The 115,343-nt window shown below is 62.8% G+C and carries 101 protein-coding genes and 1 other RNA gene (1 of these 102 running past the window's edge); 35 read left to right on the top strand and 67 right to left on the bottom strand.

The window, feature by feature from the left end; genetic code table 11:
- On the bottom strand, window positions 1–866 hold an 866-nt coding region (locus ACK41V_RS04325; RefSeq protein WP_409778323.1), incomplete at its 3' end, for an MCP four helix bundle domain-containing protein.
- A 55-nt stretch (window positions 867–921) separates the two neighbouring features.
- Window positions 922–1,440, bottom strand: coding sequence for a chemotaxis protein CheW (locus ACK41V_RS04330; protein ID WP_409778326.1), 519 nt, complete (start codon window positions 1,438–1,440; stop codon window positions 922–924).
- Window positions 1,441–1,899: 459 nt separating this feature from the next.
- Here ACK41V_RS04330 and ACK41V_RS04335 point away from each other — a divergent pair, with 459 nt between their 5' ends.
- Window positions 1,900–2,709, top strand: a complete 810-nt coding sequence (locus tag ACK41V_RS04335; RefSeq protein WP_409778329.1) for an esterase/lipase family protein — start codon at window positions 1,900–1,902, stop codon at window positions 2,707–2,709.
- Between the two features lie 178 nt (window positions 2,710–2,887).
- On the opposite strand, the gene ACK41V_RS04340 is transcribed toward ACK41V_RS04335, so the two are convergent.
- Window positions 2,888–4,717: a methyl-accepting chemotaxis protein gene (locus ACK41V_RS04340; RefSeq protein ID WP_409778332.1), complete on the bottom strand. Its 1,830-nt coding sequence runs from the start codon at window positions 4,715–4,717 to the stop codon at window positions 2,888–2,890.
- A gap of 280 nt (window positions 4,718–4,997) precedes the next feature.
- Entirely contained in the window at window positions 4,998–5,534 is a 537-nt protein-coding gene (ppa, locus tag ACK41V_RS04345) for an inorganic diphosphatase (RefSeq protein WP_409778335.1), read from the bottom strand.
- A gap of 259 nt (window positions 5,535–5,793) precedes the next feature.
- On the opposite strand from ppa, the gene ACK41V_RS04350 reads away from it, so the two are divergent.
- The 3 genes from ACK41V_RS04350 (at window position 5,794) to ACK41V_RS04360 (ending at window position 10,712) form a co-directional block, all read left to right on the top strand.
- Complete coding sequence (locus ACK41V_RS04350; protein ID WP_409778337.1) at window positions 5,794–7,875, top strand: sodium-translocating pyrophosphatase; 2,082 nt, start codon at window positions 5,794–5,796, stop codon at window positions 7,873–7,875.
- A gap of 152 nt (window positions 7,876–8,027) precedes the next feature.
- Window positions 8,028–10,406: a DUF1631 family protein gene (locus ACK41V_RS04355; RefSeq protein ID WP_409778340.1), complete on the top strand. Its 2,379-nt coding sequence runs from the start codon at window positions 8,028–8,030 to the stop codon at window positions 10,404–10,406.
- A gap of 171 nt (window positions 10,407–10,577) precedes the next feature.
- A complete protein-coding gene (locus tag ACK41V_RS04360; protein ID WP_409778343.1) occupies window positions 10,578–10,712 on the top strand; it encodes a hypothetical protein in 135 nt (44 codons plus the stop codon).
- 4 nt (window positions 10,713–10,716) lie between these two features.
- Here the strand turns inward: ACK41V_RS04360 and ACK41V_RS04365 are convergent, their stop codons facing one another.
- Window positions 10,717–11,334 carry a TetR/AcrR family transcriptional regulator gene (locus tag ACK41V_RS04365; protein ID WP_409778346.1) on the bottom strand — a complete coding sequence of 206 codons (618 nt, stop codon included), beginning with the start codon at window positions 11,332–11,334 and terminating at the stop codon, window positions 10,717–10,719.
- Between the two features lie 135 nt (window positions 11,335–11,469).
- On the opposite strand from ACK41V_RS04365, the gene ACK41V_RS04370 reads away from it, so the two are divergent.
- Window positions 11,470–12,291 (top strand): metal-dependent hydrolase, encoded by an 822-nt coding sequence (locus ACK41V_RS04370; protein ID WP_409778349.1) that lies wholly within the window; start codon window positions 11,470–11,472, stop codon window positions 12,289–12,291.
- Window positions 12,292–12,309: 18 nt separating this feature from the next.
- Here ACK41V_RS04370 and ACK41V_RS04375 read toward each other — a convergent pair whose 3' ends face one another.
- Together ACK41V_RS04375 and ACK41V_RS04380 are read right to left on the bottom strand one after the other, a co-directional pair.
- Window positions 12,310–13,164: a bile acid:sodium symporter family protein gene (locus ACK41V_RS04375; protein WP_409778352.1), complete on the bottom strand. Its 855-nt coding sequence runs from the start codon at window positions 13,162–13,164 to the stop codon at window positions 12,310–12,312.
- A 161-nt stretch (window positions 13,165–13,325) separates the two neighbouring features.
- Complete coding sequence (locus tag ACK41V_RS04380) at window positions 13,326–13,853, bottom strand: DUF962 domain-containing protein (RefSeq protein ID WP_409778355.1); 528 nt, start codon at window positions 13,851–13,853, stop codon at window positions 13,326–13,328.
- A gap of 218 nt (window positions 13,854–14,071) precedes the next feature.
- On the opposite strand from ACK41V_RS04380, the gene ACK41V_RS04385 reads away from it, so the two are divergent.
- On the top strand, window positions 14,072–14,776 hold the full coding sequence (locus ACK41V_RS04385) for a Crp/Fnr family transcriptional regulator (protein WP_409778358.1): 705 nt from the start codon (window positions 14,072–14,074) through the stop codon (window positions 14,774–14,776).
- A gap of 41 nt (window positions 14,777–14,817) precedes the next feature.
- On the opposite strand, the gene ACK41V_RS04390 is transcribed toward ACK41V_RS04385, so the two are convergent.
- A complete protein-coding gene (locus tag ACK41V_RS04390) occupies window positions 14,818–15,573 on the bottom strand; it encodes an IPTL-CTERM sorting domain-containing protein (RefSeq protein ID WP_409778361.1) in 756 nt (251 codons plus the stop codon).
- Between the two features lie 278 nt (window positions 15,574–15,851).
- Between ACK41V_RS04390 and ACK41V_RS04395 the strand changes: the two genes are divergently transcribed.
- The 9 genes from ACK41V_RS04395 to ACK41V_RS04435 all read left to right on the top strand — a co-directional run bounded on the left by ACK41V_RS04395 (window position 15,852) and on the right by ACK41V_RS04435 (window position 23,772).
- The gene (locus ACK41V_RS04395; RefSeq protein ID WP_409778364.1) at window positions 15,852–17,285 is read left to right on the top strand and encodes an aldehyde dehydrogenase family protein; all 1,434 of its coding nucleotides are present in this window, start codon (window positions 15,852–15,854) and stop codon (window positions 17,283–17,285) included.
- Between the two features lie 91 nt (window positions 17,286–17,376).
- Window positions 17,377–18,009 (top strand): DUF2889 domain-containing protein, encoded by a 633-nt coding sequence (locus tag ACK41V_RS04400; protein ID WP_409778367.1) that lies wholly within the window; start codon window positions 17,377–17,379, stop codon window positions 18,007–18,009.
- Between the two features lie 59 nt (window positions 18,010–18,068).
- The gene (locus ACK41V_RS04405) at window positions 18,069–18,830 is read left to right on the top strand and encodes an SDR family oxidoreductase (RefSeq protein ID WP_409778368.1); all 762 of its coding nucleotides are present in this window, start codon (window positions 18,069–18,071) and stop codon (window positions 18,828–18,830) included.
- Window positions 18,831–18,931: 101 nt separating this feature from the next.
- Window positions 18,932–19,351, top strand: coding sequence for a BLUF domain-containing protein (locus tag ACK41V_RS04410; protein ID WP_409778371.1), 420 nt, complete (start codon window positions 18,932–18,934; stop codon window positions 19,349–19,351).
- A 50-nt stretch (window positions 19,352–19,401) separates the two neighbouring features.
- Window positions 19,402–20,541, top strand: coding sequence for a GTP 3',8-cyclase MoaA (gene moaA / locus ACK41V_RS04415; protein ID WP_409778374.1), 1,140 nt, complete (start codon window positions 19,402–19,404; stop codon window positions 20,539–20,541).
- A 90-nt stretch (window positions 20,542–20,631) separates the two neighbouring features.
- On the top strand, window positions 20,632–21,270 hold the full coding sequence (mobA, locus tag ACK41V_RS04420) for a molybdenum cofactor guanylyltransferase MobA (RefSeq protein ID WP_409778377.1): 639 nt from the start codon (window positions 20,632–20,634) through the stop codon (window positions 21,268–21,270).
- A gap of 161 nt (window positions 21,271–21,431) precedes the next feature.
- On the top strand, window positions 21,432–21,974 hold the full coding sequence (locus tag ACK41V_RS04425) for an N-acetyltransferase family protein (protein ID WP_409778380.1): 543 nt from the start codon (window positions 21,432–21,434) through the stop codon (window positions 21,972–21,974).
- Between the two features lie 19 nt (window positions 21,975–21,993).
- On the top strand, window positions 21,994–23,352 hold the full coding sequence (gene glp / locus ACK41V_RS04430; protein ID WP_409778383.1) for a gephyrin-like molybdotransferase Glp: 1,359 nt from the start codon (window positions 21,994–21,996) through the stop codon (window positions 23,350–23,352).
- Between the two features lie 93 nt (window positions 23,353–23,445).
- The gene (locus tag ACK41V_RS04435; RefSeq protein ID WP_409778385.1) at window positions 23,446–23,772 is read left to right on the top strand and encodes a thioredoxin family protein; all 327 of its coding nucleotides are present in this window, start codon (window positions 23,446–23,448) and stop codon (window positions 23,770–23,772) included.
- A 24-nt stretch (window positions 23,773–23,796) separates the two neighbouring features.
- On the opposite strand, the gene ubiG is transcribed toward ACK41V_RS04435, so the two are convergent.
- Together ubiG and ACK41V_RS04445 are read right to left on the bottom strand one after the other, a co-directional pair.
- Window positions 23,797–24,510 (bottom strand): bifunctional 2-polyprenyl-6-hydroxyphenol methylase/3-demethylubiquinol 3-O-methyltransferase UbiG, encoded by a 714-nt coding sequence (ubiG, locus tag ACK41V_RS04440; RefSeq protein WP_409778388.1) that lies wholly within the window; start codon window positions 24,508–24,510, stop codon window positions 23,797–23,799.
- Window positions 24,511–24,544: 34 nt separating this feature from the next.
- A complete protein-coding gene (locus ACK41V_RS04445) occupies window positions 24,545–24,979 on the bottom strand; it encodes a thiol-disulfide oxidoreductase DCC family protein (RefSeq protein WP_409778391.1) in 435 nt (144 codons plus the stop codon).
- A 94-nt stretch (window positions 24,980–25,073) separates the two neighbouring features.
- On the opposite strand from ACK41V_RS04445, the gene ACK41V_RS04450 reads away from it, so the two are divergent.
- On the top strand, window positions 25,074–25,397 hold the full coding sequence (locus tag ACK41V_RS04450) for a metalloregulator ArsR/SmtB family transcription factor (RefSeq protein ID WP_409778394.1): 324 nt from the start codon (window positions 25,074–25,076) through the stop codon (window positions 25,395–25,397).
- Between the two features lie 58 nt (window positions 25,398–25,455).
- Here ACK41V_RS04450 and ACK41V_RS04455 read toward each other — a convergent pair whose 3' ends face one another.
- The 4 genes from ACK41V_RS04455 to ACK41V_RS04470 form a co-directional block, all read right to left on the bottom strand.
- Complete coding sequence (locus ACK41V_RS04455; protein ID WP_409778397.1) at window positions 25,456–28,617, bottom strand: efflux RND transporter permease subunit; 3,162 nt, start codon at window positions 28,615–28,617, stop codon at window positions 25,456–25,458.
- A 50-nt stretch (window positions 28,618–28,667) separates the two neighbouring features.
- A complete protein-coding gene (locus tag ACK41V_RS04460; RefSeq protein ID WP_409778399.1) occupies window positions 28,668–30,146 on the bottom strand; it encodes an efflux RND transporter periplasmic adaptor subunit in 1,479 nt (492 codons plus the stop codon).
- A gap of 221 nt (window positions 30,147–30,367) precedes the next feature.
- Window positions 30,368–30,817: a ribonuclease HI gene (rnhA, locus tag ACK41V_RS04465; protein ID WP_409778602.1), complete on the bottom strand. Its 450-nt coding sequence runs from the start codon at window positions 30,815–30,817 to the stop codon at window positions 30,368–30,370.
- 86 nt (window positions 30,818–30,903) lie between these two features.
- Window positions 30,904–31,740: a class I SAM-dependent methyltransferase gene (locus ACK41V_RS04470; protein WP_409778401.1), complete on the bottom strand. Its 837-nt coding sequence runs from the start codon at window positions 31,738–31,740 to the stop codon at window positions 30,904–30,906.
- On the opposite strand from ACK41V_RS04470, the gene gloB reads away from it, so the two are divergent.
- Together gloB and ACK41V_RS04480 are read left to right on the top strand one after the other, a co-directional pair.
- On the top strand, window positions 31,739–32,515 hold the full coding sequence (gloB, locus tag ACK41V_RS04475; protein ID WP_409778404.1) for a hydroxyacylglutathione hydrolase: 777 nt from the start codon (window positions 31,739–31,741) through the stop codon (window positions 32,513–32,515). The genes ACK41V_RS04470 and gloB overlap by 2 nt on opposite strands.
- A complete protein-coding gene (locus ACK41V_RS04480) occupies window positions 32,512–34,032 on the top strand; it encodes a transglycosylase SLT domain-containing protein (protein ID WP_409778407.1) in 1,521 nt (506 codons plus the stop codon). Before gloB ends, ACK41V_RS04480 begins: the two co-directional genes overlap by 4 nt.
- A gap of 14 nt (window positions 34,033–34,046) precedes the next feature.
- Here ACK41V_RS04480 and ACK41V_RS04485 read toward each other — a convergent pair whose 3' ends face one another.
- From ACK41V_RS04485 to dnaX, 6 genes are all read right to left on the bottom strand, one after another.
- A complete protein-coding gene (locus ACK41V_RS04485; RefSeq protein WP_409778410.1) occupies window positions 34,047–34,199 on the bottom strand; it encodes a DUF3096 domain-containing protein in 153 nt (50 codons plus the stop codon).
- Between the two features lie 154 nt (window positions 34,200–34,353).
- A complete protein-coding gene (locus ACK41V_RS04490; protein ID WP_409778413.1) occupies window positions 34,354–35,406 on the bottom strand; it encodes an ABC transporter substrate-binding protein in 1,053 nt (350 codons plus the stop codon).
- A gap of 181 nt (window positions 35,407–35,587) precedes the next feature.
- Complete coding sequence (locus tag ACK41V_RS04495; RefSeq protein WP_409778416.1) at window positions 35,588–36,013, bottom strand: MAPEG family protein; 426 nt, start codon at window positions 36,011–36,013, stop codon at window positions 35,588–35,590.
- Window positions 36,014–36,127: 114 nt separating this feature from the next.
- On the bottom strand, window positions 36,128–36,718 hold the full coding sequence (recR, locus tag ACK41V_RS04500; protein WP_015013602.1) for a recombination mediator RecR: 591 nt from the start codon (window positions 36,716–36,718) through the stop codon (window positions 36,128–36,130).
- 242 nt (window positions 36,719–36,960) lie between these two features.
- A complete protein-coding gene (locus tag ACK41V_RS04505; protein ID WP_409778419.1) occupies window positions 36,961–37,293 on the bottom strand; it encodes a YbaB/EbfC family nucleoid-associated protein in 333 nt (110 codons plus the stop codon).
- Between the two features lie 229 nt (window positions 37,294–37,522).
- Window positions 37,523–39,553 (bottom strand): DNA polymerase III subunit gamma/tau, encoded by a 2,031-nt coding sequence (gene dnaX / locus ACK41V_RS04510; RefSeq protein WP_409778422.1) that lies wholly within the window; start codon window positions 39,551–39,553, stop codon window positions 37,523–37,525.
- Between the two features lie 97 nt (window positions 39,554–39,650).
- On the opposite strand from dnaX, the gene ffs reads away from it, so the two are divergent.
- Window positions 39,651–39,747, top strand: an RNA gene (gene ffs, locus ACK41V_RS04515) — signal recognition particle sRNA small type.
- 352 nt (window positions 39,748–40,099) lie between these two features.
- Entirely contained in the window at window positions 40,100–40,738 is a 639-nt protein-coding gene (locus ACK41V_RS04520; RefSeq protein WP_409778425.1) for a hypothetical protein, read from the top strand.
- 29 nt (window positions 40,739–40,767) lie between these two features.
- Here ACK41V_RS04520 and ACK41V_RS04525 read toward each other — a convergent pair whose 3' ends face one another.
- From ACK41V_RS04525 to ACK41V_RS04535, 3 genes are read right to left on the bottom strand one after another with little or no spacing between them, the layout of a single operon-like run.
- Window positions 40,768–42,126 (bottom strand): TIGR03862 family flavoprotein, encoded by a 1,359-nt coding sequence (locus ACK41V_RS04525; RefSeq protein WP_409778428.1) that lies wholly within the window; start codon window positions 42,124–42,126, stop codon window positions 40,768–40,770.
- A 35-nt stretch (window positions 42,127–42,161) separates the two neighbouring features.
- On the bottom strand, window positions 42,162–45,686 hold the full coding sequence (locus tag ACK41V_RS04530; protein ID WP_409778431.1) for a UvrD-helicase domain-containing protein: 3,525 nt from the start codon (window positions 45,684–45,686) through the stop codon (window positions 42,162–42,164).
- Window positions 45,683–48,229, bottom strand: coding sequence for a PD-(D/E)XK nuclease family protein (locus ACK41V_RS04535; protein ID WP_409778434.1), 2,547 nt, complete (start codon window positions 48,227–48,229; stop codon window positions 45,683–45,685). Before ACK41V_RS04535 ends, ACK41V_RS04530 begins: the two co-directional genes overlap by 4 nt.
- Window positions 48,230–48,338: 109 nt before the next feature.
- Between ACK41V_RS04535 and trxA the strand changes: the two genes are divergently transcribed.
- The 5 genes from trxA (at window position 48,339) to ACK41V_RS04560 (ending at window position 53,897) form a co-directional block, all read left to right on the top strand.
- On the top strand, window positions 48,339–48,671 hold the full coding sequence (gene trxA, locus ACK41V_RS04540; protein ID WP_008906761.1) for a thioredoxin TrxA: 333 nt from the start codon (window positions 48,339–48,341) through the stop codon (window positions 48,669–48,671).
- Window positions 48,672–48,950: 279 nt separating this feature from the next.
- Window positions 48,951–50,213, top strand: a complete 1,263-nt coding sequence (rho, locus tag ACK41V_RS04545) for a transcription termination factor Rho (RefSeq protein ID WP_055398205.1) — start codon at window positions 48,951–48,953, stop codon at window positions 50,211–50,213.
- A 257-nt stretch (window positions 50,214–50,470) separates the two neighbouring features.
- On the top strand, window positions 50,471–50,725 hold the full coding sequence (locus ACK41V_RS04550; protein WP_100410819.1) for a type B 50S ribosomal protein L31: 255 nt from the start codon (window positions 50,471–50,473) through the stop codon (window positions 50,723–50,725).
- A gap of 104 nt (window positions 50,726–50,829) precedes the next feature.
- A complete protein-coding gene (locus ACK41V_RS04555; RefSeq protein WP_409778440.1) occupies window positions 50,830–52,530 on the top strand; it encodes a hypothetical protein in 1,701 nt (566 codons plus the stop codon).
- A complete protein-coding gene (locus ACK41V_RS04560; RefSeq protein ID WP_409778443.1) occupies window positions 52,530–53,897 on the top strand; it encodes an MATE family efflux transporter in 1,368 nt (455 codons plus the stop codon). The genes ACK41V_RS04555 and ACK41V_RS04560 overlap by 1 nt, the downstream gene beginning before the upstream one ends.
- Here ACK41V_RS04560 and phoR read toward each other — a convergent pair.
- The 7 genes from phoR to pstS all read right to left on the bottom strand — a co-directional run bounded on the left by phoR (window position 53,851) and on the right by pstS (window position 60,584).
- Window positions 53,851–55,194 carry a phosphate regulon sensor histidine kinase PhoR gene (gene phoR, locus ACK41V_RS04565; protein ID WP_409778446.1) on the bottom strand — a complete coding sequence of 448 codons (1,344 nt, stop codon included), beginning with the start codon at window positions 55,192–55,194 and terminating at the stop codon, window positions 53,851–53,853. The genes ACK41V_RS04560 and phoR overlap by 47 nt on opposite strands.
- Before the next feature lie 72 nt (window positions 55,195–55,266).
- The gene (gene phoB / locus ACK41V_RS04570; protein WP_409778448.1) at window positions 55,267–55,974 is read right to left on the bottom strand and encodes a phosphate regulon transcriptional regulator PhoB; all 708 of its coding nucleotides are present in this window, start codon (window positions 55,972–55,974) and stop codon (window positions 55,267–55,269) included.
- Window positions 55,975–55,996: 22 nt separating this feature from the next.
- Window positions 55,997–56,698, bottom strand: a complete 702-nt coding sequence (gene phoU, locus ACK41V_RS04575; RefSeq protein ID WP_409778451.1) for a phosphate signaling complex protein PhoU — start codon at window positions 56,696–56,698, stop codon at window positions 55,997–55,999.
- A gap of 11 nt (window positions 56,699–56,709) precedes the next feature.
- On the bottom strand, window positions 56,710–57,498 hold the full coding sequence (pstB, locus tag ACK41V_RS04580; protein ID WP_409778454.1) for a phosphate ABC transporter ATP-binding protein PstB: 789 nt from the start codon (window positions 57,496–57,498) through the stop codon (window positions 56,710–56,712).
- 56 nt (window positions 57,499–57,554) lie between these two features.
- The gene (pstA, locus tag ACK41V_RS04585; RefSeq protein ID WP_100410826.1) at window positions 57,555–58,409 is read right to left on the bottom strand and encodes a phosphate ABC transporter permease PstA; all 855 of its coding nucleotides are present in this window, start codon (window positions 58,407–58,409) and stop codon (window positions 57,555–57,557) included.
- A 51-nt stretch (window positions 58,410–58,460) separates the two neighbouring features.
- Complete coding sequence (gene pstC, locus ACK41V_RS04590; protein ID WP_409778458.1) at window positions 58,461–59,450, bottom strand: phosphate ABC transporter permease subunit PstC; 990 nt, start codon at window positions 59,448–59,450, stop codon at window positions 58,461–58,463.
- Between the two features lie 111 nt (window positions 59,451–59,561).
- Window positions 59,562–60,584 (bottom strand): phosphate ABC transporter substrate-binding protein PstS, encoded by a 1,023-nt coding sequence (gene pstS / locus ACK41V_RS04595; RefSeq protein WP_409778460.1) that lies wholly within the window; start codon window positions 60,582–60,584, stop codon window positions 59,562–59,564.
- A 255-nt stretch (window positions 60,585–60,839) separates the two neighbouring features.
- Between pstS and ACK41V_RS04600 the strand changes: the two genes are divergently transcribed.
- Together ACK41V_RS04600 and ACK41V_RS04605 are read left to right on the top strand one after the other, a co-directional pair.
- Window positions 60,840–62,318 (top strand): exopolyphosphatase, encoded by a 1,479-nt coding sequence (locus ACK41V_RS04600; RefSeq protein ID WP_409778463.1) that lies wholly within the window; start codon window positions 60,840–60,842, stop codon window positions 62,316–62,318.
- 52 nt (window positions 62,319–62,370) lie between these two features.
- A complete protein-coding gene (locus ACK41V_RS04605) occupies window positions 62,371–62,883 on the top strand; it encodes a hypothetical protein (protein ID WP_409778465.1) in 513 nt (170 codons plus the stop codon).
- Window positions 62,884–62,949: 66 nt separating this feature from the next.
- Here the strand turns inward: ACK41V_RS04605 and ACK41V_RS04610 are convergent, their stop codons facing one another.
- From ACK41V_RS04610 to ACK41V_RS04630, 5 genes are read right to left on the bottom strand one after another with little or no spacing between them, the layout of a single operon-like run.
- Window positions 62,950–63,414: a SixA phosphatase family protein gene (locus ACK41V_RS04610; protein ID WP_409778468.1), complete on the bottom strand. Its 465-nt coding sequence runs from the start codon at window positions 63,412–63,414 to the stop codon at window positions 62,950–62,952.
- A complete protein-coding gene (ppk1, locus tag ACK41V_RS04615; protein WP_409778471.1) occupies window positions 63,411–65,606 on the bottom strand; it encodes a polyphosphate kinase 1 in 2,196 nt (731 codons plus the stop codon). The genes ACK41V_RS04610 and ppk1 overlap by 4 nt, the downstream gene beginning before the upstream one ends.
- Window positions 65,607–65,654: 48 nt before the next feature.
- Window positions 65,655–66,743 (bottom strand): glycosyltransferase family 4 protein, encoded by a 1,089-nt coding sequence (locus ACK41V_RS04620; protein WP_409778474.1) that lies wholly within the window; start codon window positions 66,741–66,743, stop codon window positions 65,655–65,657.
- Complete coding sequence (locus ACK41V_RS04625) at window positions 66,740–67,609, bottom strand: UDP-2,3-diacylglucosamine diphosphatase (RefSeq protein WP_409778476.1); 870 nt, start codon at window positions 67,607–67,609, stop codon at window positions 66,740–66,742. Before ACK41V_RS04625 ends, ACK41V_RS04620 begins: the two co-directional genes overlap by 4 nt.
- Window positions 67,609–68,445 carry a GNAT family N-acetyltransferase gene (locus ACK41V_RS04630; RefSeq protein WP_409778479.1) on the bottom strand — a complete coding sequence of 279 codons (837 nt, stop codon included), beginning with the start codon at window positions 68,443–68,445 and terminating at the stop codon, window positions 67,609–67,611. The genes ACK41V_RS04625 and ACK41V_RS04630 overlap by 1 nt, the downstream gene beginning before the upstream one ends.
- 201 nt (window positions 68,446–68,646) lie before the next feature.
- Here ACK41V_RS04630 and ACK41V_RS04635 point away from each other — a divergent pair, with 201 nt between their 5' ends.
- Window positions 68,647–71,628 (top strand): EAL domain-containing protein, encoded by a 2,982-nt coding sequence (locus ACK41V_RS04635; protein WP_409778482.1) that lies wholly within the window; start codon window positions 68,647–68,649, stop codon window positions 71,626–71,628.
- 82 nt (window positions 71,629–71,710) lie between these two features.
- Window positions 71,711–73,963, top strand: coding sequence for an EAL domain-containing protein (locus tag ACK41V_RS04640; RefSeq protein WP_409778485.1), 2,253 nt, complete (start codon window positions 71,711–71,713; stop codon window positions 73,961–73,963).
- 107 nt (window positions 73,964–74,070) lie between these two features.
- Here the strand turns inward: ACK41V_RS04640 and ACK41V_RS04645 are convergent, their stop codons facing one another.
- The 9 genes from ACK41V_RS04645 to ACK41V_RS04685 form a co-directional block, all read right to left on the bottom strand.
- Entirely contained in the window at window positions 74,071–74,814 is a 744-nt protein-coding gene (locus tag ACK41V_RS04645) for an amino acid ABC transporter ATP-binding protein (protein WP_409778488.1), read from the bottom strand.
- A gap of 23 nt (window positions 74,815–74,837) precedes the next feature.
- A complete protein-coding gene (locus ACK41V_RS04650) occupies window positions 74,838–75,941 on the bottom strand; it encodes an amino acid ABC transporter permease (RefSeq protein ID WP_409778491.1) in 1,104 nt (367 codons plus the stop codon).
- Window positions 75,942–75,945: 4 nt separating this feature from the next.
- On the bottom strand, window positions 75,946–77,124 hold the full coding sequence (locus tag ACK41V_RS04655; protein WP_409778495.1) for an amino acid ABC transporter permease: 1,179 nt from the start codon (window positions 77,122–77,124) through the stop codon (window positions 75,946–75,948).
- A 212-nt stretch (window positions 77,125–77,336) separates the two neighbouring features.
- Complete coding sequence (locus ACK41V_RS04660) at window positions 77,337–78,368, bottom strand: amino acid ABC transporter substrate-binding protein (protein ID WP_409778498.1); 1,032 nt, start codon at window positions 78,366–78,368, stop codon at window positions 77,337–77,339.
- A 203-nt stretch (window positions 78,369–78,571) separates the two neighbouring features.
- Window positions 78,572–79,102 carry a GNAT family N-acetyltransferase gene (locus tag ACK41V_RS04665; RefSeq protein ID WP_409778501.1) on the bottom strand — a complete coding sequence of 177 codons (531 nt, stop codon included), beginning with the start codon at window positions 79,100–79,102 and terminating at the stop codon, window positions 78,572–78,574.
- Between the two features lie 101 nt (window positions 79,103–79,203).
- Window positions 79,204–80,538 (bottom strand): phosphoglucosamine mutase, encoded by a 1,335-nt coding sequence (glmM, locus tag ACK41V_RS04670; protein ID WP_409778504.1) that lies wholly within the window; start codon window positions 80,536–80,538, stop codon window positions 79,204–79,206.
- A 140-nt stretch (window positions 80,539–80,678) separates the two neighbouring features.
- On the bottom strand, window positions 80,679–81,521 hold the full coding sequence (gene folP / locus ACK41V_RS04675) for a dihydropteroate synthase (protein WP_409778507.1): 843 nt from the start codon (window positions 81,519–81,521) through the stop codon (window positions 80,679–80,681).
- 168 nt (window positions 81,522–81,689) lie between these two features.
- Window positions 81,690–83,612 (bottom strand): ATP-dependent zinc metalloprotease FtsH, encoded by a 1,923-nt coding sequence (gene ftsH, locus ACK41V_RS04680; protein ID WP_409778510.1) that lies wholly within the window; start codon window positions 83,610–83,612, stop codon window positions 81,690–81,692.
- Between the two features lie 171 nt (window positions 83,613–83,783).
- The gene (locus tag ACK41V_RS04685) at window positions 83,784–84,449 is read right to left on the bottom strand and encodes an RlmE family RNA methyltransferase (RefSeq protein WP_409778512.1); all 666 of its coding nucleotides are present in this window, start codon (window positions 84,447–84,449) and stop codon (window positions 83,784–83,786) included.
- 33 nt (window positions 84,450–84,482) lie between these two features.
- Here ACK41V_RS04685 and ACK41V_RS04690 point away from each other — a divergent pair, with 33 nt between their 5' ends.
- Both ACK41V_RS04690 and ACK41V_RS04695 read left to right on the top strand, forming a co-directional pair.
- A complete protein-coding gene (locus tag ACK41V_RS04690) occupies window positions 84,483–84,959 on the top strand; it encodes a YhbY family RNA-binding protein (protein WP_409778515.1) in 477 nt (158 codons plus the stop codon).
- Entirely contained in the window at window positions 84,959–85,717 is a 759-nt protein-coding gene (locus ACK41V_RS04695; protein WP_409778518.1) for a glycosyltransferase, read from the top strand. The genes ACK41V_RS04690 and ACK41V_RS04695 overlap by 1 nt, the downstream gene beginning before the upstream one ends.
- 64 nt (window positions 85,718–85,781) lie before the next feature.
- Here ACK41V_RS04695 and ACK41V_RS04700 read toward each other — a convergent pair whose 3' ends face one another.
- From ACK41V_RS04700 to rpsB, 21 genes are all read right to left on the bottom strand, one after another.
- Window positions 85,782–86,237, bottom strand: a complete 456-nt coding sequence (locus tag ACK41V_RS04700) for a DUF4149 domain-containing protein (RefSeq protein WP_409778521.1) — start codon at window positions 86,235–86,237, stop codon at window positions 85,782–85,784.
- A 14-nt stretch (window positions 86,238–86,251) separates the two neighbouring features.
- Complete coding sequence (greA, locus tag ACK41V_RS04705; protein ID WP_409778524.1) at window positions 86,252–86,728, bottom strand: transcription elongation factor GreA; 477 nt, start codon at window positions 86,726–86,728, stop codon at window positions 86,252–86,254.
- Window positions 86,729–86,902: 174 nt separating this feature from the next.
- Window positions 86,903–90,169, bottom strand: coding sequence for a carbamoyl-phosphate synthase large subunit (carB, locus tag ACK41V_RS04710; RefSeq protein WP_409778527.1), 3,267 nt, complete (start codon window positions 90,167–90,169; stop codon window positions 86,903–86,905).
- Window positions 90,170–90,179: 10 nt separating this feature from the next.
- Window positions 90,180–90,605, bottom strand: a complete 426-nt coding sequence (locus ACK41V_RS04715) for a hypothetical protein (protein WP_409778530.1) — start codon at window positions 90,603–90,605, stop codon at window positions 90,180–90,182.
- A gap of 20 nt (window positions 90,606–90,625) precedes the next feature.
- The gene (gene carA, locus ACK41V_RS04720) at window positions 90,626–91,798 is read right to left on the bottom strand and encodes a glutamine-hydrolyzing carbamoyl-phosphate synthase small subunit (RefSeq protein ID WP_409778533.1); all 1,173 of its coding nucleotides are present in this window, start codon (window positions 91,796–91,798) and stop codon (window positions 90,626–90,628) included.
- A gap of 322 nt (window positions 91,799–92,120) precedes the next feature.
- Complete coding sequence (locus ACK41V_RS04725) at window positions 92,121–92,894, bottom strand: TrmH family RNA methyltransferase (RefSeq protein WP_409778536.1); 774 nt, start codon at window positions 92,892–92,894, stop codon at window positions 92,121–92,123.
- An 11-nt stretch (window positions 92,895–92,905) separates the two neighbouring features.
- Window positions 92,906–93,538, bottom strand: coding sequence for a ribonuclease HII (rnhB, locus tag ACK41V_RS04730; protein WP_409778539.1), 633 nt, complete (start codon window positions 93,536–93,538; stop codon window positions 92,906–92,908).
- The gene (gene lpxB, locus ACK41V_RS04735) at window positions 93,504–94,667 is read right to left on the bottom strand and encodes a lipid-A-disaccharide synthase (protein WP_409778542.1); all 1,164 of its coding nucleotides are present in this window, start codon (window positions 94,665–94,667) and stop codon (window positions 93,504–93,506) included. Before lpxB ends, rnhB begins: the two co-directional genes overlap by 35 nt.
- Window positions 94,668–94,678: 11 nt before the next feature.
- Entirely contained in the window at window positions 94,679–95,467 is a 789-nt protein-coding gene (lpxA, locus tag ACK41V_RS04740; protein ID WP_409778544.1) for an acyl-ACP--UDP-N-acetylglucosamine O-acyltransferase, read from the bottom strand.
- Between the two features lie 12 nt (window positions 95,468–95,479).
- Window positions 95,480–95,935 carry a 3-hydroxyacyl-ACP dehydratase FabZ gene (gene fabZ / locus ACK41V_RS04745; RefSeq protein WP_409778547.1) on the bottom strand — a complete coding sequence of 152 codons (456 nt, stop codon included), beginning with the start codon at window positions 95,933–95,935 and terminating at the stop codon, window positions 95,480–95,482.
- A 16-nt stretch (window positions 95,936–95,951) separates the two neighbouring features.
- Window positions 95,952–96,932, bottom strand: a complete 981-nt coding sequence (lpxD, locus tag ACK41V_RS04750) for a UDP-3-O-(3-hydroxymyristoyl)glucosamine N-acyltransferase (protein WP_409778550.1) — start codon at window positions 96,930–96,932, stop codon at window positions 95,952–95,954.
- 24 nt (window positions 96,933–96,956) lie between these two features.
- On the bottom strand, window positions 96,957–97,478 hold the full coding sequence (locus ACK41V_RS04755; protein ID WP_409778553.1) for an OmpH family outer membrane protein: 522 nt from the start codon (window positions 97,476–97,478) through the stop codon (window positions 96,957–96,959).
- Window positions 97,478–99,775, bottom strand: a complete 2,298-nt coding sequence (gene bamA, locus ACK41V_RS04760) for an outer membrane protein assembly factor BamA (protein ID WP_409778556.1) — start codon at window positions 99,773–99,775, stop codon at window positions 97,478–97,480. The genes ACK41V_RS04755 and bamA overlap by 1 nt, the downstream gene beginning before the upstream one ends.
- A 45-nt stretch (window positions 99,776–99,820) precedes the next feature.
- Window positions 99,821–101,185, bottom strand: coding sequence for an RIP metalloprotease RseP (gene rseP / locus ACK41V_RS04765; protein ID WP_409778559.1), 1,365 nt, complete (start codon window positions 101,183–101,185; stop codon window positions 99,821–99,823).
- 42 nt (window positions 101,186–101,227) lie between these two features.
- A complete protein-coding gene (gene ispC, locus ACK41V_RS04770) occupies window positions 101,228–102,406 on the bottom strand; it encodes a 1-deoxy-D-xylulose-5-phosphate reductoisomerase (protein WP_409778561.1) in 1,179 nt (392 codons plus the stop codon).
- Window positions 102,406–103,260 carry a phosphatidate cytidylyltransferase gene (locus ACK41V_RS04775; RefSeq protein ID WP_409778563.1) on the bottom strand — a complete coding sequence of 285 codons (855 nt, stop codon included), beginning with the start codon at window positions 103,258–103,260 and terminating at the stop codon, window positions 102,406–102,408. The genes ispC and ACK41V_RS04775 overlap by 1 nt, the downstream gene beginning before the upstream one ends.
- A 27-nt stretch (window positions 103,261–103,287) precedes the next feature.
- Complete coding sequence (uppS, locus tag ACK41V_RS04780) at window positions 103,288–104,019, bottom strand: polyprenyl diphosphate synthase (RefSeq protein ID WP_409778565.1); 732 nt, start codon at window positions 104,017–104,019, stop codon at window positions 103,288–103,290.
- A gap of 23 nt (window positions 104,020–104,042) precedes the next feature.
- Entirely contained in the window at window positions 104,043–104,603 is a 561-nt protein-coding gene (gene frr / locus ACK41V_RS04785) for a ribosome recycling factor (RefSeq protein WP_409778568.1), read from the bottom strand.
- Window positions 104,604–104,653: 50 nt separating this feature from the next.
- Entirely contained in the window at window positions 104,654–105,376 is a 723-nt protein-coding gene (gene pyrH / locus ACK41V_RS04790; protein WP_007852283.1) for a UMP kinase, read from the bottom strand.
- Between the two features lie 56 nt (window positions 105,377–105,432).
- Window positions 105,433–106,362: a translation elongation factor Ts gene (gene tsf, locus ACK41V_RS04795; RefSeq protein WP_409778571.1), complete on the bottom strand. Its 930-nt coding sequence runs from the start codon at window positions 106,360–106,362 to the stop codon at window positions 105,433–105,435.
- Between the two features lie 106 nt (window positions 106,363–106,468).
- The gene (rpsB, locus tag ACK41V_RS04800; RefSeq protein ID WP_409778574.1) at window positions 106,469–107,221 is read right to left on the bottom strand and encodes a 30S ribosomal protein S2; all 753 of its coding nucleotides are present in this window, start codon (window positions 107,219–107,221) and stop codon (window positions 106,469–106,471) included.
- Between the two features lie 210 nt (window positions 107,222–107,431).
- On the opposite strand from rpsB, the gene ACK41V_RS04805 reads away from it, so the two are divergent.
- From ACK41V_RS04805 to ACK41V_RS04815, 3 genes are all read left to right on the top strand, one after another.
- Entirely contained in the window at window positions 107,432–108,775 is a 1,344-nt protein-coding gene (locus ACK41V_RS04805; RefSeq protein ID WP_409778577.1) for an amidase, read from the top strand.
- 49 nt (window positions 108,776–108,824) lie between these two features.
- Window positions 108,825–110,057, top strand: a complete 1,233-nt coding sequence (locus ACK41V_RS04810) for an FAD-dependent oxidoreductase (RefSeq protein WP_409778580.1) — start codon at window positions 108,825–108,827, stop codon at window positions 110,055–110,057.
- A gap of 86 nt (window positions 110,058–110,143) precedes the next feature.
- Complete coding sequence (locus ACK41V_RS04815; protein WP_409778582.1) at window positions 110,144–111,679, top strand: NAD(P)H-hydrate dehydratase; 1,536 nt, start codon at window positions 110,144–110,146, stop codon at window positions 111,677–111,679.
- 51 nt (window positions 111,680–111,730) lie between these two features.
- On the opposite strand, the gene ACK41V_RS04820 is transcribed toward ACK41V_RS04815, so the two are convergent.
- Entirely contained in the window at window positions 111,731–112,468 is a 738-nt protein-coding gene (locus tag ACK41V_RS04820; RefSeq protein WP_409778585.1) for a helix-turn-helix domain-containing protein, read from the bottom strand.
- A gap of 118 nt (window positions 112,469–112,586) precedes the next feature.
- On the opposite strand from ACK41V_RS04820, the gene ACK41V_RS04825 reads away from it, so the two are divergent.
- A complete protein-coding gene (locus tag ACK41V_RS04825) occupies window positions 112,587–113,573 on the top strand; it encodes an alpha/beta fold hydrolase (RefSeq protein WP_409778588.1) in 987 nt (328 codons plus the stop codon).
- A gap of 87 nt (window positions 113,574–113,660) precedes the next feature.
- Here ACK41V_RS04825 and rnr read toward each other — a convergent pair whose 3' ends face one another.
- On the bottom strand, window positions 113,661–115,343 hold the 3' portion of the coding sequence (gene rnr, locus ACK41V_RS04830) for a ribonuclease R (protein ID WP_409778591.1). It continues 648 nt past the right edge of the window; 1,683 of the gene's 2,331 nt are visible here — the last part of the coding sequence; the start codon falls outside the window, past its right edge; it ends in the stop codon at window positions 113,661–113,663.

The raw sequence follows: 115,343 nt of genomic DNA on the forward strand, positions 1-115,343 counted from the left end.
GTGCGCGCTGACAGGTCGTTGTTGCCTGAGGCTATCTGCGAGCTGGCGGAGGCTACGCCTTCGGCGTTCTGGCGCACCGAACTCACGGTGTTGACCAGGCTTTGCTGCATGCGTTGCAGCGCGGCGAGCAGGTGGCCAGTTTCGTCTTTGGATTGGGCAATGATCTGACCGCTGAGGTCGCCGCTGGCCACGCGGTCTGCGGCTTCCACGGCCTGCGCCAAGGGGCGGGTGATGGAGCGGATGATGGTGATGGCCAGGAAGATCGCCACAACAATGGCCAGGGCACCGGCAATCAAGACGTCACGGGTCAGGGCGCTGGCGGCCGCTTCGGCACGTTGGCCTGCTTCTGCAGTGACTTTGGCCTGAAAGTCGACTTGTTCAGCAATCACTTTCTGATATTCAAGTTGAATGGGGCGCACCTGCTCTACCAACAATTTCAGCGCCTCGTCCTTCTGGCCCTGTTGGATCAAGCCCAGGTATTGATCTCCAATCTTCAGAAAAGACGCCCGGTTCTGCTGTAGACGCCCCAGAATTTCCTTGCCTTTGTCAGACTGTATGAGCGTGGTCAGCGTACCCATTTGCTCTGCAATGGCAGCGCGTGCCGCGGTCACTCGCTCAAGTGACGGCTTGGTGATGCTTTCTTCACTGAAGAGCGCCAAATTTCGGAACTGGATGGCTTGCACGTTCACCCCGTCCGCCAGGACTCCCATCGACTTGGTGATGGGAATGCGAACGTCAATGACATCGTTGAGTTCTGCACGCTGGCTGGCCGATTGGATCAGGCTGACGGCCCCCAGCGCAATCAGCAACAAAACCATGACCGCAAAAGCAGCCGTCAATCGGGTCGAAATCTTCAGTTGGTTCATCGCGGTTCCCTCTATTTATTTAGTAGATATCTGGCATGGATAACCCGCTGCAACGTTACCCGTGACTTGCCTTTGCCACCAGACCTATTTCGTCGCTGCTCAGCAACGCTTCAATGTCCATCACGATCAGCATCCGGTCGCCCAGGCTGGCGATGCCGGTAACAAAGGCTGGGTCTACATTGCCCTGGCGCTCAAACTGCGGGGCGGGCTTGATGAGCTCGGGTGCCAGCGACACGACGTCGGCCACGGCATCCACCACCGCACCGATCACGGTGCCGCCGATGTCCAGAATGATGACCACCGTGAAGTCGGTGTAGTTGGCTTCGGGGCACCCCAGTTTCAGGCGCAGGTCAAGGATGGGCACGATGCGGCCGCGCAGGTCGATCACGCCCTTGATGAAGTCTGGCGACTGCGCCAGGCGCGTGGGACGCTCGTACGAGCGGATTTCCTGCACCCGCAGAATGTCGATGCCGTATTCCTCCGAGCCCAGGCGGAAGGTCAGGTATTCGCCAGCGGGTGAGGTGGCTTGTGTTGTGGACGAGCGGGACGATGTGTGGGCAGGTGCAGCGATCATGGCGAGGGCTTTCTGAGAGGTGCGGGAGGGCACGCGGTCTCTCAAAACAAAGCCCGCGCGGGCGTGGGGTGAGCATAGCAGCGTCAGTTGCAATTGCTAACAAACCAAGGGTTAACCCGCAATTCAACGACCCCATGGGCGGACGTGCCCCAACTGCTAGTGCAGTGTTTCATGCTTGATGGCACAAATAAAAAGGATGGATTTTTGGCTCTGGCAAGGCGCAAACCGGAGCGAACCGGGTGTATCGCGAGGATTTGCAACGCCGCCAGGGGCGAAAAGACGCCTTTTTATGTGCCAGATAGCGTGAAACACTGCACTGGATGCATCTGCGTTGCATTTGAATTGGAGAGCTAGCTCCAGTCAAACCCCCAATGCGCAGACCAAAAAATGCTACCGTTGCCCGCCGCTGCCTCCCACCCCGCGCGCCCTCCCCGTTTTTGATCTGATGGACGAGACCTGATGCCCTTTTTCTTCAACCGCAAAGAAACCGACCCCGCCCACATGCCCGCGCCGGGCTTGCCCTTGCTGGCCTTGGAGCTGCGTGCCCCGTGGGAGTTTGGCGCGGTGCTGCCCGCCTGGCCGGTGCTGCAGCGCGCCCCGAAGGGCGATGGGCACACGGTCATCGTGTTTCCGGGACTGACGGCGGGGGACGCCACCACCGTGCCGCTGCGCCGCTACCTGGATTCGCGCAACTACCACCCGCTGGGGTGGGGCCAGGGCCTGAACCTGGGCCCGCGCGATGGCGTGCTGGAGACCGCCAAGCGCCAACTGCAAGCCGCGGCGGATGCCAGCGGCAAGAAGGTCAGCCTGGTGGGCTGGAGCCTGGGCGGCATCTACGCCCGCGAACTGGCCAAGGAGCTGCCCGACCTGGTGCGCTGCGTGGTGACGCTGGGCACGCCGTTTGCCGGGCCGCACACCTCGACCAACGCATGGCGCATCTACCAATTCGCCAGCGGCCGCAGCATTGAGCGCGAAACCGAGAACTACGACCTGCCCGCTGCGCCCCCCGTGCCCACTACCAGCATCTACTCGCGCAGCGATGGCGTGGTGGCCTGGCGCGGCAGCATTCAGGCGCCTGCCGACCACAACCCGCACACCGAAAACATCGAGGTGGTGGCCAGCCACTTCGGCATGGGCCTGAACCCCAGCGCCTGGTGGGCGGTGGCCGACCGGCTGGGGCAACCCCACGGGCCGGATGCCGTGTGGCAGCCGTTTCGGCGGCCGATGGTGCGGGGGTTGCATCTGGTGTATCCAGACCCCCACCGGTAGGTGGTTGGCACACCGTCGAGGTGCCATCCATCACAAGTAAATCAGAAGCAAAAACAACAAAGCACTCTGAAGAGGAATCTTCAGAGTGCTTTGTTTTTGATAGCTACCAGCGCTTATTGGATAAGCGCTAGAGGCTGTTTTGACTCATATTCTTGCTAATACAGAGAGCTGGCCCCGCTCAGAAGCTTTCCCAGTCCTCGTCGTTGCCACCCTTGGCCGGGGCCGGGCTTTGGGCCGCAGACTTGGCGGCTGTCGGAGGTTTGGCGCTGGCTTTGGCTTTGGGGGCCGACAGGCTGGCCGCGGGTTTGGCGGGCTTGGTGCTGCCGATCTTGCTGGTGCTTTTGTTCGCCACTGCACTGCGTTGGGCTGTGTATGCCGGGGCCGGGATGGGCGCTCTGGGTGCTGGGGCGGGTGCGCTTCTTGTTGTGGCGCTGGCATCGAGCTTAAACACGGCCACGGCGTTGACGAGTTCGCCCGCCTGAGCGTTCAGGGCGCTGGCGGCTGCGGCCATTTCTTCTACCAATGCTGCGTTTTGCTGGGTGGCCTGGTCCATCTGGGTGACGGCTTCTCCCACTTGGCCCACGCCTGCGCTTTGTTCGCTGCTGGCGGCGCTGATCTCTCCCATGATGTCGGTCACGCGCCGGATGGAGGCGACGACTTCGGTCATGGTGGCTCCGGCTTTGTCGACCAGCAGGGTGCCTTGTTCGACGCGTTCGACGCTGGCGGTGATGAGGAGCTTGATTTCTTTGGCTGCCTCTGCGCTGCGGCCTGCCAGGCTGCGCACTTCACTGGCCACGACGGCAAAGCCGCGGCCTTGTTCGCCTGCGCGGGCGGCTTCTACGGCGGCGTTCAGGGCCAGAATGTTGGTCTGGAAGGCGATGCCGTCGATGACGCTGATGATGTCTGCAATCTTGTTGCTGCTGGCGTTGATGCCTTTCATGGTCTCGACGACTTCGGCCACCACGTCACCGCCTTGTACTGCCACCGTGGAGGCGCTGACTGCGAGCTGGTTGGCCTGGCGGGCGTTGTCTGCGTTCTGGCGCACGGTGGAGCCCAGCTCTTCCATGGAGGCGGCGGTTTCTTCCAGTGCGCTGGCTTGTTGCTCGGTGCGCGCTGACAGGTCGTTGTTGCCTGAGGCTATCTGCGAGCTGGCGGAGGCTACGCCTTCGGCGTTCTGGCGCACGCCAGAAACCACATGAGCGAGGTTGTCGCGCATTTCGCCCAGTGCCGTCAGCAACTGCCCCATTTCGTCTTTGCCACCGGGGGGTACTTCGGCGGTGAGGTCACCCGCAGCAATGGCGCGGGCGGCGCGCACGGCATGCCCGGCGGGGCGCGTCACAGCGCGGGTGATGCCCACGCCCAGCAAGGCAGCCAGCACCACACACACCGCCAGCGTGATCGCCAGCGATGCACGGGCGACGTTAAAGACCTGGCGAGCCTCTTCGGTGGCTTTGAGCGCGTTGCCAGCGTTGAGCTTTTGCATCTTGCCCAACGTCTCGGCCACCGCCACAAAGGCGGTTTCGGACTCGCCTGCGTAGACCATGGCCAGCGCGTCGCCGGTCAACTCCAGCGTCTCGGCGGTGCTGAAGTCCACACCGTTGGCAATCTCCACCAGCTTGGCCTGCAGCACGGCGTATTCAGCCTTGCGCTGCTTGTAGGTCTTGAAGATCTCCTGCTCTTCGGGGCTGTTGATCAACGGTTCGTAGGTGGTTTCAAGCTGTGCAATGTCTTTGCCGCGCAGGCCTACCTGTTCAGAAAACGCCTTGACTTCGATGATGCTGCGCGAGGTGACCATGCCAGCTTCGGAGCGGCGCATGCGGTTGTACAAAACGCGCAGATCGCCCGTCTTTTCGACGCTGGGCAGCAGGTTGGTGGCAATGACTTGTGCATTGTTGTTGATGCGGGACATCTGCACCATGGCAATCACGCCCAGCACGGTGGTCAACAAGACCACCACAAAAAACCCGGCACCCAGTTTGACGCCGATGCGCAGATCGGAAACTTTCATGAATCACCCTTCACATTGCGTTGCCCGCAGGCATTAAAGCGGCTCCTGCCCAGGAGCCCGTGGGAGCGTTAGCACCCATCTGTAACCAAATGCAGTCTACCAGTGCACCCGCGGCCGCAAAGCGGGCTTTCCCCTGTCGGCGGCATGCCATGCAGCAACAAAAAAGCATGCGGATATTGCTACCCGCATGCTCTGGGACAGACACTGTTTCAGTATCCTTTTGATAGCTACTCGCGCTCTATGGATAAGCGCTAGAGGCCAATTTCACCTAAAAATTGCTTCAAGCCTGCGCCTTTTTGTAGGCCTCGACACCGTCGCTGACTTCCTTCTTGGCGGCGTCGATGCCTTCCCAGCCCAGCACCTTGACCCACTTGCCCTTTTCGAGGTCCTTGTAGTGCTCAAAGAAGTGGGCAATGGCATTGCGGCGCATGGCGTTCACGTCGTCAATCGTCTTCCAGTGGTCGTACATGGGCAGGATCTTGGACGTGGGCACGGCAATGACCTTGCCATCCACACCGGCCTCGTCTTCCATCATCAGGATGCCCAGGGGGCGGCACGTTACGACCACACCGGGGTGCAGCGGGTAAGGCGTGATCACCAGCACATCCACCGGGTCGCCGTCGCCCGACAGCGTCTGCGGCACGTAGCCGTAGTTGGTGGGGTAGTGCATGGCCGTGGTCATGAAGCGGTCCACAAAGATGGCGCCCGATTCCTTGTCCACCTCGTACTTGATGGGGTCGGAGTTCATCGGAATTTCGATGACGACGTTGAAGGTGTCGGGGAGGTTCTTGCCGGGGGGGACGTTGTTGAGGGACATGTCTTTGGATAGTGGTTTGAAAACGGCAACCCGCGAAACGGGCCGTGCAGCGATTGCGCACACCTGCGTCGGGATTAACCCTGATTTTAGGCGCACGCCCCTTTCTGCCCGCTTGCAAACCACCATTTGCCTGTAAATTGGGTCCGTTGGCCAATCGACTCCCGCAGCGAACCTGCACAGGGAGCACGAGGAAGCAACGCAGCGGGGATGCCACCGATGCGTTGGTCCCCACTCGTGCAACGAACCCTAGGAGAATTGAATGGCTGCAAGCTCAGCACTGACATCCCCTCTCATCCTCGCCCTGGTCTGTGGGCTCATTGCCGTGGCCTACGGCATATGGGCCAGAGGCTGGATCCTTTCCAAAGACCCGGGCAACGCCCGCATGCAGGAGATCGCGGCGGCCATTCAGGCCGGTGCCGCCGCGTATTTAGCCCGCCAGTACAAGACCATTGCCATCGTCGGCGTGGTGCTGGCGGTGCTGATTGGCATTTTTCTGGACGTGACCACCGCCGTGGGTTTTGTCGTGGGCGCCGTGCTGTCGGGCGCCTGCGGCTTCATCGGCATGAACGTGTCGGTGCGCGCCAATGTGCGCACGGCACAGGCCGCCACACACGGCATTGGCCCCGCGCTCGATGTCGCGTTTCGCGGCGGGGCCATCACCGGCATGCTGGTGGTGGGGCTGGGCCTGCTGGGTGTCACGGGCTTTTACTGGTTTCTGGCGGGCAACGGCAACCTCACACCCACCACCAACCTGGCCACGCTGCTCAACCCGCTGATCGGCTTTGCGTTTGGCTCGTCGCTGATCTCGATCTTTGCGCGCCTGGGCGGCGGCATCTTCACCAAAGGCGCCGACGTGGGCGCCGACTTGGTGGGCAAGGTGGAGGCAGGCATCCCTGAAGACGACCCACGCAACCCGGCCGTGATTGCCGACAACGTGGGCGACAACGTGGGCGACTGCGCCGGCATGGCGGCAGACTTGTTTGAGACCTATGCCGTGACACTGATCGCCACCATGGTGCTGGGCGCCCTGCTGGTGGTCAGCGCCCCGGTCAACGCCGTGGTGTACCCGCTGGCGCTGGGGGCCGTGTCGATCATTGCTTCGATCATTGGGTGCTTCTTCGTCAAGGCGTCGCCCGGCATGAAGAATGTGATGCCCGCGCTGTACAAGGGGCTGGCCATTGCGGGCGTGCTGTCGCTCATCGCGTTCTACTTCGTCACGCTGTGGCTCATGCCCGACAACTCCATCACCGCCACGGGCAGCCAGATCCGGCTGTTTGGCGCGTGCGCCACAGGCTTGGTGCTGACGGCGGTGCTGGTGTGGATCACTGAGTTCTATACCGGCACGCAGTATTCGCCCGTGCAGCACATTGCCCAGGCATCTACCACCGGCCACGGCACCAACATCATTGCGGGGCTGGGCGTGTCGATGCGGTCCACGGCCTGGCCGGTGATTTTTGTGTGCACGGCCATCATCGTGTCGTACGGCCTGGCCGGTCTGTATGGCATTGCAGTGGCCGCCACCGCCATGCTCAGCATGGCGGGCATCGTGGTGGCGCTGGACGCCTATGGCCCCATCACCGACAACGCGGGCGGCATTGCCGAGATGGCCGACATGCCACCTGAAGTGCGCGCTGTGACCGACCCCCTGGACGCCGTGGGCAACACCACCAAGGCCGTCACGAAGGGCTACGCGATTGGATCGGCCGGGCTGGCTTCGCTGGTGCTGTTTGCCGACTACACCCACAAGCTGGAAAGCTACGGCAGAGCGATCAGTTTTGACCTGTCCGACCCGCTGGTCATCGTGGGCCTGTTCATTGGCGGGCTGATTCCGTACCTGTTCGGCGCCATGGCCATGGAGGCCGTGGGCCGCGCCGCGGGCGCCGTGGTGGTGGAGGTGCGCCGCCAGTTCCGCGACATCCCCGGCATCATGGAAGGCACTGCCAAGCCCGAATACGGCAAGGCCGTGGACATGCTGACCACCGCAGCCATCAAAGAGATGGTCATCCCCAGCCTGCTGCCCGTGATTGCCCCCATCGTGGTCGGCCTGCTGCTGGGGCCCAAGGCGCTGGGCGGGTTGCTGATGGGCACCATCATCACCGGCCTGTTTGTGGCCATCAGCATGTGCACCGGCGGCGGTGCCTGGGACAACGCCAAGAAGTACATCGAAGACGGCCACCACGGCGGCAAGGGCAGCGAGGCGCACAAGGCCGCCGTGACGGGTGACACCGTGGGCGACCCCTACAAGGACACTGCGGGCCCCGCCATCAACCCGCTGATCAAGATCATCAACATCGTGGCACTGCTCATCGTGCCGCTGGTGGTCAAGTTTCACGGGGGGTAACACACCCGCTCTGTGCGAACGCCAGGCCTGACCCGCCTGGCATCCATGAAAACTAGGGGCCTCTGGCCCCTTTTTGCCGCGTAACATCGCGTAAACCACGGCAACCAGCGGCAGACACAGACACCGGTCTCCCTTCATCCGAGAAGATCGCCTTGAAACACACCACACCGTCGGCGCCTGCCCCAGCCGCAATCAGCGCCACCGCACCCTACCAGCGCATCGTTGCCGACGTGCAGGCACAGGCCCGGCCGTTGATGGATCGCGTCGCCGAGGCCACGCGCATGTCGCTGCAGGCGCGCCTGGACCAGGCCCGCACCCCCGGCGAACACCATGCCATGCTGGAAGCCAAGCAACAGCTGCAGCGGCTGGCCTCGGTGATGTCCGAGCGCTACCCTGATGCACTGCGCAAGGCGCTGGACCAGGAAGCGGCGCAGGCCGACAGCCACAAACCCACACGCTCCCTGTTCACCGTGCATTTCGACGACCTCGAACTGATGGACGAGTCGCAGATCAACGACAGCGTGGAGCGCGCCCGCGCACGGCAGGTGCTGGTCACTGCCGTAGAGGGCCCTCTGGCAGACCTGGATGCCCTGGTGTGCGCAGCACTGGGCCTGCCGCGCGTGCAGCCCGAGCACAACCCGCTGCGGCCCGAAGTCTTCCTGCAGGCGCTGCAGACCGTGGTGTCGCAGATGCAGGTGTCCGCGCAGGTGCGACACGACTGGATAGGGCACATGGCCCAGGCGCTGGGCGCGGAGCTGCGCGCGCTCTACAAGGCGCAGGTCGATCAGCTCAGACTCAGTGGCGTACAGCCGGTGGGCTATGCCATGCGCCAAGCCAGCGGCGAGTACGTGTACGTCGCGCCCGCTGCCGCGGGTGCAGCCCAGGGGTTCGCAACCGACAACGACTTGTCTACCGCAGCAAGCTCTGGCGACCCACTGCTGACGCTCGACCGACTTCGCCGACTGCTGCTGGGCGAGTTCAAAGACAACACTGCGCACGCACAAGCGTCCGCTGACACGCCCGCATCCATGTCAGCGATCATGAATGAGCCAGAGGGGGAAGAAGACTTTGCAGAACGCTTTGCCCGGGAGTTCGAAAGCCCCGGCCAGCTCCCCCATCTTGATGCGCCCGCCACCGACTTCGCATCCACCGTGCCCGCCGCGTTTGAGGCGCTGCAGGAGATGAACCAGGTCGGCCACATGATGGAGAGACTGGGCAACCAGCGCACCGGGGACAGCACCCACGCCGGGGGCGGCCACGCGGCCACCCCGCCCCGCAAGCATGTCGGCGACTTGGGCGAGGCTCTGAGCATGGAAGTGGTGGCGCTGATGGTGGACAACATCGCGCGCGACACCCGGCTGTTGTGGCCTGTGCAGCAGTTCATCCGCGCCCTAGAGCCCGCGCTGATGCAGCTGGCCGTGGCCGACCCGCGCTTCTTCAGCCACAAGGAACATGCCGCGCGCCGCCTGCTGCAGGACATCACCGACCGCAGCCTGGCCTTCAACAACACCGAGGCGCCCGGCTTTCAGAGCTTTATGCGGTCCCTCATGAACCTGGCAGGCCCGCTGGCCACAGCCACCATCGAAGGGCCGCATGATTTTGAGCAGGTACTGCAGCAATTGCACGCCAAATGGACAGAGAAGGAACAGGCGCGCGAGCAGGAGCGTGTGCGCGCCATCGAGGCGCTGCAGCACGCCGAGCAACGTCACCTGCTGGCCGCCAAACTATCGCGCGACATGTGGCTGCACCCCGGCGTCAGCACATTGCCCGACGCCATCTCCCGCTTCCTGCTCGGCCCGTGGTCCCAGGTCATGGCGCAGGCACGCCTGGCGGACACGACCGGCAGCACCGACCCGGGCCGCTGCCTGGAAAGGGTGGACGCCCTCATCTGGAGCGCCCAGCCCGCGCTGACCCGCACAAACACCGACCAGCTCGCCCGCCTGCTTCCCACGCTGCTGACTGCATTGCGCGAGGGGCTCGCGACCATCGACTACCCCGACGCCCCGACCGAGGCCTTCTTCGATCTGCTGATGGAACTGCACCAGCAAGCCTTCAAACCCGGCCCACGGCCTGCAGCGCCACCACCAACCGAGCCCACACAGGAGGCGCGGGCCACAGAGAAACCAGCGCTGCTGGACGACGACGACCCCTGGGTGGCGCCCGCCGAGGCCAAGGAGTCTGGCTACATGGATATCTCGCTGCCGACTGAATCCGAAAGCCAGGAAGCACCGGCGCAACCGCCCGTGCCCACCCAGGCCATGGCACTGCCCGTTCTCACCATCGGCACCTGGGTAAACCTGGTCGTGGCAGGCCAGTGGGAGCGCACCCAGTTGTCCTGGATCGGATCGCACGGCAACCTGTTTCTCTTCACCAGCCCGGCCGGTCGAACCCAGTCGATGACGCTGCGGTTGCTGGACCGGCTGTTCCAGCAAGGCGCGTTGGAGGTGCTCACCGAACAAACCGTGGTGGATGTGGCCCTGGATGCCGTGGCGCAACTGGCCATGCGCAACAGCATGGAGAGCAGGCTTTGATGTGCCCGCTTCATACCAGCGCTGTGGTCAAACCTCCTGCAGGGTGGTACCCTGCAACCATCACTCCAGGGCTTTGCAGAATTCAGTGGAATTTGTCAGGGCCTTAGCCCGCTTCGGCGGGCTTTTTTACGCCCGGGTTCTTTTCTCACGCAGACCCCGTTGAAAGCGGTGGTGACACATCGGCAAGCTGAAGGCGTTGCGATCGTGCAAGGGCCGGTGGGCTCGACAGGAGGACGCAACACGTTGCGGTCGGTATATCTCTATGACCCGGACGAAAACCTGATCGAGATCGCCAACGAAGTGTGAACGGTCAAAGATCCGTCGAAGTCGCCGCGCGCAGCAGCAATGCGGCGGGCACCACCAGCTCCTGCAACTGCCCGGCGCGCTCCTGTTCGATGGACTGAAGCACCATCTCGTTGATGCCCCCTACCACCGCCATGGCCATCATGGGCTGCAGCGGGGCCTTGCGCAGGGGCGCCCCCGGTCGGTTGTTCACCACCTCCAGCATCAGGTCCACCAACTGCTGATTGACCCGCCGCCGAGCGGCCAGGCCGGGCATGCCCAGGCCCAGGATTTCAATGAACAAGGTGCGCAGCAGGACCGGATTGCAGGCCAGCGCACCAAAGTACGCCGACAGCGCCTGCTCCACCTGGGCCTGCCAATCGCTTTGGGGGTTGATGGCGCCACGCAGCACATCCAATGCGTTGCCGCTGGCGGATTCGTACAGCGCCGTGAGGCATTCGGCCTTGTCGGCAAAGTTCTCGTAGAAAGTACGGCGCGACACACCGGCCTCGCGCACGATGTCGGCGATGGTCGTGTCGGCATAGCCTTTGGCCGCCACGGCGCGGGCCATGCCTTCCTGCAGTCGGGCGCGGTGTTCGGTGCCGATTGAAGCACTTGCGGGGGCGGTGTCTTGCACTGTGTCCATGGCTGGCGGATTTCCGTGTGGATTGCAGGTACTTGACAGTACCACACAGACAGCCCATGATCCAAACCACTGGTACCAAGAAGTACCAACTGTTCAAGACCCGTCTTTTCACCGCGCTCCCGGAGACCCTTTTTCATGACCGAACTTGTCGTCCGACGCCTGCTCATTGACCTGGAAACGCCTTTCGAGCGCCACTGGTGCGGCGGCGATGCCTTTCGCACCGCGTTTTTCAACGCGCTGTCGATGAGCTTCCCGGTGGGCGAGCAGTTCTTTATCGACGCCGTGCGGGACGGCCACAAAGCCATGCCGCCTGAACAACACGCGCAGTTTGCAGACGAGGTGCGCGGCTTTATCGGGCAAGAGGCCACGCACCGCCGCATCCATGCGCTGTTCAACGGCCACCTTGAAAAGCAAGGTCTGGTCAACGAATGGGCGCCGCGCGCGCAAGAGCGCATGAAGCTGTTTGCCAACGCCGACCCACGCCACCCGCTGGCCGTGACTACGGCCAACGAGCATTTCACTGCCCTGCTGGCCGAGTGGCTGCTGGCCCACCCCGAGACACTGGCTGGCGCCGAGCCCCGCCTGGCCACGATGTGGCAATGGCACTGTGCCGAAGAGGCCGAGCACAAGAACACGGCGTTTGACATTTACCAGGCGCTGGGCGGCAACCACGAATGGCGCATCACCTGGTTCCGGCGCATCACCCTCGTCTTTTTGGGCGACACCCTGCGCCAGACGGCGCTGAACCTGCGCCACAACGGCATGCTCTGGAAGTGGAGCACCTGGGCCAGCGCAGCGCGCACGCTGTTTGGCAAACGTGGGCTGGTGCGCGAGACCTGGCGCCCCTGGCGCGAATACCTGCGCCGCGACTTTCACCCCAGCCAGCACGGCACGGACCTGTCGGAGCGGTGGCTCGCAGAGCACAGCAATGTGTACACGCCCGTTGGCGCACGCTGAGCCCCGCGCTAAAGACGCTCAGCGGCGGCGCAGCACCAGCATGCCAAACAGCGGCGCCATCACATACATGCTGACCGAATAGATAGCGGCAGGCAGTGCCAGCTGAAAGTTGTTAAGCACGGACAGCGCTATGAAGATGGCCAGCGTGGAGTTGTGGATACCGATCTCAAAGCCGATGGCGGTGGCCAGGGGTTTGTCCATGCCCAGGGCGCGTGGCACAAAGTAGCCCACACCCAGGCTGAGGACGTTGAACAGCAGTACCGCAGGGCCGATGTCGGCAAACGATGCCGACAGCGCCGCCCATTCCTTGGCAATGGCAATCAGTGCAAAAGACGCCAGCACCACGGCGCTGAAGATCTTCATGGGCTTTTCCATGCGGGCGCTAAACCGGGGCGCACGCCGGTGCACCCACATGCCCACCAGCACCGGCAACAGCACGATGACGATTACCTCCAGCACCTTGCCAAACTGCAGAGGTACCACCTGACCGGTGTTCGCAAAGGTGCTGATGGCCCAGTTGGTAATCAGCGGCAGGCTCACGATGGACAGCAGCGTGTTGATGGCTGTGAGCGAGATGTTCATCGCCACGTTGCCACCAAACAAGTGACTGAACAAGTTGGCCGACACCCCGCCCGGCGACGCCGCCAGCAGCATCAGCCCCACGGCATACAGCGGCGGCACGCCCAGCAGCACGATGAGCCCGTAGCAGGCCGCAGGCAGCACCAGCACCTGCAGCGCCAGGGCCAGCACCGCGGCACGCGGGTGCTGCAGCAGGCGCTTGAAGTCGGCCGCCGTGAGCGACAGGCCGAGGCCAAACATGACCAGGCCCAACGCAACAAACAGCAGCGTGGGCAGGATAGAAACAAAACTCATGGTGTTTGCGCGCAGGCATGGGCCATGCCGCGCTCCTGTGACAAAGCCCACCGCATCAGAGGGAGCGGTGGGCTAAAAGTGAGAGATAACTGCAGCCACCAGCCACGCAGACTGAGTGCGGGTGAATGGCCGGGGAACCCCCGGCGCTGCAGGCGATGGAATCAGACCGTGGCCGCTGGCCCCGTCCGCAAGCGCACCGGCCCGCTGCGCTGCTCCATCGCTCTTTGCACGTCCTTGCGCAGTCCCATCAAAAACCCCAGCTCAGCCACTACAAACAGCGGCCCCACGATGAGCCCCATCAAGTCATCCACAAACGCGGGCTTGCGGCCCTCGTAGTAGTGGCCCACAAACTGGATCACCCAACCCACCACAAACAGCCCCACACCCGAAACCAGCCACAGCACGGTGGTCTGCAACGCCAGCCACTGACCGCCCACCAACATGGCCGACAGCAACGCGGCCATCGTCACGCCATAGCGAAAGTCGAGCCGGAAGTAAAAGAAACAACTCGCCAGAGCCGCCAGCAGCGCGGGGCTCATGGGCAAGTCGCCCATCTGCCACGCGGGGCGCGAGAGCAGCACCACCACGGCGAACATGATCATGGGCACACCCACAAAATGGGTGTAGATGTTGCGCGGGTCGCGGTGGTAGGCGGCGTACTGGGCCAGGTGGTCGATCAGGGTTTTCATGGGTGTCTCCGGGTATTGTTTTCAGCAGCATCCATGGTGGCGCTGGCCTTTGGCAGCGTCTGTCGTGGAGACGACAAAAACACCCCACGAAAACCCTTGTGCCTCTACCTTGAGCCTTCACAGAGTGCGCCACCTTTGCCGCGCTGCCTTGGCCGTTCCGGCAACCCACCCATCCCTGCCTCGCGCTTTTTGCCAGCCTTCACTGATTTTTTCACCCGATGACCGACCCGTCCGCGTACCTGCCCGTTCTCCAGTCCGGCCGCTGGTTTGCCCACCTGCCGCCAGACTTTGCCCAGCCGCTGCTGGCCATGGCGCAGTTGCGGCACCTGCAGGCGGGCGAGGTCCTGTTCCTGCGCGGCGACGCGCCCTGCGGGCTGTATGCCGTGGTGCGTGGCGCGGTCAGCATCTCGGGCACGGGCGGGCGGGCCGACGAGGCGCGGGCGGCACTGCTGATCCGGCTGGAGCCGCCGCACTGGTTTGGCGAGATCTCGGTGTTCGACAACTCGGCGCGCACCCACGACGCCCACGCCACCGAACCCACCACGCTGCTGCAGGTGCCCCACGAGCGACTGCAGGCGTGGCTGCAAGCCCACCCGCAGCACTGGCATGCGCTGGCTCTGCTGCTCACCGACAAGCTGCGATCGGCCTTTGTGGCCATGGAAGAACTGGCCCTGCTGCCCGCGCCGCAGCGCCTGGCGCGCCGACTGGTGATGATGGCCGAGGGCTACGGCCAGTGGACGGCCGAGGGCCAGTCGCGGCGCGTGATCGGCATCTCGCAAGAGCAGCTGTCGCTGATGCTGGCCATCTCGCGCCAGACCACGAACCAGATCCTCAAAGAGCTGGAGTCACGCCAGTTGGTGCGCGTGCACCGGGGCGAGGTAGAGATCCTGGACCTGGCGGCGCTGCGTGCCGCCTGTGACTGACAAATAGCGCCCCGGCCCCGCGCCCCAGGCTAGACGCTGCGCTAACCGGCTGAAGCAGCCCGAGCAACTCTGCGCCGCTGACTATAGGCGCCGACCCCCGCGACCAGCAGACCCAGAGCAGAAAGTGACCAGACTTCCAGCGTAGGAATAGCGGCAGTCGCAACGGGTGCCACGACAGGTGCCGCTACGACCTGCAGCTGGAGAATGGGGCTCGAGCCGGCGTTGTTGGACCAAGTCGCCCCACTGTCTGTGGTCACCAGGTAACGCCCTGCGGCGGCAAAACCACTCGAAAAAGTAGGCGGTACCGTGGAGGTGAACCCCCAATAATATGGGCCGGGAGCCGCTGGTCCAAATACGAGTGCGTATTTCGCGTTGGCATTCAAGGTGGTGGTTGCAATCGCCCCCAACGCAGCTGCCGAATAGGTGTTGTCCAGCGTCGGGTCCCACGCAACCACAGCGCTCGCCAGCTCGGCGCCCACAGGCAAATTCGTCACCGCATTCAGCGAAAACAGCTTGAGAGTGACATTACCTGGCGCACCCAGGTTGTAACCACGGGCGCGCCATTCGAAAATACGCTGTGCCGTCGCACCTACTTGAAATGGGAACCCCGCCCACTGTGTGGCATCGATCGTCAATGCCGCAACCTCCAGCGGGGCTGCCAGATTGTCAGCGACCGTCGTCTGGGCATGGGCTTGCTGAGGGTGCCAGGCCGCCACTGCGATGAACAACCCCCAAAAGGCTTTGCTCATTGGAATAGCGAAGGAAAAACTTCGCGAAGCGCGGAAAATGACGTTCATAAGATGCTGGGTAGTGCAAATAGTAGGGTTGCATCGTATCCAGTTTTGTAACAAACGAAACCTTGTGCGTTGCAATTTCCGCACCTGCTTAACAAGAAAGGGGCGACGGACTGCCAGAGGCTCGTGCAAATGTGCGGACAGATAAACACTCCAATTTTGCCTGCTCCTGCATTGATTGCTATTGAATAGATAGCGCTTTGCGCTTTATAGGAAAGCATTACAGGCGTTTTTCACACAAATACTAAGCACACATTCCATTTCCGGGCAAAATGGCGGCCATGCAACTCAACTACATCGCCAACGCCTCGGTGCCCTCGTCTTCGGGCCGCACGATCCCTGTGATCGACCCGTCGGACGGCCAGACCTTCGACGAGATCCAGCGCAGCAATGCCGACGACATCGATGCGGCGGTGCATGCAGCCCGCCAGTGCTACCACGCCGTGTGGCAAAAGCTGGCCCCGGTCGAGCGCGGCCGGTTGCTGCAAAAGCTCTCGGCCAAGATCCTGGAGCATGCCGACGAGCTGACCGCGCTGGAGCAGCGCGACTGCGGCAAGCCCATCAAACAGGCGCGGGCCGATGCGATTGCGCTGGCGCGCTACTTCGAGTTCTACGCCGGGGCCTGCGACAAATTCCACGGCGAGACGATTCCCTACCCTGACGGCTACAGCGTGCTGACCTGGCGCGAGCCCCACGGTGTCACAGGCCACGTGATCCCCTGGAACTACCCCATGCAGATCTTTGGCCGCAGCGTGGGCGGTGCCCTGGCTGCGGGCAACGTGTGCGTGGTCAAGCCCGCTGAAGACGCCTGCCTGTCGCTGATTCGCGTGGCGCAGCTGGCGGCCGAGGTGGGCTTCCCATCAGGCGCTTTGAACATCGTCACCGGCTACGGCCATGAGGTGGGCGACGCGCTGGCGCGCCACCCGGGCATCGACCACATCAGCTTTACTGGCAGCCCCAAGATCGGCACGCTGATCCAGCAGGTGGCCGCCGAGCGCCACTGCCCTGTGACGCTGGAGCTGGGCGGCAAAAGCCCGCAGATTATCTTTGCCGACGCCGACCTGGACGCCGCCATCCCCGTGGTCATCAACGCCATCGTGCAGAACGCCGGGCAGACCTGCTCGGCGGGCTCGCGCGTGCTGATCGACTCGCTGATTTATGAACCGCTGCTCGAACGCCTGGGCAAGGCCTTCGACAAACTGCGCGTCGGCCCCGCCGCCATGGACCTGGACGTAGGCCCGCTGATTCGCCAGACGCAGCAGCAGCGCGTGTGGGACTTTTTGTCGGACGCGCAGGTCGCGGGCATCCCCATGGTGGGCCAGGGCGTGGTGGTGGATGAGGCCCCCGAAACCGGCTACTACCAGGCCCCCACCTTGCTGCGCGACGTGCCGGTGCACCACCGCCTGGCGCAAGAAGAAGTGTTTGGCCCCGTGCTGTGCGCGATGGCGTTTCAGGACGAAGACCACGCGGTAGATCTGGCCAACGCCACGCAGTTCGGCCTGGTGGCCGGCATCTGGACGCGCGATGGCGCCCGCCAGTTTCGCATGGCCAAGCGCGTGCACAGCGGCCAGGTGTTCATCAATAACTATGGTGCTGCGGGCGGTGTGGAGCTGCCGTTTGGCGGCGTAAAGTCCAGCGGATACGGGCGCGAGAAGGGTTTTGAAGCGCTGTACGGCTTCACCACCCTCAAAACGGTTGCCATCAAGTACGGCTGATCGCGCCACAGTGGTGTCACGCCCGCGCGCGACGGCGCGGCCGTGCACCGCTAACCTCTAATCCTTCTGTACGACGCCTTTATCTTTCTCCATGCCCCTGAGCCCCCCCACCCCCCGCACCTTGAAGCATGTCCGCCGGGTGAACTACCAGGGATTTGAACGCGACGATGGCCTGTGGGACATCGAAGGCGAGCTGCACGACAGCAAGGCCTACGACGCCACATCCTTCCGCGACGCCAACAAACAGCGCCTCGCGGGCGAACCCATCCACCACATGTGGCTGCGCGTCACGGTCAACCGCCAGTTGGTTGTGCAGGCCATCGATGTGGCCATGGACTCGCACCCGCTCAAGGGCTGCACCGAGGCCCAGGCTGCGCTGCAGCAGATGGTGGGCTGCAGCATGGCGCGCGGCTGGCGCCAGGCCATCCAGAAGCACCTGGGCGGTGTGGCCAGCTGCACGCACCTGCGCGAGCTGCTGTTCAACCTGGCCACGGCGGCCTTCCAGTCGGTGCCCGCCGTTTTTTCGTCCGGCAACCCCGACGAGCCACCCCGCCACCTGGGCCAGTGCACCGGGTGGGACTTCAACGGCAACGGGGTGAAGGAATTCTTTCCGCAGTTTTATGGCCGGGTGCCGCAGGCGCCTGCGGTCGGCGCCGGTGCCTCGGGCAGCGCCCCGCAGCCGCCCAGCCCAGAAATTTCAGTCAAATTGGCCTCTAGCGCTTGATACATAAGCGCTAGCAGCTATCAAATTTGATTTCCCCCAATCAATCTATCGGAGACTCCATGCGCGCACAGAACAAATCCATCATCGTCACCGGCGCCGGCAACGGCATTGGCGAAGGCATCGCCAAACGCCTGGCCGCAGAGGGCGGTAAGGTCATCGTCAACGACATCAATGAAGCCGGTGGCCAGCGCGTGGTGGCCGAGATCACGGCAGCCGGTGGCACCGCGGCCTTCTTCAAGGCCGACGTGACGAAGTCCGCCGAAGTGAAGGCGATGGTCGATGAGGCCGTGCGCCTGTACGGCCGCTTGGACGTGGTGGTGAACAACGCAGGCTGGACCCACCGCAACCGCCCCATGCTCGAAGTGAGCGAGGACGACTTCGACAAGGTCTATGCCATCAACATGAAGAGCATCTACCTGTCGGCCATCCACGCCGTGCCCGCGCTGCGCCAGGCGGGTGGCGGCAGCATCATCAACATCGCGTCCACCGCCGGGCTGCGCCCCCGCCCGGGCCTCACCTGGTACAACGGCTCCAAGGGCGCCGTCATCATCACCAGCAAGTCGATGGCCGCCGAGCTGGGCCCCGACAACATCCGCGTGAACTGCATCAACCCCGTGTTCAACCCCGACACGGGCCTGGCCGCCGAGTTTGCAGGCGGCCCGGTGGACGAGGCGCGCCGCGCCAAGTTTCTGGCCACCATTCCGCTGGGGCGATTTTCGACCGCGCTGGACGTGGCCAATGCGGCGCTCTACCTGGCCAGCGACGAGGCATCGTTTGTGAGTGGTGTGTGCATTGAGGTGGACGGCGGGCGCTGCGTGTAAACCGTCTCGGGCACCGGCCCACCCCGCAACGCGGGGTCATTGGCGTGCCGCCCCACACCTGTTTGTCAAACCTGACACACTGCGCCGCTCAGGAGGCAAACATGTTGATACAACTGACTTACGCCAGCCGCACGTCCCGCGTGCTGGGCCCTGCAGACGTCAAAGACATTCTGGGCGCATCGCAGCGCAACAATGCCCGCGCAGGCATTACCGGGGCTTTGTGTCTGAACCATGGCATCTTTTTGCAGCAGCTGGAGGGCGACCGCGCGGCAGTGAACGCGCTGTACCACCGGCTGCTCAAGGATTCACGCCACAAAGACACGGCGGTGCTGGACTTTGGAGAAATCCCGCACCGGCGTTTTTCGAGCTGGTCCATGGGGTTGCTGGGGTCGGTGGACGCCAACCGGCAACTGTTCCTCAAATACTCCAGCAGCACCGAATTCGACCCGTTCAGCATGAGCACTTTGACCTTGCGCAGCTTCTTTGAAGAAATACTGCAAAACGTGCGCTGGCTGGAGTGAGAAAATGCGGCGCATGCGCCCACCCTCTGCACTGCTGAACGAGTCCGCCCATGGCTGAACGCGTCATTCCGCTGGTCGATGAACGCCTGGCCTCCCTGGCAGCGCAGGTGCCCCAACACGCTGTGGCCCCCACCGGCCTGCTGACCGACACCCGAGGCCGCCCCCTGCGCGACCTGCGCATCAGCGTGACGGACCGCTGCAACTTCCGCTGCAACTACTGCATGCCCAAGGAAGTGTTCGACAAGGACTACCCTTACCTGCCCCACAGCGCGCTGCTGAGCTTTGAAGAGATCACGCGGCTGGCGCGGCTGTTTCTGGCGCACGGCGTGCGCAAGATCCGCCTGACGGGCGGCGAGCCGCTGCTGCGCAAAAACCTGGAAGAACTGGTGGCGCAACTGGCGCAGTTGCGCACGGTGGATGGCGTGGCGCCAGACCTCACGCTGACCACCAACGGATCGCTGCTGGCACGCAAGGCCCAGGCGCTGAAGGACGCGGGCCTGAACCGCGTCACCGTGAGCCTGGACGGCCTGGACGACGCGATTTTTCGCCGCATGAACGATGTGGATTTTCCGGTGAGCGACGTGCTGGCAGGCATTGAGGCGGCGCACGCGGCGGGCCTGTCGCACATCAAGGTCAACATGGTGGTCAAGCGCGGCACCAACGACCACGAAATTTTGCCCATGGCACGCCACTTTCGCGGCACGGGCACCACGCTGCGTTTTATCGAATACATGGACGTGGGCGCCACCAACGGCTGGCGCATGGACGAAGTGCTGCCCTCTGCCGAACTCATTGCACGCCTGCGCGCCGACCTGCCCCTGGTGCAGCTCGACCCTAGCAGCCCTGGCGAAACCGCCGAGCGCTGGGGTTATGCCAACGCACAAGGCCAGTACGACCCCGCCCTGGGTGAAGTGGGCGTGATCAGCAGCGTGACCCAGGCGTTTTGCCACGACTGCAACCGCGCGCGGCTGTCCACCGAAGGCAAGCTCTACCTGTGCCTGTTTGCGAGTCAGGGCTACGACCTGCGCACCCTGCTGCGGGGCGGCGCCAGCGACGAAGCCATTGCCTCGGCCATCGCCCCCATCTGGCAGCAGCGCACGGATCGCTATTCAGAGCTGCGCAGCAGCCTGCCTGCAGATACCACACCGGGCGGCGCGCGGCGGGTGGAGATGAGCTATATCGGAGGGTAGCCGACGCACCTTGCCTCAGCCCCTGGGGCGGTGGCATGCGGTACGCGCCTTCTTCGGCAATGCTGCCCAGAACTTCTGAGAACAATCCCTATGACCCAAACCCAAGACATCACCGGCCTCGTGCTCGCAGGCGGACGCGGCTCCCGCATGGGCGGCGTGGACAAAGGCCTGCAGAACTTTCGGGGCCTGCCGCTGGCGCTGCACACGCTGATGCGGCTGCAGATGCAGACGGGCGCGAGCATGGTCAACGCCAACCGCAACCTGGCAGCGTACGAAGCCTTTGGCGTGCCGGTGTGGCCGGACGTGCTGAGCGACTATGCGGGCCCACTCGCAGGTTTCCTCACGGGGCTGGAGCGCTGCGAAACCCCCTGGCTGCTGACCGTGCCTTGCGACACGCCCCTGTTCCCGCTGGACCTGGCCGAGCGCCTGATGGCTGCGGCCGAGCAGAACAATGCCGACATGGCCATGGCCGCCGCGCCCGAGGACGACGGCGCTGGCCACATCACCGTGCGACCCCAACCCGTGTTCTGCCTGCTGCGTGTGGACCTGCTGGAAAGCCTGGTCGCCTTCACCCAGGCCGGTGGCCGCAAGATCGATGCGTGGACCGGCCAGCACCACTGCTCCATCGTGCCGTTTGACCAGCCGGGCGACGACCCCAAGGCATTCTTCAACGCCAACACCCTGGCCGAGCTGCACGCGCTGGAGAGCGCGAGCACGCCACAGGCTTGATCAGACCCAGCTATCCGTATGGACATTGTCGATTCGGCCTCTTCTAACCTGAAATATCCGTTCGGGCTGGAGCCCTTCGACAGGCTCAGGACAGGCCTGTCGAAGCCTTGCGCGGCGCTTCGACAAGCTCAGCGTGAACGGTTCCAATGGATTCATGCCGAGTGAACCCTACGACTGCATTCACCAGCCCGGTACAGATCCGCCCTCTGGTCGCCGCAGACGCCGCCGCCTACAAAACCTTGCGCGACGAAGCGCTGCGCACCGCGCCCGATGCCTTCACATCCGACTACGAATCCTCCGTAGGCCGCGATGCCAGCGAGTACGTGGCTCGCTTTGGCGCACCGGAGTCCGGCCAGTTCTTTCTGGGCGCCTTTGATGCCGCGGGCCAACTGCTCGGCTGCCTGGGCTGCGAGCGCAAGCAGCGCATCAAACAACGCCACTGTGCCGTGGTGGTGGGCATGATGGTGGCGCCCCGTGCGCAGCGCCAGGGCATCGGTCAGCACCTGGTGGCCGACTGCATCGAAGCCGCCCGCCGCGTACCTGGGCTGACGCAGCTGGTGCTGACGGTGACCGCGTCCAACACCCACGTCGTGCGGCTGTACGAGCAGGCCGGGTTCCGCGCCTGGGGCCTGCTGCCCAATGCCATCGTGGTGGACGGTGTGGGCTTCGACAAGCTGCACATGGTGCGCGTGCTGCATGACTGATTGAAAGCCACTGAAACCCATGAAAACCATTGCCCAGATTGCCGCCGAACTGCAAGGCTACGACCCGCAGGCCCTGAGCGCCGCCGACGTCAACGTATTTCTTGAGCGCCTGGTCGAGCCCGTCACCGGCACCGAACCGCTAGGCATCTTCGACGCCTTGGGCCGCGTGCTGGCCAGTGACGTGAACTCTCCCGTCAGCGTGCCGCCCCACGACAACTCGGCCATGGATGGCTATGCGTTTGCGGGCGCACAGCTGGTAGCCGGGCAGCCCCTCACGCTGCGCGTGGTCGGCACCGCGCTGGCGGGCAAGGCCTGGGTTGGCACCGTGGCGGCGGGCGAGTGCGTAAAGATCATGACCGGCGCCATCATGCCCACGGGGCTGGACACCGTAGTGCCGCAAGAGTTCACCACGGCCGCCGCAGCCGACGGCCACATCACCATCGCGGCCGATGTGCTCAAGACCGGCGACAACCGCCGCTTCAAGGGCGAGGACATCATGGAAGGCCACGTGGCACTGGCCCGTGGCGAGCTGCTGACGCCCGCCGCTCTGGGCCTGGTCGCCAGCCTGGGGTTGCCCACCGTGACGGTGTTCCGCCGCCTGCGCGTGGCGTATTTCTCCACCGGCGACGAGATCCTGAGCCTGGGCGAGCCCCCGCGCGAAGGCGCCGTGTACGACAGCAACCGCTACACCGTGTTCGGCCTGCTCACCCGCCTGGGCGTGGAGGTGATCGACCTGGGCGTGGTGCGTGACGAGCCCGCCTTGCTGGAGGCCGCGTTTCGCAACGCCGCCGAGCAGGCCGACGCCATCATCACCAGCGGCGGCGTGAGCGTGGGCGAGGCAGACCACACCCGCACCATGATGAAAAAACTGGGCGACGTGGCCTTCTGGCGCATCGCCATGCGACCGGGCCGCCCGATGGCGGTTGGGAGCATTGCCGCCCCAAAAAATCAAGCCAAATTGGCCTCTAGCGCTTATCCTTCAAGCGCTACCAGCTATCAAAATGATACTAACCCATCCCACAACGGCGCGGTGTTGTTCGGCCTGCCTGGCAACCCCGTGGCGGTGATGGTGACGTTTCTCGCCTTTGTTCGCCCCGCCCTGCTGCGCATGATGGGCAGCACCCACACAGCGCCCCCGCTGCTGCGCGCGACCAGCACCGAAGCGATCCGCAAGAAACCGGGCCGCACCGAATACCAGCGCGGCACCGTCACCACCGCTGCCGACGGCACGCTGCAGGTGCGCACCACCGGCAACCAGGGCTCGGGCGTGCTCAGCTCCATGGTGCAGGCCAATGGGCTGATCGTGCTGCACCACGGGCAAGGCAATGTCGCGGTGGGCGACGCATTGGATGTGATGGTGTTTGACGGCGTGATCTGACACGGCCATACGCCGCAGGCCGGTGTATGGCCTCTGCCGCCCCAGTAATCTGAATCCAGCTTTTACCCCATTCACACCCAAGCGATTCACACCATGCCCTACTCCGCCCAACACTTGGCTCAGCCCCCTTCCCGCGACGATGTGGACCGCCTCACCGGCGCCACTGTTGTCGAATTTGGCACGCCCTGGTGCGGCCACTGTCAGCGTGCCCAGCCGCTGATTGAAAACGCCCTCAAGGACCGCGCCGACATTACCCACATCAAGGTGGAAGATGGCCCGGGTCAGCGCCTGGGGCGCACGTTTGGTGTGAAGCTCTGGCCGACGCTGGTGTTCCTGAAGAATGGCAAAGAAGTGGAGCGGCTGGTGCGGCCTCAGGTCGCCACCGAGGTGGCGCAGGCGCTGCAAACCATCTCAGACTGAAACCCTGTCCCGACCATCTCGCTATCAATGCGACGCGCTGCCCTTCCTCGTCGCTAGCAGGTAACCCACTCGCAGCGAACGGTGCAGGCGAAATGACCGAGTGAAGGGGTTGTAACCCAGGCCACGCTCGTCTTTAAGAGCCAGGCCCACCGCTCTAGCGTCAGCCACCAGCTCCTGGGGGCGGATGAACTTGGCGTAGTCGTGCGTGCCTCGGGGAAGCAGACGCAGCACGTATTCGGCCCCCACCACAGCCACCAGCCATGCCAGGGGCGTGCGGTTGATGGTGGAGAAAAACACCCAGCCCCCGGGCTTGACCAGACGCGCACAGGCTTCGATGACGGCACGCGGGTCGGGCACATGCTCCAGCATCTCCATGCAGGTCACCACGTCGAAGCTCCCGGCCTGCTCTTGTGCCAGCTCCTCGGCAGAAATGGTGCGGTAGACCACGTTGGCACAACTTTGGCGTGCATGCAGCGTGGCAACTTTCAGAGGCTTGTCGGCCAAGTCGATGCCAAGCACATGGGCACCACGCCGCGCCATGGACTCGGCCAGGATACCGCCGCCGCAGCCCACGTCCAGCACGCGCTTGCCTGGCAGCGAGACGGCATCGTCGATCCACTGCAGGCGCAGCGGGTTGATCTCGTGCAGCGGGCGGAACTCGGACTGAGGATCCCACCAGCGGTCAGCCAGTTGCTGGAATTTGGCGAGTTCAGCGGCATCAAAATTGGTATGAATCATGTTTTTGCTCGTTAAAAATTGTGCGCTGCCTGGCTTACCAGTGCTTCCTGGAACGGTTCCAGCGGTAGAGCTGACGGGCAAAGGCGTTGTACAAAAAGTGGGAGATGTGCCGCACGCCCCACCAGCGCAGGGGTACCGCAAAGACACGCCAACGGGGAACACGCTGCAGCGCGTGCGCCAGCGCGTCGGCGCCTACCCGCATGCGGCCCTCGCCATCGGCCACATGCAGGCGCTCGCGCACGTCCTCCAGTTTCAAGCCGAGTGCGTCGAGCACCTGGGGGTTGCGATGCACGTCCACCCACTCAACACCCTCATCGCCCACCAGCCGCTCCTGCATGGCGCAAATGCCAGCATTGCACACGGGACATGCGCTGTTGTAGTAGACGGTGGTTTGATTGGCGACCTGGCTGGCGGTCTGAGCGCTAGTGCCCACTGTGGCTGGAGTGGCTGGGGTTGTGGCAACGGTCATGTGCAAGCTCCTATGCCTGCATCATATCTATATTTAGTTAAATTCCTAAATACTTAATTAAATAAATAACGACTACCGTCGCTAAAATCGGCGGATGGAAAAAATCTTCGAAGCCCTCGCGTCCACCCCAAGGCGAAAGATCCTCGCCTACCTGTCCGAGACAGAGTTGTCTGCGGGTGAAATCGCCGCCCGCTTCGAGATGAGCAAACCTTCGCTGTCGCAACATCTCAAGGTGCTGGAGAACGCGGGCCTGGTGGCGTCAGAAAAGCGCGGGCAGTTCGTGTACTACAGCCTGCAACGAGACCATCTGGCCAATACCCTGTCAGGCTTTCTGCAAAACGTGTGCCCCGTGGCCACCGGTCTCAAGAAAGAAAGCCGCGCCCTCGCAAAGAGCAAGGCCACAGGCACAAAGACCTGACGCCAGTCGCGTCAGCCACCTTCCAGAGCGCAGCACTTCGTACGGAAGCGCAGTAAGGCTACTTCGCGACGTAGTCATGCCCATGCGGAGGCAGCGGATGCACAGGCTCTTCCACCGCCACCGCCGTGTTGGCACCCGGCACCACCTTGCGCGCAAACAGCGTGTACATGGTGGGCACCACAAAGATGGTGAGCAGCGTGCCCAGCGACATGCCACCCACGATCACCCAGCCGATCTGCATGCGGGTTTCAGCTCCTGCGCCGGACGCCAGTGCCAGCGGGATCGCACCCAGCACCATGGCGCCGGTGGTCATCAAAATGGGGCGCAGGCGCTGAGCCGAGGCCTTGACCAGCGCATCCACCATCTCCATGCCCTGCTCGCGCAGCTGGTTGGTGAATTCGACAATCAAGATGCCGTGTTTGGTGATCAGCCCTACTAGGGTGATGAGACCGATCTGTGAATACACGTTGATGGAGCCCCCGCTCCATTTCAGCGCCAGCAGTGCACCAATCATCGACAGCGGCACCGACACCATGATCACGAGCGGGTCGATAAAACTTTCGAACTGCGCGGCCAACACCAAAAAGATGAACACCAGCGCCAAGACAAACACGATGCCCAACGCGCCTTGCGAACTCTTGAACTCGCGCGAGGTGTCGTTGAGGTCGGTGGTGTAGCCGGGTTTGAGTACCTTGGCGGCCGTGGTGTCCATAAAGGTCAGCGCCTGGCCCAGCGAGTAGTCCGCCGACAGGTTGGCCGTTATGGTGGCCGAGCGGCGCTGGCCAAAGTGGTTCAGTTCGCGGGGGCTGACGCTTTCGCGCACATTGACCAGGCTGGACAACGGAATCATTGCGTCGTTGCGGCCCCGCACATAGATGGTGTCGATGTTCTCTGGCGTGGTGCGGCCGCGCGCTGCGGTCTGCACGATCACGTCGTACTGTTCGGCATCACGTTTGTAGCGCGTCACCGTGCGGCCGCCGAGCATGGTTTCAATGGCCTTGGCGACCACATCCACACCTACACCCAGGTCGGCAGCGCGTTCGCGGTTGACCTCGATGCGCAGCTCGGGCTTGTTCAGCCGCAGGTCAACGTCGGGGCCTACGATGCCGGGGTTTTTGGCGATTTCGGCCATGAACGCAGAGACAACCCGGCTCAGGTTTTCGTAGCTGTCGGAGGTCTGGATCACATAGGTCAGCGGCCGCGACCGAAAGCCTTGGCCCAGCGATGGCGGCGTGATGAGAAACGCATTGACGCCTGGCAAGCCAGAGACCTTGGGTTGCAGATCCCGCGCCAGCTCCAGCGTGGTTCGGTCGCGCTTTTCCCAATCCACGGTGCGGTAGATCACGCTACCCTGGGCCACGGTAGGGTTGCCGATGTTGGCAAAGACCCGGTCAAACTCGGGGTAGTCGCGGCCGATTTTCTCCAGCTCCAGAGCGTAGCGGTTGGTGTAGTCCAGCGTCGCGCCGTCGGGCGCGGTGACGCTCGCAAGGATGGTGCCCCGGTCTTCTAGCGGCGACAGCTCTTGTCGCATGCTGGGGTACACAAACACCAGTGCCGCACCGCTGATGGCCATGACGGCCACCACGATCCAGCGGGCCTGAAAGACAGCACCGCGCACTCCGCCGCGCTCGCTGCCTTTGCTGCGCCAGCGCGCCGTCACCAGCCAGCGCAGCAAGCGGCCGTAGGCATCCGACAGAGCGGTCAGCCAGCGCTCCATCGAGCGGTCAAACCAGTTGGGTTTGGGGTTGTGCTTGAGCAGCAACGAACACATCATGGGCGACAGCGTCAGTGCCACAAAACCCGACACAACCACGGCTCCTGCAAGAGCCAGCGCAAACTCCATGAACAGCCGCCCGGTACGCCCCGGCGTAAAGGCCAGCGGCGCGTACACAGCCACCAGGGTCAGCGTCATGGCCACGATGGCAAAGCCAATCTCGCGTGCGCCTTTGATGGCGGCGGAGAACGGGTCCAGCCCCTCTTCGATGTGGCGGTAGATGTTTTCCAGCATCACGATGGCATCATCCACCACCAGCCCAATGGCCAGCACCAGCGCCAACAACGTCAGCGTGTTGATCGAAAAACCTGCCAGAGACATCAGCGCAAAACTGCCCACCAAACTCACCGGGATGGTGATGATGGGAATGATGGACGCGCGGAAGGTGCGCAGGAACACGAAGATCACCAGCGCCACCAGCACCACGGCCTCGGCGATGGTGGTGTAGACGCTTTTGATGGAGCGGTCGATGAACAAGGAGTTGTCGTTGGCAATGTCGATGCCGATATCGGGCGGCAGGTCGGCCTGCAGCGTGGGCAGCATGGCGCGCACGCCCTGCGACAGCTCCAGCGGGTTGGCGGTGGCCTGGCGGATCACGCCGACCGAGATAGCGTCGCGGCCGTTCAGACGCACGCGGCTGCGGTCACTGGCGGCGGCCTCTTCGACGCGCGCCACATCCTGGATGCGCACCGGGAAGCCGTTCACGGTGCGAATCACCACGTTGGCAAACTGCGCGGGCGTCGTCAGGTCGGTCTGCGAGGTCACGCTGAACTCGCGCTGCTGCGACTCGATGCGACCCGCGGGCAGCTCCAGGTTGTTGCGGCGAATGGCGTCTTCCACGTCTTGCGTGGTCAGGCGGTAGCCGGCCATGCGCTCGGGGTCGAGCCAGACGCGCATGGCGTATTTGCGTTCACCGTAAATGGGCACGTCGGCCACGCCGGTCACGGTCTGCAGGCGCGGCTTGACGATGCGGTTGACCAGGTCATTGATCTCCAGCGGACTGCGCGTCTCACTACTGAAGGCCAGCCACATCACGGGCGATGCGTCGGCCTCGACCTTGGCGATGACGGGTTCATCGACCGCGTCGGGCAAGCGGTTGCGCACGCGGGCGGTACGGTCGCGCACCTCGGCAGCGGCGTTGTCGGCGTCCTTCTCCAGGCGAAAGCGCACGCTGATCTGGCTTTGCTCGGCACGGCTGATGGACGTGATCACATCCACCGCGTCAATCCCTGCAATCGAGTCTTCGAGCGGCTTGGTGACCTGCGACTCAATCACCTCGGCCGATGCGCCCGCGTACCGCACGCTCACCGTGACCACCGGCTCATCGATCTTGGGGTATTCGCGCACCGACAGACGCGTAAAGCTGACCGCCCCGATCAGCAGCACCAGCAGCGACAGCACGGTGGCAAAGACCGGTCGGCGTATGGAAATTTCAGCGAGTTGCATGGCAGTGCAGATGCTTCAGAAGTGAGGACTGAACGCGGTGAGGGCCGGTGCTAGGCGGGTGGTTGTGCAGGTGGTCGTACGGGCACACGAGCCGCTGGGGCCACCGGAGTAGACCGGCTGGACGTGCCCGCCAATTGGCACGGGTTGGGGCCAGGCAAAGGGGCAACCAGAGGGGTAGCAACTTTCGCTGGCGGGCTGGCTGAAGACGCTAAAGGTGCGGAAGGCATTTGGGCACTTGCCGCGGCTGTCCCGCCCGGCAAACCATTGGCGGCCGATGCCACAGCAGCGCGCGGCGCAGCGCCATCAGCGACTGGACCCTGCGTTGTCGGCCCGGAGGCCACACGCGCCGCAGGCCCCGAACTGTTGTTACCTGCAGCACCCAGTTCAACCACCCGCACGGCGGTTCCATCGCGCTGAATGCGTTGCTGGCCCGCCGCAACCACAAAGTCACCGGTGCTCAACCCGTCCACCACTTCGACAAACCCCGGCATGCGGGCGCCCAGAGTCACCGGGGTACGCTGGGTGATGCGAGTGCCCGGCTCCTTGCCCTCCACAATTTTCAGCACATAGGGGCTCGCCCCATCGGGCACCACTGCTTCTTCGGGAATCACGCGGGCGTCGCTGCGTTCGGAGAAAACGGCGGTGACCCGGGCAAACATGCCCGGGCGAAGTTGCATACGGCGATTGTCAATACAGCCGCGCACGGCAACGGCGCGGCCGTCCGCATCAATCTGCGGGTTGATGGCCTGCACCACCGCGGGATAACTCACGCCAGGCAGCGCGTCAAACGCGACCTGGGCGGTCTGACCGGTGCGAATTTTGCTCTGCAGGCGCTCGGGCAGACGGAAGTCAACGTACACGGCGTCCAGGTCTTCGACGTTGACGATGTCTGCGCCGTCTTTCAGGTAGTCACCCACGTTCACACCGCGAATACCGGCAATGCCGTCAAAAGGGGCCACAATTTTCAGACGCGACGCCGTGGCCTGCGCCAGCGCCAGCTTGGCTTGCGCGACCTGCATGTTGGCGGCGCTTTCATCGACCGAACGCTGGCTGATAAAACCCTGGGCTACCAGCTCCTGGTTGCGGTTGTGATTGGCCTGCGCAATGGACAACTCGGCCTGGCTTTGCTGCACCTGGGCGCGCGGCAACTGGTCGTCAAACTGCACCAGCACCTGACCGCGCCGCACCCGCTCGCCATCGCGGAAATTGAGTTGCGTGATGCGCCCGCTGACCTCGGGGCGCAGCACCACGCTTTGGCGAGACCGCAGGCTGCCCACGGCCTCGGCATCGTCGCGCAGCGCCATCTGCCTGACGGCGACCACCTCCACCGCCACGGGGCGGCCAGTCCCTCCAGCGCCGCCTTGAGGCCCGCCCCGCGCCACGCCACCCGCAGGCGAGCCACTGCCCGCCGCCGCGCCAGTCGCTTCCGGTCGAGGCGCCTGGGCAGGTTTTTGAAGCCACCAGGCGGCGCCGGATGCGGCAGCAATGCCGATGACCGCGAAAACGATGTAACTGTTTTTGGACGCCATGGATCAGTGAAACCGGGTGGAATGAAAAGGCAGCCAGCCAATGTATCAGTGTGTGTCTTGCGCTGCAGCCAACTGTTGCAATTCCCCAAGGTCAAATGCGCTGGTTCTAGGTGGGTTTTACGCAGGCTTTACATGTTGGGTGCATAAAAAAAGGCTCCTCTCGGAGCCCTCGTTATGAGTTTGGCGCAGCGCCCTGCATTGCCGGGTGCTGCAGGTCGGGGTCAGGCCCTGCCCAAAGCCTTGTCCACGCCCTTGTTGGCCAGTCCATCAGCGCGCTCGTTGCCAGGGTCCCCCGAGTGCCCCTTCACCCAGCGCCACTCGATGCGGTGGCCACCCGTGCTGACCAGCGCATCCAGGCGCTGCCACAGTTCCACGTTCTTGACCGGTTGCTTGGACGCCGTCTTCCAACCCCTGGCTTTCCAGCCATGGATCCATTCGGTGATGCCCTTGCGCACATACTCGCTGTCAAGGTAGAGGGTGACTGCGCAAGGCCTTTTAAGGGCGGTAAGCGCCTCAATCACCGCCAACAGCTCCATGCGGTTGTTGGTGGTGCCCAGCTCCCCGCCAAACAGTTCCTTTTCGGTAGGGCCCGAGCGCAGCAGCACGCCCCAGCCGCCAGGGCCTGGGTTGCCTTTGCAGGCGCCATCGGTATATATCTCGACCTGATTCAATCTGTGTTCCTGTCCATACGGTTCATGGGTGGCGTAGCTGGTGCGGACGGTGGGCCCGTTGGCCGCTTGCCGCGCCAACCGCTCCTTCACCCGCTTTTGTGTTTGGCAGCGGTGGCGCCGACCGCGTGGGCGCGGTTGGCAACGGGCACTGCAGCCGCAGCGCGCTGGCGCTGGGTGCGCCATGCGGGCTCCAGCAACCGCATGCCATGTACCCGTTTCACCGCCACCAGAAAATACGCGGCACCAAAAATAGGCCACCACTTTTCACCCAAAGGGTCCATCCAGCCAAAGCGATCCAGCCACTGGGTGCTGCGCACCGCTGGACGATAACAGCCAAATTGCGCCGATTCGACCTCGAAGCTCAAAAGCCGCAGCCAGTCGCGCAGGCGGCGGTAGCCAATGAATTCGCCCACATCTGGCAAATACAACGCTCCTTTGCCCATGCGCTGGTACAACCGGGCGCGCCGCTGGCGCAAGCCCCACAAACTGGCGGGATTCAGGCCGCTGATGACCACGCGCCCTTCAGGCACCAGCACACGCTCGACCTCGCGCAGCGCGGCATGGGGGTCGATGCTCAGCTCCAGGGTGTGGGGTAAAACCAGAAGATCCAGGCTCGCCTCGGGGAAGGGCAAGGCCACGGGTTCCGTCAGCAAATCCACGGTGCGGCGCTGAAGAGGCCCGTCGCCGTCACCAGCCTGTACAAACGCCATCGAGCCATCCACCGCCTCTTGGCCCAAAGCCAGCCACTGGTGGGGCATGCGGTTGGCGCGAAGGCCATCCAGCAGCGGCATACCCAGTTGCAGACTGTGGTAGCCAAAGATGTCGGCCACCGCTTCATCGAAGCGCGCTTGCTCCCACGCGAGGAGGTAGCGGCCCGGTGGAGAGTCGAACCAGTGGTGCAAACCTATAATTTGATCGCTCATGAACTTGCTGCCACTGCCCGCCTTTACCGACAACTACATCTGGATGCTGCACAACGGCCACCAGGCACTCGTTGTAGACCCGGGAGATTCTGCGCCTGTGTTGCAGGCCCTGAAGGACCTGAACCTCACGCTACAAGCCATTCTAGTCACGCACCACCACGCTGATCATGTCGGTGGGGTAGACGCCTTGCGCGATGCCACCGGGGCCATGGTCTATGGCCCGGCGCGCGAACGCATTCCCGAGCCGCTGGTGCGCTTGACCCAGGGTGACGTGGTGCAGGTTTTGGGTCTGCGTTTTGAGACCATCGACGTGCCGGGGCACACTGCAGGCCACATCGCCTACTACTGCCCCGAGATGGATGGCGCGCCGCTGCTGTTCTGTGGCGACACCCTGTTTTCGGGTGGCTGTGGGCGGCTTTTTGAAGGCACGCCGACACAAATGCTCGACTCGCTCGATCAGCTGGCTGCCTTGCCTGCAAATACGCGCGTGTGCTGCACCCACGAATACACGCTGTCCAATCTGAAATTTGCGCGCGCTGTGGAACCCGGCAATGCCGCATTGCTCCATTACAGCAGCCAGTGCGAAGCACTGCGTGCGCAGAACCTGCCCACCCTGCCTTCTCAGATGGCGCTTGAACAACATATCAACCCCTTCCTGCGCGTACGCCATACCGCGGTGGCCCAAGCCGCCCAGGGCTATGACGCGCAGGTGCATCAAGACGACGCAGTGGCGGTATTGGCCGCGCTGCGCCAATGGAAAAACGAGTTTCGATGAAAATTTTGACCATCGCCTGCCTGGCCAGTGCTCTCTGGCTCACAGGCTGCGCCACCACCGGGCCATCGGAGACCAACACTGCCGGCACCACCGCTCCGGCAAGCTCAAGTACCCCATCACCCCAAGCCCCCCACACACCGGTTTACCCCAACGGCCCGCTGCAGCCTATTGCGCTGGCGCAGGCGTCGGGTGGCGAGGTGGCGTCGTTGTCCACACCTGCCGATCTGTGGGACCGCATCCGCCGCGGCTTTGCAATGCCTGACCTGCAGCACGAGCTGGTGCAGGACCGCGAGCAGTGGTATGCCACGCGCCCCGACTACATGCAACGCATGACAGAGCGCTCCAGCAAATACCTGTTCCATATCGTTGAAGAACTGGAGCGCCGTGGCATGCCCACCGAGCTGGCCCTGCTGCCGTACATCGAAAGCGCTTTTAACCCCCAGGCCGTCTCGAGCGCCAAGGCCGCAGGCATGTGGCAGTTCATGCCCGCCACCGGAACGTATTTCGACCTGAAGCAGAACGCATTCCGCGATGACCGCCGCGACGTGCTGGCATCCACCCGCGCCGCGCTGGACTATCTGCAAAAGCTGTACGGAATGTTTGGCGACTGGCACCTGGCCCTGGCCGCCTACAACTGGGGCGAAGGCAGCGTAGGCCGTGCCATTGCACGCAACCAGAAGTTGGGGCTGGGTACCAGCTACAACGAGTTGAACATGCCCGCCGAGACCCGCATGTATGTGCCCAAGCTGCAGGCCGTCAAGAACATTGTGGCCAACCCCGATGCGTTCAAGACCGAGCTGCCGCTGATCGAGAACCACCCATATTTTCAGACGGTGGACATCACCCACGACATCGATGTGGAACTGGTGGCAACGCTGGCCGACATCCGCGAAGCGGATTTTCGCGCGCTCAACCCGTCCTTTAACCGGCCGGTGATTTTTGCAGCTGGCACTACGCGGATTCTGCTGCCCTGGGACAACGCCAAGGTGTTTCACCGCAACCTCGAGGCGCGCAAAGAGGGTCAATACGCCAGCTGGACGGTCTGGTCCGTGCCCTCCACCATGAGCGTGTCTGAAGCCGCCCAACGCGCGGGCATCAGCGAGAACGATCTTCGCAAGGTCAATAACATCCCGCCTCGCATGCTGATCAAGGCAGGCTCTGCATTGATGGTGCCGCGGTCCACTACCACGCGACAAGACGTATCGTCGCACTTGGCGGACAACGGGCAACTTGCCTTCACGCCGGAAGTGGTGACCCGCCGCACTACTGTGCGCGCAGGCAAGGGCGAAACGGTGGCCAGCATCGCCAGGCGCTACAAACTGACCGCTGGCAATGTGGCCGACTGGAACGATGTGCGTACCAATGCGGCCTTCAAGGTGGGCCAGCAGGTGGTGGTGTATCTGCCGGTACGGCAACCACAGGCAGGCCGCTCAGCGTCGCGATCCAATGCAGCTAGCAAGCGCCCTGTGACGCAGGTGCGCAAGGGCGGGACGCCCTCCAAGGTCAAGCGGCGCTAAGGGAGGCAGCAAACTCACAGTTTCAGCGAACTCATCCCCATCAGTCCCAGAACGCCCATGATGATGAGATAAATCGCCACGATGAAGTTGAGCAGGCGCGGCATGATCAAAATGAGGATGCCCGCGATCAATGAGACAAGCGGGCCGATGCTGAGAGTGAGCGACATGGAGCAATCCTTGTAGAAGAAGAAAGGGTGGTTGGTGGGTCGGAATGCCGAGGCTAAGGCATACCGAGCGCTGGCCAATGTAAGCCATTGTCCCGACTGAAGGCGACGGATGGCAAAAGCGCAGCAGCAGCCCCGCCTCCCCCTTCACATCACTTCAGACGTTGTACTTCTGGCGAGCCCTGCGCACAAAATCGTCGGTGTAGGTGCGCGCCAGCTCCACCTTGGCATCAGCCAGTTCCGGGTGGGCACGGGCGAGCACGCGCAACGCAGTGGCGGCACCGTCGTCGGGCATCAGCCCGTTGGTGGAATAGGTTTCACGCACGCGGCCAAAGGCGGCGAGATACAGCCCCCGGTCGCCCATCAAGAAACCGGCTGGCACGGCCTTTACTAGATCCGCCGGGGCCGCCGTCTGCAGCCACTTGAGTGCATGCACGACCCCATTGGCCAGTGCCTGCGCCTGCGCAGGCTGTTTTTGTACAAAGGCCTGGGGCGCATACAGACAGCTTGCTGGCATGTTGCCGCCAAACATGTCTTGCGCTGCCTTGAGCGATCGAAGGTCCCCCACGATGCGCATGTCTGCCTTTTGCTCCAGCTGCGTCATGATGGGGTCTGCATGGCAAAGCGCATGCACCTGGCCGGAGCGCAGTGCGTTCATCGCCGCGGTGCCCGAGCCAACGCCCACAAACGTCACATCACGGGGACCGATGCCCGCGCGGGCCAGCAGCAGTCCCGCCGCCAGATGGGTTGAAGATCCGACCGACGACACCCCCACACGTCGCCCCGCCAGATCCCCCAGATCTTTGTACGCGGGCAGCGCCCGCATCGACACGCCCAACGCCAGTTGAGGCGCCCGGCCTTGCAGCACCAGCGACCGGTACGACTGCCCCTTTAACTGCTGCCGGAGGGTGTGCTCGAAAGCGCCTGAACACACATCGGCCACGCCCTCTTGCACGGCCTGCAACGCCAAGGCACCGGCAGAAAAATCGCGCACCGTGACCTCCAAACCCTCCGCCCGGAAGTAGCCCAGTTGGTCCGCCAGCGCCAAAGGCAGGTGATACAGCACCCCCTGCCCCCCCACTGCAATGGTGACGCGGCCCAGCGCTGCTGGACTGCTGGTTTGTGCCATCAGCCCGGGCGCGCACACCGAAGCCGCCGACAGGGCGGACAGGGTGGTAAACGCGCGGCGGGTGAGCAAAGGAGATGACACGGGATCAGAGGGAGAGAAAAGGCAAATGCTGCATTGCAACAATCGTGCCTCAATGCACAGAGAACCGCATCAGGGACAGCCCCTGCGGGTTTCTACGTACCTTAACTTTGAACGAGAGAGTGCAGCCTGCAGAGTACAAAAAACTGCTGCTTCGCAGAGCCGCCAAAGTGCCGCTAGCGTCTCAGCGGTAGCCAATGAACAGGATGGCGATGTTGACCAGAAACGCGGCCGCCCACAGTGCGCTGCGCGCCGTAGGCATGTCGGACACATACATCATGATGTAGAAGATGCGCAACATGACATACAAAAATGCCAGGATGTCCAAAAGTGTCTGCCCTGCTCCCAGCAGGTGCGCAATGATCACCGCGCCGATAAAAAACGGCAGAGCTTCAAAACTGTTGGCCTGCGCCGCATTGGCACGCGCCTGCCAGTCGGTTTGCTGCGCCATCCACGCCCGGGGGTTGTGGTTGTCAAAACCGCCGTTCTTTCGAGACTTGCCGAAGCTGCCGCTTTTGGCCAGCCAGGCGCAAACAATGGGCAGCAGCGCGACGATCAAAACGCACCAGAAGGCCACCGTAAACCGTGCAACATGCATGGCGGTATTCATATTTCAAGCCTTTTAGGGCTCTAGCGCTTGATACACAAGCGCTAGCAGCTATTAATTTGGGAGTATTTTACCCGCAGCTATGGAATCGGTTGTGCGCGGTGGGACACCAAAGTGTCACCTGCGATCCACCAGCGCATGGGCGATCGTGCCCAGGTCCACATACTCCAGCTCACTGCCCACAGGCACGCCGCGTGCCAGCCGTGTGACATGCAGGCCTCGGCTCTTGAGCGCCTCGCTGATCACATGGGCCGTGGCCTCGCCTTCGGCATTGAAGTTGGTGGCCAGAATGACCTCCTGCACCGTGCCATCGGTGGCGCGATCCATCAGTTTGTGCAGCCCGATTTCCTTGGGCCCCACCCCATCCAGCGGACTGAGCCGCCCCATCAACACAAAATACAAGCCCTTGAAGGCCCCCGTACGCTCCAGCGCCGACTGATCGGCCGGGGTCTCCACCACACACAGACGCGTGGCATCCCGCTCCGGGTCCAGACAGGTGCTGCACACCTCGGCCTCGGTAAAGGTGTGGCAACGCGCGCAATGGTGCACCGTCCCTACCGCCTCCCCCAGCGCCCGCGACAACGCCAAGGCACCCTCACGATCATGCTGCAACAAATGAAACGCCATGCGCTGCGCAGACTTCACCCCCACCCCCGGCAAGCGGCGCAGCGCCTGGATCAGGACATCAAGGGAGTTGGTAGAGGACATGGGTTGGTATGCAATCCGGAAACGGACGAGAGAGAAGTTCAGGGGCAGGCTTCGACAGGCTCAGCCCGAACGGCAGCTAGGACGAAGGCTTGGCTCTCATTCCTCTTAATGCTCCGCCTCAAGGGCGTAGCGAGCGGGATGAGCTGCTAGGCGGCCGGAGCGCAGCAACCGGAACGTACTTGCAGTACGTGAGGATTGCGAGCACCGCCCAACGACGCAGATCGCCCGCTCGGTAGCCACCCTCAGAAAGGGAATTTCATGCCGCCGGGGAGGCCTGGCATGCCTTGTGTCAGCTTCCCCATCTTCTCCGCCGAAGTCTCTTCCGCCTTGCGCACCGCGGCATTAAATGCCGCCGCTACCAGGTCTTCCAGCATGTCCTTGTCTTCCGCCAGCAAGCTGGGGTCGATGGTGATGCGCTTGACGTCGTGTTTGCACGTCATCACGACCTTGACCAGACCCGCGCCCGACTCGCCTTCCACCTCGACAAAGGCCAGCTCGTCCTGCGCCTTTTTGAGGTTGTCCTGCATCGCCTGGGCTTGTTTCATGAGGCCGGCGAGTTGTCCTTTATTGAACATGGTGTGGTTTCCTTTGCTTTCTTTCTGGTTGATCGATTCCCACGAAGGGACAGGATTCGGTATCCGAGCTGCACGGTATTGTGCTGTGCAATGTCAGCGGCCGTCGAAACTGGCACACGCCAATCCAGTGCACTCGTGGAGCTGGCTTTGCCAGGCCACCGAGTGCGTCCCCCTCCCGCGAAGCGAGAGAGGGGGAAGGCGCCGAAGGCGACTCAGGGGGTGCTTCATCTCACGCTGGCTTGATGCTGCCCGGCACGATTCTCGCGCCGTAGTCGCGCATCAGCGATTGCACAAACGGGTCGTTGTTCACGATTTCTTCGGCACGGCGTTGGCGTTCGGCCGCCGCATGCGCATTGCGGCGGGCGGGGCTGTCGATCACCACCCCCACTTCCACCGTGATCTGGGCCGCATGGCCAGCGGCCTCCAATGCAGCACGCAGGCGCTCACGGGCCACAGGCTGATTGAGCGACTCGCGCTCCACGCGCAGCAGCCAGTGGCTACCGTCCCGTGCCACCAGTTGCGATTGCAAGGCCAGCTCGCGCACCAGCGCGGTGATGGCTTCTGCCGCCACCATCTGCTGCACCGTGGTGTGCCAGACATCGCCCTCTTCGGTGGGCGTGTAGCGCGCCGAGACAGGGGTAGGCGCCGACAGCGGCAGAGGTTGCAGCCGCTCACCGGGCTCGGGCGACTCGCGCACAGGAATTGCTACGTATTCAGGAGCTACTTGCGCACGACCACTATGCGCTGGAGCCTGATTTCGATCAAATCCTTCCGTGGTACGCACCGGCAGCGCAGTGGCGGTGGGCGCTGCAGCCCCCACGGTATCCGGCTCGTCCGAACCCGGCCAGGGAGGCGGCTCGGAGGTATCGGAAAGATCAGAAGGCGCTTCTTGCGGAGGAACAGAAGCGGACAGGGAGGGGGGAGTGTGCGCCGCTGGTGCAGGGGCGATAAGAGCAGCAGCAGCCGGGACTGGGGCAAGCGCCGCAGTTGCGGGCTGCGCCACTGGGGCCAACACCGGACGAGCCATGGGTGTCGAAACAGGGGCCGTAGCAGCGGGCGCCGGGGCCGTCTGCGCGGCCGCAGAACCCGCGGCGGCCAGGCCCGAAGACGCGGTTTCAGGCCGCGTCAGAGTTTTTTTTTCAGCCGGTTCGCCCTGGGGCTTGAAGGCCAGCAGGCGCAGCAGCACCATGGTCAGCGCCGCGTACTCATCGGGGGCCAGGCCCAGTTCGCCACGGCCATGCAGGCACAGGCTGTAGAGCAACTGGGTTTCATCGGCAGGCATCAGGGCAGCCAGCCGGGCTGTTTCTGCGGCCTCGGGGTCGTCGGCATCCACGGCACCCGCCATCTGCGGCACCGCCTGGAACACGGCCATGCGCTGCAACACGGCGCTCATCTCTTCGAGTGTGGAGGCGGCCGACAGGCCATTGAGGCGCAGCACATCCGAGGTTTCGACCACGGTCTTGCCGTCGCCCTGTGCCAGGGCCTCAATGAGGCGGAACACGTAGGAGCGGTCGACCGCGCCCAGCATCTGGCGCACGGCGGCTTCCTGCAACTGGCCGCTGCCAAAGGCGATGGCCTGGTCAGTCAGCGAGAGCGCATCGCGCATGGAGCCCCGCGCGGCGCGCGAGAGCAGCCGCAGAGCCTGGGGCTCGGAGGACACGTTCTCCGACGCCAACACCTGCGTGAGGTGCGACAGCACGGTTTCGGGTGCCATGGGGCGCAGATTGAACTGCAGGCAACGGCTCAGCACCGTGACCGGTACCTTCTGCGGGTCGGTCGTGGCCAGCACGAACTTGAGGTATTCGGGCGGCTCTTCCAGCGTCTTGAGCATGGCGTTGAACGCCGTGTTCGTGAGCATGTGCACTTCGTCGATCATGAAGACCTTGAAGCGGCCCTGTACCGGCTTGTAGACCGCTTGTTCCAGCAGGCTCTGCACCTCGTCCACGCCCCGATTCGATGCAGCGTCCAGCTCGGTGTAATCGGGGAAGCGGCCACTGTCGATGTCGGTGCAGGCGGAGCACACACCACACGGCGTGGCGGTGATGCCGCCCTGCCCGTCCGACCCCTGGCAGTTCAGCGACTTGGCCAGAATGCGCGACACCGTCGTCTTGCCCACACCGCGCGTCCCCGTGAACAGGTAAGCGTGGTGCAGCCGCTGCGTGTTGAGCGCATTGGTGAGGGCCTGCACCACATGCTCCTGCCCCACCATCTCGGTGAAATTGCGGGGGCGGTACTTGCGGGCGAGCACGAGGTAGGACATCTGTCAGATTCTACGGGCTAGGCCGGGTGTCCTTTCGGCGGTTCGGGCAACGGGCGGGTCAGAAAAGTGCGTCGGCATCCGGCGTACAATCGGCGGTGACGGGCCTCCTCGCATGGTGAAGCGGCCAACCGGGTCAGGTGGGGAACCAAGCAGCCCTAACTGTGTAGTCAGTGCCGGGGGTAAGGCTCGTCAACTTCTTCTTTTTCTCTCTTTCATTGGCGCCTTCGCGCCAATGAATGTCTCGATTCAATTTCCCCTGTTTTTGTTTGTCGCGCCCAGGTGCTGCCACGGCGATGGCGGCCACCCGGTGTCGGCGGCGTCCCACGGGCTGATGCGGCTGCTGGTGGTAGCTAAGAGAACCAGGTCGTAGCACAATTTGTGGCATCCGTTTCATCCTTTGCCACATTGGGTGCCGCCATGCCAAACGTCCAGACAGCGCCAGCGCCAGTGTTGTCACGCCGCCGTCCCGTCGGCCTTCGCAGCGACAAGCTGGGACCGCTCGCATTTCAGCCGAATCATTCAGGATTTTTTTGGCAAATCCCTTTGATGGCCGTGTCTTGTCTGTGCCTGGTGATCGCCAGTCCTGCGCAGGCCGCAGAGACATTTTTTGGAGAATCAACACTGGCAACCTGGCTGAAAGACGAGAAAGAGAACCGGGGCACGGTGTCTTTTGAAGTCAACACCAGTATCTTGCCCAGCCCTAACAACACACCCCGCGCACGCAGCAACCCGGAACGCGGCAGCACAACACCCAGCTACAACGCCGTCCAGCACCTCGATGTCACAAGCTGGCTCGGCCAGGACACACAAAGCCGTTTTGGCCTGACGCTGGGACTGAGCGCGCCCTCCACCTTTACACCGGCACCATCCGCTGTCATGGCGACGGGTACAGGGTCGCAGCCCGCGCCCCAATTGGATCTCGGACTTCGGTGGCGATCAGAACTGCAGCGAGGGCGCCATCTCGACGTATCCGCCTGGGCCCAAGCGCCGGACGCTGCGAGCCAGATCTGGCAAACCCAACCACCGAGCTATGGCACCCGCGTGGAAGTGCAATGGGCTTCATCGCGCACACGCGGACTGGTGCCGGAGTTTGGCGCCGTCGGTGTACAGCTGCAGGGTGGGTCCCGTTTGGTGCTGCGGGCCCGGAAGGGCGGACCCATGTTGTACTACCGGGCAAAGTTCTAAATCCAACGGCACGTCGCGCCCCGGTGGTTTCAGGTGTCTGGCTGAACCAGCCAGCGCCGGGCGCCCTCGCCCGCCTGGCGTCCACTCGCCATGCTGGCCGTGAGCAAATAGCCCCCCGTCGGCGCCTCCCAGTCCAGCATTTCGCCCGCACAGAACACGCCAGGAATGGCGGTGGCCATGAGATGGGCGTCGAGGGCCTCAAAAGTCACGCCCCCGGCGGTACTGATGGCCTCATCCAACGGACGCGCAGCCACCACGGTGATGGGCAAGGCCTTGATCGCGTGGGCCAGTTTCACGGGGTCGTTCATGCCATCTTTGCCCAGGTGCTCGTACAGGACGCCTGCCTTGATGCCGTCCAGGCCCAAGCGGCTCTTGAGGTGGCTGGACAACGACCGGGAACCACGCGGATGGCGCACTTCCACCAGCACCCGTTCGGGGCTGTGGTCCGGCAAAAGATCCAGGTGGAACGTGGCATGGCCATGCGCCTCGACTTCGTCGCGCAGCAGATGCGACACGGCATACACCAGACTGCCTTCCACCCCTGCCGCTGTGACCACAAACTCGCCCCGGCGGCTGAAGCTCTGGCCCTGGCTGTCGGTAAAACTGAGCGCCACCGTCTTGAAAGGCTGGCCCGCAAAACGCTCGGCAAAATGCGGCGTCCAACCCACGGCTGGGGTTGGCGTGCGGCCAATCAGTTCCTGCAAAAACGCGCGGCGGGTTTCGCCTGCCGGGGCGTCGGCCCGCAAAACGTCAAAGCCGCAGTTGGAGGCGCGCAGCGGTGCCACTGCCACACCGCGCTGCGCCAGCAAGGGCACCCAGGCGCCGTCGGACCCCAGGCGCGCCCAGCTGCCGCCGCCCAGCGCCAGCACCACGGCGCGTGCCGTGACCTGCACCTCGCCAGTGGGGGCCGCAAAACGCAGTGCGCCGTCCTCGCCCCAACCCAGCCAGCGGTGGCGCATGTGGAACTGCACGCCCTGCGCGCGCAGGCGCTGCAGCCATGCGCGCAGCAGGGGGGCAGCTTTCAGGTCGGCGGGGAACACGCGGCCCGATGTGCCGACAAAGGTTTCCACCCCCAGCCCCTGCGCCCAGGCGCGCACCTCGGGTCCGCCAAAGCTTTGGACCAGCGGCTCGACCTGCGGTTGGCGCCCGGCGTAGCGGCTGACAAAAGGCGCGTGTGGCTCGGAATGGGTGAGGTTGAGCCCGCCCTTGCCCGCCAGCAAAAATTTGCGTCCCACCGAGGGCATGGAATCAAACAGATGCACCGCCACGCCCGCCTGCGCGAGCACCTCGGCCGCCATCAGCCCCGCGGGGCCGCCTCCCACGATGACGGCATCGCAGCCCAAAGAGGTGGCGGCGTTGGCGTCGGCCAAGGGGGTGGGTGCATTCATGGGGGAAACCTTTAGATCCATCGAAAACCGTCAATTCAGAACAGGGAACCTTGCGCGGAACCCGGGGGGGCAGCACCAGCGGCGGGGCCCGGCTCGGCGTGTGGCGCCAGTGCAGGCGGCGTGGGCGCAGAGGCCGTTGGCGCGGGGGCGAGAGTATGCCGCACCGGCCCGCCCCCCGGGTCCGAACCCGTCGCCCGAACCTCGTCGGTGACGGGCTCGCCCTCGCCCTCGCCCGGGACCGGCACCATGCGCCCGTCGCCCGTCAGGAACGCCGCCCACACCCGCTCGCCGGGCGCCTGGCCCATCACCGCCGCACGGTAGCGCTGCAGTTGGGCCATCAGCGCGGGCTGGCGCTCGGGCTGGGCCGCACTTTTGTAATCCAGCACCCACCAGCCCGCACGCTCGGGGGGCTGGTGGCAGTGCACCAGGCGGTCGATGCGCAGGCTCTGGCCCTGGTAGCGCAGGGGCGCCTCATTGATGGTGGTGTCCACCACGTTGGCATCCCAGGCCCAGGCGCCCTCGCCCGCCAGAATGCGCTGCGCGGTCTGCGCGGCAGTGCGTGCGGCGCCCACAGTGATGTCGAAGTCTTGCGCCAGCCGCGCCACACGCGCTGCGGGCCAGCCGTGGGTGCGCAGGTCGGCCAGCGGGGCGCCCGCCACACCGGCCTGCTCCAGCAACTGGTGCATGGCCTCGCCCAGGCGTGATGCGGGGGTGGACAGCGATGGCTCTGGGTCGGCCGGATCCACCACCTCTGTCGCAGACCGAGGCCCGGCCCGCCATTCGGGGGGAAGCACCGGCAACTCGGCCAGGGTGAAATGGTCGTGTGCGCTGTCTTGCACACCCGCCGCTTCACTCCCAATGGCCTGCCCCGCTTCGTCTGGCACGGGTGCATCGGCCAGCAGCGGCGCCAGCCGGTTCCACCAACTGCCCGGTGCTGACACGCTGGGCAACACAGAGGACAGCGCCAGGCAGTGTTTGGCGCGCGTCATGGCCACGTACAGCATGTTCAGCTCTTCGCGCTGGCGGGCCTGTTGTTCGGTGGACAAAGCGGATTCGGCGCTGGGGGGCGGGCTGGATTCGCTGGCGAGAAAGACGAAACCTGCAGGTTCGGTCTTTTCGCCAGGCCAGTCCACCAGCACGCCCATGGTCTCGGCCTTTTGCGGGCGGGTGTCGGTGTCGAGCAGCAGCACGCAGCGCGCCTCCAACCCCTTGGCGCCGTGCACCGTGAGCAGGCGCACCGCCTGCGCATCCACCCGGCCGGGGGCGCGCACGCCGCCTTTTTTCATGGCGCGCACAAACGCATAGGGCGTGAGGTAGCGGCCCCCGTCGTGCTGCAGCGAGGCCGACAGCAGCGCGCGCAGATTGGCCAGCACCGCCATGCGCTGCGCGGCCGGAGCTGCGGCGGCAAAGCGGGCCAGCACGTCGCCATGCTGGTAGATGGCGTGCAGCGCGTCGTGTGGCGGCAAGGCGTCCACCCAGGCCTTATATAGAGCCAAATTGGCACCTAGCGCTTGTGTATCAAGCGCTAGCAGCTCACTTTTTTGTAGTAAATCAAACCAGCTGCTGGCCGCATGCTCTGGCTGGCGGCGCAGCGCAGCCAGGGCCACCAGGGCATCGTCGCCCAGGCCAAACAGCGGCGATTTGAGCGCGCGCGCCAGCGAAAGGTCGTGGCCGGTAGACACCAGCACATCGAGCAGCGCTACCACGTCCTGCACCTCGGGCGCGTCGAACAGGTCGGCTTTTTCGGGTTGCACGCAGGGCAGGTGCAGGGCGCGCAGGGCGTCCTGCATGGCCGCGAGCCGGTCGCGCTTGCGGGCGAGCACCAGCACTTCGTTGGGCGGCGTGCCTGCGGCGATCTGTGCCGCCACCCACGCCGCCGCCTGCGTGCATTCGCGCATGCGCTGGGTTTCTTCGGCCTCGTGGCGTGGCTCGGTCAGGCTGTCGCGCCAGGCAAACGGGTCGGTGCCCGCGCCACCGTCGGCATCTGGCGGCAGGATGGCTGGCAGGCGCAGCAGCACGCCTGGGTCTTTCGATTCGGTGGTGTGATCGCGAAAGCCGCTGGTTTCGTTCTGCGCCTGGGCCGCGCCCATGACATGGTTCACGGCGGCGATCACGCCCGTGGCGTTGCGGCGGGTGTGGTCGCAACTGAGCAGGTCGCCGCTCAGCCCATCGCGCACAAAGGCCTGCGCGGCGATGAACACCTGCGGCTCGGCGCGGCGAAAGCGGTAAATGCTCTGTTTGGGGTCGCCCACGATGAACACGCTGGGCGGCTTTTGGCCACTGGCACCACCGCCCGACCCGGCATAACCCGACAGCCACGCGTGCAGCGCCTGCCACTGCAGCGGGTTGGTGTCCTGAAATTCATCGACCAGCAGGTGGCGGATGCGCGCGTCGAGCCGCTCTTGCACCCAGCCCGACAGGATGGGGTCGGCCAACATGACCTGGGCGGTGCGCTCCACGTCGTTCATGTCCACCCAGCCGTGCTGGTGCTTGACGACGGCAAACGCGGCAATCAGGCAGCGCGCCAGGCGGGCCATGCGCTGTTGGTGCTGCCAGGCATCGTGCTGGCGGCGGGCAGTCAACAAACGCTGCAGCTCGGGCTCGGACTCCTGCGCGGCGGCGAATTTTTCGAGGTTCTTCGACAGCCGGTCTTCCTTGGCCACAAACATCGCCTTGCGCAATTGGTCCAGGCGCAGGTTCAAGTCACTGCAGGCCAGCGCGTCGATGATGGCGTCTGCCGCCTTTTGCGGCGTCTTGTTGGCCTCGGCCCCCAGCACTTTGGCGCGGGCCAGCCAGCGTGCGTGGCAGGCGTCGCCCCGCAAGGCATCGGCGGGTTCGTTGCAGGCGGCCAGCTCCGGGTACTGCACCTGAAACGGTGGCACCGAGGCATCCACCACCCCTTTCGCATCGGCCAAATCAAATTCGACCCGCTTGGACAGCGCCGCCGCCAGCGCCTTGTGGGTTTGCGAGCGGCCATGGCGAGCCACGACCGCCTCGTAGTCGGCCCGCAACGTGGCGCTGGTAGCCACGGTGTGCAGGAACGGCCCCCACACCTCGCGCACCGCTTCGGCATCGTCTTCCAGCAGCTCAAAGTTGGCGGGCAGGCCCTGCGCCTGCAGCAGCGCCAGCGGGGCGGTGCCCAGCAGCGCGGCAAACCAGCTGTGAAAGGTGCGGATCTGCGCCGGGCGGCCACTGACCAGCATCTGGCGATATAAATTTTGTAGCGCCTCGCGCTTATCCAGCGCGCGCTCGGGGCTGATTCCTCTTGCAATCAGCTCCGCGGTCAACGTGTCCATCGAGGCCTGGGCAAACGTCTCCAGCCATTCCTGCAGGCGCTGGCGCATTTCGCCCGCGGCCTTCTTGGTGAAGGTGATGGCCAAAATCTCGTGGGGGGCGGCACCGTCGAGCAACGCGCGCAGCATGCGTGAGACCAGCATCCAGGTTTTGCCCGCACCCGCACAGGCCTCCACCGCCACGCTGCGCGCCGGGTCACAGGCGATGGCATAGAAGGCCTCGCGCGAGACGGGGCGGCCGTTGTGTTCGTAGGCGGCGTTCATCATTCCCAGAAATCCTTGCGACACAGGCCACGGGCCGCGCAGTAATCGCACACGGCGCCCTCGCCCAGGGCGGGCATCGGTACGCCTGCGGCCATGCGGGCAAAGTCGTGCTGAATGCCTTCCACCAGCAGGTCACGCAGGTGCACCACCTCTTCCTGTTCGTGCATCTGCGTCTCGCCCCGCTCGCCCACGTTCACATAGGCGGCACGCAGCGTGTCGTGGCTGAGCAAGGCGGCGTAGAACGCGAGCTGGGTGTCCTCAGCCCCAGCACCGATGCGCTTGCGCGTGACGGTGTCGTTCTCGGTCTTGTAGTCGATGACCAAAGGTGTGGGCTCGCCGGTGGACGAAACGGCATCGATGCGGTCGATGGTGCCCACCAACTGCAAAGCCCCGAGCGGCTGGCTGGCTTGCACCTCGGCCTGCCGAAAGTGCCCCCCGGCTTGTTCGTGCTGCACGAGCCAGCGCAGATAACCGTCGCGCACCTGCGGCCAGCCAGCGGCGAATGGCAAGAAATCACCCTCGCCCAGGCCTTGCTGCAGCGTGATGGCCTGCGCAGCGCTGTCCATGCGGGCGATACGGGCTGCCGCATCGTCGGTGGGGTCGGCCAGCAACGCCTCATGAAAATGCTGCAGCACCGCATGCAGCCAGTTGCCAAAGTCACGCTTGTCCACTTCGGCGGCCAGTTCGTCGGCCTCTTGCAGGCCCAGCTGGCGCAGTGCAAAAAAGCGGTAGGGGCAGTGCCGCAGGTCGGAATACGCAGTGGAGGACAGCCGCACCACCGGCAACGCCCGCCCGTCGGGCAAGGGCCTTGCTGTCGGCATCGCAGTCACGTCGCGCTGGGTGCGGTCGTCCGTCCCCTCGGTGGCGCCGCCGCTGAGGTGCAGCGCCAGCACCAGCGCGCTGGCCAGCAAGGGTTCGCCTCCTTCATCACCCGTGCGCCAAAGCACATCCACCGCGGGGGTTTGCAAGGCATGGTGCCAAGCCGCGCGCTGGGCCACTTCAAGCGATTCGCGCGTGGGCAAGCCCCAGGCTTGGCGCTGCGCCTGGGCCCAGTCGCCCACGGGCTCGGGGGATGGCTGCAAGCGCTTTTCATCGCAGCCAGGCAATACCAGGGCGGCAAACGGACGTGCAAGCAACTGGGGCAAAGGCAAAACGACGACGGGTGCATCGCCCATCAAAGGGGGTACATACCGAGCGGCCTCCAGCACCTCGTTGGCCCAGCGGGTGAACTCGGCCAGAGCCATGCGCCGGCCTGCGCTGTCCCAGCCCTCCAGTTCGGCCTCTTGGCCCTCCTGGAGGCGCAACGCCGTCAGCACCCGCGCGCCTGCGGCATCGTCTTCAAGGGTGGACCACTGGCCGCTGGCCACCAAAAGGGCGCGCAGGGACTGCAACCACTGCGCCAGGGGACGCGGGGCACGCAAGGCATCGCGCCAGTCTTGCACTTGCAACACCAAGGCTGCCAGGGCGGGCTTGTCCGTCCAGTCGCGCTCGGCAGCGCCCGACCAGGTTGCTATTGACGCCTTGCGCAATGCGCGCTCCAGGCCATTGGCCACAGGCAGTTCGATGGCCGGTGTGTGTTTAAGCCAGTCCAACACTTCATCCGCAGATGCATTCCATGCACAGGCCTTGAGCGCGGCCATCAGTTGCGCGGCAGCCCGGGTGGTAGACAGCGTCCAGCCGTTTTCATCTCGCACCGCGACCCCGCAGCTGGCCAGATGCGCTCCGATGCGGCGCGTGAGGGCGCGGTCGTTGGCCGCCAACGCGACCGGGGTGCGGCCCGCAGCCACATGGGCCAGCACGCACGCTGCAGCGCGCTGGGCCTCGTCCTCGGCGTCTTGTGCCGCGTGCAGTGCGATGTGGCCGGAGGGTTGAGCCTGCGCCGACGCAGGCGGCAACACCAGGGCGCTAGCCTTGTCGCCCCAATGGGTCAGCAGGGCCTGAGCCAGGGGCTCCACCTGAAACCCCTGCAACACCACCAGAGCGTCCACTGACTGGCACACACCGGACTCAAACAACACATCGGTGGCATGGCGCGAGGCCAGCACCCATTCCAGTGCAATGCGGGCCACAACGGCCTCAAATCGCAGTGTGTAGCCTTCGTCAGGCTCGGGCAAAAGGCTGCGCGCCTGAATCCCCCAGGCCTCGCGCTGCGCCGGGGCAACGGCCGCCGCAGCCAACGCCAGCTGGGCGGCGGCCTCTCGCAGGGGCACAGCCAACACGTCGCGCTGCGCAGCCAATCCGGCGCGATCAAGCAAGGTCCGCGCAGTGAGGGTGTCGCGTGCCACGTCTCCACCCAGGTCATCGCCCTGCGGCACAAAGGCCGCCAGCTGGCGTGCCCAGTTGCGCGTGGTTTCGAAACGGGGTGCAAATCCATCGGCATGGTGCAAAGCCCAATAGCGCTGTGCCCAGGGCATGAGCTGGGCATAAGGGACCAGCACCACCGTGCGCGCAGGGTGGGCGCGAAGCCCTTGCATGTGAACCTCCACCTGCGCCAGCACACGCTGCCACAACGCCGCACATTGATCGCTTTTCGCTATGACAGTCATAGCGTCGCAAGGCCCGGCCACACCGGTGAACGTGGGATTGGTTTCTGTCACAATGCCCTGACTTTAAACGTACACCGGTCACAACCCGATCAAAATCAAGGAATCCGCCATGGCCAGCGAACTCATCAAACATGTCTCTGACGCCAGCTTTGAAGCCGACGTGCTCCAGCCCGGCTCCGCCGTGCTGGTGGACTACTGGGCCGAATGGTGCGGCCCCTGCAAAATGATCGCCCCCATCCTGGACGAAGTGGCAGGCACCTACCAAGGCAAGCTGCAGATCGCCAAGATGAATGTGGACGAAAACCGCGAGATCCCCGCCAAGTTCGGCATCCGCGGCATCCCCACCTTGATGCTCTTCAAAGACGGCCAGTTGGCCGCCACCAAGGTTGGCGCGATGAGCAAGGCCCAACTGACCGCCTTCATTGATCAGCAACTGGCCTGATTCACAAACAAGCGCCCCGTTGGTTTTGCCACCACCGGGGCTTTTTTTTGGGGTGTATGCCGCACACGTACACAAACAGGGGCGACAGCAGTGATTGACTCAACAGCGCTCCCCTGAAGCCCTCGCTTTTTTTCCTGTCATAATTCTTCCAGATCACCGGCCTGCACGCATTGGCAGCCGGACCGAGATCCCCGGCAAGCCAGAACTGCAAACAGCAGCCCATCTGGCACCAGCCCTCCTCCCCCAAGATTCATACCAGCTCCGCCAAGGAGTCATTCCATGCACTTAAACGAACTCAAGGCACTGCACGTGTCTGAAGTCCTGAAGCAGGCCGAAGAACTCGAAATCGAAAACACGGGCCGCATGCGCAAGCAGGAGCTGATGTTTGCGATCATCAAGAAGCGTGCAAAAACCGGGGAGCAAATCATTGCCGACGGCGTGCTGGAAATCCTGCCCGACGGCTTTGGCTTCTTGCGCAGCCCCGACACGAGCTTCACGGCCAGCACGGACGATATCTACATCAGCCCGAGCCAGGTGCGTCGCTTCAACCTGCACACCGGCGACATGATCGAAGGTGAGGTCCGTACACCCAAAGACGGTGAACGGTACTTTGCACTGAACAAGCTCGACTCTGTCAACGGCGGTCCGCCCGAGCAGAACAAGCACAAGGTGATGTTCGAAAACCTGACGCCCCTGTTCCCCAAGGAACAGATGAAGCTGGAGCGCGACTTCAAGGGCGAAGAGAACATCACCGGCCGCATCATCGACATCATTGCGCCCATTGGACGCGGCCAGCGTGCATTGATCGTCGCCCCGCCCAAGAGCGGCAAGACGGTGATGATGCAGCACATTGCCCACGCCATCACGGCCAACAACCCCGACGTGCACCTGATGGTGTTGCTGGTGGACGAGCGCCCTGAAGAAGTGACCGAAATGCAGCGCACGGTGAAGGGCGAGATCATTGCATCCACCTTCGACGAGCCTGCCGCGCGCCACGTGCACGTGGCCGAGATGGTGATCGAGCGCGCCAAGCGCCTGGTCGAGCTCAAGAAGGACGTGGTGATCCTGCTCGACTCCATCACCCGCCTGGCCCGCGCCTACAACAACGTCGTGCCGTCGTCCGGCAAGGTGCTGTCGGGTGGTGTGGACGCCGCCGCGCTGCAGCGCCCCAAGCGCTTCTTCGGCGCCGCGCGCAAAGTCGAAGAAGGTGGCTCGCTCACCATCATCGCCACCGCGCTGGTTGATACCGGCAGCCGCATGGACGAAGTGATCTTTGAAGAATTCAAGGGCACGGGCAACTGCGAAATCCACCTGAACCGCCGCCTGTACGAAAAGCGCGTGTTCCCCGCCATCGAGCTCAACAAGAGCGGCACGCGCCGCGAAGAGTTGCTGCTGGCGCCCGAGATCCTGCAAAAGACCCGCATCCTGCGCCAGTTCATGTACAACATGGACGAGATCGAGTCCATGGAGCTGATGATCAAGAACATGAAGGCCACCAAGACCAATGTGGACTTCTTCGACATGATGCGAAGGGGTGGATAAGCTCCCCCTGATTCGCTTCGCGCCTTCCCCCTGAGGGGGACGACACCGGTGGACTGGCAAAGCCAGATCCACGGTGGCACGGGTCTCAGGGCGCGCCGGTTTCAAGCGTCACGCCCTGAGTTGCCAACACTCGAAAAGATGCCAATTTGCCCTGTGCAATAATAGAGGGCTTTTTCTGCGGAAAGTACGTTGGATGTTCCACGGCGCAAAGGTTGCTCCGGGTTCAGCGCGGCTCCCGCACTTGACAAGGATTGATCATGAAAGAAGGCATTCACCCCAACTACCGCGAAGTTCTGTTCTCGGACCTGTCCAACGGCTTCAAGTTTGTGACCCGTTCGTGCGCAAACACGAAGGAAATGGAAACCTTCGAAGGCAAGGAATATCCGCTGTTCAAGCTGGACACATCCTCTGAATCGCACCCCTTCTACACTGGCACGCAAAAGTCGGTGGACAACATGGGTGGCCGCGTGGAGCGCTTCCGCAACCGTTTCGGCAAGACCGCAGCGAAGTAATTCGCCCTGCGTTCCCGCCAAAAAGGCAGCCCGGGCAACCGGGCTGCCTTTTTTATTGTTTTTGCCCTTATTCTCGGTGGCTCCGCATTGCTACCCACTGAAGTGTGACTCCACCGACCCCCGCCATCGTTACCCAGAATGCCGTAAGCCCTCTGCCACGCTGGGCGTTGATGCTTCTTTGCATTGCCTACGTCGTGCCGGGTTTCCTAGGGCGTGACCCCTGGAAAAGTGCCGACGTTACGGCCTTTGGTTACATGCTGGAGTTGGCCCACGGGCGCACACCGTGGTTCAGCCCGCTGCTGGGCGGAATGGCGCCGGAAACCGAAGGCCTGCTGCCTTATTGGCTGGGAGCATGGGCCATACAGATCGCACCGGCATGGATTTCAGCAGAGTTGGCCGTTCGCCTGCCCTTTGCCGGATTGCTGGCCATCACATTGATTGCCACATGGTATGCGGTTTACTATCTCGCGCGCAGCCCGGGGGCCCAACCTGTGGCGTTTGCCTTTGGCGGCGAAGCGAACCCACCCGACTATGCCCGCGCCATCGCCGATGGAGGATTGCTGGCCCTGATTGCCTGCCTGGGCCTGGCACAGTTATCGCACGAGGTGACCAGCTATCTGGTGCAGTTGAGTTGCACGGCGCTCACCTTCTTCGCCGTGGCGGCAATGCCGCACCGCACGGTGGCCCCGGCTATGGCCCTGGTGGCTGGCATAGCGGGACTCACACTGGCGGGCGCTCCGGCGCTGGCCACCTTGCTGGGTGTCGGGAGCATCGCGGTGGTGGTCTATGCACCTGGCAGCCATGCCGACCGTCGCCTGCGCTGGGCGCTTTTCCTGGTCGCAGTCGTGGTGATGGCTGCACTGCTCGCCTGGAGCCTGGACCTGTGGCGCTGGCGGATCGTGGGATCCGACACGAACGGCAAAGAGTGGCAAAGCCTTGCGAGATTGCTGCTGTGGTTTGGCTGGCCTGCGTGGCCGCTGGCCTTGTGGACGCTGTGGCGCTGGCGCAAACAGATCCTCAGCCGCCCAGGGCACCGGCACCTGCTGCTGCCGCTGTGGTTCTCGACCGTATCTATTGCGGCCACCCTCACCACATTGCCTGCCGACCGATCACTTCTGCTGGGCCTGCCCGCTATGGCCGCGCTGGCGGCTTTCGCCTTGCCTACGCTGCGCCGCAGCGTGGGAGCGTTGATCGACTGGTTCACGCTCCTGTTTTTCACAGCGTCTGCGCTCGCAATCTGGGTGATCTGGATTGCGATGCAGACTGGATTCCCCGCCAAACCCGCAGCCAACGTGGCCAAGCTGGCGCCGGGCTTCGTGCCCGAATTTTCGGCGTTGGCCATGGTGGCCGCCCTTGCGGCCACCATGGCCTGGGGCGGCTTGGTGTGGTGGCGTGCGTCCCGCGACCGAGCCCCCATCTGGAAGAGTCTGGTGCTGCCCGCGAGCGGCGCTGCACTGGGCTGGCTGCTGCTGATGACCTTGTGGCTGCCTTTGCTGGACTTTGCACGCAGCTACGCCCCTCAGGTGCGCAGCGTGATGGCGGTGATGGGCCCAGAGCCCGGTTGCGTGCAAACCGTGGGGCTCAGTCGCGCACAGGTGGCGGCGTTGCAGTACCACGGCGCGCTCACGCTGGAGCGAGCGGGTTTGCAGGATGAATGCGAATGGCTGTTGGCAGACATTGCGTCGTGGCCAGCGTCTGAGCGCATGGTTACCGCTGCCTTGTGGGAACTCAAGGCCACCATCCCCCGACCCACCGACAAGAACGACCACCTTCTGGTGTTCCGCCGCGCAGGATCTGCGCGCTGATGTCCGAGCTTTCCACCATCGGCCGGCACGCCATCACGGTGCTGGCGGGGCAACTTGCCGTCATGGCGTTCGGCGTGACGGACACCATGGTTGCGGGTCGCCACGGCGAGGCATCGCTTGCTGCGCTTTCCGTGGGCTCTGCGATTTTTATCAGCGTTTACGTGGCACTGATCGGCGTGCTGCAGGCGTTGCTTCCTGTGTGGGCGGAGCAGCGTGGAGCGCAAGAGACGGAGGCCGTAGGCCGCTCGCTGCGCCAGGCGCTGTACCTGTGCGGCGCCTTGTCAATTGTCGGTATAGCGATCCTGCTGTCCCCAGGCCCCTTATTGCGCTGGACAGAAGTGCCCCCGGCCTTGCGGGTGGAGGTCGAAAACTACCTTGCCGTTTTGGCGTTGGCACTACCGCCAGCCCTTCTGTTTCGAATCTACAGCACGCTCAACCAGGCCCTGGGGCGGCCCAAGCTGGTCACCTTGTTGCAGGTGGGCTCGCTGTTCCTCAAGGTGCCACTGTCGATCTGGTTCACTTTTGGCGGAGCGGGGCTGCCCGCGCAGGGTGTGGTGGGCTGCGCCTGGGCCACGCTGGTGGTCAATTGCAGCATGCTGGCGCTGGCCATCTGGCTGCTGCGCACCCAGGATCTCTACGAACCACTGGGTATCTGGCGTCAGATGGAGCCTCCCCACTGGCCCACGATTGCAGGCTTTGCGCGGCTGGGCATACCCGCCGGGCTTGCCGTGATGGTGGAAGTCACGTCGTTCACGCTGATGGCGCTTTTCATCGCGCGGCAAGGCACCACGGCCTCTGCCGCCCACCAGATTGCATCCAATCTGGCCGCGGTGTTGTACATGGTGCCGCTGTCATTGGCCATCGCCACCAGCGCGCGTGTCAGCTATTGGATGGGTGCGAAGAACCCGGTGCGTGCCCGCGCTGCGGTTTTTATGGGTTTTAGGCTCGCAGCGCTTATTGGTATTGCGCTAGCAGCTATACTATTTATAGCAAAAGACCACGTTGGCAGCATCTACTCCTCCAATGCAGGCGTAGTCGCCATGACCGGCAGTGTGCTGATGTGGGTGGCGGCCTACCACGCTGCCGACGCCCTGCAAACCCTGTGCGTATTTGTCCTGCGGTGCTACCGCATCACGGTGGCCCCACTGGTGGTGTACTGCGGATTGCTATGGGGAGCAGGTCTGGGCGGCGGCTATTGGTTGGCTTACCGGGGTGTGGGCCCGTGGGCGATGAACCCCTCGCCCACACCATTCTGGGCCGCCAGTGCCTTGGCGTTGATGGCCACGGCAGCCCTGTTTATGGCCATGTTGTGGCGGGCGGTCAGCCCGGCAGCACAAAGCCACGCAGGCGGTTTGCCGGGAAGGTGACCGAAAACACCGACCCTTTGCCCAACACACTGGTGATGTCCAACGTAGCGCCATGGCGCTGCAGCACATGTTTGACGATCGCCAGGCCCAGGCCGGTTCCACCTGTTTCCCGCGAACGGCTGCGGTCCACCCGGTAGAAGCGCTCCGTCAGGCGCGGAATATGCTCAGGCGCAATGCCAGGGCCTGTGTCGTGCACCGAAAAAACGGCGCTGCCATCGTCCTTGCGCAGCCATTGCACCGAAATAGCACCACCCGCTGGCGTATACCGCACAGCGTTGCTGATCAGGTTGGACAGCGCGCTTTGCAACTCGGTCGGCACGCCAGCCACCTCCCCTTCAGAACGCAAGACATCCTGGGACGGGAACTGCAAAACGTGCGTTTGCTGCTGGTGCTGCGTGAGCAAGGAAGACAGCGCACGGCCCTCTTCTTCGCACCGTGTGAGCAGCGCCTGAACGGGTGTCCACTCGGCCATGCCCGGGGGCGGGCTGCCCTCCAGGCGCGACAGCGTGAGCAAGTCCTGCACCACGCTTTGCATGCGCAACGCCTGCTGGGCCATCATGCCCAGATAGCGCGAACGCTCTTCTGCCGTTAGCGGCAGGGTCTGCAGGGTTTCCACAAAACCAGTGAGTACGGTGAGCGGTGTCCGGATTTCGTGCGACACATTGGCCACAAAATCTCGGCGCATGGCATCTGCCTGCTCCAGTGCCGTGACGTCGCGCGACAGCAGCAACGTGCGGCCGTCGCCGTATGGATGCAGGTGCACCGAGATACGCACAGGCCGCGAGGGCGTGCTGTAGCGCCCCTCAAGGACCACGTCCTGGCTGAAATCCTGCTCCGAAAAATAGGCGGTGAACTCAGGGTCGCGCACCAAGTTGCCAATCGACTGCGCCACGTCGCGCTGCGCGTCAAAGCCAAACTGGTTGGCAGCCATCTGATTGCACCACTCGATGCGACCCTGCGCGTCCAGCAGCACCACACCATTGGGCGTGGCTTGTAGCGCGGCCAAAATCTCCTGCAGCCGGTCTTGGCTGTCGCGGATCAATGCCTCCTGCCTGCGCAAAAGGCGCCTTGCGCGGTCGGCCGCCTCCCCCCAAATACCGCGCATGGAGGGGACTTCGGAGAGGTCTCCCGTACGCAGCCAGCGCAACACACGCGCCCCACGCAGCAAGTCCCACACGAACCACGCCCACGCGGCCAAGGCAGCGCCCAGGGCTGCGCCCCAAGGACCGCCCTGCCAAAGACCCAAGCCACCGCCTGCTATCTGCCAGAGCAGGAAATACGAAATACGCCACAGCATGCGGTCAGCAAAGCCTTCTCAGAAAACCGGGCACAACGGTTGCACCCCATCGAAAACATCAGACCTGCAGCGTCACGCCTGCAACTGCACCTGGGGCTGGGCGGTCAGCCGGTAACCCGCTCCGCGCACGGTTTCCACCATGACGGATGCGGCACCCAGCGCCTCGCGAAGGCGCTTGACGTGAACGTCCACAGTGCGCTCTTCAATGAACACATGGTCACCCCACACTTTGTCGAGCAATTGCGATCGGCTGTGCACACGCTCAGCGTGCTTCATCAAAAAATGCAGCAGCTTGAATTCGGTAGGGCCCACCTTGAGCGGCTGGCCCTGGTACGAAACGCGGTACGTTGCGGCATCAAGCACCAGCTCGGCAATGGTCACACTGTCGCTCACCTGCTCCGGCGCACGGCGGCGCAGCACCGCGCGAATGCGGGCCAGCAACTCTTGGGTGGAAAACGGCTTGGTGATGTAGTCATCGGCACCCGCATCCAGCCCTGCAATCTTGTCGGGCTCGTCACCCCGGGCGGTGAGCATCAGGATGGGAATGGGCTTGGTACGGCTGTCGGCACGCCATTTGCGGGCCAACGACAGACCGCTCTGCCCGGGCAACATCCAGTCCAGCAAGATAACGTCCGGCAACACAGCATCCAGCTCGCGCTGGGCAGAGTCACCATCTTCCGCCCAGAAGGGCTGGAATCCGTTGTGTCGCAAGTTGACGGCAATCAGCTCGGCAATTGCGGGTTCGTCCTCGACGATCAGGACGCGTGGGAGCTTTCTCATAGTGGTGCCAAAGCCCTTTCGCTTACAAGACCGCCGACTCGATCTCGTCCAGGGCAGTGTGGCGCACATCCTTGCCCTTGACCAGATAGATGATCAGCTCGGCCACGTTCTTGGAATGGTCTCCGATGCGTTCAATCGCTTTGGCCAGGAACAACAGGTCCAAGCTGGGCGAGATCATGCGCGGGTCTTCCATCATGTACGTGACGAGCTTGCGCACAAAACCGTCGAACTCCCTGTCGATCAGGTCGTCTTCTTTGAGGATGTCCACTGCCATCTTGGTGTCCAGGCGTGCAAAGGCATCCAGGGCCTTGCGCAACAGGCCCGAAGCCAATTCAGCCGCCACGCGCAAATCGCTCGATGGCAACGAACGCGGGGCACCGCTTTCGATGATGGAGCGCACCATGCGCGCCATCTTGTTGGCCTCGTCGCCCATCCGTTCCAGGTTGGCCGTGGCCTTGGAAAACGCCAGCAGCAGGCGCAGGTCACGCGCCGTGGGTTGGCGGCGGGCAATGATGGAGGACAGTTCCTGGTCAATCTCGACCTCCATCGCATTCACGCGGGTCTCAATCGACGCCACGGTTTCCACTGCCTCCAGGCTGAACTGGGACAGTGCATACACCGCCTGGCGAATCTGAGACTCCACCAGACCGCCCATCTCCATGACGCGGGCGGAGACGCTGTTGAGTTCGCTGTCGAACTGTGACGAAAGATGTTTATCGGGCATCTGGTGTCTCCTTAGCCGAAACGGCCGGTAATGTAGTCTTCGGTTTCTTTGCGCTCGGGCTTGAAGAAAATCTGCTCAGTGGCGCCGAACTCGATCATCTCGCCCAGGTACATGTAGGCGGTGTAGTCACTGCAACGGGCCGCCTGCTGCATGTTGTGCGTCACGATGGCAATCGTGTAGTCGTGTTTGAGTTCATCGATCAACTCTTCGATCTTGGCAGTTGACAAAGGGTCGAGCGCCGACGTGGGCTCATCAAGCAGCAACACAGAGGGCTTTACCGCGACGCTGCGAGCAATACACAGGCGCTGCTGCTGCCCGCCAGACAGGGACAGGCCGCTTTGGCTGAGCTTGTCCTTCACCTCCGTCCACAACGCGGCTTTGGACAGCGCCCATTCCACGCGGTCGTCCATTTCGCTCTTGCTCAAGTTCTCGTAGAGCTTCACGCCAAACGCAATGTTGTCGTAGATGGACATGGGAAACGGAGTGGGCTTTTGGAACACCATGCCGATGCGCGCACGCAGCAGGTTGATATCCTGTTTTGCATCCAGAATGTTCTGGCCGTAAAAGTTGATGGAGCCTTCAGCGCGCTGCCCGGGGTACAGGCTGTACATGCGGTTGAGCGTGCGAAGCAAGGTCGACTTGCCGCAACCCGACGGACCGATAAAGGCGGTGACCTTGTGTTCGGCGATGTCCAGGCTCACATTGCGCAAACCTTGAAACTTGCCGTAAAAGAAACTCAGATTTCGCAGCTCCAGCGCATTTTTGGCGACGGAGGCTGGGGCGGTAGCAGTAGCGTTCATTGTCAAATCCTGAGAATGGTGGCGTTTGTGTCTATTGAGTCGTGTTCAGTCGAGCATCAAACGCGGTTCTTTTCGCGCAAGAACACGCGGGCCACGACGTTGAGAATGAGCACCGACAGCGTGATGAGCAGTGCCCCACCCCAAGCCAAGCGGACCCAGTTTTCGTAGGGGCTCAAGGCAAACTGGAAGATCACCACGGGCAGATTGGCCATCGGCGCGTTCATGTTGGTGCTGAAGAACTGGTTGTTGAGCGCTGTAAACAGCAGGGGCGCCGTCTCGCCACTGATGCGTGCCACAGCCAGCAGCAGGCCCGTCATCACGCCGCTGCGCGCAGCACGCAGGGTGACCATGGTGGACACTTTCCAGCGTGGTGCACCCAGGGCGAATGCGGCTTCCCGCAGGCTTCCTGGCACCAGCCGCAGCATATTTTCTGTGGTGCGCACCACCACCGGCACAGCAATCAGCGAGAGGGCCAAACTACCCGCCCAACCCGAAAAGTTGCCCACCGTCGCCACTGCAATCGCGTAGACGAACAGCCCGAGCACGATGGAGGGCGCCGACAGCATGATGTCTGTCACAAAACGGGTCAGTTCGGCCGTCTTGCTCTGGTCACCGTACTCCGCCAGGTACACACCGGCCAGCACGCCGACGGGTGTGGACACCAGCACCGTGAAGCCCACCATCATCAGGCTGCCCACAATAGCGTTGGCTAGGCCACCGCCCTCGGAGCCGGGCGCGGGTGTGGACTGGGTGAACATGTTCCAGTCCAGCGCGGCAAAGCCGTTGGACAACAGAACGCTCAAAATCCAGAGCAGCACAAACAGGCCGAGCACCATGGCCCCCAGAGACAGGGTCAGGCCGATGGCGTTGGAGCGCTGCCGCTTTTTGTAGAGTTGTTGATTGAATTCCATGGGGCTTCTCTCAAAAGGTTTTCACGTTCGATGCGAGCGAATGAACACAGGTCACAGACCCTTGGCCTTCTCAGCGCGCAGCATCAAAATCTTGGCGGCCGAGAGCACCACAAAGGTGATCACAAAGAGCAGGAAACCCAAGGCAAAGAGCGTGGAGAGGTGAAAGTCCGCCGCCTCTCCAAACTCATTGGCCAATGTGGATGCGATGGAGGTGCCGGGCGAAAACAATGAGGTCGGCATGCGATTGGCATTGCCGATCACAAAGGTCACGGCCATGGTTTCACCCAAGGCACGCCCCAGCCCCAGCATCACCCCACCGATGACACCTTTTTGCGTGTAAGGCAGCACCACACGGCGCACTACCTCCCACGTTGTGCAGCCCAGGCCGTAGGCGGACTCGCGCAGGATGGGGGGAACAATCTCGAACACATCGCGCATCACCGCGGCCACAAAGGGCAGCACCATGAAGGCCAGCACAATGCCTGCAGCCAGAATCCCAAAGCCGTTGGTACTGCCGCCAAACAGAAATCCCACCAGCGGCATGGAGCCCAGCAGCTTCTGTACCGGCATCTGGAAGTAATCTGCAAACAGAGGGGCGAAAACAAACAGCCCGAACATGCCGTAGATGATGGACGGCACCGCCGCCAGCAACTCCACCGCAGTCCCCAAAGGGCGGCGCAGCCACACCGGACAGGTTTCGGTCAGAAACAGGGCGATGCCAAACGCCAGCGGCACCGCAATCAGCAGCGCAATGCCAGCACTCGCCAAGGTGCCAACGATGGCAATCGCGGCGCCAAATTCTTCATTGATGATGTCCCACTCCACGCGCCAGATGAACTGGACCCCGAACTTGTGAAAAGTCGGCCATGCGTAGACGAACAACGAAACGATGATGGCCAGCAATGCTGCAAGTACCAGCAAAGAGAGGCTCTGGGTCAGCCGATGGAAAAAGATGTCCTGCAGTCGCTGCCGCTTGGCAATCGACACCATGGACTTTGTGGGGACGTCCGCCGCTTTGGCGGACACTGGTTGCGAACTCATGGTGGTTCCCACGCTCATGTTGACTCCCATCTGGCTTCTGGAAACCCCACAAACCAGCGCCCACCAGCCAGACCGGCTGGCCAATGGGCGCTATTTTGGGGGCAGACTGGCTTACTTCTTGATTTGCGACCAGACTTTGGAACGGATCTCAGCGGTCAAGCTGTCTGGCAGGGGAACGTAGTCCAGTTCAGCCGCCATGACCTTGCCATTCTTGAAAGCCCAGTCAAAGAACTTCAGAACTTCGGCAGACTGGGCCTTATCGGCGGGATCCTTGTACATCAGGATGAAAGAGGCCGTGCTCACGGGCCAGCTGTCTGCACCCTTGGCGTTGACCATGGAAACGCCCATCCCTGGCACGCTGAACCAGTCGGCACCTGCTGCCGCTGCGGCAAAAGTCTTGTCATCAGGACTCACGTACTTGCCGTCAGCGTTTTGCAGCTGCAGGAAGTTCATGTTGTTCTTCTTGACGTAGGCGTACTCGACGTAACCCACAGCACCCTTGACACGCGTTACGTTGGCAGCCACACCTTCGTTGCCCTTGCCACCCACGGAGGACGGCGCTGGCCATTTGACCGCGGCACCCTTGCCGACCGTATCGGCCCAGTCTTTGCTTACGGCTGACAGGTAGTCTGTCCAGTTGAAGGTGGTGCCAGAGCCATCGGCGCGGTGCACCACGGTGATGTTTTGGTCAGGCAGCGTCTTGCCGGGGTTCAGAGCCGTCAGCTTGGGATCATTCCACTTGCTGATCTTGCCCAGGAACATTTCGGCCAGCACAGGGCCCGTCACACGCAGCTCACCAGGCTTGAAGCCCTCCAAATTGATCACGGGCACGGTGCCGCCAATGATGGCTGGGAACTGAACCATGCCGTCCTTGTCGAGGTCAGCGCCTGACACCGGTGCGTCCGATGCGCCGAAAGCCACGGTTTTTGCGCGAATCTGGCGAATGCCGCCAGACGAACCGATGGACTGATAGTTCAAACCGGTACCAGTTTCCTTCTTGTAGGCTTCTGCCCATTTGGCGTACATAGGGAAGGGAAACGTTGCGCCAGCACCAGTGATGTCTGCCGCAAAAGCGCTGCCAACGGCCATCGTGGCGAGCGCTACAGCAACGGTTTTGAGAAATGTGCGTTTCATTCGAGACCTTTCGGCTAAGGGTTAACAGAACAGGACGAACTCTAGGGGTGCAAGATGACAATTCGGTGACACAAACACTGCGCCACACAGAGTTGCCATCAAACATTTCAACCCCGAGACACGGTCACTCATTTGTCACAAAGCAAGGGCACACTCCGCGAGCCAACGCCGTTGCCCTGCTTGCGAAGATTGACCAGCCGTTGCACAGTGAAACGCTCGCGGTACGATGCCGAACGAATCTCCACCAAGAATTACATGCAGAACGGCACACGTCTCGCCGCGGTCGACCTCGGCTCCAACAGTTTTCGCCTTGAAATCGGGCGTTATGAATTCGGACACATCCAACGCGTGGAGTACCTCAAGGAAACGGTGCGACAGGGCAATGGCCTGGACGAAGACCGCAACCTGACCCGCGACGCGATGGAGCGTGGCTGGGCGTGCCTGGCACGCTTCGGTGAACGCTTGGCAGACTTTCCGCCTGCTCAGGTGCGGGCCGTGGCGACACAGACTTTGCGTGAAGCCCGCAACCGCGATGAGTTTCTGTCACGCGGCCGCGAAGTGCTCGGATACCCCATCGATGTGGTGTCTGGCCCCGAAGAGGCGCGGCTGATCTACCAAGGTGTGGCCCGCCTGCTACCGCAGTCGGACGAACGCAGGCTGGTGGTTGACATCGGTGGTCGCTCCACGGAGCTGATCCTGGGCCAACAGTTCACACCCCATGCAGTCGCGTCTTTCCGCGTGGGCAGTGTCGCCTGGTCACAACGTTACTTTGCAAAAGGCGAGTTCACCCCGCAGGCCTTTTTGGCCGCTGAAATTGCAGCCAAGGCCGTGCTAGACGAAGCGCAAGCGACCTTCCGGCCCGGCACATGGGATGTTGCCTATGGGTCATCGGGCACCGCCGGGGCTGTGGGCGACGTACTGGCCGCGGCCGGCGGCCCGCAGGGCCTTATCACCAGAGACGGATTGAACTGGTTGCAAGACAAGGTCTTGCGGGCGCAATCGGCGGACCGCCTGCGTATGGAGGGGCTGAAAGAAGAACGCCGGGCCGTCATTGGCGGCGGCATCAGTGTGCTGCGCGCCGTTTTTGATCTGCTGGAAATTGACCAGATGCAGGTGGCCCAAGGTGCTTTGCGCCAAGGCGCCCTGTATGACCTGCTGGACCGCGAGCAACCCGGCACCGATCTGCGCACCACCACAGTCCATGGGCTCATGCACCGGTTTGGTGTCGATAAAGAACATGCAGATCGAGTGGCACGCACAGCATGCGCGTTGTTTGACCAGGCAGCTCCCGCTGGCAGTGAACGCGCATCGCGCAAGCTGGACTGGGCAGCGAGGCTGCACGAGATAGGTTGCATCGTTTCACACAGCGACCACCATCGGCACGGCGCGTACATCCTCGACAACACCGACGCTGCCGGGTTTGCTTTGCCGGAGCTACATCGGCTGGGCGTGCTGGTGCAGGGGCAACGTGGCAAAGTTCGCAAGTTGGAACTCGATCTGGAAGACCCGATCTTCGCGCTGCAACTGCTCAGCCTGCGATTGGCTGTTGCCCTGTGCCATGCGCGCCGGGAGCCTGACACCAAAGGACTGTCCCTGCAACGCGAGGATCAGCGTTTTCGGATCACCACCCGTTCGGGCTGGAGCGCAACCTACCCACAGTCTGCCCACCTGCTGAGAGAAGAAATGCAGGCGTGGCAAAAAACACCGTGGGAGCTAGTGGCGGAACTGCCTTGAACAGCCAACAAAAACGGTATAAACTGTTTATACCGTTTATTGAAAAACTGCTATGACAACCTCTACTTCTGCTTCAACCCCCGCCGCACTGGCCCCGCAAACATCCACGCCGCCGACCAAGTCGGCAAAGTCTGTGAGCACGCCGAAGGCGGCTCCCACCGTAGCGGCAAAGGCCGTCAAGGTCGCTCCAAAGCCTGCGGCTAAAAAGACGTCGGCAGCCAAGAAAACCGCGGTGGCTAAAACGGTCAAGGCAGCAGCACCCGTTGTAGCCAAGGACGTGAAGGTGAAAAAGCCAAAGTTGGTGCGCGACAGCTTCACCATTCCCAAAGACGAGTACGCCGTCATTGAGGCGCTCAAGCAACGCGCTTCCACATTGGCCCACCCCGTCAAAAAAAGTGAGCTGCTGCGAGCCGGATTGAAATTGTTGGCTACTCTGCCAGACAGTGGCCTCCGCACCGCACTACAGGCCGTTCCCTCGATCAAGACCGGACGCCCAAAAGCAGACGCAGCTGAGACTCCAAAAGCCCCCAGCACCAAAACGCCTGCTAAGTCTGCCCGCAAGTAAATGGCTCGCTGGTGCTGGGCGGGTGGAGCATCCGCCGTCTGCACAGGGTTCGTGCAGTCTCAGCGTTTAAAGAAACTCTGGCGATTGCACGGTGATCAACACCGTTTGACTCTCTTCCAGCCGCTGCCTCTGGCGCAGCCACCACACTGAGCCCTTTCGCACGGCGCATTCTGGCGCCTGCAAGCCCAGTAGCTGGGCAATGGTCTGCCCCAACACAGGCTGGTGCCCAACGATCAGCACCGCGCCGCGTGCCCGTGGCCACTGGGCAAGATCCAGAAGATCCTGCGGCATGGCGCCGGGCAACAGCTCGGCGCGCATCTTGAACTTGCGACCCAGCGCACTGGCGGTCTGTTCGGTACGCCGGGCCGGGCTTGCCAGCACGCGCAAGCCTTCAGGCAGCTGGCGATCCAGCCACGCAGCCATGCGGGCTGCCTGTTTTTCGCCACGGGCGGTCAACGTCCGGGCGAGATCGTCGCGGCCATCCTCGGGCTCCTCTGCCTCTGCGTGGCGCCACAGAATCAGGTCCATCATGCCGTTCCTTGCTCAATCCGGGCGACCGACGCAGCGGTTTTCGGCCCGTAACGAACCATCAGTGCATCTTGCGCGCCTAGGCCATCCTGGATGTGAGCAGCGCGATCATAGATACCGCTGGCATTCAGCGTCCACGCATCCCGGTCGTCATGGAGATAGGCCACAAGGCACTCATCCACGATCTGCTGCCGCAGAGCGGGGTCCGTCACCGGCCAGGCCAGTTCGACGCGGCGCATCATGTTGCGATTCATCCAGTCCGCGCTAGAGAGATACAGATCTTCCTGCTCGCCGCTTCGAAAGTAAAAGACGCGTGTGTGCTCCAGAAATCGACCAATCACCGAGCGCACCCGAATGTTGTCGGTCACGCCCGGTACCTGGGCTGCCAGCATGCAGGCACCGCGTACGATGAGATCGATGCGCGCGCCGCGCTGCCCGGCCAGAATCAAAGCGCGTATCAACGCCTCGTCGGTCAGCGCATTCATTTTGGCGACGATGCGTGCATCTTCCCCCCGGTTTGCGGCCAAACCGACCTGCTCGATCTTCTCGATCATCCGGTGGTGCAAGTGAAAGGGCGCCAATATCAACTTGCGCAGTTTGGGCGGGCGGTTCTGGCTTGCCAGGTGATTGAAAACCCCGTCCATATCGGCCGTTGTTTCTTCATCGCCGGTCAGGTAACTCAGATCGGTGTATAGCCTTGCGGTACGCACGTTGTAGTTGCCGGTTGACAAATGCCCATACCGCCGCAGTTGGCGCCCCTCACGGCGGGTCACCAACAGCATTTTGGCGTGCGTTTTCAGCCCCACCACGCCGTAGACAACCTGCGCGCCGATGGACTCCAGCGCTTCTGCCCAGTTGATATTGGCCTCTTCGTCAAACCGTGCCTTCAATTCGACAACGGCCATCACTTCCTTGCCCCGGCGTACCGCTTCGCTCAACAGATCCATCAGTTCGGAATCAGCACCTGTGCGGTAGATCGTCTGCTTGATGACCAACACATCGGGGTCATTGACAGCCTCTCGCAAGAATTCAAGCAAGCCGTCAAAGCTCTCGAAGGGCTGGTGAATCAGCACGTCCCGCTGGCGCAGCTGCTCCATGATGGAAACGCCCGGCTGCAACTGTCGCGGCCATGCGGAACTCCATGGGGCGAACAGCAGCTCAGGGTCATTCACCAAGTCCACCAGCTGCGTCAGCCGGACCAAGTTGACAGGGCCGTGCACGCGGTAAAGCGCGGCGCGGGGCAAGCCAAACTGCTCCAGCAGGAAGTGCGCCAGGAAGGACGAACAACCTGCAGACACTTCCAGGCGAACTGCTTGTCCATAGTGGCGATGCTGCAAACCCTGTCGCAAGGCCGTGCGCAAGTTGCGGACATCCTCCTCATCCAGGGCAAGGTCCGAGTGGCGTGTAACACGGAACTGAGAAAACTCAGTGACTTCGCGGCCCGGGAACAAGTCTTCGAGATGCGCCCGAATGATGCTCGACAAACTGACAAACAGTGACTCTTGCGGGGCTACCTTGGCAGGCATGCGTACCAGCCGAGGTAGCGCACGCGGCACTTTGACAATGGCGATTTCATTCTCGCGGCCAAAGGCGTCGCGCCCCTTGAGACGCACAATGAAATTCAATGACTTGTTGGCCACCTGGGGAAATGGGTGGGCCGGATCCAGCCCCACGGGGATCAGCAAGGGCCGCACTTCCCGCACGAAATAGTCGTGCACCCACCTCTTTTGCGCACTGGTCCGATCCCCGTGCGAAACAATCCGGATTCCCAGCTTGGCGAATGCAGGTACCAATACGTCGTTGTACAGGGCGTACTGGCGCTCTACCAGATCATGCACCTTGGCGGCCAGCGCCTCGAACGATGCCGTGGTGTAGAGCCCCTTGGTTTCGCCTTTTTGGGCAGCGGTAATGTGCGCTTCCGCGCGCACCTCAAAAAACTCATCCAGGTTTGAGGACACGATGCACAAGTAGCGCAACCGCTCCAGCAATGGCACGTCAGAACGAACCGCCCAATCAAACACCCGCTCGTTAAAGGCAAGGATGCTGTGGTCGCGGTCCAGAAACATGTGGGACGGCCGACTGGGTACTACCGTGCTGTTGGGCACGTCAAAATTGTGTGGCGACGTCGAGGAAACGTTGTCAACCCCAGCGTTGGAGGGTTCACGCTGTAGCGGCGGAACATCTTGAGGGGACATGGGCAACATGGAAACGCGAACGCGGCGAGTGCAGGATGACTCCAGTATTTAACGCCCAGATGACAAAGATGTGACAGGTTTTGTGACAGACACACCGGCTTTGGCGCCTGAATTGGCTGGCACCAGATGCTGCTGAAACAGCTTCGCCGCCTCGGCCCACGTAAAGTCGAGCGCTCTGCTGCGCGCTTCTGATCGCGCTACGGCCAACGCCTCCTGGGTGGCTACCAGCAAACTGTCATGAAGCACACCCCCCCGGGGCGACTGCCCCGTGTGCGCCCCCAGCACCTCCATGGGCCCATCCACCGGAAAAGCAGCCACCGGGGTGCCACATGCCATGGCTTCCAGCATCACAAGACCAAAGGTTTCTGAGCGACTGGGGAACACAAATACATCTGCGGCCGCATAAACCTGCGCCAACGCGGCCCGATCCAGAATGCCAAGCCAGCGCACTTGTGGGTACTTTGCCTTCAGCCTTGCCTCCAGAGGACCCACACCGCACACGACTTTGGTACCTGGCATTTCCAGCTGCAAGAAGGCTTCGATGTTTTTCTCATACGAAATACGCCCTACGTACAGGGACACGGGGTGCGCCAACGTGCCTGTGAGTGGGCTCTGGCAAACTTCACCGTGGAAGGGAAAGGCTTGGGTATCCACGCCATGGGTCCAGGGCTTCAGATGGCGAAAACCCCGCCGCTCCAGCATCTGCAATACGCCTTGCGTGGGTACCATAACCCCAGACGAAGGTCGGTGGAAATGCCGAAACAGCGCATAGCCCCATGACAGCGGAACCCGCAACGCGGCGTGCAGAATTTCAGGGAACCGGGTGTGGAACGCCGTGGTGAAGGCAAGGCGATTGCGCAAGCAATACCGGCGCCCTGCCCAACCCAAAGGCCCTTCGGTGGCCAGATGAATGGCATCTGGCTTCATGGCATCCAGCAATTGGCCCACGCGCTTGCCGGGCTTCACCGCCAGGTCAAGGCCCGCATAGCCCGGACAAGGCCGGGTGGCGAATTGGCCGGGGTGAACAACCTGCACCTCGTGCCCAGCTACTTCCAGTTCGTGAACCAGCTCCCGCAACGTTGTTACTACGCCATTGACCTGTGGCATCCAGGCGTCGGTGATCAAGGCGATTTTCACAGGGCAACCTCCGCGTTTTCGCGGTGGGTATGGGTCGGAGAGACCGCAGGCCACTGCAACAGCTCCAATCGACCGTCCAGGTGCTCGACAAGCGCTGTATGGCTCTCCACCCAATCTCCGTCGTTGCAGTACAGCGTACCGCCGATTTCGCGCATCTCGGCGCGGTGGATATGGCCACAGACCACGCCGTCATGGCCACGCCGGCGGGCCTCAGTGGCCACGGCCACTTCAAAATCCGTAACGTAGTTGAGCGCCTTTTTTACCTTGCCCTTGAGGTAAGCCGACAGCGACCAATACGGCAAGCCCATGCGTGCGCGCAGTGTGTTGAGGTAGCGGTTGAGCTTGAGGGTGAACTCATACAGGTTGTCGCCCAGGTATGCCAGCCATTTGGCGCACTGAATCACACCGTCAAAGTGGTCTCCGTGTGTGACCCACAAACTGCGACCGTCGGCCGTGGTGTGCACCGCGTCGGCCACCACCTCGATACCGCCGAACGAGTGTCCAACAAAGGCGCGCGCAAACTCATCATGGTTGCCTGGCACAAACACCACACGACAGCCCTTGCGAGCGCGCCGCAGCAGCTTTTGCACCACATCGTTGTGCGCTTGCGGCCAGAACCATTTGCGACGCAACTGCCAGCCGTCGACGATATCCCCTACCAAATACAGGCAATCGCTGGGGTGGTGTTTGAGAAAGTCCAGCAAAGCCTCCGCCTGGCAGCCTGGCGTGCCCAAATGCAGGTCGGATATGAACACCGCGCGATATCTGCGTGCCCCCGGCGACTGGGCATGCACCTCGGCCTTAATGTCTTCGGGTCCAAGGGTCTCGCTCGTCCACGGGCCGAGTGCGTCGAACGCGGCGCGCATCACGCCCCCAGAAAGTGCTTGCGGTAACGGGGGTGCAGATCGGCCAGCCGCATGAGCATCGGCAGGTCGGCGGTATTGAAATCAGGGTCCCACGCAGGAGCGCCCAGCACGCGTGCGCCCAGGCGCAAATAGCCCTTGATGAGGGCTGGCGGCTCCACCACGATGGAACCGTCCAGCTGGTCCACCGGCAGTGGCAAACGCGGAAGCACGTGGTACTCAATGGGTGCCAGATGGGTTTGGCGCACCTGCTGCCAGATGCTGGCAGCCGCATCGCCGCTGACCACTCCGTTGTAGAGCATGGGAATGCTGGCACAACCGATCATGGTATCGAGCTGATTGCGCACCATGAAGTCCGCAAGCGCGCCCCACAACGCCATGATCACGCCGCCGTGCCGGTGGTCGGGGTGCACACAACTGCGGCCCAGCTCCACCATGCGGGGGCGAAGGGTGCGCAGCCGCGTCAGATCAAATTCGGTGTCGCTATAGGTTCCACCCACCCGCTTGGCCTGTGCGGGTGTGAGCACCCGATAAGTCCCAATGACTTGCTGGCTCTGGGCGTCGCGCACCAACAGGTGCTCGCAATAGTCGTCAAACAGATCGACATCGTGGCCAGGAATGGGGGTCGTCAATCGAGCGCCCATTTCAGCCGCGAAGACATCAAACCGCAGTTTCTGCGCCTGTCGGACTTCGTCCTGGTGCCGGGCCCATGACACCTCGATAGCACCACGTCCCGACGCTGGCATGGAAGCCGCGGGCGCAACACCCGGGTGATGCAATGCATTGCCAGAACCGGTCTCGGACGACAAGGGCAACGTCAGGTTGGGCAGCTTATTCATGGTGCAACATCTCCTGGTATGGGGCGGCCTTCGGCCAAAAAGACCCAACCGCCGACGGGAAACCGTTTCCCTCCGCCGGAGTGTGGAATTGGCACGTGACGAGAACGTGTCCAAACCATGTCAGTGCGATGACGCTCGTTGCTCGCCACCAATGCGATTTCAGCGCTGACGGCCTGCATAATTGGTCAAGGAACTTGCCAAGTGCCCACCCTCCCTCCCCTCCCGTTGTTTCGGCCTCTCACCGCATCCCTGGCGGTGTTTGTGCTGGCAGCGGCGTGCGCCGGGGCGCTGGTGTGGACGCTCGAGCGCCAGGACCGCACCCAGCAACGCACCCAGGTGGCGGACATGGCAGGCGACCATGTGCAGACCTTGCAGCGCGCCATCGGACTGGCACTGTCCGCCAACAACGCGCTGGTCGCGCTGGTGCGTCAAGGCCAAGGCACGGTTTCCCAGTTTGAGGAGATCGGCAAGCAGATGCTGCCGTTCTATCCGGGCATCGCCGCCATAGGGCTCTCGCCAGGGGGCGTCGTCCGGCAGGTGGTGCCGCGGCAGGGCAATGAAAACTCCATAGGCTTCGATCAACTCAACGATCCACGGCAGGGCCGCGAATCTGCCCGTGCGCGGGAGTCCGGTCAACTCACGCTGGCCGGCCCCATGGAGCTGGTGCAGGGAGGCCTGGGCGTGGTGGGTCGTCAACCGGTCTATCTCGACGACGCGCAGGGCCATCGCAGCTTCTGGGGCTTTACCTACGTCACCATCCGTCTGCCCGAGGTGCTGGCCGCGGCCCGATTGCCCCAGCTGACCGAGCGCGGCTACCACTACCGACTGTGGCGTGTACGCCCCGACAACGGCGAAGAGCAGACCATTGCCGCCTCCGTGCCCGCACCGGGCCAGGATGCCGTCAGCCGGTCGCTGGCTTTGCCTAACGGGCAGTGGACCCTCAGCCTGGCCCCCACCAAAGGATGGGGGAGCACGGGCGTGCTGGCATCACGCTGCGCCATGGGCTTGCTGTTTGCGCTGTTGATGGCCTACTTGGCGCGATTGCTGTTTGCGCTGAAAGCCCATGAGCGCGGCCTGGCCGACCAGGTCGCCCAGCGCACCTCCGAAATACAGGCCACGCAACAACAATTGCGCGCCACCATCGACGCCATTCCTGACCCTCTTTTCGAGATCGACCAGGACGGCCGCTACTGCAGCGTGCACACGCAGCGCCCCGAGTTGCTGCCCGAGCCGGGCGACACGCTGATCGGCCGCAACGTGGCGGATGTGCTGCCTGCCCTGGCTGCCATTGCAGTCATGGACGTGCTGCAAGAAGCGCAGGTGCAGGGCTGGTCTACCGGGCGGCAGATCATGCTGGTTTTGCCCGGGTTGGGCACGACCTGGTTTGAGTTGTCTGCGGCGCGCAAATCCACACCGCCCGGCGCCACACCGCGCTTTATTGTGCTGTCGCGCGATATTTCCGAACGCAAGCGGTCCCAAGAGCAATTGCACCTGACGGCCCAGGTGTTTGACCAAAGCAGCGAAGCCATCGTGATTGCCGATGCGTCCCACACCATCGTGCGCATCAACCGCGCGTTCACGCGCATCACGGGGTATGACGAGGCCCGGGCCGTGGGCCAGTCCCTGCGCCTGCTAACGGTGGCCGAGTCCACCCACAACATCGATGCCGAGTTGGTCTACACCCGTTTGGCAAAAGACGGCCACTGGGAAGGAGAAGCCTGGGGACGCCGCAACGACGGCTCGGCCTACCCGCAGTGGCTGTCTGTGAGCAGCGTGCGCGATGGCAATGGCGCCATCACGCACTCCATCACCTTGTTTCGCGACATCACGCAGCAGCGTGAAGCGCAGGACCGCATCCAGCGCCTGGCGCATTTCGACCCCCTCACCCATCTGCCCAACCGTGCGCTGTTGGCAGAACGCGCCCAGCGCCACGTTGCCGACGAGCAAACGCGCAGCGGCACGCTGGCCATGCTGTTTGTGGATCTGGACCACTTCAAAAACGTCAACGACTCCCTGGGCCACCGCATTGGCGACATTCTGTTGGTGGCGGTAGCGCGGCGACTGGAGTCGCTGCTGCGCCCGCAGGACACTGCATCGCGCCTCGGTGGGGATGAGTTCTTGCTGCTGCTGCCGGCCACTACGGCCGCGCAGGCGGCGGAAGTCGCCACCCAGTTGCTAGCGGCCATCGCGCAGCCGTTTCAGATCGACGCCTACGAGCTCACGACCACCTTGTCGGTGGGCATCGCGATGTATCCGGCCGATGGGGACTCCTTTGACACGCTCTACCAGCGCGCGGACGCGGCCATGTACCGCGCCAAACAAAGCGGGCGAAACCGCTACGGCTTTTTTACCGCCGACCTGGAGGCGCGCACCGCACGCGCCCTGCAGATCGAAAACGCGCTGCGCCGCGCCCTGGAGCGCAACCAGTTCACGCTGCACTACCAACCGCAGGTGTCGCTGGACACACGCCAGGTAGTGGGTGCCGAAGCGCTGCTGCGCTGGCACCACCCTGACCTGGGAATGGTGTCGCCCGCAGAGTTCATCCCGGTGGCCGAAAGCAGCGGAATGATCGTGGCCATTGGCGAATGGGTGCTCCACACCGCCGTGCACGACGCCAAACGCTGGCTGGACATGCAACTGCCGCTTCGGGCCGTGTCGGTCAACCTGTCTGCTGTGCAGTTTCGCCACCCTCAACTGCCCGAGATGGTGACCCGCATCCTGCAGCTGGCCGGGTTGCCTGCGCGGCGGCTGGAGCTGGAGCTGACCGAGGGCGCCGCGGTAGACGACCCCGCGGCAGCGCTGGCCATGATGGACCAGCTGCACGACCGCGGCGTGCGACTGTCGATGGACGACTTTGGTACCGGCTACTCGTCGCTGAGCTACCTCAAGCGCTTTCAGATCTACAAACTCAAGATCGACCAATCGTTCGTGCGCGACCTGGACGACGACGCCAACGACCGCGCCATCGTGAGCGCCATCATCCGCATGGCACAGGCCTTGGGCATGCAGACCACGGCCGAAGGGGTGGAGACCGACGGTCAACTCGAATTTCTGCGCGAACAAGGGTGCGACGAAGGCCAGGGCTATCTCTTCAGCCGCCCCCTGCCTGCTGCTGCGTTTGAAGCCTACCTGCGCGAGCATCTGAACGGCGAAACCCATCACCGCGTCCCCCCAGGGGGATAACGGCAGAGGGCTTGTAAGCTTCGACTGCTACACTTTGCTACAAATTACCTAGGCCGTATGGCCCTCGCCCGTACCGGTCTCCATGTCTCCCCCGTATAGCACTCCGGACTTGCAGCGTCCGGCAGTCGCTCCCGACACGCCCCTGCAACGCACACTGCGTGAACAACAGACCCTGCTCGACAGTGCGGGCGTTGGTATTGTGTTTCTGCGCCAGCGCAGCGTGGTGCGCTGCAACCAGCGGTACGCCGAGATTTTTGGTTACCCCAGCGCTGAACGCCTGGTGGGCCTGAACACCGAAGCCTTCTACCCCAACCGCGACGCGTTCCGAGAACTGGGCCGCAGCGCCTACCCGGTGTTGGCCCAGGGGCAGTCGTTTCGCGTGGAACGCCAGCTGCGCCGCTGCGACGGCAGCTTGTTCTGGGGCAGTCTGACCGGCCGGCTCATCAACCCGCACGACACAACCGAGGGCTCCATCTGGATCCTCGACGACATCAACGAACAAAAACTTGCGCAGGCGGCCTTGAACGCCGCGGTGCGCGAAAAGCAGCTGCTGTTTGACAGCGCCATGGTCGGCATCGTGTTTTTGCGCGACCGGCACCTGACCCGCTGCAACGACCACTTCGAGCAGATGTTGGGCTACCAGCCCGGCGAGTTGATGGGCAGCTCATCGCGCCGCTGGTACGCCAGCGATGAAGTATGGGAAGAAGTCGGCCAGCGCTGCTATCCACCCCTGGCCGCAGGCATCCCTTACGAGGGCGAGGTCGAGCTGTGCCGCAAAGACGGCACGCCCGTCATCTGCGAGGTACGCAGCAAGCCCATCGACCCCGCAGCCCCTGCGCAAGGCTCCATCTGGATCACGATGGACATCACTGATCGCAAGCAGGCGCAGGCCGCGCTCGCCCGCGCCCATGAAGACCTGGAGCAGCAGGTGCAGGACCGCACCCGCGAACTGCGCGAGACCGTGGACAACCTCCACCGCGAGATCAACGACCGCAAGGCCGACCAGGAGCGCATTTACTGGCTGGCGCACTACGACGCGCTCACCGGCCTCCCCAACCGCACGCTGCTGTCCGAGCGCGCGGAGCAGGCGATTCGCGTGGCGCAAGAGGGCAACACGCCGCTGGCCTTGATCTTTCTGGACCTGGACCACTTCAAGCACGTCAACGACTCGCTGGGCCACCGCGTAGGCGATGCCCTGCTGGTGGAGATTGCCAAGCGGCTGCGCGCTGTGGTGCGCGACAAGGACACGGTGTCACGCCTGGGGGGCGACGAGTTCATCCTTCTGCTACCCGGTGCCAACGCGCATGGCGCCGCACGTGTGGCGGGCAAGCTGCAAGAGGCGTCGCGCCAGCACTACCAGATCGACCACCACGAGCTGACCATGGCCCCGTCGATGGGGATCGCCCTGTTCCCGCAGGACGGGGCGGACTTTGACACGCTGACGCAATCGGCAGACGTGGCGATGTACCGGGCCAAGCTGGATGGGCGCAACACGTTTCGCTTCTTCACCCCCGAGATGCAGGCGGAGTCGGTGCGCGCCCTGAAGCTGGAAAACGCCCTGCGCCGGGCGCTGGAGCGCGAGCAGTTTCACCTGCACTACCAACCCCAGATGAGCCTGTCCACAGGATCGGTGCACAGCGTGGAGGCCTTGCTGCGATGGCAGCACCCGCAACTGGGCGGCATATCGCCTGCCGAGTTCATCCCGATTGCGGAAGACAGCGGACAGATCCTGCAGATTGGCGAATGGGTGCTGCGCACGGCGCTGGCACAGCTCAAGGCCTGGCGTTCGAGCGGGTTCCCGCACCTGACGATGGCGGTCAACCTGTCTGCCATTCAGTTCCGCCAGCCCCAGTTGCCCGAACTGGTCAGCCGCATGCTCGCCGAGTTTGATCTGCCGCCAGACTCACTGGAACTGGAATTGACCGAAGGCGTTGCGGTGGACGACCCCCACGCAGCCGTGGCCACCATGGACCAGTTGCACGCACGGGGCGTGCGCATGTCCATGGACGACTTCGGCACCGGCTACTCGTCACTCAGCCAGCTCAAACGGTTTCAGATCTTCAAGCTCAAGATCGACCAATCCTTTGTGCGCGACCTGGGCAACGACGTCAACGACCGTGCCATCGTCAGCGCCATCATCCGCATGGCGCAAGCACTTGGCATGCGCACCACGGCAGAAGGTGTGGAGACCGAAGGCCAGCTCGCCTATCTGCGTGAACAGGGTTGCGATGAAGCGCAGGGCTACCACCTGAGCACGCCGCTGCCCCCGGCGGAGCTGGAGGTGTTCATGCGCCAGCATTTGGGCATGGTGCAGGCGGGTCGCTATAAAAATTAGAGCTGGTAGCGCTTGACTCTATTGGGCTTCAGGTACTTTTGTATTTGAAACCCAATAGCATCAAGCGCTAGCAGCTATCTTTTTGGTAGTTTGCGCGCTGTCCGCACTCAATGCCCCAGGATCTTGGACAAGAAGTCCCGGCTGCGTTCGTTCTGCGGGTGGTTGAAGAACTCGGTCGGCGTGTTCTGCTCCACGATCTGCCCCTGGTCCATGAAGATCACCCGGTCGGCCACCGCCTTGGCAAAGCCCATTTCGTGCGTGACGCAAATCATGGTGATGCCCTGGTTGGCCAGCTCGATCATCACGTCCAGCACCTCCTTGATCATCTCCGGGTCCAGCGCCGAGGTGGGCTCGTCAAACAGCATGATCTTGGGCGTGAGGCACAGGGCCCGCGCAATGGCCACGCGCTGCTGCTGCCCGCCCGACAACTGCAGCGGGTATTTGCCCGCCTGCTCAGCAATGCGCACGCGCTCCAGCTGTTGCATAGCGCGCGCCTCGGCTTCCTTCTTGGGCAGCTTGCCCACCCACATGGGTGACAAGGTGAGGTTCTCCAGCACCGTGAGGTGGGGGAACAGGTTGAACTGCTGAAACACCATGCCCACCTGCTTGCGGACGGTGTCAACGGCCTTGATGTCGTCCGACAGCTCGATGCCGTCTACCACCAAGCGGCCCTCCTGGTGCTCTTCCAACCGGTTGATACAGCGGATCAGCGTGGATTTGCCCGAGCCCGACGGCCCGCACACCACAATGCGCTCGCCCTTGGCCACCTGCAGGTCGATGTCGCGCAGCACATGAAAGTCGTTGCCGTACCACTTGTTGACTTTGTCGAAGGTAATGATGGGTTCAGACATGGCGGAATGAGGTTCGGGTGGCATTAGCGCTGTCTTCCCTTATTGGCCTGCTTTTCAACCCAGAGGCTGTAACGGGACATGGAGAAACAGAACGCGAAATAGATGAGGGCAATGAACAGGTAGCCCTCGATCTTGTAGGGCCGCCAATCGGCGTCAGAGTTCAGCGCCAGGCCCAGCGAGCCGGTCAGCTCATACAGGCTGACGATGGTGACGAGCGAGGTGTCCTTGAAGATCGCAATAAAGCTGTTCATGATGCCGGGCACCACAATGGCCAGCGCCTGCGGTAGCACGATCTTGCGCTGCGTCTGCCAGTACGACAGCCCCAGCGTGGCCGCGGCCTCCACCTGCCCCTTGGGGATGGCCTGCAGCCCGCCACGAATCACCTCGGCCAGGTAGGCCGCAGCAAACAACGTGATGCCCGCCAGCACACGGATCAGCACATCAATCGTCACCCCCTGCGGCATGAACAGCGGGAACATGAACGACGCCATGAACAGCACCGAGATCAGGGGCACGCCCCGCACCAGCTCGACATAGATGGTGCAGAAACTGCGAATGGCAGGCAGCGAAGAACGGCGGCCCAGTGCCACCATCAGCGCCAGCGGAAACGCCATCACGATGGACAGCGTGGCCAGCAAAATGGTCAGCGGCAGGCCGCCCCAGCGGTCAGTCTCTACCCGGGTCATGCCCAACACGTTCCCGTACATCAGGCCAAAAAAGCTGGCCAACACCACCGCCCACAGCAGCACCAGCCACGGGCGCCAGAAAACGCGGGTGCAGCTGGCCACCAGCATCGACACCATGAGCACCGTCGCGACCAGGGGGCGCCACTGTTCGTCAAACGGATAGCGGCCAAAGATGATGAGCCGGTATTTCTCGGCCACCACGCCCCAGCAGGCGCCCACGCCGTCTGCACGGCAGGCGTCCGAATCGGGCTGCCAGATGGCCTGGAACAAGCCCCAGTTCAGCAACTGCGGCACATACCAAAGCAACAACCCGCCAATGATGGCGGTCGAGACCGAGGTCTTCCAGTCTGCAAACAAGTTGCTGCGCAGCCAGCCAGCGAGGCCACGGTTTTGTACCGGTGCCGGGCGGGGTGCGATGGATTCAAAAGTTTTGGCAACCATGGTGTCAGCGCTCCTTGATTGCGGCGCGCGCGTTGTACCAGTTCATCAGCACAGACGTGATGAGGGACGTGCTGAGGTACACCAGCATCACGATGGAAATGCACTCGACTGCTCGCCCGGTCTGGTTGAGCGCGGTGTTGGAGATGGACACCACATCCGGGTAGCCAATGGCCACTGCCAATGACGAGTTTTTGGTGAGGTTGAGGTATTGGCTGGTCAACGGAGGAATGATGACGCGCAAGGCCTGCGGCAGCATCACCAGCCGCATTTGTTGACCGCGGTTAAGCCCCAAGGCCGCCGCGGCCTCGCCCTGCCCGCCCGAGACCGACTGAATGCCAGCGCGCACCACTTCAGCCACAAACGCTGAGGTGTAGAACGTCAGCCCCAGCAACACCGCCAGAAATTCGGGAGTGAGTGCCCCCCCGTGCTCAATGGCGAACTCGCCTTTGATCGGCATGTTCAGTTGCCCCGGTGCGCCCCCCACCAGCCAGCCCAGAAGGCCGCCCGCCAGCACCACCGCAACGGGAGTCCAGAACAGGCTGCGCACCCGGCCCGTGGCCTCAAACTGCCGCACCGCCCAACGCCGGTAGCCCCAGGCGGCTACACAACCCACAAGCAAACCCAACGCCGCTATGCCGTGGCCCGTAGCCCACACAGGGATGGGAAAGTTGAGCCCACCCTTGCTGAGGAAAAACGGGCCCACCTGCCAGGGCTCGTAGCTGGCGGGCAACGTTTCGGTCAGCAACAGGTACCAGGTCAGCAACTGCAGCAAGATCGGCACGTTGCGGAACATCTCCACATAGGCCGAGCACAACCCCCGCACCAGCGCGTTGCGCGAAAACCGCCCCACCCCAAGCGCCGTGCCCAGCAGAGTGGTCAGCACAATGCCGATGACAGCGACCCGCAGCGTGTTGACCACGCCCATCAAAAAGGCCCGCCAGTAGGGCTCGTTGGAGTCAAACGGGTACAGGCCTTCGCCAATGTCAAAACCCGCAGGCTGGGTCAGAAAGTCGAACCCGCTCTGGATGCCGCGCACCTGCATGTTGTGCATGGTGTTCTTGGCCAGAAACCAGAGCACAAGGCCAATCAGCCCCACAGCAAGCACTTGGTAGATCAGGCCCCGGAACGCCTGGCTGCGCCAGGACCAGGAACGTTTTTTGGGAGGAAGGCGGGGTGGTGGCATGCCAGCTCAATCAAGGACGATGGAACCCACACACTCCCCCGTCTCCGCGGGAGGTGCAGCCAGACGAGGCGCTCCGCCCATCTGGGGCGGGGCAGCCTCGCAATCAATCATGAAATCTGAACATCTCCCGCAGAGCCCAGGGGCCCGCGGGGGTCATCCATTGCCACAGCAGCACAGCTGCTGTGTGGTTGCGCTGTAGCGTTCTGCGGCGATCAGCGAATGGGGAAGGCGTACATCAGGCCTTCCTTGTTCCACTGATTGTTCAGGCCGCGGGGCAGAGCCAACGCCGACTTGGGGCCCACGTTGCGTTCAAAGATTTCACCGTAGTTGCCGGTGGTCTTGATAGCGCGCGCCATCCAGTCACGCTCCAGGCCCAGCAGCTTGCCCGTGTCTTCAGTGGTGCCCAAGATGCGCTGCACCACGGGGTCCGCATTGGTCTTCATCTGTTCCAGATTGGCTTGGGTGATGCCATATTCTTCGGCTTCGATCAGGCCGTAGACCACCCACTTGACGATGGCAAACCACTCGTCATCGCCACGGCGCACCATGGGGCCCAGGGGCTCTTTGGAGATGAGTTCGGGCAGGATCAAATGCTCTGCCGGGTCTTTGGCTTCCTTGTTGCGCACCGACGCCAGGCCCGACGCATCGGTGGTGTAGGCAATGCATCGGCCCGCAAAGTAGGCGCCGGTGGCAGCTTCTACCTTTTCAAACACCACGGGCTTGATGGCCAGGTTGTTGGCCTTGGAATAGTCGGTCAGATTCTTTTCAGTGGTGGTGCCGGACTGCACGCACACGGTCTGGCCCTTGAGCTGCTTGGCGCTTTTGATCTTGCTCTTGGTGGGCACCATGAAGCCTTGGCCGTCGTAGTAGGTGACCGCCGTTTGGTGCAGGCCGAGCGATGCGTCGCGCGTGAGCGAGAACGTGGTGTTGCGCGAGAGCACATCCACCTCACCCGACTGCAGGGCCGTGAAGCGCTGCTGTGCGTTCAGCGGCACATATTTGACTTTCTCCCCGTCGCCCAAAACCGCCGCAGCCACTGCGCGGCAGACATCCACATCCAGCCCCGACCACTTGCCGTTGGAGTCTGCGGCCGAGAACCCGGCCAGGCCGGTATTGACGCCACATACCACCTGACCACGGGACTTGATACCGTCCAGCGTCTTGCCGGCATGCGCGGGGGCGGCCGCAAAAGCGGCAACTGTCGCCAGACAGGCTGCTGCGATGCGGAAGGGGGATTTGTTCATAACGGGTTCTCTCCAAAAACAAGAATGGAATGCACGACCTTGAACCGCTGCCATGCGCGTTCTTGGTGCCGAACCCGGACCTTAACGACACGCCCCCCCAAGGGGCATCGGGGTTTACGCGGGTCGTTGCCAGCCCTTGGTGCGCCTTGCGCCACGCTATTTACGCGCAGTGGGCAAAGATTGGAGTTGCGGCAGCAGCCAGTTCAATCCAACAATTTTTGCAAGAACTGTGCCTGCCCCATCTGCGGGTCGAGCGCATAGGCCGCGAAACCTTCGCGCGCATAGGCGCGCAGTGCGCTGTGGTTGCCCGGCAGGACTTCCATGGTGAGCTTGCAGGCCCCACGCTCCCGCGCAATGCCCTCTACAACCTGCAGCATGCGCTGCGCAATACGGTGGCCGCGCCATGCAGGCACCACCACCACGTCGTGTACGTTGACGAGCGGTTTGCAAGCGAAGGTGGAGAAGCCTTCGAAGCAGTTGACCAAGCCCACGGGCGATGGCCGGTTCGGCGCGCCCGCATCGTCTTCTGCCCATGCCATCACGCTGAAGGCGTCCGTGCGCTGGAGCAGCGCCTGGGCAAGGCCTTTTTTAACTTCCACACGCAGAGGCTCACCGCCGCCCGCCACATCTTGCGCATAACCATCCAGCAGTTCGACCAACGCGGCTGCGTCGTGGGGATTGGCGTAGTCCACACGGCGAATGGTCACGTTGGCGTGGTCGGCGTTGAGAGGCATACAGGACTTGGACTGAGTGGTTGAAATATCGAGCCTATCCCGTCTGGGTGCTCCATGGATGCGCCGGAGGACTCGACCAGAAGCCAGAAAGCGCTGGCCCGTCAGCCCGCCCGGGCCGCGTCTGCCAACCGCTGCGCACAGGTGCTGGCCACTTGCGCGTCGCGCGCCTCCACCATCACCCGCAGCAACGGCTCGGTGCCACTGGCGCGAATCAGCACCCGGCCCGATGTGCCGAGTTCCTTTTCGACGGCTTGGGTGGTATCGGCCAACACGCGGTTGGACTTCCAATCTTGCCCCGGGGGCAGCCGCACATTCAGCAGCACCTGTGGGTACAACGTGATCTCTGCCAACAGTTGCGCCAACGTGCGGCCGCTGCGCACACAGGCTTGCAGCACCTGCAGAGCACTCACCAGGCCATCGCCCGTGGTGTGGCGGTCCAGGGCCAGCAGGTGGCCCGACCCTTCTCCGCCCAACACCCACTGGTGGCGCGCGAGTTCTTCGAGCACATAGCGGTCGCCCACCTTGGCGCGCACAAATTTCACGCCGCGCGCCTGAAGCGCCACTTCTACCGCCATGTTGGTCATCAGCGTGCCCACAACACCCGGCACGTGCTCGTCGCGCCCCATGCGGTCGGACGCCATGAGGTACAGCAGCTCATCACCGTTGTACAGGCGCCCGGCGGCATCAACCACCTGCAAACGGTCTGCATCACCATCCAGGGCAATGCCGAAATCCGCGTGGTTGGCGCGCACCGCCCGCACGAGCGCGTCGGGGTGTGTGGCACCGACTTCGTGGTTGATGTTGAGGCCGTCCGGCGCACACCCTATCGACAACACCTCGGCGCCCAGCTCATGGAACACCTTTGGCGCCACCTGGTAGGCCGCACCATGCGCAGCGTCCACCACAATCTTGAGCCCTTTCAAGGTCAGGTCGTGCGGAAAGGTGCTCTTGCAAAATTCAATGTAGCGGCCCGCCGCATCGTCCAGGCGCCGCGCTTTGCCCAGGCTGGCCGAGTCGGCCCACACAGGGGGTTCGCTCAATGCGGCCTCTACCGCAAGCTCCCACGCATCGGGCAACTTGGTGCCTTGCGCGCTGAAGAACTTGATGCCGTTGTCGGGGAAAGGGTTGTGGCTGGCGCTGATGACGACCCCCAAGCTGGCACGCTGCGCACGTGTCAGGTAGGCCACCCCCGGTGTGGGCAATGGGCCCAGCAACACCACATCGACCCCCGCAGAGTTGAAGCCAGACTCCAGCGCGCTCTCCAGCATGTAGCCCGAAATGCGCGTGTCTTTGCCAATCAGCACCGTGGGACGGTCCTCGGTGCGGCGCAAAACGCGGCCGACGGCATGGGCCAGTCGCAAAACAAAATCTGGCGTGATGGGCGGCTGCCCCACCGTGCCGCGAATGCCATCGGTTCCAAAATACTGACGTGTCATGTTGTAGCGCCTCCTCGTGTCATTTTCGTTGTTTGTTGCGGGTCACCGGAGGGTGCCGTCGATGCATGGGGGTCAAAACGTCAGATCAATTGTCAAGAATTCCAAACAGCAAACATTCGGTCGGTCAGTGGGTCAGTGGGTCAGTGAGTCGGTCCATCCGCACGCTGCATGGCCATCCACACGGCCAGAGCCGCCACCGTCTCGCGCACATCGTGCACCCGCACGATGGAAGCACCGCGCTCCACGGCAAGCACAGCCGCCGCCACGCTGGGCACCATGCGATGGTCAACATCAAGCCCCGTCACGGCACCCAGAGAAGACTTGCGAGACCACCCAGCCAGCAAAGGGTAGCCGACAGACTTCAGCGCAGCCTGCTTGGCCAATAGCTCAAAGTTCTGCTCGACTGTTTTGCCAAACCCAATGCCCGGGTCCAGAACAATTCGAGCCTTTTCGACCCCTAGCGCTTGCAGTTCAAGCGCTGATAGCTCTAAAAAAGATAGCACTTCAGTGACTACATCTCCCGCCATAGGCGCCACTTGCATGGTCTGAGGATCTCGGTGCATGTGCATCAGGCACACCCCACACCGCGGATGCGCCGCAACGACCGCCGCGGCCCCTGGCTGACGCAGCGCCCAGATGTCATTGACGATGTCTGCACCCAGGTCCAGGACAGCTTGCATGACCTCGGGCTTGTAGGTATCTACTGAAATGGGCACACCCAGCGTGACGGCGTCGCGGACCAAGGGGACCACACGCGCCAGCTCGTTTTCGAGCGACACCGCCGGACTTCCAGGGCGGGTGGATTCACCGCCAATGTCCAGAATGTCGGCACCTTCCTTCAGCAGTTGTTCGCAATGGCGTAGAGCGCCCATCGAAGAGCCATGGCGTCCGCCGTCCGAAAACGAATCCGGCGTGACATTGACGATGCCCATGACTCTGGGGCGCGTCAGGTCAATGGAAAAACGAGCGGTCTGCCAGATCATGAATGCAATGAAAGGTGCCAAAAGCTCCAGTAAAGAGCATGGGAGCAGAGAAAAAGACAACGACCAGTGGCCATCGACCAGCCGACTAACTAACCGATCACCAACCACACACGCCCATGAAAAACGGGGCACAAGGCCCCGCTGGAACGGCTTTTACCCTGTCGGCCTTCAAGCAGCCGTGGGTGCGGGGTCCGTTGCCACCGCAGGCGTACCGCCGCTGGAGTTGTCACCGCCCGAGGAGGGGGGCGTGCGCGGTGTCCAGTCCTTGGGAGGACGGGGCTCCTTGCCGGCCATGATGTCATCCAGCTGCTCTGTATCGATGGTTTCCCATTCAAGCAGGGCTTTCGCCATGGCGTGCATCTTGTCGCTGTTCTGTTCGATCAGGCCACGAGCCAGGTTGTACTGCTCGTCGATGATGCGGCGAACTTCCATGTCCACCTTTTCCATGGTCTGCTCGCTCATGGTGGTGGTTTTGGTCACCGAGCGGCCCAGGAAGACTTCGCCTTCGTTTTCTGCATAGACCATGGGGCCCAGGGCGTCCGTCATGCCGTAGCGGGTGACCATGTCACGCGCAATGTGCGTTGCCCGTTCGAAGTCGTTGCTGGCACCGGTGGTCATCTGGTTCATGAACACTTCTTCGGCAATGCGACCACCAAACAGCATGCTGATCTGGTTGAGCATGTATTCGCGGTCATAGCTGTAGCGGTCCTGCGCGGGCAGGCTCATCGTCACGCCCAGGGCACGGCCGCGGGGAATGATGGTGACCTTGTGCACAGGGTCGCACTTGGGCAACAGCTTGCCGATGAGCGCGTGGCCGGACTCGTGGTACGCCGTGTTGCGGCGCTCTTCCTCAGGCATGACCATGCTCTTGCGTTCGGGGCCCATCAGGATCTTGTCCTTGGCCTTTTCGAAGTCTTGCATCTCCACGGTGCGCGCATTGCGGCGGGCAGCCATCAGGGCAGCTTCGTTGCAAAGGTTAGCCAAATCGGCACCGCTCATGCCGGGCGTACCCCGGGCAATGATGTTGGGTGCGACGTCCTGACCCACCGGGATCTTGCGCATGTGCACGTTCAGGATCTGTTCGCGACCACGAATGTCAGGCAGCGTCACGTACACCTGGCGGTCAAAACGGCCAGGGCGCAGCAGAGCGGCATCAAGAATGTCGGGGCGATTGGTAGCAGCCACCACGATCACACCCAGGTTGGTCTCAAAACCGTCCATCTCGACCAGCATCTGGTTCAGGGTCTGCTCGCGCTCGTCATTGCCACCACCGAGGCCTGCGCCACGCTGACGGCCTACAGCGTCAATTTCGTCGATAAAGATGATGCAGGGTGCGTTCTTCTTGGCGTTGTCGAACATGTCGCGTACACGGGCCGCGCCCACGCCGACGAACATTTCCACAAAGTCTGAGCCAGAGATACTGAAGAACGGTACCTTGGCTTCGCCCGCAATGGACTTGGCCAGCAAGGTCTTGCCAGTGCCGGGAGGGCCAACAAGCAGCAAACCCCGAGGAATGCGACCACCAAGCTTCTGGAATTTCTGGGGGTCTTTCAGGAAGTCCACGACTTCCTTCACTTCTTCTTTTGCCTCGTCACAGCCTGCCACATCGGCAAACGTCACCTGGTTGGTGTTTTCATCCAGCATGCGCGCCTTGCTTTTGCCGAAGCTGAAGGCACCGCCCTTGCCTCCGCCCTGCATCTGGCGCATGAAGTACACCCATACGCCAATCAGCAGCAGCATCGGGCCCCAGCTGACCAGCAAGGTCATGAGCAGGGAGCCTTCTTCGCGGGGCTTGACGTCAAACTTGACGTTGTTGTTGATCAGATCGCCCACAAGGCCACGGTCCAGGTAGGTAGCGGTCGTACGGATCTTGCGGTCGTCGTTAGTGACAGCCACGATCTCGGTGCCGCCCTGGCCTTCCTGGATGGTTGCGCTCTTGATGCGGTTGCTGCGGACTTCCTCCAGGAATTCCGAGTAGCCGACGTGGCCTGCGCTGGCTCCGGCACGGGTGTCAAACTGTTTGAACACCGTGAACAGCACCATGGCAATGACCAGCCACACGGCAATTTTTGAAAACCACTGATTGTTCAAGCGGGGCTCCAGTTGCGGAAAACAGAAAACGGACACACTGCCGTCATGGCACGCATGTGCGGCCCATTTTAGGTCTTTCAAGCCATGGGGCTACCCCTATTCCCCCTATCGGCCATGGAATCAACACGGACTTTGCCGCCGTATTTCACGGAATCTTGACCATTAGCAAGCCTATTGCGGCTGTTTTTTGAGCCCCATGCCCACCAAAAAAGTCTCCGAAGATTTGTCGCGCGAGGCCTTGGGCTTCACGGGTTTCACCACTTTGAAGGTCTGCTTGAAAAGCGTCACCAGATCGGAGTACCCGCTACCGTGGAAGAGTTTGACGACAAGGGCACCATCCGGTTTCAAATGGTTGCAAGCAAATTCAACCGCCAACTCGACCAGATGGGCAATCCGCGCAGCATCGGCCGATTCAATACCGGACAAGTTGGGCGCCATGTCCGACACAACGACATCCACCCCCTTGCTGCCGAGCGCCGCCTCCAAACGCTCCAGAACCTCCGCCTCACGAAAGTCACCATGGAGGTACGTGACGCCCTCAATGGGCTCCATGGGAATCATGTCCAAGGCGATGATGGTTCCATTGAGCTGACCCGCCGCAGCACCTGCTGGTGACATGCGCCTGCGCAGGTATTGACTCCAGGCGCCTGGGGTAGACCCTAAATCCACCACGGTGTAGCCGGGTTTGATGAGTCCCAGCTGTTCGTCGATTTCCTTGAGCTTGTAGGCCGCACGGGCTCGAAAACCCTCTTTTTGGGCCAACTTGACATAGGTGTCGTTGACGTGGTCGTTCAGCCACGCTTTGTTGACCTTCTTGCTTTGGGTTTTGACTTTCATTAATTCTTTCTTCCTGCCTCGATAATACGGCCCATGCCCCAAATTCAACTGACTCCCGCAGAGCGCCGGGAACAACGCGCCAACGCCCATCATCTCGACCCCGTGGTCATGGTCGGCGGCGATGGACTGACTCCCGCCGTCCAAAAGGAAATCGACGCTGCCTTGAACGCCCACGGATTGATCAAGGTGCGCGTATTCAATGATGATCGTGCCGCCCGTGAGCTGATGTACCAGCAGCTCACCTCGGAACTCAGCGCTGCACCTATCCAACATATCGGCAAACTGCTGGTGCTGTGGCGCCCCCAGCCGATCAAGGAACGCACCGTGGACGAAGACCGCATGCCAGGCCCGCGCGACGTCAAGGTGCTCAAATACAGCAAGCGCGCCGGCCAGCGCCCCGAGGTCAAACAGCTGCGCGTGCTCGGTAACCAGCGCCTGACGCCCGGCGGCCAAGTCAAGCGGGCCAAGAAGCCCAAGCTCAAGTCCATCAAGAAGCGCCAGGCGGACTGATGGCTCCAGCGGCAGCCCCCGCCAGCACGGCCCGCACTCGCCACATCCTGTGCATGAAGTGGGGCACAAAGTACGGCCCCGAGTATGTCAACCGGCTCTACGCCATGGTACGCCGGCATCTGACTGGCGATTTCCATTTTGTCTGCCTGACTGATGACAGCACGGGTATCCGTAGCGAAGTGAGCTGCCTGCCCATTCCTGCCCTTGATCTTCCGCCCGGCATCCCCGAGCGCGGCTGGACCAAGCTGGCAACTTTCAGCGCCGACCTGCACGGTCTGACTGGCACGGCCTTGTTTTTGGATGTCGACGTAGTCATCACCGGCAGCTTGGATGGATTTTTTACTGAGCCCGGTGAGTTCCTGATCATCCACGACTACAAGCGACCATGGCGCGTCACCGGAAACTCATCGGTTTATCGGTTTGAGTTGGGTGCCCATCCCGACGTACTGGAGCACTTTCGGGGCAATTTCGCCGAAATCCGCGCACAGTTTCGCAATGAGCAAGCCTACCTGTCCGACTTTTTGCACAAGCAAGGCAAACTGCAGTACTGGCCTGAAACCTGGTGCCCAAGCTTCAAATACCACGGGATACCGCGCTGGCCCACCAACTATTGGCGGCGGCCGTTTGTGCCCGTGGATGCCCGTATCGTGATTTTCCACGGGGAATGCAATCCACCAGATGCCTTGGCCGGACGCCGCAATCGCCGCTTTCGCTACATCCGACCGGCGACATGGGTCGCAGAGCATTGGCACGAATAGAGCGGCGCAGAACAGCAGCACCGCCACAAAACGCGCCTGGCCCCATATGTCCCTTGTAGCCCCATCAATTGGCTGGCTCGGATTCAGTTTCGAATTCGACGCTTTGCGATGGATCGTGGTGCAGCGTGCGCCAGAGAACCGCCAGCGCACAGCACCACTGCAGCCCATACATCACGGTACCAACGCTGTGCCACAAGCGCAGGTCTTGCCTCGCCACGATGCGCGGTGCCACGCCAAACTGGGTAAGCAATGCCAACAGCAACCCACCCAGTATAAAAACCATAGCAGCCTGCGCCCACGGGTCCTGCGCTAGAGCGTATTTTGGCTTGGAAATCAACAAAAGCCCAAGACAACACGCCGCGGCCACCCAGGTTTGCGCAGCAAACAGTTTGGCCGCCATGAAACCTGCCAAGGCGGGCGAAGGCAGGTGGGCGAACAGAAGAGGCACCACCAAAAAACCGGTGGTGGTCAAGCTACCCCACCAAAGGGCAGCAATCAAGGCTGGCAGACGGTGGCGCATGCCCGGCTCGTGGTTCAAAGGTAGCTGACCGCCACGACTTCGTAGCGGCGGACGCCGCCAGGGGCTTGCACCTCAGCGGTGTCACCTTCTTCCTTGCCGATCAAGGCGCGGGCGATGGGGCTGGAAATATTGATAAGGCCCTGCTTCAGGTCCGCCTCATCCTCGCCCACGATCTGGTACGTCACGGTTTCGCCGGATTTGGCATCTTCCAATTCAACCGTCGCGCCAAAAACGACTTTGCCACCACCGTCCACGCCGCTTGGGTCAATCACCTGCGCCACAGACAGCTTGCCCTCAATCTCCTGAATACGCCCTTCAATAAAACCCTGGCGATCTTTAGCCGCGTCGTAGTCGGCGTTCTCACTCAGATCGCCCTGTGCGCGCGCTTCGGCAATTGCCGTGATGACAGCAGGACGCTCCACGGTCTTGAGACGGTGAAGCTCTTCCTTGAGTTTTTCAGCGCCGCGCTTGGTAATGGGAATGGTGGCCATGGTTATCAGTCTCCATAAATCAGGACAGCAGCAGCGCCAAAGTGCTGCCACCGTTGGGTCCACCTGCATGGCTTACTGCCAGCAAGGTATTCACGACCCTACAAAAGGAAACCGCCGCGCGTTGCCGCGCGGCGGTGTCTGTTCAAGCGAAGATTATGCCGCCTTTACCGGTGCTTACGCCACCAGTTGGGCATGCAGCTCCTGCACCGAGTACACGTCCAGGTTGTCGAGGTACTTCATGCCTTCCACGGCCGCTTCGGCGCCGAAGATGGTGGTGAAGGTGGTCACCCGGGCCAGCAGCGACGAGGTGCGGATGGCGCGTGAATCGGCGATCGCGTTGCGGCGCTCTTCCACGGTGTTGATGACCATCACGATCTCGTTGTTCTTGATCATGTCCACGATGTGCGGGCGGCCTTCGGTCACCTTGTTGACCACCTTGACCGGCACGCTGGCCGCTTCGATGGCCGCTGCCGTGCCCTTGGTGGCCACGAGCTCGAAGCCCAGGGCCACGAGCTGGCGTGCGATGTCGACGGCGCGCGGCTTGTCGGCGTTCTTCACGGTGAGGAACACCTTGCCCGAGGTGGGCAGCTTGGTGCCCGCGCCGAGCTGGCTCTTCACAAAGGCTTCGCCGAAGGTCTTGCCCACGCCCATGACTTCGCCGGTGGACTTCATCTCGGGGCCGAGGATGGTGTCCACGCCGGGGAACTTCACGAAGGGGAACACGGCCTCCTTCACGCTGAAGTACGGCGGCGTCACTTCCTTGGTGATGCCCTGCGAGGCCAGCGTCTGGCCGGCCATGCAGCGTGCCGCCACCTTGGCCAGTTGGATGCCCGTGGCCTTGCTCACGAAGGGCACCGTGCGCGAGGCGCGGGGGTTCACTTCGAGCACGTAGATCACGTCCTTGCCATCGACTTCCTGGATGGCGAACTGCACGTTCATCAGGCCCACCACGCTCAGGCCGTCGGCCATGGCGGCGGTCTGGCGCTTGATCTCGTCGATGGTGGGCTGCGACAGGTAGTACGGGGGCAGCGAGCAGGCGGAGTCACCGCTGTGCACGCCGGCCTGTTCGATGTGCTCCATCACGCCACCGATGAAGGTGACGCCCGCGGAGTCGCGCACGCAGTCCACGTCGCACTCGATGGCGTTGCTCAGGAAGCGGTCCAGCAGCACAGGCGAGTCGTTGCTCACCTTGACGGCTTCGCGCATGTAGCGCTCCAGGTCACGCTGCTCGTGCACGATTTCCATCGCGCGGCCGCCCAGCACGTAACTGGGGCGCACCACCAGCGGGTAGCCCAGGGCGGCGGCCTTTTCCAGGGCCTCGGGCTCGGTACGCGCCGTGGCGTTGGGCGGCTGGCGCAGGCCCAGCTCACCCAGCAGCTTCTGGAAGCGCTCGCGGTCTTCGGCCGCATCGATCATGTCGGGGCTGGTACCGATGATGGGCACGCCTTCGGCTTCGAGGCCCAGGGCCAGCTTCAAGGGCGTCTGGCCGCCGTACTGCACGATCACGCCGACCGGCTTTTCCTTGTCCACGATTTCGAGCACGTCCTCGAGCGTCACGGGCTCGAAGTAAAGGCGGTCGGAGGTGTCGTAGTCGGTGGAGACGGTCTCGGGATTGCAGTTGACCATGATGGTCTCGTAGCCGTCCTCGCGCATCGCCAGCGCCGCGTGCACGCAGCAGTAGTCGAACTCGATGCCCTGGCCGATGCGGTTGGGGCCACCGCCGAGCACCATGATCTTCTTGTTGCTGGTCGGCTCTGCCTCGCATTCGGCGACGCCCCCATAGGTGGCAGCTTCGTAGGTGGAATACAGGTACGCCGTGTCGGTAGCGAACTCGGCCGCGCAGGTGTCCACGCGCTTGTACACGGGACGCACCTTGAGTGCGCGGCGCGCTTCGCGCACAGCCTTTTCCGTGGTCTTGAGCAGCTTGGCCAAGCGGCGGTCGGAGAAGCCCTTTTGCTTGAGCGTGAGCAAGGTGCCAGCATCGAGCGCCGCCAGGGCGCCCTCGCCCTTTTCAGCGGCCAGCTTGTCGATGTCGAGTTCGATCTTCACGATCTGCTCGATCTGCACCAGGAACCAGCGGTCGATCTTGGTCAGCTCGAACACTTCGTCCACCGACAGGCCCATCGCAAAGGCATCGCCCACGTACCAGATGCGCTCGGGGCCGGGCTCGCCCAGTTCCTTTTCGAGCACTTCACGGTCCTGGGTCTTCTCGTTCATGCCGTCCACGCCCACTTCCAGGCCGCGCAGGGCTTTCTGGAAGGATTCCTGGAAGGTGCGGCCCATGGCCATCACTTCACCCACGGACTTCATCTGCGTGGTCAGGCGGCTGTCGGCGGTCGGGAACTTCTCGAACGCGAAACGCGGGATCTTGGTGACCACGTAGTCGATGGACGGTTCGAACGAGGCCGGTGTGACGCCGCCCGTGATCTCGTTGCGCAGCTCGTCGAGCGTGTAGCCCACGGCCAGCTTGGCAGCGACCTTGGCGATGGGGAAACCCGTGGCCTTGGAGGCCAGCGCCGAGGAGCGCGAAACGCGCGGGTTCATCTCGATCACGACCATGCGGCCGTCCTGGGGGTTGATCGAGAACTGCACGTTGGAGCCGCCCGTGTCCACCCCGATCTCGCGCAGCACCGCCAGCGAGGCGTTGCGCATGATCTGGTATTCCTTGTCGGTCAGCGTCTGCGCGGGCGCCACGGTGATCGAGTCGCCGGTGTGCACGCCCATCGGGTCCAGGTTCTCGATGGAGCAGATGATGATGCAGTTGTCCGCCTTGTCGCGCACCACTTCCATCTCGTACTCCTTCCAGCCGAGCAGCGACTCTTCGATCAGTAGCTCGTTGGTGGGCGAGGCTTCCAGGCCGCGCTTGCAGATGGTCTCGAACTCTTCGGGGTTGTAGGCGATGCCGCCGCCCGTGCCGCCCAGCGTGAAGCTGGGGCGGATCACGGTGGGAAAGCCCACCTGCTTTTGCACGCCCCAGGCCTCTTCCATGCTGTGGGCGATGCCCGAGCGCGCCGAGCCCAGGCCGATCTTGGTCATCGCGTCCTTGAACTTCAGGCGGTCTTCGGCCTTGTCGATGGCCTCGGGCGTGGCGCCGATGAGCTCGACCTTGTACTTGTCGAGCACGCCGTGGTGCCACAGGTCCAGGGCGCAGTTGAGCGCCGTCTGGCCACCCATGGTCGGCAGGATGGCGTCGGGGCGCTCTTTGGCGATGATCTTCTCGACCGTCTGCCAGGTGATGGGCTCGATGTAGGTCACGTCGGCCGTGGCCGGGTCGGTCATGATCGTCGCGGGGTTGCTGTTGATCAGGATGACCTTGTAGCCCTCTTCGCGCAGGGCCTTGCAGGCCTGTACGCCGGAGTAGTCGAACTCGCAGGCCTGGCCGATGATGATCGGGCCAGCGCCAATGATGAGGATGCTTTTGATGTCTGTACGTTTTGGCATGTTGCGTCGATCATTTGATCGTAGGTTCGGCTGCCTGGGGGCTGGGAGTCGGGGTCAGAGCGGCCATATCTGAAGCGGGTGCGCGCCGCTCGGTCAGCTTGGCAAGCAGCGCCTGAACCCGAGCAGGAGGAAGGTTCTTTTGCATCAGCTGCAGCAGACCGTCGCCTTGGATCAGCGGGCGGAGAACTTCTTCTTCCGCGTCATAAAACGTGACTTCCCATTCCTGCAGCAGCTCGTCAAATTCGGCATCATCCAGCGTCTTGCCCTTGGCCACCAGGGTGACCAGCGGCATCGCCTTGTTGTCGATGAAGGCTTTTTTGTAGGGCTTTTGCTGCCAACGCTCGGCAAACCATTCCCGATGGGGCGATGGCAAGGTCAGAACTCGCTTGAAGATCGCTTTTTCCAGCGATGCGGCGGGGAAGCTGAACAGTTTCATGGCACGGCTCCTGCGGGGGCTTAACGGGCTTTGGCGGCGCGCATGGCGTCGGTGAAGCGCTCGAAAAGATAGCCAATGTCATGCGGCCCGGGCGATGCCTCGGGGTGACCCTGGAAGCAGAACGCTGGCTTGTCGATGTGCACAAGGCCTTGCAGGGTTCCGTCGAAAAGGCTCACATGGGTGGCACGCAGATTGGCGGGCAACGAATCCATGTCCACGGCAAACCCGTGGTTCTGGCTGGTGATGCTGACGCGGCCCGTGTCCAGATCCTTCACGGGGTGGTTGGCACCGTGGTGGCTATGGGTCATCTTGAACGTCTTGGCACCAGCAGCCAAAGCCATGATCTGGTGGCCCAGGCAGATACCAAACGTCGGCATGCCGCTGTCCACGATGGTGCGCGTGGCGTCGATGGCGTAGTCACAGGGCTCTGGGTCGCCAGGGCCGTTGGACAGAAACACCCCATCGGGCTTGAGCGCCAACACATCAGCAGCGGGCGTTTTCGCAGGCACTACGGTGACCTTGCAGCCACGCTCTGCCAGCATGCGCAGGATGTTCTTCTTCACCCCAAAGTCGTAGGCCACTACATGGAATTGCGGTTCGGCCAGTTCGCCGTACCCAGCACCCAGCTTCCACTCAGTCTGGGTCCAGTCATAGCGCTCAGCCGTGCTCACCACCTTGGCAAGATCCAAACCAGCCATGTTGGGAGCTGCTTTGGCTTTGGCGATGGCCTCATCAACCAGCGCCTGCGTCACTGCCTGCCCTGCTGCCAAGCCCACGATGGCACCATTTTGCGCGCCTTTGCTGCGCAACAGGCGGGTCAACTTGCGGGTGTCAATGTTGGCGATAGCAACCGTTTTTTCGCGCACAAGATATTGCGAGAGCGTTTCGGTTGAGCGGAAATTGCTGGCGATCAAAGGCAGATCTTTGATGATCAGGCCAGCGGCGTGGATCTTGTCGGCTTCGACATCCTCAGCATTGACACCGTAGTTGCCGATGTGCGGATACGTGAGCGTCACGATCTGCTGGCAATAGCTCGGGTCGGTGAGGATTTCCTGGTAGCCGGTGATGGAGGTGTTGAACACCACTTCGCCGACGGTGGTGCCGGTGGCACCAATCGAATTGCCGATAAAGACCGTGCCGTCTGCGAGCGCCAGGATGGCGGGCGGGAAGGTTCCCTGTAGAGACAAAAGCACTGGGTTCTCCGGATGGTTACGGTCGCCCGGCGCCTGCAGGCCGCTTGCAAATGATGTTTGCAATCGAGTGCCAGCGGCTGCTCTCAGATGGATTATTGCTTTGGGTGCGGTCGGGCGACGCTGTTGCGAGAAAAGCCCCCGATTATACCCCTCGGCCATTTAGCCCCATCAAACCGGACGACAAGTTGCCGAAGCCTGAGGCGTGCCGTCCAAAACCACCGTCGACAGGGCAGCTATTGAGGATAAAAGTCTCGGAGCCTGAGCCCGGCGTCTTCCATAGCGGTTGGAGCGCATTCAGGGCTTGGGACGTTGACTCGGCTTTCTACCGCCCTGCCCCACTCTGGTGCAGGCAAATCGCCGCTGCTGCGGCCACATTCAACGACTCCTCACCGCCAGGTTGGGCGATCCGAATCCGCATTGCAGCCCGGTCTTCCAAGGTGGCGGAAACGCCCTGCCCCTCGTGCCCCATGACCCAGGCGCAGGGCCAGGGCAATGCGGCACGGTGCAAAAACTCACCGGCATGCGAGCTGGTCACCAGCATGGGCAGCTGCAATGCCTGCAAATCATCTTCAGCAACGCCTTCTATCAAATCCAGTGCGAAATGCGCTCCCATGCCCGCGCGCAGGACTTTGGGCGACCAGAGCGCCGCACTGCCTTTGATGGCGACCACCTGACGAAACCCAAAGGCAGACGCGCTGCGCAGGATGGAGCCCACATTGCCTGCATCCTGCACCCGATCCAGCACCACGGTGCCCACATCGGATTGCAACAGGACGGGTTCTGGCATGTCGAGAACAAATCCCATGCGGGCGGGGGATTCCAGGCCGCTGATGTCCCCAAACAGTGCATCCGCCAGCACTATTACTTTAGTAGCTGCTCGCGCATATTCCACCTGCGCTAGAGGCCAAAAAGACTCTGAAAAAACTGAAATGGCAGGACGCAGCCCGCGGGCCATTGCTGCGCGGCACAGATGATCACCCTCCAGCCAGACACGCCCTTGTTTTCGGTAGGCCGTCGTGTCTTGCGCCAAGCGGCGCAAGTCTTTCACGAAAGGGTTCTCCCGCGAATGAATGGCGGTGACAAGCGAAGAAGTCATCGGAGGTACTGCTAGGAAAGGCTCAAGATGCGCTGGGCAACGGGGGCAAAGGAGCGGCGGTGGTGGATGCAGGCGCCATGCTCGCGCAGCGCCTCCATGTGCATCGCCGTGCCATAGCCCTTGTGCCCGGCAAATCCATACTCAGGAAACTCTGCGTCCACCTGCGCGCACCACCGGTCGCGATGCACCTTGGCCAGAATGGAGGCTGCAGAAATGGCGGGGATCAGCGCATCGCCCTTGATGATGGCTTCTGCGGGGATATCCAGCATGGGCAAGCGGTTGCCATCGACGAGCACCATCGCTGGCTTGAGCCGCAGGCCCAGCACCGCACGGCGCATCGCCAGGAGGGTGGCCTGCAGGATGTTGAGTTGATCAATCTCCTCCACACTGGCCTGCGCGATGCTGCAGCACAGCGCCTTGGCACGGATCTCGTCGTAAAGCTTGTCACGGCGCGCTGGGGTGAGCTTCTTGGAATCGGCCAGCCCTGCGATGGGCTTCAGGTCATCCAGAATCACGGCAGCAGCCACTACAGGCCCCGCCAATGGCCCCCGCCCAGCCTCGTCCACACCGGCGATCAGGCCCGGCGGATGCCATGGCAGGCACACCTGCTCAGGCAGCGGGGGAGAGGATTTTCTGGATCGCATCGGCGGCCAATTGAGGAGTGTTGCGTCGCAGGCTTTCGTGCAGTGCGGCAAAGCGCTGCTCCAGGGCTGCAATTTTCTGGGGATTATTGTGCCGCGCGTCCAACCATGCGAGGGCTGCGTCGCACAGGGCCTGCGGCGTGGCGGCGTCCTGAATCAGTTCTGGCACCACAAAATCGCGGCAGAGAATATTGGGCAAGCCCACCCAGGGCTGCAACTGCTTACGGCGCATGAGCCACCAGCTCAGGGGGTGCATGTGGTAGCCGATGACCATGGGGCGCTTGAAAAGTGCTGCTTCCAGCGTGGCAGTGCCGCTGGCAATCAACGTGGCGTCGCACGCAGCAAGCACGGCGTGGGACTGCCCCTCCACGATCTGTACAGCCTCCCCCAAGCCACACGCATTGGCTATCTGCGCGATTCGGTCGCGCAACGCGGGAACGGCGGGCACTACCAATTTAATAGCTGGTCGCGCTTGTCGAATAAGCGCTGCAGCCCTAAAGAAGGGTTGCGCTATGTATTCGACCTCTGAAGAACGGCTGCCCGGCAGAATGGCAAGCACCTCGTCCGACTCCTGAAGCCCAAGCTGCGCCCGGGCCGCCGCGCGGTCTGGCACCATCGGAATCACACCAGCCAGGGGGTGGCCCACATAGGTCGCGGCGATGCCATGCTGCGCCAAAAGGTCTGGTTCAAACGGGAAGATGCACAGAACGTGGTCCACACTGCGCCGGATCTTTTCAATTCTGTCCGCCCGCCAGGCCCAGATGGATGGACACACGAAATGCACCGTCTTGATGCCAGCGGCACGCAGATCTGCTTCAAGGCCCAGATTGAAATCTGGTGCATCCACCCCGATGAAAACATCCGGGCGATCCTTGAGCAGGCGCTCTCGCAGTTGCTTGCGGATGCCGAGCAACTCGCGCAGCCGGCGCAGCACTTCCATGCTGTAGCCGTGCACAGCGAGTTTTTCACTGGGCCACCAGGCGTCAAAACCCCGGCGTGCCATCTGGGGGCCACCAATACCGCAGGGCGTCAACCCCGGCCAATGGGCCTGCATCCCGTCGATCAGTAAGCCAGCCAACAAATCACCCGAAGTCTCGCCCGCCACCATGGCGACGCGGGGGGAAACAGTCATGAACCGCCCTCTCAGCGCGCAATGCCGCGCGTGGAGCCATCAAGAAAGGCCAGCACCAAGGCAATGTCGGTGGCCGCTTCGGGATGGGAGGATGGCAGCTCGCCCATGGCGGTGCGCGCAGCGTCCAGAGTCAACCCCTGGCGGTACAACACCCGGTGCATCTGCTTGATGCCCGCCACGCGCGCGGGCGAAAAGCCCCGGCGTCGCAGCCCCTCCAAATTGAGCCCCCGCACAGCCAGCGGGTTGCCGTCCACCATCATGAACGGGGGCACGTCCTGCGAAATGTGGCTCGCAAACCCCGCCATCACATGGGCACCCACTTTGACAAACTGGTGAATGCCTGTCAGCCCACCGATGATGGCCTGGTCTGCCACATGAACGTGGCCTGCCAGAGTGGCGTTGTTGGCCAGAATGGTCTGGTTGCCCACCAGACAATCGTGCGCTATGTGCACGTAGGCCATGATCCAGTTGTCGTCCCCGATGGTGGTCACGCCTTTGTCCTGCGTGGTCCCCAGGTTGAAGGTGCAGAACTCGCGGATGGTGTTGCGATTGCCGATGAGCAGTCGCGTGGGCTCGCCTGCGTATTTCTTGTCTTGAGGTGCCGCACCCAGCGAAGCGAACTGAAAAATGCGGTTGTCTTCACCAATGGTGGTGCGCCCATCAATCACGCAATGCGCTCCCACCGTGGTGCCGGGGCCAATCACGACATGGGGGCCGATCACGGTGTAAGGCCCTACGGTGACGGTGGGGTCCAGGCTGGCGCCAGCCGCAACCAGGGCAGTGGGATGAATATTGCTCACGATCCAACCGACCTAGGTCTTGTCAGCACCGCCCACATTGCGCATGGTGCACATGAGTTCAGCTTCGCAAGCCACTTCATCGCCCACACTGGCAACGCCCTTGAACTTCCAGATGCCACCCCGCACGCGGTCGATGGTGATCGCAAGGATCAGCTGATCGCCCGGCTCCACAGGGCGCTTGAAACGTGCGCCGTCGATCCCGACAAAGTAGTAGATATTGTTTTCGTCGGGCACCTTGCCCATGGCGTCAAATGCCAGCAGGCCTGCCGCCTGAGCCAGCGCTTCCAGGATGAGCACGCCCGGCATGACTGGGCGGCCCGGAAAGTGGCCCATGAAATAGGGCTCGTTGAACGTGACGTTCTTGATGGCCTTGATACGGGTGTTGCTCTCAAGCTCAATCACCTTGTCCACCAGCAGAAACGGGTAGCGGTGGGGCAGTTGCTTGAGAATTGCGTGAATATCCATCATCGAGTTGTTCTTCCGTTCATGCTGCTTTGAGAGCCTGCTCCAGCGCTTTGATGCGCTCGCGCAAGCTGTGCAGTTGTTTGAGTGTCGCAGCGTTTTTTTCCCAGCGCGCATTGTCGTCGATGGGGAACATGCCGGTGTATTGCCCAGGCTTGGTCAGCGAGCGGGTGACTACCGTTGCCGCCGATATGTGCACGTGATCGGCCATTTCGAGATGCCCCAGCACAATGGCGCCACCGCCTACTGTGCAGTGTGCGCCAATCGTTGCACTGCCTGCCACGCCCACACATCCGGCCATGGCCGAGTGTTTGCCAATGCGCACGTTGTGACCAATCTGGATGAGGTTGTCGAGCTTGACACCGTCTTCGATCACGGTGTCCTGCAGGGCCCCGCGGTCGATGCAGGTATTGGCGCCGATCTCGACGTCATCACCAATGCGCACGGCGCCCAGCTGTTCGATCTTGACCCACTGCCCGTTCTCCGGTGCAAAACCAAAGCCATCCGCCCCGATCACCACACCAGAATGGACAATGCAGCGCGCGCCGACATGGCAATCTTCGCCCACCGTGATGCGAGATTTGAGCACCGTCCCCGCCCCAATGTGTGCGCCACGCTCCACCACACAAAGGGGGCCAATGGTCGCGGAGGGGTGCACCTGGGCCGTCGCATCCACCACTGCGCTGGCATGAACGCCAACCGACACTGCGGGCGCATTGCGCTCGCGCCACAACTGGGTGGCGCGCGCAAAATAAACGTAGGGGTTGTCCGCCACGATGCACGCGCCGCGTGCCAACGCCACGTCGCGCATCGCGGGCGCCACAATGACACAGGCCGCCCGGGAGGCGGCCAGTTGCTGCTGGTAGCGGGGGTTGCTCAGAAAACTAAGGTCTCCTGGGCCAGCAACCTCCAGTGGCGCGATGCGGGAGATGGGAGTGTCATACCCCCCTCCTTCGAGCGAGCCACCGAGCGCATCCACGATGTGCCCGAGTAACAAGCTCACGCGCTACCCTCTTTATGCTGCGAATTACTTGACACCGGCGGCGGCATTCAGCGCCTTGATCACCTTGTCGGTGATGTCGTGCTTGGGGTTGATGTAAACGGCCTCTTGCAAGATGACGTCGTACTTCTCTGCCTCGGCCACTTGCTTCACCACCTTGTTGGCCCGCTCCAGAACCTGGGAGAGTTCCTCGTTCTTGCGTGCGGTCAGGTCTTCTTGAAACTCACGGCGCTTGCGCTGGAATTCACGGTCTTGGTCCACCAACTGGCGCTGCCGCGTCGTGCGCTGACTTTCGGCCATGGTGGGCGCCTCGCGCTCAAATTTTTCAGACGCCGTCTTCAGCGTGTTGCCCATGTCGAGCAACTCTTTTTCGCGGCGGGAAAACTCCTGCTCCAACTTGGCTTGCGCGGCCTTGGCCGTGTTGGCCTCGCGGAAGATGCGGTCGGTGTTGACAAAACCGGCTCTGAACTCTTGCGCTTGAGCGGGCGCTGCGATGGCAAGGGTGCCAAGCAACAGGGCCAAAGAAATATGGCGAGAAAAGGATTTCATTAGAAAGACGTTCCAATCTGGAATTGCAATTTTTGGATTTTATCGCCAGCGAACTTGCGCACTGGCTGCGCAAACGCTAAACGCAGTGGGCCCAGCGGGGAAATCCAGCTCAAACCCAGCCCGACAGAAGAACGCATGTCACTGAGAGTAACTTTGTCGTTCTCGCCGTACACATTACCCACATCAAAGAAGGTAAAGACCCGCAGAGTGCGGTCGTTCCCAGCACCCGGGAACGGAGCAATCAGCTCTGCATTGAGGGTGACTTTCTTGGGACCGCCCAGTGAGGCGCCCGTCACATCGCGCGGACCCAACGTGCCTTGGTCGAAACCACGCACCGACCCCAGACCACCCGAATAGAAGTTCTTGAACACCGGGAAGGGGCGGCCATTCATCCCCTTGCCAATGCCAAACTCCCCATTGAAGGCCACGGTAAAGCGCTTGTTCAGCGGAATGTACTGCTGGTACTGGTAGTTGGCACGCACATAACGCGCATCGCCTGCTACCGACCACTCTGAATTAAGGCGCTGGTAACGCCCCGAATTGGGCGCCAGGGCACTGTCACGGTCATCGCGGGACCAACCAATGGTCAGAGGGATTGACGTGCTGCTGTAGCCAAACTGGTCGGCATAAGCGAGGTAGGTCGCTGGAATATTGGTACCCGGCTTGATCTTGGTCTGCTCCAGCCCGCCCCCAAAAAACACGGTATCGGTTTCGCTGAAAGGCACACCAAACCGCACCGATGTGCCGGTGGTTATCAGTTCGTAGTTGCCGCCCTGGTCTTCATACGGCTTGTCTGTGCGGTAGTAAACGTCCAGCGTGCGCGAAATACCTTCAGGCGTGAAGTACGGGTTGGTGGTGCTGAAAACCAGCGTACGACGGTACTTGCTGGTGTTGACATCAATCCCGAGGTAATTGCCTGAGCCAAAAATATTTTCCTGCTTGATACCGAACGAAAGCGCTACCTTTTCCGCGCTGGAAAAGCCCACACCCAGTTGCAAAGAACCCGTTGGCTTCTCTGCCACGTTGATCACCAGATCCACCTGATCGGGCGAGCCGGGCACCTCCTGGGTCTCCACATTGACTTCGGTGAAGAAACCCAGCCGATCCACCCGGTCACGAGAAATGCGAATTTTCTCGCCGTCGTACCAAGAGGCTTCGTACTGGCGGAACTCCCGGCGAATCACCTCGTCGCGCGAGCGGTTGTTGCCACTGACGTTGATGCGGCGCACGTAGGCGCGGCGTGCGGGCTCAGCCTGCACCACAAACGTGACGCGGTTGTTTTCGCGGTCAATCTCAGGCACCGCTTCCACACGCGCAAAAGCAAATCCGAACCGCGCAAAATACTCCGAGAACGCCTTGGTGGTCTCGGTCACCTGGTCGGCGTTGTAGGGCTCGCCTGGGCGAATCGTGACCAGTGACTTGAACTCGTCTTCGCGGTCCAGGTAGTTGCCTTCCAGCTTCACGCCAGACACCACAAAACGTTCGCCTTCGGTCACATTGACGGTGATGGAGATATCTTGCTTGTCAGGCGAGATAGCGACCTGTGTGGAGTCCACACGAAACTCCAGGTAGCCGCGCTGCAGGTAGTAAGAGCGCAGGGTTTCCAGATCGGCATTGAGCTTGGCGCGCGAGTAGCGGTCTGATTTGGTGTACCAGCTGAGCCAGCCACCCGTGTCCTGGTCAAACAGCCCTCTCAGTGTGGATTCGCTGAAAGCCTTGTTGCCCACCAGGCGCACTTCCTTGATGCGGGCCGGGTCGCCTTCCACCACGGTAAAGGTCAGATTGACACGGTTGCGCTCAATGGGCGTTACCGTTGTGACGACTTCTGCACCATAGAGGCTCTTGTTGATGTACTGGCGCTTGAGTTCTTGTTCAGCGCGATCCGCCAGCGCTTTGTCGTAGGGGCGACCTTCGGTCAGCCCAACGTCCCGCATGGCTTTCTTGAGCGCGTCCTTGTCAAACTCGCGCGCGCCCGAAAAATCTACATCAGCGATGGTCGGGCGTTCTTCGACGACGACCACCAGCACATTGCCGCTCGCCTCCAAACGCACGTCTTTGAAAAGACCCAGGCCGAAAAGCGCTCGAATGGCTGCAGCGCCTTTTTCGTCGTTGTAGTCGTCGCCCACACGCAAGGGCATAGAGGCAAACACCGTGCCGGGCTCCACGCGTTGCAGGCCCTCGACGCGGATATCCTGCACCTTGAAAGGCTCCAGAGCCCATGCCGCATTGGCGGCAAAAATCATGGCTGCAATGGCCGATGCGGTACGCACGCCCAGGCGATTGATGTGTTTTTTCATGAGTGAAGCTGAAGCCGCAGTTGCAGGGCAAGCGCGGCAAAAGTGTTAGCCAAAGAGCCGGGTGACATCGTTGAACAGGGCTATGGACATCATGAGAAGCAGCACTGCAACGCCTGCGCGCTGCAGACGCTCCATCCATGCATCCGACACCCCCCTGCCCGTCACTCCCTCCCAAAGATAATACATCAGGTGCCCGCCGTCCAAGACAGGCAGCGGGAGCAGGTTGAGCACGCCCAGACTCACGCTGATCAACGCAAGGAAAACAAGGTACTGCGTCAGTCCGAGGCTTGCTGAACGCCCTGCATAGTCGGCAATCGTCAGGGGGCCGCTCAGGTTCTTGAGCGATGCCTCACCAATGACCATGCGCCCCATCATGCGCAGCGTCAGAATCGATACATCCCAGGTTTTGACGACGCCCGCCCACGCGCCCTCAAACACACCGTATTCCACCGTGACAAATTCAGGCGCTGCGCCCACATAAGCACCGATGCGCCCCACCGTAGCACCCAACTCGGCCTTGGCCTCGGGCAAGACGTCCAGCGTCACCACCTGCCCTGCACGCTCGATGCGCCAGGGTTGGACCAATGGCTCGGTCCCACGGACGGACTGGCGGATCAGCTCTCGCAGTTGCTGTCCATCCACTACATCGGTATTGCCCAGTTTGAGAACCACGTCTCCCTGGCGCAATCCCGCGCGCTCCGCCGCGCTGCCAGACATCACTTCACCCAGAACAGGGCGTGTCCATGGACCCAAGATGCCGATCTTGCGGAACAACTGGGCATCGGCCTCCCGGGTGTCGATCCGCGACATATCCAGAAGAATTTCACGGTGAGATGCGCCCGGTTGCGGCTGCACGTCCAGCCGCACCGTCACGCCTTCGAGCGCGCCCCGCGTCAGCAGCCAGCGAAGGTCTTCAAAGGACCGGACTGTCTCCATGTCGTCCGAGCCGAGTGCAGCGCGCTCCACCAGCTCTCCACCCCGCAAGCCTGCGCTTTGCGCAATAGAGCCCGCTACGGGGCTGGCCAGCAAGGCCTTGGGCTCTTCCACCCCATTCCAGTTGACCAGCGAATACAACAATACGGCGAGTAAAAGGTTGGCGATAGGCCCCGCCGCCACAATGGCAGCCCGAGAACGCAAGGGCTGGATATTGAAAGCCAGGTGGCGCTCTGCATCGGATACAGGCGCTTCGCGCTCGTCCAACATCCGTACATAGCCGCCCAGCGGAAATGCGCCCAGCACAAACTCTGTGGGCGAACCCTTGGGTCGCCAAGTGAGCAAAGGCTTGCCAAAACCCACAGAGAACCGCAGCACCTTGACACCACAGGCTACGGCCACCCGATAGTGCCCGTACTCATGCACGGCAATCAGAAGGCCAAGGGCCACGATGAAGGCAACAAGGGTCAACAGCATGGGTGAAGTGTTCCGTAGATCAACAAGGGCATTCAGCGATGCTCAGGCAGCCAGAAGGCCTGCCGCGTGCTCTGCAGCGCTTCGTGCCTGGGCGTCCAGGTCCAGCAAGGCTTCGAGCGAATCTGGCTTAGAGGGCGACACGGCGTCCAAAGTTGCAAGGTTGACCGCATGAATATGGTCAAAACGCAGTTTCCCCAGCAAAAAGGCCCCCACCGCCACCTCGTTGGCTGCGTTCAGAACCGCCGTGGTCCCCTCAGCAGCCTTCAGCGCTTGCCACGACAAGTGCAGACCAGGAAAGCGTACCGCATCAGCATCTTCAAAGGCCAGCGCGGTCAAGGTTGAAAAATCCAGCGTGCTGGCGCCGCTGGCTATGCGCTCAGGCCATGCCAGGCCACAGGCAATGGGCACGCGCATGTCGGGCGTACCGAGCTGCGCCAGGATCGAGGCATCCTTGAACTGCACCATCGAATGGATGATTTGCTGCGGATGGATGACCACCTTGATCTGATCGGGGTGCAGGTCAAACAACCAGCGCGCCTCGATCACTTCAAGCGCCTTGTTCATCATGGTGGCGGAATCGACGGATATCTTGCGCCCCATCGAAAAGTTGGGGTGCGCGCAGGCTTGCGCTGGAGTGATGTCGGCCAGTGTGGCGGGGTCGCGCTGGCGAAACGGGCCACCAGACGCCGTCAACAAGATGCTATCCACCCGCTCGGGCCAGGTGGCGGGGTCTTCGGGCAGGCATTGAAAGATGGCGGAGTGTTCACTGTCGATGGGCAAAAGCGTCGCCCCGCCGTCGCGCACTGTTTGCATGAACAACCAGCCCCCCACGACCAACGCCTCTTTGTTCGCCAGCAAAAGCCGCTTGCCCGCGCGCGCCGCTGCCAGACAGGGCGACAGGCCCGCAGCGCCCACAATGGCCGCCATCACCGCATCCACATCCGCGTGGGACGCTATTATTTCAAGAGCATCTTGCGCTTGCAGGACAAGCGTTGGAAGGCTATTTGACTCTAATTTTTCAGCCAGAAGCCGTGCGTGGGGTGCACTGGCCATCACCGCATACCGAGGGCGAAACTGAGCGCACTGCGCCAGCATCAGGTCCACCTGGGTGGCAGCGCTGAGCGCAAACACCTCAAAGCGCTCAGGATGGCGGGCCACCACATCCAGCGTGCTGGTACCAATGGAGCCCGTAGACCCCAGAACCGTAATTCGTTGTTTCATCATTGCGCCGTCAGACTCGTCAGCATCATCGCCAAGGGCAGCGTCGGCAACAGCGCGTCCACCCGATCCAGCACACCGCCATGGCCTGGCAACAGCCCACTGCTGTCCTTGACCCCCGCGCTGCGCTTGATCAGCGACTCCACCAGGTCGCCCGACACGCTCATGGCAACCATGAACAGCGCGGCGATCACCAGCAACCACCAACCCGGTTGCGCCATGCGGGTATAGAAGCTTGGCACCGTCGCCTGCCAGTGCGCATCGGCAGCCACCCACACAGATGCCATCACCACCACACCTGCGAGCCCGCCCCACACGCCTTCCCAACTCTTGCCGGGACTGATGGAAGGGGCCAGCTTGCCCTTGGTGAAGCGCAGACCCAAAGCGCGGCCTGCAAAATAGGCAAAGATGTCCGCCACCCACACCAGCAGCAGCACAGACAAGAGAAAATTGATTCCGATACTGCGGGCTTGCACCACCGCCAGCCAAGCCAGCCACAGCGCCAGCACTCCGGCGACCAGGCGCACGCCAGCAGGGATACGCGCCCAGCCAGGCACTCCGGCGCGCAGCAACCAGGCGGTGGACAACACCCAGAGTCCGCCACCCAACACCCAGAGCGCTGTCAATGGACGGTCCACCCATCCGAGCGCCCATGACCCGGCACACAAAGCCACACACGCGACCCCGACCGCCACAGAGCCAGCCTGACCAAAACCGCTCAAACGACCCCATTCCCACGCCCCGGCGGCCATCAGCACCAAAACCACCAGCATGAAAGGTTCGGTCGACGGGTAAAAAAGCGCGGGCAGCAAGATGGCCAGCAGGACAAGGGCGGTAATGACGCGCTGTTTAAGCATGAGGCCTTTCAGAACCTGTTCAGGTTCTCAACCCGGCATCGGATGGGGATGCGCGGACAGGATTTGTTCGGAGGTTTTGCCAAAACGGCGCTCGCGACGGCTGAAGGCGGCAATCGCCTCGTCCAGCGCCGACTCGTCGAAATCCGGCCACAACCGGTCGCTGAAAAAGAACTCGGAGTATGCGGCCTGCCACAGCAGAAAGTTGCTGATGCGCATTTCGCCCCCGGTGCGAACCACCAGGTCGGGGTCAGGCACATGGGCCATGCCCATTGCGCCGTGCAGACTGGCCTCGGTAATTGGCTCGCCACGTGCCGCCAGTGAAGCCGCCGCCTGAGCGATGTCCCAACGACCACCGTAGTTGAAGCACACATTGAGCACCAGGCGCGTGTTGTCTGCCGTGGCAGCTTCGGCCTGCGCCAGACCGTCACGCACCTTGGGCGACAGGCCTGTGCGTTCGCCCACAAAATAAAGACGAACACCGTCCTTTTTGAGTTGTGGCACTTCGCGCGCCAACGCCATGGCGAGCAACTCCATGAGGCCGGACACCTCATCGGCAGGACGGTTCCAGTTTTCGGAGGAAAACGCAAAGACGGTCAACACGGCAACGCCGCGCTGCACGCAGGCGCGTGCGCAGCGGCGCAGTGAATCAACCCCTTGCTTGTGGCCCGCCAGACGCGGCAAAAAACGGCGCGTGGCCCAGCGGCCGTTGCCATCCATGACGATGGCAATGTGGTGTGGCACCACCGGAGAGTCAGACATGTGAACGTTCAAGCCCGTGGGGCTTAAACCGCCATGATTTCCTGCTCTTTGGCCGCCACGAGCGCATCGATCTCGCCGATGTGTTTGTCGGTGGCCTTCTGCACTTCGGTTTCGGCGCGTTTCTGGTCATCCTCGGACGCCAGCTTGTCCTTGACGAGCTTCTTGACGGACTCGTTGGCATCGCGGCGCAGGTTGCGCACGGCGATCTTGGCGCTCTCGCCTTCGTTGCGGGCCAGCTTGGTCATTTCCTTGCGGCGCTCTTCGCTCATGGGCGGCATAGGCACGCGGATCAGGTCGCCCATGGAAGCCGGGTTCAGGCCCAGGTCGCTTTCGCGGATGGCCTTTTCAATCTTGGCGCCCATGCCCTTTTCCCAAGGCTGCACGCTGATGGTGCGCGAATCGATCAGTGCAACGTTGGCCACCTGGCTCAGCGGAACCATCGAGCCGTAGTAGTCCACCTGCACCGTATCGAGCAAGGCGGGATTGGCGCGGCCCGTGCGAATCTTCTGGAGGTTGCTCTTGAACGCAGAGATGGACTGGTCCATCTTGGTTTCGATGTTTTTCTTGATGTCGGCAATCGTCATGTTTTCTCCTCAGGGCTGGCCCGCATCGGTGCAGGCCTCAACCATCGTCGTCAAGCGTAAACCAGCGTACCTTCGTCTTCACCCATCACCACGCGCTTGAGAGCACCGTGTTTGATGATGGAGAACACCCGCACCGGCAGCTTCTGGTCACGGCACAGGGCGAAGGCAGTCGCATCCATGATGCCCAGATTGCGGGACATGGCCTCATCGAAGCTGAGCTTCGTGTAGCGCGTCGCCGTGGGATCCTTCTGGGGGTCGGCAGTATAAACGCCGTCTACTTTGGTGGCCTTGAGCACCAGTTCAGCGCCGATCTCGGCACCGCGCAGGGCCGCAGCCGTGTCGGTCGTGAAGAAAGGGTTGCCCGTACCGGCCGCAAACACCACCACCTTGCCTTCTTCGAGATACTGCAGCGCCTTGGGGCGCACATAGGGCTCGACCACCTGCTCGATGGCAATGGCGGACATCACGCGGGCGATCAGGCCCTGCTTGTCCATGGCATCGGCCAGGGCCAGTGCATTCATCACGGTGGCCAGCATGCCCATGTAGTCGGCAGTGGCCCGGTCCATACCGACCGAGCCGCCCGCCACACCACGGAAAATATTGCCACCACCAATCACCACCGCCACCTGGACACCCAGGCGGGTGACCTCGGCGATCTCCTCCACCATGCGAACGATGGTGGCGCGGTTGATACCGAAGGCGTCATCCCCCATCAGCGCCTCACCAGACAGCTTGAGCAAGATGCGCTTGTGGGCTGGTGCAGCGTTGGACATGGGAAATTTCTCCGGTGGTGGATGGGGGACTTGGGGGGGGGTTGTTACCTGAAAGATCAGGCAGCAGCCTTGGCAGCAGCCACTTGGGCAGCCACTTCGGCAGCGAAGTCGTCAACCTTCTTCTCGATGCCTTCACCGACCACGTACAGGGTGAAGCCCTTGACGGTGGTGTTGGTGGCCTTGAGCATTTGCTCAACGGTCTGCTTGCCGTCCGCAGCCTTCACGAAGACCTGGTTGAACAGCGAAACTTCCTTGAGGTACTTCTGCACGCCGCCTTCGATGCGCTTGGCAACGATTTCGTCGGACTGCACGGGCTTGCCTGCGGCCACGGCCACGGCAGCATCTTCGGCGGCCTTGGCTGCGGCTACCGAGCGCTCTTTTTCGATCAGGTCGGCAGGCACGTCAGCGCTGGTCAGGGCCACGGGCTTCATGGCAGCGATGTGCATGGCCACGTCCTTGGCAGCCACTTCGTCGCCTTCAAACTCAACGACCACGCCGATGCGTGTGCCGTGCAGGTAAGAAGCCAGCTTGGTAGCGCCCGCAAAGTGCTTGAAGCGGCGGAACGACATGTTCTCGCCGATCTTGCCGATCAGGCCCTTGCGCACATCTTCCAGCGTGGGGCCGAAGCTGTCTTGGCTATAGGCCAGCGCGCCCAGGGCAGCCACGTCAGCAGGGTTGTGCTTGGCCACCAGTTCGGCAGCGGCCTTGGCCAGGGCCAGGAAGCTGTCGTTCTTGCTCACGAAGTCGGTTTCGCTGTTCACTTCGATCAGGCCACCGGTGGTGCCGTCGATGAAGCTGGCGACCACGCCTTCGGCGGTGATGCGCGAAGCGGCCTTGCCAGCCTTGGTGCCCAGCTTGACGCGCAGCAGCTCTTCGGCTTTGGCCATGTCGCCATCGGCTTCGGTCAGGGCCTTCTTGCATTCCATCATGGGAGCGTCGGTCTTGCCACGCAGTTCGGCAACCATGCTTGCGGTAATTGCAGCCATCTTTATTCCTTCAGTGTTCAGTTCGGTCAATTCAGATTCGGGCTAAAAAAAAGGGGGCTCACCAGGGGCCCCGCTTTTGTTCGCGACGGATCGCGCAGCCGGGTGATCAGGCGGCGGCTTCTTGCACTTCTACGAATTCGTCGGTGCTTTCAGCAGTGGCTGCCTTCACGACTTCGTTCACAGCGTTGGCACGGCCTTCGATGATCGCGTCAGCAATACCGCGGGCGTACAGCGTCACGGCCTTGGCGGAGTCGTCGTTACCGGGGATCACGTAGTCGATGCCTTCAGGCGAGTGGTTGGTGTCAACCACGCCGATCAGCGGAATGCCCAGCTTCTTGGCTTCGGCCACGGCAATCTTGTGGAAACCCACGTCGATGATGAAGATGGCGTCAGGCAGAGCAGCCATGTCCTGGATGCCACCGATGTCTTTTTCCAGCTTTGCGATTTCGCGGGAGAAGGTCAGTTGCTCCTTCTTGCTCAGGCTTTCAAGACCAGCTTCTTGCTGGGCCTTCATTTCCTTCAGACGCTTGATCGAAGTCTTGACCGTCTTGAAGTTGGTCAGCATGCCGCCCAACCAACGCTGGTCCACAAAAGGCACGCCAGCGCGCAGGGCTTCGGTGGACAGGATTTCGCGGGCTTGGCGCTTTGTGCCGACCATCAGGATCGTGCCGCGGTTGGCAGCCAGTTGCTTGGCGAACTTTTGGGCTTCCTGGAACAGTGGCAGCGACTTTTCCAGGTTGATGATGTGAATCTTGTTGCGATGGCCGAAGATGTAGGGGGCCATCTTGGGGTTCCAGAAGCGGGTTTGGTGACCAAAGTGGACACCGGCTTCCAGCATTTCGCGCATGGTAACGGACATAAAAATACTCCAAAGGTTGGGTCTAAAATCCAGCCCCAATATTTGCGCCCCGTGTTTGACACGAGAGACGCAACACCTTGACAGGGCTGGTTTGCGATTTGTTTTGCTTTGCGGCAATGCACCGATAACATCGGGCAACACCGGTTGGCTGCTTGCATGTGATACATGCGCCACAGCACCCAGCAAAACCCAAAGATTCTAGCACAGCCCATGCTCCCAGACCTCTTAGCCACCCGCGACCGCCTGCGCCATGGCGCCACCACCGTGCCCGCCGAGCTGGGGCGCTGCATTGAAGCCGCCCAGGCACCCGCCAACGCCCACAGCTTTGTCCGCGCGATGTTTGACTCGGCACGCACCACGGCGGTGCAGCCTGGCTTGGTCGACCTGCCGCTCGGCGGGTTGGCGGTGTCCGTCAAGGATTTGTTCAATATCGCCGGGCAAGCCACTCCGGCCGGATCCACCGCGCTGGCTGACGCGCCCCCTGCCGCCGAAGACTGCCCTGCCGTCGCCCGGCTGCGCGCAGCAGGCGCCATCCTCATTGGCCGGACCAACATGGTGGAGTTCGCGTTCTCGGGCGTGGGCGTGAACCCGCACTTTGGGACACCCGCGGCATGGGACGCGCGTTTTGGTGCCCTGCCCGGCGCCCCACATTCGCCCCGCGTGCCAGGCGGCTCCTCATCCGGCGCCGGGGTGTCTGTCGCCACAGGGGCGGCATTCATCGGACTCGGGTCGGACACCGGCGGGTCCATCCGCATCCCGGCGGCGCTCAACGGCATTGTGGGTTTCAAAAACACGGCCCGGCTCGTGCCCACGACGGGCGCCATTCCGCTGTCGACCACCCTCGACACCGCCTGCGCCATGACCCGCAGCGTGCGCGATGCCATCGTGGTGCACGAGGTGCTGGCAGCACGGCGTGTGACACGCAGCCCCGCACCCCTGTCGCAATACCGGCTGGCCGTGCCTTCGGCGGTCTTCCTGGACGGAATGGATGCCACCGTGGCCCGTGCGTTCGAGCGCACCCTGGCCACCCTGCGCCAGGCAGGCGCCGCCATCGACACCATCGACCTGCCCGCCGTGCGTGAACAACCCGCTTACGGGTTTGCCGCCCCCGAAAGCTACGCGTGGCACCGCGACCTGCTGCAGCGCGCGGGCGACCGCTACGACCCGCGGGTGCGCACCCGCATTGAAAAAGGCGCCACCCTGATGGCCTGGGAATACATCGACCTGCTGCAGGCGCGCCAAAACTGGATCGCCCGCATGCTCGACCAAATGTCAGGCTATGACGCGCTGCTGTCGCCCACCGTACCCATCGTGTCGCCCCCCATTGCAGACGTGGCGCCCGGTGCGGAGCGTGATGCCGAGTTCTTTCGCGTCAACAACCTGCTGCTGCGCAACACCAGCGTGGTCAACCTGCTGGACGGTTGCGCGCTGTCGCTGCCGTGCCACGTCCAAGGGGAACTCCCGGTCGGGCTGATGGTCTGGCACGGGGCCCTCCGGGATGACACCGTGCTCAATGTCAGCCTGCAGATCGAACAAATACTACAAAAACAATAGCTACTAGCGCTTATTGGATAAGCGCTAGAGGCCAAAAACACTCCAATTCATGAAGATTGCCATCGTGGGCGCCGGTATCGTCGGCGTCACCACTGCGTATGAGCTGGCCAGCGACGGCCACGAGGTCACCGTCTTTGACCAGCGCAGCGCCGCAGCCGAGGAGGCCAGCTTTGCCACGGCAGGTTTGCTGGCACCGTTGCTGCTCAGCCCCTGGGCTGTGCCCGGATTCGGCCACGCGCTGCGGCTGCTGGGGCCACACGCCACCTTGCGACTGGCAGGCGGTTTGAGCAAAGCGCATCTGGCCTGGGTGTGGCGCTGGCGTGCGGCGTCCGCCGCCAACAGTGCGCCCGCCGCCGCGCTGGAGCGCCTGGCGCAATATAGCCAGGCCCGCGCCCAAACCATTGCCAGCCAGCACGAGTTGGACTTTGAAACCAGCGAAGGCCGACTGGTGCTTTTGCGCACCGAGCAAGAACGTGCGGCGCTGCAACCCGCCCTGCAGGTGCTGCGCGACTGCGGCGTGGCCGTGAGCGAGATCGACGCGGCCGCTGCGCACAAAATTGAACCCGGCCTGTCGCCCGAAGCCCCGTTGGCAGGCGCCATCCACCTGCCCAATGCCAGCGCGGGCAACTGCCGCCTGTTTGCGCAGTTGCTGCGCCAAGGCACGCAGGGCTCGGGGGTGCATTTTGTTTTCAACACCCGCGTGGACCGCATCAGCAGCAACCCCACCGGCTTGGCCGTGCAAGGCGAGCCGGACCTGCGCCGCTTTGATGCCGTGGTGCTGTGCGCGGGCATGGCCTCGGCCGCGCTGATGCCCGCGATGGGCGTGCACCTGTCGATGACGGCGGTTTATGGGTATTCGGTCAGCGCCCCGCTGCGTGAATCCACCCACGCACCGCGCGCCAGCGTGGTGGACATGGCCCAGCAAATCAGCATCACTCGCCTCGGTCAGCGCGTGCGCATTGCAGGCGGCGCAGAACTGGCGGGTGCCGATGCAGAACACCACACCCCCACCCTGCAACGCCTGTACCGCACGCTGAACGACTGGTTCCCGGGCGGCGCGCAGCTGTCGTCCAACCTGCAGATCTGGCGCGGCGCCCGCACCATGCTGCCCGACGGGGCCCCCGTCATCGGCGCCAGCGGCGTGCCCGGCGTGTGGCTCAACACCGGCCACGGCGCGGGCGGCTGGGCGCTGGCCTGCGGCAGCGCGCGGGTCGTGGCAGACCTGATGGCCCAACGCGAGCCCGCGGTGTCGCTGGACGGGCTGGGCATGCGGCGGTTCTGACCGCCCATCCCCCGATTTGGCAGCCTTCACCGCCGGGTGCGGCGCACAATGGCAAGAGTCCTGCGCTTTGCCGCACCCACGCCGCCATGCACCGCATTACCCCCCACCAGCCCCACGCCCTGTTCAACACCGCGGCCACGCGCCGCATGGAGCATGCGGCAGCAGCCGCCCTGCCCCCGCACACGCTGATGCAGCGCGCAGGTCTGGCCGTAGCGCAACTGGCCCAGGCGCTTGCGCCGCATGCGCGCACTGTGTGGATTGCCTGTGGCCCAGGCAACAACGGTGGTGACGGCCTGGAAGCGGCCATGCACCTGCAGCGCACCGGCCGCCAGGTGGTGGTGACCTGGCTGGGCCACCCCGACGGAACACCCCCTGACGCAAAAGCATCCTGGCAACGCGCGCAGGCTGCGGGCGTGCAATGGGCCGATGCCGCCCCTGACGACATGACGCCCGCAGACTTGTGCATTGACGCGCTGCTGGGCATCGGCCTCTCATCGGCCAACCCCTTGGCGACCCCAATCTCCCGCCCGTCCGACGATCGGCTGCGTGTATGCCTGGATGCCCTGCAGCACAGCCCCGCCACCGTCTTGGCCATCGACCTGCCCAGTGGGCTGGACGCCGACACCGGTCAATTTGCTGCGGGCCTGGCACCCGACACGCCACGCGCCCACCACCACGGTTCAGCACCGGTACGGCACACGCTCAGCCTGCTCAGCCTCAAATCCGGGCTCTTCACCGCCGCGGGCCGCGACGCTGCGGGCCAGGTGTGGTTTGACGACCTGGGAGTGGCGCCCGGGCACGAACCGCCCAACGCCTGGTTGACGGGCGCCGCACTACCCTCCACCCGCGCCCACGCCAGCCACAAAGGCAGCTATGGGGATGTGGCCGTGGTGGGTGGCGAAGGCCTGGCAGACCGCGGCATGGGCATGGGCGGTGCGGCGTTGCTGGCCGCATCTGCCGCCTTGCACAGCGGCGCAGGCCGGGTGCTGGTCGCCCTGCTGGACCACGGGCATCTGCAAGTCGACCTCCAGCAGCCTGAACTGATGCTGCGCCGATTCGACGCCTTGGCGCTGGAGGACCTCACCGTAGTCTGCGGCTGCGGCGGTGGCCAGGCGGTTGGCCGCGTGCTGGCCGATGTGATCACCAGGTCCGCCCAACTGGTGCTGGACGCCGACGCCCTCAACGCCATCGCACCCAATGCCGCCATGCACGCGCTGGTGGTGGCGCGCGGACAGCACGGGCTACCCACCGTGCTGACCCCCCACCCCCTGGAAGCCGCGCGCTTGCTGGGCCTGACGACCGCCGAGGTACAAGCCGACCGGCTGGGCGCTGCCCAGCAGCTCGCCGCGCAGTTCAACTGTGTGGCAGTGCTCAAAGGGTCTGGCACGGTCATCGCCGCGCCCGACCGTGTCCCCGCCATCAATCCCACGGGCAACGCGCGGCTGGCCACCGCAGGCACGGGCGATGTCTTGGCAGGCATGGTGGGCGCGCACATGGCCGCGGGGGCGGGCGCCTTTCGCGCGGCCAGTGAAGCGGTGTATGCCCATGGTTTGGCGGCCGATGGCTGGCCAGCCGACAAGGCCCTCACCGCCAGCGAGCTGGCGCGGTGGGTGCATCGCTGAAGGCCGTCGCCGCAAACCTCCCATGGTCTGCCGCGCACAGCCCCTCCCACCTCAGTCGATCACCACAACCTCTTTCAAGGGCTTGAGCACACTCGAGGGTGTCATCCCAAACGTCTGGCGGAACATGCGGCTGAAATGCGCCGAGTCAGAAAAATCGCCATGCAGTGCGGCGTCGGTCAAGCGTGGGCTCACTGCCAACCCCGCCAGGGCCAGGCGCACCTGAGACCACACGCGGTAGCTGCGCAAGCTCACCCCCATCTCCGCGCGAAACAGGTGGTTAAAACGCGACGGCGACAACTGAACCCCCGACGCCAACCCACCGCGCGCCAGCCTCGCGTCCTGCGGGCTGCGCAGGGCCCGCAGGCTGTGCGCCACGCGCGGGTCGAGCGGGCTCCCATCGCTGCAAGGGAGATGCAGAAGTGCCTGCAAATCAAAGCTGCGCAAACGGGCATCCATGGCGCTGCGCGCCCGCACGGGAACGGCCACATCCAGCACGACGCCCCCTTGCTGCACCAACAAGCCTCGCAGACTGCGGGCCTCGCGGGAATCAGGCTCCAGGTACATCAAGGCCACTTGCTCCCCGCACGGGTCCAGAAGGTGGTGGACCCCTGCGTCCACCAGCGCACTGTGGCAGGTATCCACTCGCCCCGATCCCCAATGCAATGCGAACCGGCCCGACAAGCCCATCAGCAACACCGGAGCCGCGTGGCAGTGCCAGCCCGTGGTGGGCAAGTCGCCCACATACAGCGCGCGGTCAGCGCCCAGGGTCAAGGTGTTGCGTGATGGCATAGCCCAAACATACAAGTTTTTTTCAACCGTTTTCGATAGCCTTGGTCGGCCCCTGCATCGCAACCCACCGCATCCGGAGGCGCTCATCCAATCCCCCCAAAAACACGGAGACCCGTTCTTGAAACGCATCGTCCTTGCCACTGCCGCAGTCCTCGCAATCGCCACCGCCGTGCTTTACTACGGCGCACCGTCGCTCTTCAAAGAACCTCTGCTGGCGCTCAATCGCAGCCTCTCGGGCCTCGAAGAAAAGACCATAGACGCCGCCCTGCACCAGATCCACTATCTGGACAGCGGCCCCCCCGAGTCACCGGCGGACCCTGGCGGCGACGGCACACCGGTGGTTCTGCTGCACGGCATTTTTGCGGAGAAGGACCACTGGGTCGATTTTGCGCGCCCGCTGACTGACACCTACCGGGTAATTGCCCCAGACCTGCCCGGTTTTGGCGAGAGCGCGCGGCACGAAAACCTGCCGTATGACTATGCAGCGCACGTCACTCGCCTGGGCGCGTTTTTAGACACGATGGGCATTCAACGCGCGCACCTGGCGGGCAACTCAATGGGCGGCACCATCGCCGCGCTGTACGCCGCAGAGCACCCCGAGCGCGTGGCCAGCGTGGCTTTCATCGGCGCCCCCCACGGTATCCGGTCACCACAGCACAGCACCATGGACCGGCTCATCGACGCCGGCCAGCGCCCGCTGGTGGCACACGACGCCACTGCTTTTGACGCCATGATGACCTTGGTCTTTGAAAAGCGCCCCTTCCTGCCCTACCCCATCCTGTTTGCGACCGAGCAGGAGGCGCTGCGCAATGCGGCCTCCAACACCCGGCTATGGGATGCGCAGCTCAAGGATCGCTACCTGCTGGATGAACACCTATCAAACCTGCAGCAACACTCAACGCTGGCGCTGTGGGGCACGGGCGACCGGGTTTTTGACTTGTCGGGCACGCAGAGGTTGCAGCGGGTGCTGCCTCAAGCCCATGTCGAAATGCTGCCCGGCATCGGGCACCTGCCGATGATGGAGGCGCCCGGCGATACCGCAGACCGGTATGCGAAGTTTCTGGGCGCGCTCAAACCGGGTACGGGCATCCCGACACAAAAATAACAATGAAAATAGCCTCTAGCGCTTATCCCATAATCGCTAGATGCTATCAATTAATGAGCGACCCACAAAAAGGGGCTGCACAGAAAATCAACTGCGCCGTGGCTTGCGCGCCTTGCCTTTGCTGGACTTGCCTGCCACCGCCTTCTTGACGGAGGCTTTGAGCGACTGGATCGGTGAGCGGGCTGCGCGCTCTCGCGAGAGGCCCGCTTGCTCGGTCGCAGACGGGACCGCGCCCTTGTCTGACTTGCGGCTTGCAGAGCGGCCTCCCGACTTGCGGGCACCACCGCCAGCGCCTTCTGCCCCCAGGCCTTTGTCCTTGAGCGCACGACCCAACAGCTCTTCCCCCTCCCGCACCAGACGGAAGTCGATCTTGCGGCCGTCCAGGTCCACGCGGCTGACCTGCACACGCACCCGCGCACCGATGGCGTAGCGAATGCCCGTGCGCTCGCCGCGAAGCTCCTGGCGCGCCTCGTCGAACTTGAAGTATTCACCCCCCAGTTCGGTGATGTGCACCAGCCCTTCAACGTACATCGCGTCGAGCGTCACGAATATGCCAAAGCTCGTCGCTGCACTGACCACACCGCTGTACTCCTCGCCCAGGTGCTCTCGCATGTACTTGCACTTGAGCCAGGCTTCCACGTCACGGCTGGCCTCGTCGGCGCGGCGCTCGTTGGCGCTGCAATGCAGGCCAGCAGCCTCCCAGGCCTGCGTGTCGCGGCTGGGTGGCGCCACATCCTTGCGCGGCTTGGTGCCAGGCGCTGCCACACGGGCCGCCAGCCGCTTGGCCAGCTTGGCGTGGGCTTCACCGGGTGTGGGCAAGGACGGCAGCGCGTACTTCGTCTTGCTCAGAATGGCCTTGATGACCCGGTGCACCAGCAAGTCGGGGTAGCGCCGGATCGGGCTGGTGAAGTGCGTGTACGCGTCAAACGCCAGCCCGAAATGGCCGCTGTTCACAGGCGTGTAGATGGCCTGCTGCATGGAGCGCAGCAGCATGGTGTGGATCTGCTGGGCGTCCGGCCGGTCCTTGGTCGCTTCGGCAATCGCCTGGAAGTCCCCGGGCTTCGGATCGTCGCCAATCGTCATGCCCACGGCCATGGCCTTGAGGTAGTTGCGCAGAATTTCCTGCTTTTCCGGCGTCGGGCCTTCGTGCACACGGAACAGGCCGGGTTGGCCGCCCTGGGCAATGAAGTCGGCGCTGCACACGTTGGCGGCCAGCATGGCTTCTTCGATGAGCTTGTGCGCATCGTTGCGGGTGCGCGGCACGATTTTCTCGATGCGGCCGTTTTCGTCGCAGACGATTTGCGTCTCGGTGGTTTCGAAGTCGACGGCACCGCGTTCACGGCGCGACAGCAGCAAGGCGCGGTACACGTCGTGTAGATTGAGCAGGTCACCCACCCGGTCCTTGCGCTTGCTGGCTTCGGGGCCGCGCGTGTTGGCCAGGATGGCCGCCACTTCGGTGTACGTAAAACGCGCGTGGCTGAACATCACCGCCGGGTAGAACTGGTACGCGTGTACCTCGCCCTTGGCCGTCACAAGCATGTCGCAGACCATGCACAGGCGCTCCACCTCGGGGTTGAGCGAGCACAGGCCGTTGCTGAGCTTCTCGGGCAGCATGGGAATCACGCGGCGCGGAAAGTACACGCTGGTCGCACGGTCGTAGGCATCAATGTCGATGGCGCTGCCAGTCTCTACGTAGTGACTTACGTCGGCAATGGCTACCAACAGGCGCCATCCCTTGCCGCGGCCGACCTTGGCAGGCTCGCAATACAC

The organism is Acidovorax sp., assembly GCF_046291265.1.
GTDB lineage: Bacteria > Pseudomonadota > Gammaproteobacteria > Burkholderiales > Burkholderiaceae_C > Acidovorax.

Bases quoted from the DNA above. Each gene is read 5' to 3' on its own strand.
- ACK41V_RS04330 (WP_409778326.1), bottom strand. From the start codon at position 1,440: ATGATCGCTGCACCTGCCCACACATCGTCCCGCTCGTCCACAACACAA.
- ACK41V_RS04335 (WP_409778329.1), top strand. From the start codon at position 1,900: ATGCCCTTTTTCTTCAACCGCAAAGAAACCGACCCCGCCCACATGCCC.
- ACK41V_RS04340 (WP_409778332.1), bottom strand. From the start codon at position 4,717: ATGAAAGTTTCCGATCTGCGCATCGGCGTCAAACTGGGTGCCGGGTTT.
- ppa (WP_409778335.1), bottom strand. From the start codon at position 5,534: ATGTCCCTCAACAACGTCCCCCCCGGCAAGAACCTCCCCGACACCTTC.
- ACK41V_RS04350 (WP_409778337.1), top strand. From the start codon at position 5,794: ATGGCTGCAAGCTCAGCACTGACATCCCCTCTCATCCTCGCCCTGGTC.
- ACK41V_RS04365 (WP_409778346.1), bottom strand. From the start codon at position 11,334: ATGGACACAGTGCAAGACACCGCCCCCGCAAGTGCTTCAATCGGCACC.
- ACK41V_RS04370 (WP_409778349.1), top strand. From the start codon at position 11,470: ATGACCGAACTTGTCGTCCGACGCCTGCTCATTGACCTGGAAACGCCT.
- ACK41V_RS04375 (WP_409778352.1), bottom strand. From the start codon at position 13,164: ATGAGTTTTGTTTCTATCCTGCCCACGCTGCTGTTTGTTGCGTTGGGC.
- ACK41V_RS04380 (WP_409778355.1), bottom strand. From the start codon at position 13,853: ATGAAAACCCTGATCGACCACCTGGCCCAGTACGCCGCCTACCACCGC.
- ACK41V_RS04385 (WP_409778358.1), top strand. From the start codon at position 14,072: ATGACCGACCCGTCCGCGTACCTGCCCGTTCTCCAGTCCGGCCGCTGG.
- ACK41V_RS04390 (WP_409778361.1), bottom strand. From the start codon at position 15,573: ATGAACGTCATTTTCCGCGCTTCGCGAAGTTTTTCCTTCGCTATTCCA.
- ACK41V_RS04395 (WP_409778364.1), top strand. From the start codon at position 15,852: ATGCAACTCAACTACATCGCCAACGCCTCGGTGCCCTCGTCTTCGGGC.
- ACK41V_RS04400 (WP_409778367.1), top strand. From the start codon at position 17,377: ATGCCCCTGAGCCCCCCCACCCCCCGCACCTTGAAGCATGTCCGCCGG.
- ACK41V_RS04405 (WP_409778368.1), top strand. From the start codon at position 18,069: ATGCGCGCACAGAACAAATCCATCATCGTCACCGGCGCCGGCAACGGC.
- ACK41V_RS04410 (WP_409778371.1), top strand. From the start codon at position 18,932: ATGTTGATACAACTGACTTACGCCAGCCGCACGTCCCGCGTGCTGGGC.
- moaA (WP_409778374.1), top strand. From the start codon at position 19,402: ATGGCTGAACGCGTCATTCCGCTGGTCGATGAACGCCTGGCCTCCCTG.
- mobA (WP_409778377.1), top strand. From the start codon at position 20,632: ATGACCCAAACCCAAGACATCACCGGCCTCGTGCTCGCAGGCGGACGC.
- glp (WP_409778383.1), top strand. From the start codon at position 21,994: ATGAAAACCATTGCCCAGATTGCCGCCGAACTGCAAGGCTACGACCCG.
- ACK41V_RS04435 (WP_409778385.1), top strand. From the start codon at position 23,446: ATGCCCTACTCCGCCCAACACTTGGCTCAGCCCCCTTCCCGCGACGAT.
- ubiG (WP_409778388.1), bottom strand. From the start codon at position 24,510: ATGATTCATACCAATTTTGATGCCGCTGAACTCGCCAAATTCCAGCAA.
- ACK41V_RS04445 (WP_409778391.1), bottom strand. From the start codon at position 24,979: ATGACCGTTGCCACAACCCCAGCCACTCCAGCCACAGTGGGCACTAGC.
- ACK41V_RS04450 (WP_409778394.1), top strand. From the start codon at position 25,074: ATGGAAAAAATCTTCGAAGCCCTCGCGTCCACCCCAAGGCGAAAGATC.
- ACK41V_RS04455 (WP_409778397.1), bottom strand. From the start codon at position 28,617: ATGCAACTCGCTGAAATTTCCATACGCCGACCGGTCTTTGCCACCGTG.
- ACK41V_RS04460 (WP_409778399.1), bottom strand. From the start codon at position 30,146: ATGGCGTCCAAAAACAGTTACATCGTTTTCGCGGTCATCGGCATTGCT.
- gloB (WP_409778404.1), top strand. From the start codon at position 31,739: ATGAACTTGCTGCCACTGCCCGCCTTTACCGACAACTACATCTGGATG.
- ACK41V_RS04470 (WP_409778401.1), bottom strand. From the start codon at position 31,740: ATGAGCGATCAAATTATAGGTTTGCACCACTGGTTCGACTCTCCACCG.
- ACK41V_RS04480 (WP_409778407.1), top strand. From the start codon at position 32,512: ATGAAAATTTTGACCATCGCCTGCCTGGCCAGTGCTCTCTGGCTCACA.
- ACK41V_RS04485 (WP_409778410.1), bottom strand. From the start codon at position 34,199: ATGTCGCTCACTCTCAGCATCGGCCCGCTTGTCTCATTGATCGCGGGC.
- ACK41V_RS04495 (WP_409778416.1), bottom strand. From the start codon at position 36,013: ATGAATACCGCCATGCATGTTGCACGGTTTACGGTGGCCTTCTGGTGC.
- recR (WP_015013602.1), bottom strand. From the start codon at position 36,718: ATGTCCTCTACCAACTCCCTTGATGTCCTGATCCAGGCGCTGCGCCGC.
- ACK41V_RS04505 (WP_409778419.1), bottom strand. From the start codon at position 37,293: ATGTTCAATAAAGGACAACTCGCCGGCCTCATGAAACAAGCCCAGGCG.
- dnaX (WP_409778422.1), bottom strand. From the start codon at position 39,553: ATGTCCTACCTCGTGCTCGCCCGCAAGTACCGCCCCCGCAATTTCACC.
- ACK41V_RS04520 (WP_409778425.1), top strand. From the start codon at position 40,100: ATGGCCGTGTCTTGTCTGTGCCTGGTGATCGCCAGTCCTGCGCAGGCC.
- ACK41V_RS04525 (WP_409778428.1), bottom strand. From the start codon at position 42,126: ATGAATGCACCCACCCCCTTGGCCGACGCCAACGCCGCCACCTCTTTG.
- ACK41V_RS04530 (WP_409778431.1), bottom strand. From the start codon at position 45,686: ATGATGAACGCCGCCTACGAACACAACGGCCGCCCCGTCTCGCGCGAG.
- ACK41V_RS04535 (WP_409778434.1), bottom strand. From the start codon at position 48,229: ATGACTGTCATAGCGAAAAGCGATCAATGTGCGGCGTTGTGGCAGCGT.
- trxA (WP_008906761.1), top strand. From the start codon at position 48,339: ATGGCCAGCGAACTCATCAAACATGTCTCTGACGCCAGCTTTGAAGCC.
- rho (WP_055398205.1), top strand. From the start codon at position 48,951: ATGCACTTAAACGAACTCAAGGCACTGCACGTGTCTGAAGTCCTGAAG.
- ACK41V_RS04550 (WP_100410819.1), top strand. From the start codon at position 50,471: ATGAAAGAAGGCATTCACCCCAACTACCGCGAAGTTCTGTTCTCGGAC.
- ACK41V_RS04560 (WP_409778443.1), top strand. From the start codon at position 52,530: ATGTCCGAGCTTTCCACCATCGGCCGGCACGCCATCACGGTGCTGGCG.
- phoR (WP_409778446.1), bottom strand. From the start codon at position 55,194: ATGCTGTGGCGTATTTCGTATTTCCTGCTCTGGCAGATAGCAGGCGGT.
- phoB (WP_409778448.1), bottom strand. From the start codon at position 55,974: ATGAGAAAGCTCCCACGCGTCCTGATCGTCGAGGACGAACCCGCAATT.
- phoU (WP_409778451.1), bottom strand. From the start codon at position 56,698: ATGCCCGATAAACATCTTTCGTCACAGTTCGACAGCGAACTCAACAGC.
- pstB (WP_409778454.1), bottom strand. From the start codon at position 57,498: ATGAACGCTACTGCTACCGCCCCAGCCTCCGTCGCCAAAAATGCGCTG.
- pstA (WP_100410826.1), bottom strand. From the start codon at position 58,409: ATGGAATTCAATCAACAACTCTACAAAAAGCGGCAGCGCTCCAACGCC.
- pstC (WP_409778458.1), bottom strand. From the start codon at position 59,450: ATGAGTTCGCAACCAGTGTCCGCCAAAGCGGCGGACGTCCCCACAAAG.
- pstS (WP_409778460.1), bottom strand. From the start codon at position 60,584: ATGAAACGCACATTTCTCAAAACCGTTGCTGTAGCGCTCGCCACGATG.
- ACK41V_RS04600 (WP_409778463.1), top strand. From the start codon at position 60,840: ATGCAGAACGGCACACGTCTCGCCGCGGTCGACCTCGGCTCCAACAGT.
- ACK41V_RS04605 (WP_409778465.1), top strand. From the start codon at position 62,371: ATGACAACCTCTACTTCTGCTTCAACCCCCGCCGCACTGGCCCCGCAA.
- ACK41V_RS04610 (WP_409778468.1), bottom strand. From the start codon at position 63,414: ATGATGGACCTGATTCTGTGGCGCCACGCAGAGGCAGAGGAGCCCGAG.
- ppk1 (WP_409778471.1), bottom strand. From the start codon at position 65,606: ATGTCCCCTCAAGATGTTCCGCCGCTACAGCGTGAACCCTCCAACGCT.
- ACK41V_RS04625 (WP_409778476.1), bottom strand. From the start codon at position 67,609: ATGCGCGCCGCGTTCGACGCACTCGGCCCGTGGACGAGCGAGACCCTT.
- ACK41V_RS04630 (WP_409778479.1), bottom strand. From the start codon at position 68,445: ATGAATAAGCTGCCCAACCTGACGTTGCCCTTGTCGTCCGAGACCGGT.
- ACK41V_RS04640 (WP_409778485.1), top strand. From the start codon at position 71,711: ATGTCTCCCCCGTATAGCACTCCGGACTTGCAGCGTCCGGCAGTCGCT.
- ACK41V_RS04645 (WP_409778488.1), bottom strand. From the start codon at position 74,814: ATGTCTGAACCCATCATTACCTTCGACAAAGTCAACAAGTGGTACGGC.
- ACK41V_RS04650 (WP_409778491.1), bottom strand. From the start codon at position 75,941: ATGGTTGCCAAAACTTTTGAATCCATCGCACCCCGCCCGGCACCGGTA.
- ACK41V_RS04655 (WP_409778495.1), bottom strand. From the start codon at position 77,124: ATGCCACCACCCCGCCTTCCTCCCAAAAAACGTTCCTGGTCCTGGCGC.
- ACK41V_RS04660 (WP_409778498.1), bottom strand. From the start codon at position 78,368: ATGAACAAATCCCCCTTCCGCATCGCAGCAGCCTGTCTGGCGACAGTT.
- ACK41V_RS04665 (WP_409778501.1), bottom strand. From the start codon at position 79,102: ATGCCTCTCAACGCCGACCACGCCAACGTGACCATTCGCCGTGTGGAC.
- glmM (WP_409778504.1), bottom strand. From the start codon at position 80,538: ATGACACGTCAGTATTTTGGAACCGATGGCATTCGCGGCACGGTGGGG.
- folP (WP_409778507.1), bottom strand. From the start codon at position 81,521: ATGATCTGGCAGACCGCTCGTTTTTCCATTGACCTGACGCGCCCCAGA.
- ACK41V_RS04685 (WP_409778512.1), bottom strand. From the start codon at position 84,449: ATGAAAGTCAAAACCCAAAGCAAGAAGGTCAACAAAGCGTGGCTGAAC.
- ACK41V_RS04690 (WP_409778515.1), top strand. From the start codon at position 84,483: ATGCCCCAAATTCAACTGACTCCCGCAGAGCGCCGGGAACAACGCGCC.
- ACK41V_RS04695 (WP_409778518.1), top strand. From the start codon at position 84,959: ATGGCTCCAGCGGCAGCCCCCGCCAGCACGGCCCGCACTCGCCACATC.
- ACK41V_RS04700 (WP_409778521.1), bottom strand. From the start codon at position 86,237: ATGCGCCACCGTCTGCCAGCCTTGATTGCTGCCCTTTGGTGGGGTAGC.
- greA (WP_409778524.1), bottom strand. From the start codon at position 86,728: ATGGCCACCATTCCCATTACCAAGCGCGGCGCTGAAAAACTCAAGGAA.
- carB (WP_409778527.1), bottom strand. From the start codon at position 90,169: ATGCCAAAACGTACAGACATCAAAAGCATCCTCATCATTGGCGCTGGC.
- ACK41V_RS04715 (WP_409778530.1), bottom strand. From the start codon at position 90,605: ATGAAACTGTTCAGCTTCCCCGCCGCATCGCTGGAAAAAGCGATCTTC.
- ACK41V_RS04725 (WP_409778536.1), bottom strand. From the start codon at position 92,894: ATGACTTCTTCGCTTGTCACCGCCATTCATTCGCGGGAGAACCCTTTC.
- rnhB (WP_409778539.1), bottom strand. From the start codon at position 93,538: ATGCGATCCAGAAAATCCTCTCCCCCGCTGCCTGAGCAGGTGTGCCTG.
- lpxB (WP_409778542.1), bottom strand. From the start codon at position 94,667: ATGACTGTTTCCCCCCGCGTCGCCATGGTGGCGGGCGAGACTTCGGGT.
- fabZ (WP_409778547.1), bottom strand. From the start codon at position 95,935: ATGATGGATATTCACGCAATTCTCAAGCAACTGCCCCACCGCTACCCG.
- ACK41V_RS04755 (WP_409778553.1), bottom strand. From the start codon at position 97,478: ATGAAATCCTTTTCTCGCCATATTTCTTTGGCCCTGTTGCTTGGCACC.
- bamA (WP_409778556.1), bottom strand. From the start codon at position 99,775: ATGAAAAAACACATCAATCGCCTGGGCGTGCGTACCGCATCGGCCATT.
- rseP (WP_409778559.1), bottom strand. From the start codon at position 101,185: ATGCTGTTGACCCTTGTTGCCTTCATCGTGGCCCTTGGCCTTCTGATT.
- ispC (WP_409778561.1), bottom strand. From the start codon at position 102,406: ATGAAACAACGAATTACGGTTCTGGGGTCTACGGGCTCCATTGGTACC.
- ACK41V_RS04775 (WP_409778563.1), bottom strand. From the start codon at position 103,260: ATGCTTAAACAGCGCGTCATTACCGCCCTTGTCCTGCTGGCCATCTTG.
- uppS (WP_409778565.1), bottom strand. From the start codon at position 104,019: ATGTCTGACTCTCCGGTGGTGCCACACCACATTGCCATCGTCATGGAT.
- frr (WP_409778568.1), bottom strand. From the start codon at position 104,603: ATGACGATTGCCGACATCAAGAAAAACATCGAAACCAAGATGGACCAG.
- pyrH (WP_007852283.1), bottom strand. From the start codon at position 105,376: ATGTCCAACGCTGCACCAGCCCACAAGCGCATCTTGCTCAAGCTGTCT.
- tsf (WP_409778571.1), bottom strand. From the start codon at position 106,362: ATGGCTGCAATTACCGCAAGCATGGTTGCCGAACTGCGTGGCAAGACC.
- rpsB (WP_409778574.1), bottom strand. From the start codon at position 107,221: ATGTCCGTTACCATGCGCGAAATGCTGGAAGCCGGTGTCCACTTTGGT.
- ACK41V_RS04805 (WP_409778577.1), top strand. From the start codon at position 107,432: ATGCTCCCAGACCTCTTAGCCACCCGCGACCGCCTGCGCCATGGCGCC.
- ACK41V_RS04810 (WP_409778580.1), top strand. From the start codon at position 108,825: ATGAAGATTGCCATCGTGGGCGCCGGTATCGTCGGCGTCACCACTGCG.
- ACK41V_RS04815 (WP_409778582.1), top strand. From the start codon at position 110,144: ATGCACCGCATTACCCCCCACCAGCCCCACGCCCTGTTCAACACCGCG.
- ACK41V_RS04820 (WP_409778585.1), bottom strand. From the start codon at position 112,468: ATGCCATCACGCAACACCTTGACCCTGGGCGCTGACCGCGCGCTGTAT.